This window comes from Flavobacterium sp. GNP001 (assembly GCF_054343775.1).
This window is the reverse complement of record NZ_JBTGUX010000001.1, coordinates 2,998,918-3,114,260: the sequence shown is the minus strand read 5'-3', so window position 1 is coordinate 3,114,260 and position 115,343 is coordinate 2,998,918. Positions and strand designations below refer to the sequence as shown.

The window sequence follows — 115,343 nt, the reverse complement described above, 5'->3', positions numbered from 1 at the left end:
CTTCTAGCGCTTTCAATTCCTCATCGGACATGGCTTTTGTGAGTGCAAAGTTAGCTTTCATTACCTCGTATTGACTTGGGTCTACAATTGGTTCGCCTTCGCCTTTTAAAAACGTGACCATGTCAGCATTTTTACTTTTATAAATACCCGCAATGTCTTGTAAGCTGGGACCAATTACTTTTTTGTCAATTTGGTGACAGGCAATGCAATTTCCTTTTCCTTCAAAAATTTCTTTTCCTAATTCTATGGGAGTTTGAGCAACGGTTTCAGTAGTTGTTGGATACAAGGATTCTTTTTTGGTTTCTTCTTTTTTACAAGATAGAAAGCAACATACGGCTACTAAGCAAAGGATCTTTTTCATTATTTTTTGTTTAAAAGTATGGCGGCTTCCTTGGCAAAATAAGTCGAAATTAAACTGGCTCCTGCACGCTTGATGCACATTAACTGCTCCATCATGGTTTGATCGTGATCCAACCAACCTCTTTCGGAAGCAGCTTTTATCATGGCATACTCACCAGAAACGTGATATACAGTCACGGGTACATGAACCGCATTTTTCACCTCGCGAACAATATCTAAGTATGCAATTCCTGGTTTTACCATGACCATATCAGCGCCTTCTTCAACATCCCAAAGTGCTTCTTTGATGGCTTCAAGACGATTGGCATAATCCATTTGGTAGGTTTTTTTGTCTTTTGGCACTACTACCTCAGCTTCTTTTGGAGCAGAGTCTAGAGCATCCCGAAAAGGTCCGTAAAATGCCGAAGCATATTTGGCTGAATAGCTCATGATTCCCACATTGTGAAATCCTGCAGCATCTAAACCTTGGCGTAAGCGTAGAACACGTCCGTCCATCATATCGCTTGGTGCTACAAAGTCGGCACCAGCTTGAGCATGAGAAATAGCCATTTTTACCAAAGCATCGTTGGTACTATCATTTGCAACATCACCATTTGCTATGATTCCGTCATGACCATAAATAGAATAGGGATCCAAAGCTACATCTGGCATGACAATCATTTCTGGACAAGCGGTTTTGATGGCGCGAATGGCGTTTTGCATAAGTCCGTTTGGGTTCCAAGCTTCAGTACCTACGTTGTCTTTTAGATTTTCGTCGACTTTTACATAGATATTTACTGCTCGAATTCCTAAATCGAATAATTCTTGCACTTCTTTAACCGTTAAATCAATAGAACGGCGGAAAATTCCAGGCATAGATGGAATTTCTACCTGTACGTTTTCGCCTTCGGCAATAAACATAGGAAACATAAAATCACTTGGACTTAATGTAGTTTCTCTAACTAACGAACGAATGGATTCGTTAACTCTCAATCGACGACCTCTTTGTAATGGGAACATATATATTAGCTTTTAGCTTTCAGCAATTAGCTTTCGGCAATTAAAATTTTATTGGTTATATAGCTTAGATATTAAACTATTGAGGATTTTTTTTTCTTCAACTTGAAATAATAGTCTTTCACTTGACTCCTTATTGATGAAATTTAAATCTCGACTCAGTATAAATTGATATTCTAATTCATTTGCTGATCCAAATGCAATTATTAAAAATCGAGCAAAATCTTTATCTGAATTCCTTCCACAACCTTCAGCAATATTAGTTGGAATTGAACTTGCGGATCTTTTCATTTGGCTAGTTAAGCCGAAAAGCTCTTCTTTTGGAAAATTATGTGTCATTTTATAGACATCAAGAGTTAATTGATGTGATTTTTGCCAAACTACAAAATTTTTAAAATCCTTCATGCTTTTAAGTTTAGGCTAATGGCTAAAAGCTGATCGCTAATTGCTTTAAATCCATTCAACGGGATTCTCCAACACTTTCAACAACTTTTCTTCTTCACTTCCTGCTTCCGGATGATGGTCATAAACCCACTGAACATGTGGTGGTAATGACATCAAAATAGATTCAATTCTTCCATTGGTTTTTAGGCCAAATAAAGTTCCTTTGTCGTGTACTAAATTAAACTCGACATAACGTCCACGACGGATTTCTTGCCAAGTTCTTTGTTCTTCGGTATATGGTAAATTTTTTCGTCGTTCTAATATTGGAACATAAGCGGTTAAAAATGAATTTCCAACTTCGGTTACAAAATTGTACCAGTTTTCCATTGACATTTGTTCTGTTTCCTTGCAATAATCAAAGAATAATCCACCTAGTCCACGAGCTTCATTACGGTGTGCATTCCAAAAATAGGCATCACATTGTTTTTTATATTTCGGATAAAACTCTGGATTATGTTTATCACAAGCAGTTTTACAGGTTTGATGAAAATGAACTGCATCTTCTTCAAATAAATAATAGGGCGTTAAATCCTGTCCGCCACCAAACCAACTGTTGATTACGTTTCCGTTATCGTCATACATTTCGAAATAACGCCAATTGGCATGAACCGTAGGTGCCATTGGGTTTTTAGGATGGATAACCAAACTCAATCCGCAGGCAAAAAAATCAGCCTCGCCTACATTGAATAATTTTTGCATCGAATCGGGTAATTTTCCGTGGACTGCCGAAATATTAACACCGCCTTTCTCGATAACATTTCCGTTTTCAATTACACGTGTTCGTCCTCCGCCGCCTTCTGGACGTTCCCAAAGATCTTCCTTGAATTTGGCTTGACCTTCAACTGCTTCTAAGCCCGCTACAATTTGGTCTTGCAGATTTTGTATGTATTGGTAAAATTTATTTTTCATATTTATCAGTTATCAGTCGCAGTTTCCAGTCGCAGTTTTTCTGTAAACTGAGACTGAGACTGTTTACTTTTGATACTCCTTCACCGCATCAATAAACGCTTTGGCGTGATCTACCGGAATATTAGGTAGAATACCGTGCCCTAAATTCACAATATATTTGTCTTTTCCGAATTCGTCAATCATTTCATGAACCATTTTCTTAATGGTTGGTATTGGTGACAACAATCTTGATGGATCAAAATTACCTTGTAATGTAATGTTTCCACCTGACAAATAACGTGCATTTCTAGGTGAACAAGTCCAATCTACTCCTAGCGCAGAGGCTTTACTTTTACCCATTTCGTTCAAAGCAAACCAACATCCTTTTCCAAAAACAATTACTGGAGTTACCTCAGCCAAGGCATCAATGATTTGGTTGATATATTTCCATGAGAATTCTTGGTAATCAACTGGCGATAACATACCGCCCCAAGAATCAAATATTTGTACCGCATTCACACCTGATTTTACTTTTTCTAATAAGTATAAAATAGTAGTATCGGTGATTTTTTGTAATAAAGTGTGCGCCGCTACTGGATCTGAGAAACAGAATCCTTTGGCAGTATCAAAACTCTTAGACCCTTTACCCTCAACAGCATAACAGAAAATAGTCCATGGTGAACCTGCAAAACCTATTAAAGGCACCTCATCGTTCAACATTTCTTTGGTTAACTTCACCGCATCAAAAACGTATCCTAAAGTTTCATTTACATCTGGAACGAACACTTGGTTTACTTGTTCCATTGTACGAATAGGATTTGGGATAATTGGCCCTAAATTGTCTTTTAATTCCACGTGAATTCCCATAGCACGTGGCACCACAAGAATATCCGAAAATAAAATCGCAGCATCTGGAGCAATTCTACGAATAGGTTGCACCGTAATTTCGGCGGCTAATTCTGGAGTTTCGCAACGAGTGAAAAAATCATATTTGTCTCGCAAAGCTCTAAATTCTGGTAAATACCTTCCTGCTTGACGCATCATCCATACCGGTGGGCGTTCAACAGTTTCTCCTTTAAGTGCTCTTAAAAACAAGTCATTTTTTAACATAATTCTATTTTTTAATTCCTTTTTGAGGGTTTGTTTTGATCTATTTGATAGGCTTTATTCGCCTTCTGTTGTGTAATATTCTATGAGTGCAATAATTAAATCTTCAATCGTTGGCTCTTCGGCCACCACAATACTCTTTGTTTTTCCTTTCAAAGCTGCCGCGGTAGTTTCGCCTATGCAAAAGCAAACTTCTTTTTTTAGCTTATTTTCTTTTAAGTAACTCTCTACTCCCGATGGACTAAAAAAGAGGATACCTGCAAAATTTTCTAAACTTGAAATTTTAAATGGTGCCAACTTGGTTTGGTACACTTCAATTTCATTAAACACGATTCCAGCATCTTTTAGTGCTTGTGGCAAAGTTTCCTTGCGCAAATTACCACTAAAAAAAGTGTAGCTGTTTTGATTGTAAATTAAGGTGATAATTTCGGCTAGCTCTGAGGCGTAATCCATGTAAACATCTACCGTAAAACCATTTTGCTCCAGTAATTCTTTAGTTTTGATGCCTACGCAAAAAGCGGTTTTAGTTCGTAAACCTTCCCAACCGTCTTGTTCTAGCAAACTTAGAACGGCGTTTTGACTGCTAAAAATGAGATTTTCTTGAATATTTTGAAGTGAAAATGGAGTGTTTGTTACTTCGATAAAATCTTGTTCCAAAAGATCAAAGTTGGCATCAAGTAGCGCTTTTCGTTGCACTCCAGAAAGTGTTTTGGTAGATAAAATACTAATTTGCTCCATTATTTTTTTAAGCTGTTTTTGATGGATTTCATTAGTGCTGCTCCACCATTTTCAAGAATTTCTTGTGCGCAATAAAATCCTAATTTTTTCCACTCTTGCATCGGAACGATTTTTTCTACTTCGATTTTTTCTTTTCCATCAATAGAAAACAAAACACCTTTAAAAACAATATCGTCTTCTACAAAAACGGCTAAAGCACCAATTGGAGCTGTACAACCGCCTTCTAGCGTTCTTAAAAATTGTCTTTCTATGTGAGTGCACACTTCTGTATCAATATCATTCAACTCGTGCAGAGCTTGTCTTGAAAATTCATCGTCAGCCATTGCCACTACCAACATTGCTCCTTGTGCCGGTGCGGGAATCATCCAGTCAAGATCTATATAATCTTCTGGTTTAAGTTTGATTCTTTCTAGTCCTGCTGCGGCAAATACAGCTCCACTCCAGTCACTTTCTTGTAGTTTTTTCATGCGGGAGTTTACATTTCCGCGCAAATCAACTACAGTATGATTAGGGTATTTATTAAGCCATTGTGCTTGACGGCGCAAACTGCCTGTTGCAATGGTTCCGGTTTGATTTAAAAAATCGAGATTGCCTTTGTGTACTAAAATATCGAGTGTATTAGCTCTTTCGAGAACGGCTGCTTGAACAATTCCGTTTGGTAATGCAGTGGGAACATCTTTCATAGAATGTACCGCAATATCAACATCGCCATTAATCATAGCAACATCGAGTGTTTTGGTAAAAATTCCAGTGATTCCTAATTCATAAAGAGGCTTATCAAGAATGATATCGCCTTGCGATTTTACGGCTACAATTTCAGTTTTGTACCCTAAATCATTTAGTTTTTTTTGGACGGTATGAGCTTGCCAAAGTGCCAATTCGCTATCGCGAGTTCCTATTCTAATTACTTTTTGAGCCATATTACGATTGCATCCTTAAAAAACGAAAGGATTATTTTATTGTGTAATTTTAAGACAAATTAATCTTGTATTTTTCTTCAATTGCTGAAGGTACAACTTTTGGGGTCAACTGTCCAATTTGAAACACTTTTTCAATAAAATCAATGCTGTCGTCTACCGATGTATTTTCATCTTTTAGATGACTTGCAAAATGATTAGTTATTTTTTGAATGATTCTTGAACTGATTAAATCCGCTTGTTCCTCGTCAAAGTTAATTGTTTTTTTTCTTTGTAACGCCAATTCGGTCGCAACAATATCATTTAACTTAGCTTTTAGCGCATGAATAGTTGGTGCGTATTTACGACCGTTCATCCAGGTATTTAACTCTAATTTTAAATCCTCAATAATCGCTTCGGCAGCAGGAATATGTTGTTTTCTGCGCTCCAAAGTGTCATCCGTCATTTGAGATAAATAATCTAAATGAATTAATGTTACACCATCGATATCAGCAACATCAGGATTTACATTTCTTGGAATCGATAAATCCAGAATTAAAAGCGGCTTTTTAAGATTCAAAAGTGTTTTGTCAATAGTTGGATTCTTTGCTCCTGTAGCAACAACTAGCACATCTGTTTGCTGAATTTCTTCTTGCAAATTGGCATAATCTTTAACAACAACATTTAATTTTCCGGCCAATTGTTCCGCCTTATTTTTTGTTCTGTTGATTAGGGTGATGTGACCGTTTTTAGTATGTTTTACTAAATTTTCGCAAGTATTTCTACCAATTTTTCCAGTTCCAAAAAGCAAAATGTTTTTGTTACCAATGTTTTCTACATTGCGAATGATATATTGAACTGATGCAAACGAAACCGATGTTGCACCAGATGAAATTTCAGTATCTGTTTTAATTTTTTTACTCGCTTGAATAACCGAGTTTACTAAGCGATCCATAAAGGTGTTTACTAAACCTTCTGTTTTACTTAATTTGAATGCATTTTTGATTTGGCTGATGATTTCAAAATCACCTAATATTTGACTATCTAAACCTGTTCCTACACGAAACATGTGATTGATAGCATCTTGACTTTTATAAATGTAAGCTACTTCTTGAAACTCTTCGACAGAGCCATTGCTGTTTTCACAAAGTAATTTGATTAACTCGTAAGGATGATTAGCAAATCCGTATATTTCGGTTCTATTACAAGTAGAAGTAACAATTAAAGATTCTATTCCTTCTTCTTTAGCTTGCGCCAAAAGTGCTGATTGTGCACTTGCGTCAAGGCTAAATTTCCCTCTCATGGTTGCGTCTGCTTTCTTGTAACTTAAGCCTAAAGCATAAAAAGTGGTGTTTTTGGACATACTAAATTTTTCCATATTATACTTTCCTTAAAAAGTTCAACAAAATTATTACTAACTATTTTATAAAAACAACGCTAGAGGTACTTTTTATATCGCTATGAAATTAAATATTTGATTGGTGCCTTTTTTGCTCTTAAAAGAGTCGATTTTCACTGAAATCAAGCTTTAAACACAGTGTTATATATATTAATTCTAAATAAAGGGTTTGTTTTGGCAAGATTTGCGATTTTAAAAAATATCGCTTAGGGTTCAAAACATCGAGTGGTAGTTGTAAAAATTATTTAATTTTAAATACGTTACTCTACATTATTGATTTAACAAAAAAGAAATAAAAACGCTACCCAAAAAAGGTAGCGTTTTTAACCTTTTCATACTATTCTTGTACGATTGGAGCTCTTAAAGACTCTAATACTGCAACAATATCAATATATAATTTTGTGTTAGCTGCAACACCATTTGCATTTGCAGCTGCACCTACGTACCCAACAAATTTAGTGTACTCAGCAGCATTTGATTTTTTACCCATACGTGGGTTTGTAGCTGGATTGTGTGCTGCTACCATGTTAAGACCAGAATAAGTGTTTACTGCATTTGTTCCTCCTGTATTGAAAGAGAAAAAGTCAGTAAGATTATCAACCAAAACAGCTAGTTTAGTTGTATTTCCTGCTTTAACTTCAGTCAATACTGGTGCAAAATGTGCTCCTAAGTTACCTGAAGCGTTATTTTGAACATCAGCTACGATAAGCCCTACAGTAGAGTTTACTACTTTGCGGAAATTTAGACGTCCTTGCTCAATCATTTGACCAGAATTATCTGGGTCAGCAACCATTGCACTTCCGCCTAAACGAGCGTAGATTGAAGCCTCTGCAGCTGGTGCAGCATCATCATCATTGTTACAAGAAACCAAAGTTGCTGATGCAACTAATAACACACCAAGTGTTAATTTTGAAAAATGTTTCATAATAAAAGTATTTAAGGATTAATTAAAAAATTGATTTACTTTTTGAAAAAATTTGTAGCTCGCACTGTTTTGATCTACAGGGCAAACTTCTTTATTGGCTAAAGCTTCTGGTAAAATGTAACGCTGTGCGTCATACGACCCTTTAGCCATCAACTCATTGTATACCTTCTCAGAGTTGGTTACTTTGTTATTGTGGAAGTATACCACCACATTGCGTTTTACAATAATAGAGTCAGAAGTTAGTCCATCTATAGTTCTCAAATCAGCACAAATTTTCTTTGCTTGCACAGAGTCAATGTTTGATTTAAAATCAATACGACTTATTTGTAAATTAGGACTATCATAAACTGCTGGTTTAGCAGTAACAATATGAAAGATAAAAATGGCAATAAACAAAACAACTATAGTTAGTCCTGCCCAAAGTACCTTTTTAAAAATTTTGTTTGTTTTCATAGGTTTGTTGTTTTTTATTTGTTGTATTTGTGTTGATATACGTGCACTATTTTAACTTGGTTTTTTCAAAATGTGTTAAAAAAGCTATTTAAATTCATTTTAAATAAAAAAAATAGTACAAACTTCTCGTTTTTACCTTCTTAAAAAACTCTGGCCAAATTAAATCCAAAGAAAACATCTCCTTTGTTCCAATCTCCAGTTGTTCTTCCTAAGAAACCTGCTTCGTCAATTCCTTGTGAATTGGTAAAGTGCATTTGAAAAACGTGTCCACCCGTTTCCAAATCAAAACCAATAGAAAGTGGATTATTGAATACTGAATTTCCTGCACGGTTTAAATGAGCAGCATAATCAATATTTAACGACCATCTTTTAGAAAACTTATACCTACCACCCATACCTATTGCATATTGTGTATTGTCTTGCAAAGGATTGTCTACAAAATTTTCATGAAATATAGATGGAGCAAGTTCAAGAGATAATTTTTCTGAAAACTTACGAGAAATCAGCAATTGCCCAACGTAGGTTAAACGATCACTGAATTCTAAATTTGGATACAAACTTTCTTTTAAGGTATTGTTGATAGACATACTATTGAAGCCCGCAATGGTAACTGGGAAACCATCTTTAACTTGTGAAAACAAAGCGTATTTTGCAGCAAAATCATACGCCAACTGATTACGCGCGGCACTTACATGTAAACCTTCGGTTAAACCGTAAATGAATTTTATTTGTGTATTGGCATTATCTAAACCGTAAAATCCTTCAAAGCCATCTTTAACAGACCCAAAACGGTGCGCTACTACAAAATATAAATCGCCTTTTGCTGCAAGTTTCGTAGATTCTAAGTTTACAATTTTAAGCGCCTTGAATGCAGAGGTAACTTTCTCTTTGCCAGCAGCGGGTTCAACACCATCTAACAAATCATCTTGTGCAAAAGTCAATAAGGGTAATAGGAGTAATAATAAGGTTAATTTTTTCATGTGTTTGGGTTTTTAAAATTGTTGTTTATTTAACTATCGAAATTTGATCTAGCTTGTACTCTTCTAATAATTCATCATAACCTAAAAATCTACCTTTAATAGTGATCGTTTTTCCGGTTAAAGACTTAAGAGGCGTTTTTTCAATGAAAGTTCCAAAAACTTTTTCACCTAATACAATACTATTGTTTGCCTCATCTACACTAGTAACCACATCAACCAACTCAATAGTTTTGTCTGAATATTTGGAATTGGCAACGCTATCGTTGGTTTGAAATTCCTGATCCAAATTTGGAATAGAAACCACATAATCAGCTGTTTCAGTTTTAATATCACGATGCTCTTTGTATAAAAACAGATAAGAGCAAGTAGCAACTACTCCTACAAGTGCAATTCCTACAATTATTTTTTTGTTCATGGTGGGCAATTTTTTAGGTTTAAGGGATATACGATAAAAAGATTCTTATGGTTTCTTCATTATTTTTTAATATTGTTTAAAACTAAAGCTTCGTTTTTATCGTAAATGCAGTTATAATTCACTACTATTGGTAATTATTTAAAAGTTAACAACTTACGATAAAATTAAAACAAAAAACATGAAATCACAATTAGTATTCACAGCTTTAACGTTTGTTGCACTTTTGACGAGCTGCAGCAATGAAGATTCAGAAACACTTACATCAACGCCACCTCCTAACTCTACGGCCAAAGTGACCTATAATCAAAACATTAAATCGATTATTGACAACAATTGCGTGGTTTGCCATGCGGCAGTACCCCGAAATGGCGCACCCAACTCCTTAGTAACCTATGCGCAAGTACGAGAATCTATAACCAATCGTGGTTTATTAAACCGCATCTCTCTTCCTAACGGGAATGGTTTACTGATGCCTCAAGGCGGGCCAAGGATGCCACAAGGTACGATAGATTTAGTTGCAAAATGGCAACAAGACGGATTATTAGAACAATAAATAACTGAAAATGAAAAAATTAATAACTGCAGCGTTTTTATGCCTAACTCTGATAGGCTTTGCGCAAGACAAAATGATTACAAAATCAGGTAAAATTAACTTTGAAGGATCAGTTTCATCTTTTGAAGAAGTTAAAGCCTCAAACAACAATGTTACATTTGTACTAAATCCTAACACTGGAGAAATTGCAAGTTTAGCACTGGTAAAAGGTTTTCGATTTAAAGTGGCCCTAATGGAAGAACATTTCAACGAAAATTATGTTGAAAGCGATAAATATCCAAAAGCTACTTTTAAAGGTAAACTAGCAGGCTTTGATGTAAAAAACCTAAGCGAAACACCAAAAGAGTTTCCACTAAACGGTAAATTGGAGTTGCATGGCAAAACCAACGATGTTAAAACCACTGCAAAAATAAGTAAAACTGCTGCGGGCATTAAGATTGTCTCAAACTTTGCAGTAAATGCTAGTGATTACAATATTGCTATTCCTGCCGTTGTAAAACGAAAAGTATCAAACAAGATTAACATCGAAATTGATGCTACCGTAAAATAAAGTACAAAGAATAAAATTTGTATAAAATTATGGCGTACGCTCTATAAAACCGTGAAAAAGATTTAATTTTGAAAGACAAAACCAATCTGATGCCTCGCTGTGGATTGAAAATTTTAAAAAAGAAATCAAAACATGGAAGAAGAAATTAACATTGAGAACGATTTTACGTTAATCCGGTTTCAAAACGACAGTTCGGCCCCATTGTTTGCGCAGCGTGTAACTACAAGCGGTTTAATTCAATTTCATTTTGGTCTAAAGGGAAACGCCAAGTTTTTATTCAATCAGGGCAACTATGCTTTAGAACTAAAAGAAGAAAAGTCGCTACTTTTGTACAATCCACAAAAAGAATTGCCCTTGAACTTAGAGTTAGCTCCAAATTCTTGGGTTATTTCTGTAATAATTTCTATAAAAAAATTTCACGCTCTTTTCTCTACCGAAGCTGATTATATCACGTTTTTAAGTGCTGATAATAAAGACAAAAAATACTATAACGAGGGAAATATAAGTCCATCAATGGCTATAGTTTTGTCGCAATTGTTTCATTACAATTTACATCCATCTATCAAAAACCTGTATTACAAAGGCAAAGGCTATGAGTTGTTGAGTTTGTATTTTAACCGTACCGAAGATCCAAATGCAGAGCAATGTCCGTTCTTGATTGATGAAGACAATGTAATTAAGATAAAAAAAGCCAAAGAAATCATCATTTCGAACATGGCAGAACCACCGGGATTGCAAGAACTTGCAGACGAGGTGGGGCTGAATATCAAAAAGCTTAAAATGGGATTCAAACAAATTTATGGCGATACCGTTTACGGATTTTTATTTGATTACAAAATGGATTTTGCACGCAAACTACTTGATAGCGGCTCCTACAACGTGAACGAAGTAGGATTAAAAATCGGCTATAGTACAGGTAGTCATTTTATAGCTGCATTTAAAAAGAAATTTACCACTACGCCAAAAAAATACCTAATGTCCATCAACCCAAACATGAACTAGGGTATTGATTTTAGATATTAAACGATAAATAAAAAATAGTTAATCTCCGGATATAAAAAGTAAGTTTAATTACTTTTGTTCTAACAAAAAACAACAACATGAAAGGTGTATTATTAGTAAACTTAGGCTCTCCAGAAAGTCCAACTCCAAAAGATGTAAAGCCATATTTAGATGAGTTCTTAATGGATAAATACGTAATAGACGTTCCGTTTTTATTGCGTGCCTTATTGGTACGTGGAATCATTTTACAAACGAGACCTAAAAAATCAGCTGCAGCTTACTCAAGAATTTGGTGGGACGAAGGATCTCCACTTGTTGTTATTTCGCGCCGCATGCACGAAAAAGTACAAGCACAAGTTGATGTGCCAGTTTCTTTAGCAATGCGCTACGGAAATCCGTCTTTATTGTCTGGTTTACAAGAACTGCACGACAAAGGAGTTACTGAAGTAATGTTGTTTCCTTTGTACCCGCAACACGCTATGGCCTCTACTACAACCATTTTAGAATTAGCCGAAGAGCACCGCAAAAAATATTTCCCTGAAATGAAATTCACGATAGTGCCTGCGTTTTACAACAAACCAGACTATCTACAAAATTTAGCTGACTCCATAAAAGGACACTTAGAAGGTTTTGATTACGATCATTTATTATTTTCATACCACGGAATTCCAGAACGCCACATTCGTAAAACAGACGTAACCAAATCACACTGTAAAATTGATGGATCTTGTTGTAACACACCATCACCAGCGCACGAGTTTTGCTACCGTCATCAATGTTACGAAACTACCAAACAAGTAGTTAAACTTTTGGGAATTCCAGAAGGAAAATACAGCCAAACCTTTCAGTCACGTTTAGCAGGTGACAAATGGTTGCGTCCATACACTGACGTAGAAGTGAACAAAATGCCTGAAAAAGGAATTAAAAATCTAGCTGTAGTTACTCCTGCATTTGTATCTGATTGTTTAGAAACACTGGAAGAAATTGCAATGGAAGCTAATGAAGAATTTTTGCACCACGGTGGCGAAAAATTCATGGCAATTCCTTGTTTAAATGATAGTGACGATTGGTGTAAAACAGTGAGCAACTGGATTACAAATTGGTCAAAAGTAACAACTAACAGCACAACAAAAGCCGATTCTGTTGCGGTGTAAAGTTATAAAAGCTGTCTGTAAATTATAACAAACGAAAGATGATTTAAACGGCCGTTTCGTAAAGTAAAGGTCTACAAATCAATAATTTTTATAGATAATTCCCTAACTGTTGGGCGATAAATCGGTTTGCATTACATTATTGTCGTGTCCGTTTTATTGCCCATCAATTTTTAATAACAGCATTAAAAGAGCTTATAAAATTTTCAACTGCAGTATTTTGGCTAGTATTTCAATAAAAATCAACAGCTTTAACCCGGAGTAAACATTGATTTTTCTTTATTTTCCAGGCACTCGAACTACCAATTTTTTTAGGTATTTTTGGACTACGAATTAAACTTCTGATTACTGATGCAGTTTTTGAATCACTGACGGTTTTCAATTTGAACCAAAAAATCTACACGCAACTAAAAAACAAATAAATGGAATTCTACAATTACATTAAATCCCTACACCTCATCTTTGTAATCACTTGGTTTGCAGGTTTATTTTATATCGTACGATTGTTTGTTTACCAAATTGAAGCTGCTGCAAAACCATCACCAGAAAAAGAAATCTTACAAAACCAATACAAAATAATGACCTACCGTTTATGGTACATCATCACTTGGCCATCAGCGGTTCTAGCAAGTATTTTTGCTTTTTGGATGCTGTTTTTTACAGAATTGGGCCAAGCTTGGTTACAAATGCCATGGATGCACGTAAAGCTTGGCTTTGTTTTTGCGCTCTATTTGTACCATGCCAAGTGCCAGCAAATTTTCAATCAATTGCAACGAAATGAAGTAAAATATTCTACTAATTTCATGCGATTGTGGAATGAAGGAGCTACCATTATTTTGTTTGCCGTAGTGTTTTTAGTAATTTTAAAAAACGCTGTCAATTGGATTTATGGCGTAATTGGGATTTTCCTTTTCTCTATAATTATCATGCTTGGTTTTAAATTTTATAAAAAAATAAGAGAACGCAACAATTCTTAATTCAAATCCAGACATTAAACCGATATTCTAAATTAACCAACATGTTCAAAGGCTTCAAATTAGCAATGCTTTCCCTGCGGATTAGGATTTTCCTATCCATGATTGTATTGATATTAATGGCTTCGGTAATTTTAGCGTCTATCTCAATTATTCAGTTTAAAAATGAGGCTAAAGAATACCATCAAGAACGCCTTGAACGCAATGAAAACGCAGTAAAACAGCACATTAATTTTATATTATCCACGACTACTTATCCTTTGAATGCGGCGAATTTAGATTTAATTTTTAAAGATAAAATTCACGAATTGGCCCACATCCACAACATAGAAATCAACATTTATAGTTTGGATGGAAAATTATTAAAATCCTCAAAAGAGTCCTTTTCAGTTGATAAAGTAGCGCCGCCAATCCCAAAATACATTTTAAAACTCGTACGCTCTTCTATTGAAAAAAGATATGTAGACATTAAAACCATCGAAGGCAAAAAAAACCGTTCGGCATTTAGCCAAATCAAAGACGACAAATTCAAACCTCTTGGTATTTTAAATTTACCTTACGTAGAGGATGATGGCTATTACGAAAACGAGCTCAAAAACTTCCTGATTCGCTTAGGTCAAGTATATACTTTTATGTTGGTCATGGCCTTTGCACTCGCTTATTTTTTATCATCGTACATTACTAAATCGCTCAAAACTATTTCTGACAAGTTGAGTGAAACTAGCTTGAACCAAAAAAACGAAAAAATTGTTTTGGAGGCCAACAGCAAAGAAATCAATTTGCTTATCAAGGCCTACAACGCCATGGTGGATGAATTGGAAAAAAGTGCAATCAAACTGGCTCAAAGCGAACGCGAAGGCGCTTGGCGCGAAATGGCCAAACAAGTAGCGCATGAAATCAAAAATCCGTTGACTCCAATGCGTTTAACCGTGCAGAGTTTTCAGCGTAAATTTGAACCCACTGATGCCAATGTCAAACAAAAAATGAATGATTACTCTGAAACACTCATTCAACAAATTGATACCATGAGCGCTGTGGCTTCGGCATTTTCAAACTTTGCTTCGATGCCTGCACAACAAAACGAAACCCTGAATGTGGTTGAAGTAGTTGAGCTTGCCATGGATATTTTTAATGAAGATTATATTGAATTCAAAAGCGAATCACCCGAAATTATTTCTAAAATTGACCGTACGCAACTCATTAGGATAATTACCAACTTGGCAAAAAACGCCATTCAGTCCATACCGGAGCAGCAAGAGGAAAAGAAAGTTATCGTTACCATTCGTAAAGAAATGAATACCGTTTTGATCACCGTTTCAGATAATGGAGTTGGTATTCAAGCAAGTGATGTACGTCGTATTTTTGAACCTAAATTCACCACTAAAAGCAGTGGAATGGGTCTAGGTCTTGGAATCATAAAAAACATTATTGAAAATTATAAAGGAACAATTACCTTTGAGAGCGAATACGGCAAAGGAACCACTTTTACGGTATCGCTACCCATTTTGCACACATAAAAAACAAAATATATGAACTACGAAAACATTTTAATTACAACTGAAAATAACATTGCCACGGTTACCATCAATCGTCCTACAAAACTCAATGCGCTAAATGTTGCAACGATTTCTGACTTGCACAAAGCGTTTAAAATATTGGCCAAAAATGACGAAATAAGAGCTATTGTACTAACTGGTAGCGGTGAAAAAGCTTTTGTTGCTGGTGCTGATATTTCAGAATTTGCTCATTTCTCTATTGAAGAAGGAACGCAATTGGCTGCTGAAGGGCAAGAAAAATTATTTGATTTCATAGAAAATTTAAAAACTCCTGTAATTGCAGCGGTTAACGGCTTTGCATTGGGTGGTGGTTTAGAATTGGCGATGGCATGTCATTTTAGAGTAGCTTCAGACAATGCCAAAATGGGTTTACCTGAAGTTTCATTAGGTGTAATTCCGGGTTACGGAGGAACGCAACGTTTGCCGCAACTAGTTGGTAAAGGTCGCGCTATGGAACTTATCATGACTGCCGGAATGCTTACCGCTACCGAAGCGCACGCAATGGGATTAGTTAATCACGTGGTACCTCAAGAAGAATTAATAGCGTTTTGTTTGACTATTGCTGGCAAAATAATTAAAAACTCTCCTTATGCAATTGGCAAAGCTATCAAGGCTGTAAATGCTAACTTTAAAGAAGGAAAAAATGGCTATGAAGCCGAAATTAAAGCATTTGGTAAATGTTTTGGAACACAAGATTTTAAAGAGGGAACAACGGCTTTCTTAGAAAAAAGAAAAGCAGTTTTTACTGGGAAATAAAAAAAGAAAGAGAGCCATTTGAGCTCTCTTTTTTATTACTACTTCTCTCCTTCCCATTCTGCATAAAATTGAGAAAGGAAACCTTCCATGTATTTATGACGCTGTTGTGCTATTTGTTTCCCAGTTTCGGTATTCATTTTCTCTTTTAAAAGCAATAACTTCTCATAAAAATGATTGATTGTGGGCGAATCGTTATTTTTGTACTCGTCCTTACTCATAGTTGTTTTTGGAGCAATTTCAGGGTCATAGAGCGTTCTATTCTTAAAACCGCCATAATTGAACGTCCTAGCAATTCCGATAGCGCCAATCGCATCTAATCGATCGGCATCTTGAACAATATCCAATTCTTTTGAACTGAATTGTTTTTCAAAATTGCCGCCTTTGTACGAGATGTTTTCAATAATGAGCACCACATGATCAATAACATCTTGCGCCACTGCTTTCGATTCTAGATATTCTCGGGCTACTCTCGGACCTACCGTTTCGTCTCCGTTATGAAACTTACTATCAGCAATGTCATGCAGCAAAGCACCGAGTTGTACTACCAAAGCATCACACTTTTCTGTCTTGGCAATAAGCAAGCTATTTTTGTACACACGCTCGATGTGAAACCAATCGTGGCCACCCTCTGCATTTTGCAATTCTTGTTTTACAAAAGCAATTGTATCTGTAATTAATTGTTCTGAACTCATTAAAATTTGGTTTAAAAAAAATGCTGAACACTATCGTTTATACAATAGCATTCAACATCTTATAATTTTGTTTGAATTGATTAACGCACCAAAGCAGGCTCAACCCACTTAAAAATGTGCGATTCTTGCGGGATTACCAATCGATCTGAAATTTTAGCCATTCTAGCTGGTAACTTCATCAAGTAATCACGCGCTTTCTCGGCCTCATCAGTTAAATTTCCTATTTTATCGATTTCCCATTTGTCGATCAATTTTTGCATGATGTCTACATAATCAGCAGCTGTATAAACACCAATACGTTGTGCAGAATCAGAAAATTGTTCAAAAGCTGTACTAATTTTTTCACCAGACTCTCTTAAAAAATGCGCAGGCATTACAATCTTTGCTTTCATCATGTATTGAAAAGCCAACATCATTTCGCTTGGATCAATTTGGAAAATACGATTCACAAATTCACTGTATGCATGGTGGTGACGCATTTCATCGCCAGCAATCATTTTGCACATTTTAGATAATTTGTTATCGCCATATTTCTTAGCCATTTGCGCCACACGATTGTGCGATACGTAGGTAGCTAACTCTTGAAAACTAGTGTAAATAAAGTTCTTGTAAGGATCTGTACCCGTACCAATATCAAAACCGTCGTTAATTAAGTGCTGTGTAGTCATTTCAACCTCACGCATGTTTACACGACCTGATAGGTACAAATATTTGTTTAGTAAATCACCGTGACGATTTTCTTCACCTGTCCACTGTCTGATCCATTTAGCCCAACCATTACGCTCCACGTTATCAACACCTTCTACATCCATCAACCATGATTCGTAGGTTGGCAAAGCTTCTTCAGTGATGGTATCACCTACAAGCGTAACCCAAAAATCGTATGGTAAGTCTTTGGCTATTTCACGTAATTCTTTCACCTCATCAAAGAAATTTTCACTTTGAGAATTAGGTAAAAAATCAGTTGGTTGCCATATTTTTTCAACAGGAATCAGGTACTGATCGACAAAGCTATCTACGTTTTTTTCCAAAAACTGCATTACTTCTAATCGAATGTTTTTTATTGACATTATATATAAATTAAATTTTTATTCCTTGAACAACTGCTGTTTCGGTTTGTTCCATTAAATCAGCAAAGTTGTATTCGCTCACAGCTAGCGGTTTATGTATTACAAAGGTAAGGCGATTTCCTAAACCTACGGGGAAAAACCCATATTTAACTATTTTCCAAGAATTGTTTATGCTTACAGGAACTACGTAGGCTGAAGGTGCATTTTTGCACAAAATTTTTAAGCCCGTTTGAGAGAAAGCTTTGGGAACACCCGTTTTACTGCGGGTTCCTTCAGGAAAAATAACTGCTGACCGTTTGTGTTTTTCAATATACTCTGACAAACCTTTGATAACCGGAATGGCTTGCTTAGGGTCTTTTCTATCAATTAAAACTGATCCGCCGTGACGTAAATTATAAGAAACACTAGGAATACCGCTTCCTAATTCTTTCTTGCTTACAAATTTACAATGAAAACGGCGTAAATACCAAATCATTGCAATAATATCATACATACTTTGGTGGTTGCACACAAAAATTAAAGGTACATTTTTCGGGATGCTCTCTACATTTTTAAACGTATAACGCGTTCCTATCAAATTAGTGCATTTTACCAGAAAAAAATTCAAATAATCAACACTTTTTTTATGGGCTTGATAACCAAAAACATTGAAGCAAACCCATTGAATAGGGTGAAAAATAACCAAGGTAAGACCGAAACACAGATAATAAATTACGGAAATAGGATAGGAAATTAATTTTTGCATGCTGTTACAATTTTGCGACAAAAGTAATAAATATATTTTTAGCACTATTTAAACGCAAAATAATATACTTGCTATTGCTTAAATCGTAAATTTGCGGGTTATACTACCAATTTTTTAGTCAGCAAAAATGAATTTCACCTACCCAAAATCAGAAAAATTAAAGAGCAAAATCACTATTGGATTGTTGTTTACTGAGGGCAAATCAGTCTCAAAATATCCTTTGCGATTGGTTTACAAAGCAGGTTCATTTGGCCCAAACGACACATCGGACGGGAAAATAAAAATGGGCGTTTCCGTTTCAAAAAAGAATTTTAAAAAAGCGGTAGATCGCAATTATTTCAAGCGCGTTTTGCGTGAAACGTATCGGTTAAACAAACACCTTTTGATTGATAATCTGGACCAACCCTATTCGTTTATGTTTTTTTATCAAACCAAAGAACGCTTGACTTATCAAGAAATCAATACAAAAACAAAACAATTGTTTGAAAAGTTTGTGGCTCAAAACAGTCCGAAACCTCAAACCGAAAACCAAGGCAGTACTGAATAGTAAAAGGTTAACGACATTTGAAAATTCTATCGAATGTTTCAGCTGTCAATAGCCAACTATTAAACGATTTATTGTTATTTTAGTGACTTCTAATTTACTTACACCAACCTATGAACTTTCTTCAAAAAAAATTTATAATTCCAGTTGTTGCTTCCTCTTTTCTGTTTATTGGAAGCAGTTTTAAAGACGACTTTTTTGAAATAGCCAAGCAAATTGAAATTTTCACCACTCTTTTCAAAGAATTGAATAGGAACTATGTTGATGAAACTAATCCGGGAGACTTAATGGACAAAGCGATCAAAGGAATGCTTGCCAACTTAGACCCGTACACAGTTTATTTTAATGAACAAGATGTCGTTCGATTTAAGATCAATAATACTGGCGAGTACACTGGTATTGGTGCCATGTTGACTCGCAAAGAAGATCAGTTGATTATCAAAGAATCCTATAAAGATTTTCCGGCTGACAAAGCAGGATTGCGTCCTGGTGATGCCATTATTCAAATTGGAGATGTGCTCTTGGCTGATTTTAAAGACGATGCTTCGCAACTTTTAAAAGGTGCCAAAAACACCAAAATTGCCATAAAATACATCCGCCAAGGAAAAACAAACACAACCGAAATTGTTCTTGACGAAGTCGCTATTAAATCAGTACCGTTTTTTGCAAAAATTGACGACAAAACCGGCTATATCGTTCTGGCACATTTCAATAAAAAAGCTTCGAATGAAACCAAAGAAGCTTTAGAGCAACTCAAAAAAGAAGGCGCTGAACGCATTATTTTGGATGTTCGTGACAATCCGGGCGGTTTATTGAACGAAGCAGTTAACATCTGTAATCTTTTTGTAGAAAAAAACGAAGTTATTGTAACTACAAAATCGAAAATAGAAAAACACAACACGACTTATAAAACCACTCAAAATCCCGTAGACACGACAATTCCTTTGGTAATTTTAGTTAACGGACGCAGTGCCTCAGCCTCTGAAATTGTTGCTGGAGCCTTGCAGGATTTAGACCGCGCCGTTGTAGTTGGTAGTCGCAGTTTTGGAAAAGGATTGGTACAAAGACCAGTTGATTTAACCTTTGGCACACAACTAAAAGTGACTATCTCTCGCTACTACACGCCTTCTGGCAGATGTATTCAGGCTTTAGATTATTCTAAAAAAGACAAAAATGGCATGGCTATTAAAACCGAAGCCAAGAATTTTAACGCTTTTAAAACCAGAAAAGGGCGCACGGTATATGATGGTGGCGGTATTCAACCCGACGTAGAATTAGACGAAACCAAATCAAGCCCGATTACCAATGCCTTACTTAAAAATGATGGAATTTTTAATTATGCCACCGTGTATTATTATAAAAATCCGAACTTAGGAAAGCAAATTCCTGTGATAACTGATGCGGATTATGCCGACTTTAAGCAATTTTTAAAAGCTCAAAAATTTAGTTTTGATACGGAGACTGAAATAGCTCTAAAAAACACTTTGGCCGCAGCCAAAAAAGAAAATCTTGACGAATCGATTCAGGCAGAATACCAACAATTATTGAGCGCTTTGCAAAAATCAGAAAGTGCTTTGCTAGACAAACATCAAAAAGAAATCAAGAATTTATTGCTTGACGAAATCATTAAAAGATATCAGTATCAAGAAGGTTTGTATCAATATTATACCAAAAACAATACTGAAATTAAAAGAGGAGTAGCTATATTCACCTCGGCTACCGAATATAAAGCCCTTTTAAAAATGTAATGAAACAATTGCTACACTTTCTTATTGTTTTGATTTTTAGTTCCTGCTACTCTCAAAACAGAGCAGTGACTACGGTATATTTTGAATTTGACAAACACAAATTACCCGAAGATCAAATACAAGTGATTGTTGATTTTATGAAAACGGTCGATACTACCAAAATCGAATCTATACAAATATTTGGGTATTGCGATGACCGTGGCGCAAATGATTACAACTACGACTTATCTAAAAAAAGGGTGATGACAGTGCAAGATATCTTAACTGCCAACGGATTCAATCAAAATAAAATTGTCATTATTGAAGGCAAAGGTCGTGTCATCATTCAAAAAGATGATATTGAAAACTTATCCGAAATACGATCTAAAAACCGTAGAGTCGACTTGTTCTTGGTCAAAAAGAACAGCTATGGCAAAGGAATTTACAATTCGTTTAGAGACAATCAAAAAGTTGGTGATCGCATTTACTTAGAAACTATTTTGTTTCCGCTAGGAAGCAGTAAATTAACAACCTCTACCAAACTTGAACTTGATAAAATTGTGGCCCTTTTGCAAAAGAAAAAAACTTTAGAGTTTGAAGTTAGAGGCCATGTATGCTGCACACCAAATTATTACGAGGATGCAATTGACAGAGATACAAAAGAACGAAAATTATCTGTGAACCGTGCCAAAAGCGTATACCGCTACTTACTTTCAAAAGGAGTTAACAGTTTACGCATGCATTATGTGGGTTGTGGTAACAAATATCCTTTAGGACAAGGAGATGCTTTAGACCGACGAGTTGAATTTTTAATATTAAAAATTTAGTTACTCACGAACCATTTCTATATGCGGAATATCATCTTCCAAATACATTTCGCTAGTTTGAATAAATCCGTGACTTTCGTAAAATTTCTTCAAGTACAATTGTGCTCCAATTGTGATTTTGGTTTCGTTAAAATGAGTAGAAATACCAGCAATAGAGTGTTGCATTAATTCATGCCCCCATTTTCTGTCGCGATACTTTGCTGATACAGTAACACGACCAATAGATGCGTTATCAAAACTAACACCAGCAGGAAACAATCTAGAATGTGCTACAATTGTACCATCATAAACTCCTAAAAGATGCAAGGCTACTTTATCTTTCCCGTCAAGGTCTAAATAAACACAATTCTGCTCTACTACAAATATCTCACTACGCAGTTGCAATAAATCGTAAAGTTCATGTACTGTAAGCGCATCAAATGCTTTGATTTCCCATTGAATTGTCATTGTATTCTATTTATTTTTGAATTGCAAATTAAAGCATTTTAACGCTTTCTTTTTACAATAGTGACTGATTTTATAATGGATTCTAGTTCGTGCATTAAATCGCGTTTATCTTTAGATGGCGCATAGCAAAAACCTTCCAAAACTAAAATTCTGTTATAGGCACGATCAATAATCGCGTAATTGATGAAAGGTCCCGACATAAAATCATTATTCAATTGCCAAGTTCCTTTAGTCTCGTAGGTCATTTTACCATCTAACTCTATTTTTGCAAAATACGGAGCATATGCCTCTTCAGTAATCATATTGGTATTGGGTTCCTTGCCACTGATGTATAACTTACCAATAGAATCACGCATTTTGATAATGCTACTGCTAGCTTCGGCATTTTTTTTAATACTTCCCAACGGAATTTGATACACCAAAATACTAGTATTACCTCCAATATTTTCCTTTTTTAGCCACATGAAATTACGTTTTTGCAAAACATAAACATAGCCTGTAGGAATAGCAATGCCAATATGAAATTTATTTTTAATAATTGCTGGATCAATAAGCGCTGATTGATGCTGTTTTTGGGTTTCAGTCAATTCTCCTTTTTTAATAATTTGTAACATTTGAGGAGCGTTACTTTCAAGAGAAGTAATAATATCTGCTGCTGTTTTACCCGTAATATGGAAAACATTTTGAGGAGAGGCGTATTGATTTTTTTTGATTTCGAAAGTATTCTTGTCTGCTTTTTTAACAACAATAATAGCTCGAGTTGCGGTCATAAAACCTTCAAGTAACTTAACCGGGTATTGATTGATATTAAACAAGGGTTCCTCCTGAGGTAGTCCAATTACTGGCGAGGCAAACTTGTTTCTAATACTATCTCCAATTTCACCATTCCACAGTTGATCATCGATAATTACGGAAATCGTATTTATTTTTCCTGAAGATTGACGGTTGCGTTCGCTGCTTTCTTTTTTACAAGAAAACAATAGCAAAGACACAAACAACATTAAAAAATAGGTTTTACGCATCACGATTTGATTATAAAATAAAACCCAAATTTATTGAAGTTAATCGGTTTATCCGTTAATTTTTAGCTTCATTCCAGGTTTGAGTTGTTCACCACTAATACCGTTCCATTTTTTCAAATCAGAGGTAGTAACTCCTGGGTATTTTTTTGCAATACTGAATAATGAATCTCCTTTTTTCACGTAATAATCAGAGCTTGAACTTTTGCTCTTCATCGCTGAAGCTTTGGTTTTAAAAGAATTTACTGAGGCCTTATCGGTTACAATTGCAATTTCATCTTTGGCAACAATTAAGCTTTTACCAATTGTTATGGTGTTATCATTTAACTTATTCCATTGTTTGATATCACTTAAAGAAGTTCCAAATTTAGATGCAATTGCGCTTAAGTTATCGCCTTTTTGCACTACATATTCAACATCTCTGCGCTCCTGAGCATTTGCTAGATCTTGTTTCGTATCTACTTCTAATTTAGCAAATTGTATGGTAGCTCCTATTTGAACAGCATCAGTGGTAAGTCCATTCCAACTTTGAATATCAGCTACTGAAACATTGTATTTCTTGGCAATATTACCCAAGTTATCGCCCTTTTGTACTACATAAATTGCTTCTGATGATGTGGTAGCTTCTTTATCATCCTTAACGTTTTTTGCACTAGTACTAGCTGCAACCACAGGATTTGTTTCACGAATTGGCTTCGCTAAAATCTTTTCTTGTTTACCTGTAGGAGGTTCAATTCTAAGGCTTTTTCCATAAGCAAGTGAATTGCTACTTAAATTATTCCATTGTTTAATTTCAGCTACAGTAACATCGTATTTAGCCGCAATATTAGACAAATTATCACCGCGTTGGACTTTATAATATGCTGATTTAGGTCCCGAATAATTTGCTTTAGTACCGATGCTGTCTTTCGCTACAACAGCTCTAGACATTTGAAATGGTTTTTCACGCTGATCCATTTCGTGTTGTGCATAAGCGTACATTTTATCTTCGTTAGAGGCAAACACAGCAATTTTATCTTGCGGCAAACGCAAAAAATGTTCTTGATCGTGGTAATACGGCACTACATTCAATTTATACGAAGGATTTAAAAGTTGTAATTGTGCTACAGGAACATCTAATAAATCAGATATTTGTTTGAATGTTAGCTGTTGCTTGATGCGAATAGTATCAGTAGCAAAATGTTTGATAAAAGCTTTTTCAGGAACAATTCCGTGCTCTTTATGGTACTCATAGATGTACATCGTAGCTAAAAATGCTGGTACATACCCTTGAGTTTCTTTGGGTAAGTTTTTACGAATGTTCCAATAATTTTGTTGGCCTCCAGAACGACGAATTGCTTTTGCAACATTGCCTGGCCCAGAATTGTAAGAGGCAAGAACCAAATCCCAATCGCCAAAAATCTTAAACATATTGGTCATATAATTCGCGGCTGCTTCGCTTGCTTTTAGCGGATCACTGCGCTCGTCAACATACGAGTCAATTTTTAATCCGTATTGTTTTCCTGTTTGGTACATAAATTGCCACAAACCAGTAGCTCCCATTCTAGAGACAGCTTTGGGATTTAGTGCCGACTCTACGACGGCTAAATATTTAATTTCTAATGGGACATTTTTACGTGCCAATGCTTCTTCAAAAAGCGGAAAATAATATTCAGATACGGCCATCAAACGCTCAAATGATCTTTTTCTATTTTTTAAAAAGGATTTAATAATATTTTCTAAACCTATGTTGTACTCAATATTAAACGGAGACTTAGCATCCATTGCGGCCAAACGTTTTTTAAGCAACTCGGTTGGAAGTTCAAAATCAATTTTTTGATCAAAATTGCCATTCTGAATATCATTAGAAATTGTATTGTACAAATCTAAATTGGTTAATTCCCGCATCCACAAACTGTCTACACTTGCAGCCAATCGATGTTTGACAAATGTTTTTTTGATAGAATCCAGATATGAAATCTTCGGTTCTGATTTTATATTAGCTTGTAATTCCTGACTGTTTTGTGCAAACATTTGCGCTGAAATAAACAGTACAATTGCGGCAATGGTATTTTTTACATTCATATTTTTACGATCAAAGACCTATATTTCAAATGATTATAAATTTGCTTTTCACAAACTTAAGAGGTTTAAACTAAAAAATTCACTAAATATTGTTAAAAATGCAATCTTTGCTCCTTTTAGAAAGAATTTTAGTCACTTTAAGAACTGTTTTCAGGTTAAAAAAATGAAATTACTAAAAATATCTCTCCAAAAAGTAAGTAAATAACTAAGCACGATAGTGCAATTTGCAAGACAAATTCTGTTTTTCATCTATTTTTCATCTGATAAATAACCTCTTAACGTGCAAAAACCTTAGTTACAGTAAAGTACTAAGGTTTTTACAGGACTATTATATTTATAAAAAAGCAACAAAGCTTGATTATTTTTTTAATCGAAATCTATTTTAAAATTGCTTCAATACCAGGTAAACTTTGGCCTTCAAGCATTTCAAGCATAGCTCCTCCACCGGTAGATACGTAGCTCATTCGGTCTTCTAAACCAAATTGTTTTACTGCGGCAACGGAGTCACCACCACCAACAAGCGAGAAGGCACCATTAGAAGTTGCTTCGGCAATAAAATTACCTAAAGCAATAGTCCCATTTGCAAAACTTTCCATTTCAAAAACGCCCAATGGACCGTTCCATAAAATAGTTTTCGAAGCTAAAATTACTTCTTTAAAGTTTTCTAATGATTTTGTTCCTGCATCCAAACCTTGCCATCCATCTGGAATTTCATTTACATCAACAACTTGTGTATTAGCTGTATTCGAAAAATCATCTGCAGCAATTACATCAACTGGAATGTGAATTTGTACGCCTTTTTCTTTGGCTAATCGTAAAATTTCAAGAGCTAATTCTTGTTTGTCATCTTCGCAAATAGAATCTCCTACTTTTCCGCCTAGGGCTTTAACAAAAGTAAAAGTCATACCACCGCCAATGATCATGTGATCTACTTTATCTAAAATGTTTTCAATAACCGTGATTTTCGAAGACACTTTTGATCCACCAAGAACTGCTGTTACTGGTTTTTCACTATTTTTTAAAACTTTGTTCAAGCTTTCTATTTCTTTGGCTAATAACAAACCGAAACATTTGCTTTCAGGGAAAAACTGAGCAATAATAGTAGTCGAAGCGTGTGCTCTGTGCGCAGTACCAAAGGCATCGTTTACGTACACGTCTCCTAATGAGGCAAGTTCTTTTGCAAAAGCAACATCACCCGCTTCTTCCTCAGTATGAAAACGCAAATTTTCAAGCAACAACACTTCACCTGCTTTTAATTGAGACGCCGCTGTTGTAGCTGTTTCACCAACACAATTAGCTGCAAATTGGACTGGTACACCAAGAACCTCAGACGTAGTTTTTAAAATGTGTTTTAGAGAATATTTTTCTTCAACACCTTTTGGTCTTCCTAAATGCGACATCAAAATTACACTACCGCCTTGCGCCAAGATAGCTTGTATGGTTGGTTTGGCAGCTTCGATACGTGTAGCATCAGTAACATTGAAGTTTTCGTCCAAAGGCACATTAAAATCTACTCTAATTAAAGCTTTTTTATTTTTGAAATCGAAATCATTTAGTGTTTTCATCAGTGTGTATTTTTAGATTAATTGTACGTCCAAGAGCAACAAATATAGAACTTTTAAATTAGTAATAAATTCCAAAAAAGATTGAAAACTAAATTAACAGCAACGAAATCGATGTAAATCAATAAATAATGTTAATTTTTGTCGAATAACTTGCATTATAGCAATAGTATCAAACAACAAAATACTTTTATCAAGTTGATTTTAACGCTTAGACCAGCGGGCTGACATTGCAAACTTTGATGTTTAAAATTTTAGACTAAACCATTTTCTGCTATCTTTGCTACATGCAATTTTCAGAAATTTTAGGGCAAGAACACATAAAAAATCACTTGACACGAAGTGCTAATTTAGGTCGTATTCCACATGCACAGTTGTTCGTAGGTCCTGAGGGAAGTGGCACATTGGCCATGGCAATTGCTTATGCACAATACATTATTTGCAACAATCAAGATGGTGAAAATACTGGCGAAAATAGTGCGTGTAATTTAAAATTCGAAAAAACTTCACATCCTGATTTGCATTTTATTTACCCAACGGTAAGCACCGAAGATGTAAAAACAAAACCTAAAAGCATCGATTTTATAGCTGAATGGCGCCATTTTTTGGACCACAACCCTTACGGAAGTTTGTTTGATTGGTATCAAATGTTAGGCGTAAAAAACAAACAAGGTGAAATTCGAGTTGATGATGCGCAGGAAATCTTAAAATCATTAGCGCTTAAATCCTTTGAAGGCGGTTACAAGATTATGATTATTTGGATGGCCGATAAAATTAATACGGCCGCCTCGAACAAATTGCTAAAACTACTAGAAGAACCAACAGATAAAACGGTTTTTATTTTAATCTCTGAAAACGAGGAAGATATTTTACAAACCATTCGTTCGCGCTGTCAAGTATTGCATTTTAACGGTTTACCCGAAACCGTAATTGCAGATGCTTTGGTAAAAAGAGAAAATATTGCAGCAAACGAAGCCTTGCGTATTGCACATCAAGCACAAGGCAACTACAATAAAGCATTGCAATTATTGCAACCAGATAGCGAAACTGTTTTTTTTGAAAAGTGGTTTGTTGATTGGGTTCGTGCAGCATTTAGAGCAAAAGGGAATGCAGCAGCCATTCAAGATTTAATTCAATGGAGCGAACTAGTTGCTGCTTTGGGTCGTGAAACACAAAAGAAGTTTTTACAGTTTTGCATCGAAATGTTCCGACAAGCGCTACTGCTCAATTACGAGACAAAAAACTTAGTTTATATGGAACCAAAAGTCGAAAAATTTAAGCTCGAAAATTTTGCACCCTTTGTAAACGGCAATAACATCCAAGCTATTTTTACTGAGTTATCTGATGCAATGTATCATATTGAGCGAAACGGAAACGCAAAAATAATATTGACTGATGTATCCATAAGACTTACCCGTTTAATCCACAAAAAATAAACACATGAACAACATTACTTCTATTTTAATTTTGATTTTTTTGGCCATTACTTTTTTACAATCAGGCTACGACAAACTATTTTATTGGAAAGATAATGTAGAATGGTTAAAAGGCCATTTTGCTAATACTCCACTTAAAAATCAAGTGCCACTTGCGTTAGGAAACATCCTAGTTTTAGAGTTAATTTCAGGAGTACTTAGCGTGGTAGGCTGCGTTGAATTATTCATCAACAACGGTAGAGTTTTTGGTTTTTACGGAGCTGTTTTTTCGTGTATCACATTATTGATGCTGTTGTTTGGTCAACGCTTAGCTAAAGATTACGATGGTGCCAGAACTATTGTAATTTATTTTATTCCCGCAATTTTAGCCGTGTATTGGTTAAACTAAATCAAAGTACAAGCACATTACACAACTTTAAACCTTTTAGTTTTACAAAAATTATGAATGCAAAATATCCTTCTGAATCTTTAACCACACTTACTGATTTAGTTTTACCAAGCGAAACAAATCCGTTAAATAACTTATTTGGTGGCGAATTACTAGCCCGTATGGACCGTGCTGCAAGTATCGCTGCACGCAGACATTCGCGCCGCATTGTAGTTACTGCCTCAGTAAACCACGTGGCATTTAACAGAGCAATTCCGCTGGGGAGTGTTGTTACTGTCGAAGCCAAAGTGTCGCGTTCGTTCAAAAGCTCGATGGAAATTTACATTGACATTTGGGTGGAAGACCGCGAATCTGGTAATAAAACTAAAGCTAACGAAGCTATTTACACTTTCGTAGCCGTAGATGATACCGGAAGACCTGTTGAAGTACCTCAAATTATCCCAGAAACCGACCTAGAAAAACAACGATTTGAAGCTGCTTTGCGCAGAAAACAATTGAGTTTGGTATTAGCCGGAAAAATGAAACCCGAAGAAGCTACAGAGTTGCGCGCATTATTTGTATAAAAAATAATATTGCAGAGGTAAATTGTTACCAACAGAAAAATTTTCAATTGAAAAAAAAAGTATTTTTACGAAAACAAATCTTAAAAATCAAAATCAACTACTGAATTGCAATTCACAACAATTCAAACGGTTACAGCGATAAAAAAAGCAATTAAATGAAAGAAAAGGCAAAAGAGAAGATGAGCACAGAAAAAGAATCAAAATTAAAAGCACTACAGCTTACGCTAGACAAACTAGACAAAACTTACGGTAAAGGAACCGTAATGAAAATGGGCGACAAAGCCATTGAAGAGGTAGAAGTTATTTCTTCAGGATCTTTAGGAGTAGATTTAGCTCTTGGAGTAGGCGGTTACCCAAAAGGACGTATCATCGAAATTTACGGACCAGAATCATCTGGTAAAACTACTTTGACTTTGCACGCTATTGCTGAAGCGCAAAAGGCTGGCGGAATTGCAGCATTTATTGATGCTGAGCACGCTTTTGACAGAAATTATGCTGAGAAGTTAGGAGTTGATATCGAAAACTTAATCATATCGCAACCAGACAACGGGGAACAAGCACTTGAAATTGCTGAAAACTTAATTCGTTCAGGCGCTATTGATATTGTTGTAATTGACTCGGTTGCGGCGCTTACACCAAAAAGTGAAATTGAAGGCGAAATGGGAGACTCTAAAATGGGTTTACATGCGCGTTTAATGTCACAAGCATTGCGTAAATTGACAGGAACCATTAGCAAAACGAATTGTACCGTATTTTTCATCAACCAATTAAGAGAAAAAATTGGTGTAATGTTCGGAAATCCAGAGACTACAACGGGTGGTAACGCATTAAAGTTTTACGCATCTGTTCGTTTAGATATCCGTCGTTCTACACAAATTAAAGATGGTGAAAACGTAATTGGTAACAGAACCAAAGTAAAAATCGTTAAAAACAAGGTTGCACCACCTTTCAAAGTAGCAGAATTTGATATCATGTACGGAGAAGGAGTTTCAAAAACTGGTGAAATTTTAGATTTAGCAGTTGAATTTGAAATTGTAAAAAAATCAGGTTCATGGTTTAGCTACGGCGAAACCAAATTAGGACAAGGTCGCGATGCGGTTAAATCGTTAATCAAAGACAATCCAGAATTAGCTGATGAATTAGAAGAAAAAATTAAAGCTAAAATTAAAGAATTAGCTGAGGCATAAAACTTAAAACCCGATTTTTTCGGGTTTTTTTATAGCTCAAACGCAACCTTTTAAAAGTCTTTTCATCTACAAATTAGCCGCAAAGTAAAGTAGAAAGCGGAAAATATTTATCTTTAAAACAAACACGATGAAAAAGCTAATTGCCCTTACATTATTATTAGTAAGTATAGCGTCTTGTAGTACTGATAACGACTCCAATAATTATACTTACGAGGTATTACCAATAGCCAGTTACACCGTACCTACGGAGTTTAAATTAGGTGAAACCTATACAATAACTTTGAAGTACCAAAAACCAACGGCTTGCCATTATTATCAAGGCATTTATTATGATAAAAATTTAAATGTGCGCACCATTGGTGTTCAAACCGCTGTTGATAACGACCAAGTTTGCAATTTAGCGTTACCGCCTGAGTCGGAAACTTCATTTCAATTTTTTGTAACCAATACTGGATCATACATCTTTAAATTTTATAAAGGCGAAGATGCTGCAGGAAATAATATCTTTGAGGAGGTAGAAATTCCTGTTACCAATTAAACCTTCTATACCAAAGTGAGCATTGACCAATTAATTGCTGATTGTAAAAAAAACTGCCCTAAAGCACAGGAGCAAGTATACCAACTGTTTTCTAAAAAACTATTTGGAGTATGCTTACTCTATTCTAGCAGTTATGTAGATGCTCAAGACAATTTACAAGATGGTTTTTTAATCATCTTTAGTAAAATACATCAATTTAGCGGTAGTGGTTCGTTCGAAGGATGGGCCAAACGTATCATGATCAATACGGCTTTGCAAAAATTCAGAAACGTGCGATTCATGGAGCGCGTAGATGAAACTATTGCCATAGCAGATGAAGTCGAAATTGAAGACGAAAACATTCCGCTGGATTACCTACTGCAAATGATTCAAGAATTACCAGACCAATACCGACTAGTTTTTAGTTTGTATGTATTGGATGATTATTCGCATAAAGAAATCGCCGAAATGCTAAAAATAAGTACCGGCACTACAAAATCAAACTTGGCCAGAGCAAGAACGATTTTGAAAGAAAAAATAGAGCTTTACTACAAAATAAACCCCTTGCCTACTGCCAAATGAGTGATAACAAAAATATAGATCGTTTATTCAAGGAACAATTCAAAGATTTTGAAGCGACTCCTGCTGCAGGCACTTGGGACCAAATTGCAGCACAATTACAGCACAAAAAGAAACGCAGAGTAGTTCCATTTTGGCTAAAATCATCAGGTATAGCAGCCGCTTTAGTGTTAGGTTGTTTTTTACTATTTGAGCAAAATTCGACACTTGAATTGCCGCAAAATAAAGTAGCTACTGGAAAAAAAACGAACAGTAAAGACGAGCCAACTCTTCGAAGCAAGAACACTATTTCAACAAAACCAGATAATGAAGTTGTTGCAGCACCACCTGCAAGAGTTGCCAATCAATCTATTATAACCAATCCATCTGGAAAAGTAACTCTTAAAAATAATTTTGCAACAACTAATATAACTCGCTTCGCTAACCAAAATCAATTTGTTACAAAAAATAGTTTAGTACAAAATGATTTTCAGGAAACCGAAAAGATCACTGATAAGCTAGGTAATACTTTAAATACTTATGGAACAAACTTGGACAATGAAAGCAGCATTGATCCAAGAAACTCATCTAGCAACAAAACTATTGCAAATCCAGCTCTAGCAACAGCAGATTCAGATGTGAAGGTAGAAAAACAAATCACTCCAAACGAATTAGAATTGCTTTTACAACAAAAAGACGGAGTTCAAGCAGTGGTAACCATTGAAAAAAGTCAACAAAAATGGCAAATAAAACCTACTGTCGCTCCGCTATATTTAAATACTAACGCTGGAGGTTCAGCAATTGACCCTCAATTTGCTAACAATCCAAAATCAGCAGAACAAAATCTTAGTTATGGAATAGGAGTTCAATATGCATTGAACAAAAAAGTGAAAGTACGGACCGGTGTAAACAAATTGGCATTAGATTACAACACCAAAAATATTGTTTATTCTACGAGCTTAATGAGCAATAATTTACCCAACATCACGTATACAACTAACCAATTCATTGAAATTAAGAATGAAAATACATTAGAAACTTTAATTTTATTTGAAAAAGACCCACAACCAACCACTGCAGGACAAATCAACCAACAAATGGGTTACATTGAATTGCCAATGGAACTATCCTATGCATTATTGGATAATAAATGGGGAATTAACCTTATTGGAGGCTTAAGTACTTTGTTTTTAAGTCAAAATAAAATTGCAATAGTGGGCGAACAAGGCCGAATTCCCTTGGGAGAGGCAAATAATTTAAATTCAGTACACTTTAGCTCCAATGTAGGTGTTGGTTTTTCGTATCAAATAAAGCCACTCTTGCGTTTTAATTTCGAACCGATGATGAAGTACCAATTCAATACTTTTTCGCAAAATAATAGCAGTTTTAAGCCTGCTTTTATCGGTTTATATTCAGGCGTGAGTTTTAGTTTTTAAGTTTAATGGCTTGAAACTTTAATAATTGTTGGTAAATAAGATTCCACAATTGTTCCTTTAGCTCTTTTCTGTCTGCCTCTACTTTGTTTTTGGTTTCTACATGATGATGCAATTTCACACGCATTAAACCGGGGCTTCCGCTCAAAAAAGTATAAGAGAAACGCTCTTTATTATCGGCAAAAGTCATCGGAACAATTGGTATTTGATGTTCTAAAGCCAAACGAAAAGCGCCGTCTTTAAAAGTATCTAAAACAATCGATTCATCATCCGGAACACCGCCCTCAGGGAAAATACAAATACTCAGTCCTTGTTTAATGCGTTTTTGAGCACGATCAAACACTTCCATTCGGCTTTTGGTAGAGCCACGGTCTACTAATATACAGGTCCTTTTATAAAAAAATCCAAACAAAGGAATCTTCGATAATTCCTTTTTACCTACAAAAACAAAAGGATTTTTGGTTATGGCTAGCATCAACATAATATCGGTCATCGAGGTGTGGTTGGCCACAATCATGTAACTTTTTCCTATTTCCATTTCTTGATCACGCTCTACGGTATAGCGAAAACCCATTCCAAAAAGAATACATTTAGCCCAAATCCTAGCCATTTTAAAGAAATAAGGATAACTGCTTTCCCGCAAAATAGAGGCTACCAAAAAAGGAAACATCACCAAGATGGGAATGGCCATCAAAATATAAAACCAAACGCGCCACAATACCCAAAAAATAATTTTAAATGCTCTCATGTGTTCAAAAATAGGGAATCTTGTTAAACTATTAAATAAAAAAAATCAGGAGTACAATTGATAGAGCTTTCAAGAAATAAAGAGAAAGATCGAACACTCAAATCTTAAAAAAATTAAAATATACTTTTGTACTCGAAGACACATATTAATTAAAAAATAATTTATCGAAATAATCCGTCATAATTGCCGCTCCTTTGTTATTAAAATGATTTTTGTCAAACAAGTATTGCGGTTGTCTTATTTTTTCAATAAATACCGAAGTATACTTGACTTTAAGCTCATCAGGAAGTGATTGGTAAACGGTACAAACAATTTCGCGCTCCTCTTGCCTATTAAATGTAAGGGGGAGAAAAAATCGAATTTTTACATTATGTTTATCTGCAAGTAGCGTTAGATATGAAATATAATAGGTGTATTCAGAGATATCAACATTGTACTTTGTTTCTAAATTATTTACTTGTAGAAATGAGTTTCTACCAAAATAGTAATTGAGACTTTTAGGCTTGTACCCGAAATAAATACTATTACTTTCGGATAAATTACTTTTAGTTGATATAAATATTTTTTTAAGATTGTCTTTTAAACTTAAACTGTCGAATAATATAATTTCTAAAATATCTATTATCTCTTTGAGATGAAAAGAATTTAAACGAATTAAATGTTTAAGAGCACTTACCGGCTTGATGCCCAGTGTCTTTTGAGTACTAGAAAAAGTATAAACAATTGGTGAAAGTTCAATAAATAATTCTTTAGGTTTTGAAGTTTGCATTAAATGCTCTGCCAACATAACATTGTTAAAAAATGTAGCAGCCGAAATCCCAACATTATAAATAGGTTTTTTGATTTGATTTAATTGTGCTGGATTTATACCATATTGAACTCTACTAGATCCAATGAAATAGTAGGCGTTTTCGCTAAATTTCGTAGCATTAGAATGATTTAAATTATAAAATATATTAAATGCTATTAGTAGGCCTAAAGGAGTTAATAGCAAACATAATTTAAAGAAAAACTTCATGATAGTAAACTTAAAATAAATTATAATAATTGGTCATGTTGAGATTTAAAGCAAAAAACAAAAGCAATAAACTAAAGGACATATAAAAGCAATACCTATATAACTCACTTTGGCGAGACAAATATTCATAAATAGGAATGTTTTGGGTTTTATGCTCAAAATAATCCATAATTAAGAAGCAAATAATCAAGATTGTTAAATTTAAAGTAGACAGATTTTGAAAAGAATTCGTTTGAGGTGAAAAATCAAAAAGAGTTTGTAATAGTTTTATTATATCTTTTGAAATAAAAATTGATGCTAGAAATGATGCTAATACAGTATGATATACAACACCAAAAAACCGCGAAGTAAATTTCTTTTTATTAAAATATTTTTTAATTTTTCTTTCACCAATTAACCACGTTGCATTAACTATTCCCCAAGTTATAAAAACGAGTGTAAAATCGTGCCAAAGGGCGAGACAAATAAATGTGATAAAAAGTAAGAGGTTAGTATATTTTCTTTTTCTATCATATTTTATTATTTCATAAAAAAAATAATCTCTAAACCATTGATTTAAAGTTATATGCCATCCTCTCCAAAACTCTTCTCTAGATGCCGAAATATAAATCCGATTTCTAAAATTATCTTTAATAGAAATATTAAATAGTAATGAAATACCTTGAAATATATTTATGAAAGAACTAAAGCTACAATAAAGAAACAAGAAAAAAACAAAGCCTACAAGTAAATAATAGAACCCTTTTAGTTCCATTAATATTAATTCATTCATTAAAGCAAACAAGCGATTTGCTACTACTAAATTTTTAAATAAACCCCAAAGAATTAAACGTAGACCATAAATAATAGATGTCTTCTTTAGTTGTACATTCTCTAATTCATTAAAAAAATATTTCGTTCTTGTTAAAGGTCCAGATGATATGATAGGAAAATAAAGTAAATATAATAATAGCTTAAAAAAATTAGATTCGGGTTCAATATATTTTCTTTTAATATCTATTAAATAGCTCAAAGCATTGAATGTGATATAAGATAGACCAATAACTCTGAATAATAAACTAGCATTAAATGATATGCTTCTAAAATTATCAAATTGGTATTCACTGTAGAATATTTTTTTTATCAATAATGGCAAAAGAATTAATCCAAATAACCACCATTTAGATTTAATTATATTCATTTTTTTACCAAAAAAATAAACAATAATAGCTAAAGAAAGGATTAAAAAAAAACCTTTTCCAGCAAAAAGGATGTAGAAAACTAAACTACTAAATAAAAGAATTTTCCAGTAATGTTGTTGATTAAAAACTAGCATAAAACCAATGGTAATCAACACAATAAAGAAACAAGATAGTAAATTTAAATCAAGCATTTGACTTTTTTTGTACAATAATAGAGTCAGCGGTTCTCATTAAAATTTGATTAGACCATTTCACTTCTTTAATTTCATAATCTTTTATAAAACTGATCATTTCTTGTAAAGAAAGTTCCATCTCTTTTCGTGCAATAGTGGCACCTAAACAAATATGAGCACCTATCCCAAAGGATAATTGCGGATTTATTTGTCTATTTGGAATTAAAGAATCTGGTTCATTAAATACTGTCTCGTCTCTATTGGCACTAGCCAGGCATAGATATAATTTTGAATGAATTGGAATTTTAATATTTCCAAAAGATAGAGGTTTTGTATTAATTCTAATGGTATACTGTAAGGGGCTTGTAAACCGTAAAATTTCTTCAATAAGTAATTTAAGTTCCGTTTTGTCGGAATTAATTGTAAAATCAAATAATTCATTGTTTTTTAAAATTTCCAATAATCCTAAGGATAAGTTATCTTTTGAAGTCTCAAAAGCTGCCATAAATGATACCAACATTACTGAATAAAGTTGGTCCTCATTAAGATCTAAATCTTTTGTCTCTTTAAGTAAAGTAGTTTTAAAAACAGACTCCTTAAATAAATTTTTATTTGAAAGTATTTGATTATTTAACTCTTTAAATACTTGCTTGGGAGTATATAAATCTTGAGAACGAGTCAATAAATTTGAAAACTTTTTTATGTTATTGTAATCTTGTTCGCCATCTATATTCAATGTTTTTATGATAAAATAATGTATAAACATCCCACAATAGTCAACTAAGTTAAAAGTTAATTGGTCCTTAAAGCTCAAATGCGTTTCAACAATAGCTTCAGAAATGATTTCTTCCAAAGGCAAAGAATGGAAAGACTTGGTTATTGCCTTGCGTATTCTTTTGTGAATATCATTATTAAGATACATCGGCCATAATTCTGTACCTTTCCTCAAATAAGGACAAGCTTCCTCCATTCCTCTAAAAATATAAGGCTCTTTTTCGCCTAAATAATCACTCAAAGAGTGAACCTTAAAATTCTTCTCTTTAAGAATAGAATTAACATCATGATACTTAAAAAAAAGAAAGGAACCTGGGAATATTTCCTGTACAGGGGCATTATCTCGACATTTTTTTAAATGAGGATAAGGATCAATAAAGTAGCCTTTGCTAAATGGATCCCATTTTAGATTTGATTCGTTATCCACTCTGTTAATTTGTTGATAGTATTAAATTCCGTGAAAACAGAAGGGTTTATTTCTTCTAAATTGAATTCCTTTTCTATATCAAATGCCATAGAAATCGAAGCTAGCGAATCTAGTTCTAAATTTTCTAATGCCTCATCGCTATCAATTTTTTCTTTAGAAATTCCTGATTCCTCAGCAATTTTATCAATTAACCAATCGTGGATATTCATAGTTGCTTTTTTTATTTTACAAAATTTAAATTTTTGCTAAGATAGATATTCTACATTTTTCAAACAAACATAACAGATTCGAATTTACTTACAATTAATCGCAATAGGTACGTTTTTCTTAAAAATTCCTAATTTCCACCAATAAATAAAAAACTTTGCGAACTTTGCGGGAAAAGTTAAAATCATAATGGCAAAAATACTTACTGGGGTTCAAAGTACAGGGACTCCTCACCTTGGCAACCTACTTGGCGCAATTATACCTGCAATAGCATTATCAAATCAACCTGAAAATGAATCCTTTTTGTTTATTGCCGATTTACACTCGGTTACTCAAATTAAAAACGGAGAAACCCTACGGACCAATACCTACAGTACTGCTGCTGCATGGTTGGCTTGTGGATTGGATATCAATAAAGTGGTTTTTTACAGACAATCAGATGTGCCGCAAACAGCAGAATTGTCATGGTATTTGAGCTGTTTTTTCCCGTTCCAACGTTTGACTTTGGCACACTCATTCAAAGACAAATCAGATCGTTTGGATGATGTAAATGCAGGATTGTTCTCCTACCCGATGCTCATGGCTGCTGATATCTTATTGTACGATGCTGAATTTGTACCTGTGGGTAAAGATCAATTGCAACACCTTGAAATCACACGCGATGTAGCCTCAAGATTCAATCATCAAATGGGCGAAACATTTGTGCTTCCTGAAGCTAAAATTCAAGAAGACAGTATGTTAATTCCGGGTACCAATGGCGGAAAAATGAGTAAATCAGCCAATAATATTATCAATATTTTTCTAGACGATAAAGCGTTACGCAAACAAGTCATGAGTATTGAAACCGATAGCACACCGCTTGAAGATCCTAAAAATCCAGATACCTGTAATGCATTTGCTATTTATGCTTTATTGGCAACTGAAGAACAATTAGCTGAAATGCGAGCTAATTATCTTGGTGGAAACTACGGTTACGGTCACGCCAAACAAGCTTTGTTTGAATTGATTTGCGAAAGATTTAAAACTGAACGTGAAAAATACAACTACTACATGAACAACCTTCCTGAAGTAGATGCCCTTTTAAAAATTGGTGCTCAAAAAGCTTCGGCTGTGGCCAATGGAGTACTCGCGAAAGTGCGCGAAAAACTAGGATTCGAAATTTAATTACCTTTTTAAAATAACCGCAGATTTGTAGATTATTGTAATATTTTAATTTTCGAATTTGAGTTGCAATAAAATATATGGTGGCTCGAAGTCAGCGACATTCGCGCAGCAGCCCGCAGTTTTAAAGGATATTTTTTAGAATAGTTCAAGCAGCTGGATTCGAAATATAATTTCTTTTTAAAATAACCGCAAATTCGCAGATTATGGTAATATTTAATCTGCGAATCTGCGGTTTTTTGCATTTATATAGCTTCAAATAATTTGCCCGGTAACGGCCGTATAACGCCTTTTAATTCCATATTCAGTAACATTCCTGATATTTTGTAAATTGGCAAATCGCATTGCAAGGCAATAATATCCATAAGCTCTTTACCTGTTTTTAACAGATAATCATATACTCTTTGCTCGTCGGGATCAAGCTCTACAAACAATTGTTTCTGCACGGGTTTTACTTCTTTTTGAATATCCCAATTTAAAATGTAAACCAAATCGGCTGCACTAGTAAGCACATTTGCTTTTTGTGTTTTAATCAAATTGTTGCAGCCTTGGCTGTACTTATCGGTGACACGGCCGGGAACTGCAAAAACATCCCTATTGTAATCATTGGCCATATTGGCCGTAATGAGCGATCCGCCACGCTCAGCCGATTCAATTACAATTGTAGCTTCGCACATACCCGCAACAATGCGGTTTCTGCGAACAAAATTCTCTTTATCAGGATTAGACGAACTCCAAAACTCAGTCAAAAAACCACCATTTTGTTCCACTTTGGCCACATACTTTTTATGCGTTTTAGGGTAAATCTGATTCAAACCATGAGCCACGACACCTATAGTTTGCAGGTTATAATCCATAGCAAGTTGATGCGCTACAATATCAACTCCATAAGCAAAACCACTCACAATCACAGGATCAAGTGGCGCTAAATCAGCAATTAATTGCCTGCAAAACTCGGTTCCGTAAGCAGTGATTTGGCGCGTACCCACAATGCTGATCATTCGTCGGTTATTCAAATTTATGTTCCCGGAACTGAACAAAAGTAGCGGGCCATCTACACATTGCTTCAAACGCTCTGGATAATTTGCATCCTGAAAAAAAGCAGTGGTGATGTTGTTCTCTTTTATAAAATCCAATTCTTTTTGTGCTTTCGCAAATACGGATTTATCTTTTATACTTTTCAATAACATAGCTCCTACTCCATCAATTGCAGCAAGCTGTGACGATTTACTAGTAAAAATAGCTTCGGCGGCTCCTAAATGAGTCAATAATTTTTTGGCCATAATATCGCCAACTCCTTCTACACGTTGCAGTGCCAGCAAATAAAATAAATCCTGTTCGTTCATGCTAAAAGTTTGAGGCTGAAATGTATAAATTTTTGTCGGAATTGTTAATAAAAATTGTGAATAAAATTTTGATAACTATTTTCGTTGTATAACTTTGTAAGTATGAAAATCGAACTATACATCGCGCAGTTACTCTACCGTTATCAATGTGTTACCGTTCCTGGTTTCGGAGCTTTTTTGACCGAAATCCAGTCGGCTAGGCGAAATGAAGCTACGAATTCATTCTCACCGCCTAGAAAGAGAATTGCTTTTAACACCAATTTAAAAAACAACGACGGTTTATTAGCCAACCATATTGCATTGGCTGAAAAAACCTCTTACGAATATGCCGTAAGTGCCATTCAATACGAAGTTTTTGCATGGAAAAAAGCTTTGGAAGAAAAACAAATTTTGGTACTTAAAAATATTGGTGATTTACGTTTGAACGCTGAAAACAATATCGTTTTTACGCCAAGCGAAACAACAAACTATTTAACTAGCTCTTTCGGACTAAGTACGTTTACCAGTGCACCAGTGTTTCAAGAAGAAACTGAGGTTACGAATGAAACTATCGAAGTTCAAAACGAAACTCCAGTTTATACTCTAGAAACCGAAGCTGCTCGCTCTATTAATCCGTACTTAAAATATGCCGCAGTTGTTGCAATAGCACTAGGTTTAGCTGGTACCGTAGGTTACCCGATGTATCAAAATCAAATCAATTCAGAAAGACTTTTGGTGGAAACAGCGGTACAAAAACAGGTTCAAAATAAGATCCAAGAAGCTACCTTTTTTATCAAAAACCCAATTCCTGCGGTTACACTAACTGTAAAAGCAACTCCGGAAGCCAAAATGCCTTACCATATTATGGCGGGTGTATATCGTGAAGAGTTTAACGCTAACAAAACCTTGCGAGCTTTAACTCAATTGGGCTACAATGCGAAGCGAATCGCTCCAAACAAAAATGGTTATTTTCCTGTTCTTTACGGTAGCTACGCTACTTTTGCCGAAGCTGAAAAAGCAAAAAAAGAAATCAACGAAAAACACAATCCAGATGCTTGGATATTAATTCAGTCCTTGTAAACCGAACTTTAAAATACTGATCAGAATCCTCAAAAAGCGAAAGTTTTTTTGAGGATTTTTTTTAGGAGCTCACTCCAGCTATTCGCTTCAATCTTGAGCGCTAAAAAGCCGCGCACAAGGATTTTCACTGCTATCTGGGCTAGGTAATTTTAATTTGGAACACAAACTGTATTTTTAGACGATTTGCGGTTTAAATTTTAATAAAAGCTCTTCTTGATAGTAATTCTTAGAAAAGCATTTAAAAACGATAATTTCAAAGCTCAAATCCAATGCTAGATTTAATGTTGAAGAGATGTATGATGGTTGAACAGGTAAATCATTCACAAAAGTTTTATAAGTAGGACTGCAGGTATATCGTTGAAAAGGAAAATTAATTATTTACGGCTTTTGCAACAGCAATAATATCTGACTTAAAAGTAGCTTTTTGCTTAAATCTGGCATCTATTGCCACAATTGCAGCCGGATAGTCTTTGTAGAACTCTTTTAAAACATCTTTAAATTTTTCCAGATTTCGCATACCTGTATTGAAGAATTCAAAAGTACCATCCGCTTTTTCAAAAGTATAAAAAGTCCCCAAGGATCCACCGTTTTGATTCACGGTTTCAAATTTATAAATACTTGTTTTTGGACCTAAAACAACAGCCTCCAGAAATTTATAATTGGTTTTGGTTACAGTAGGTTTTCCAAAAAACTGATATTCTTGACCCTCAAACGTAAATCCGAAACTTTTTATCGCATCGGGTTTGAATTTTTTTTCTGAGGTGTTTTGCTCGACAACCTCTACTTTAAACAGAAACTTAGAAAAATCAAAGGAACCAAATACTGATTTTGGAAGTTTAATTTGTGCTTTTATTGTGTCGTTTGAAAGGGAGACGTAGTAACCTGAAGCCGAAGTTTGCGCTTGAGAATAACTGATAGAAAACAATAACACTAAAGATAAAATACAATTTTTCATTTCGTTACCTATTTTTGATTTGATTATGCCCATTCATTTTCGATCTTTAAAACAGAATAAAATTACATATAAAATCTGAATACTTGAAATATCAATTCAACATCAAATTTATAACAGTTAATTCAAACTAGCCTTGTACATACGAGCTTCATCCCATGAAAATTTGGTACCATGTTGTTCCATCAATGCATTAAGCGATTCTTCTTTGTAACCTGCGAAAGCGACGGCTAAGTCTTGAAGTTTATCTTCGGGAAGCAATTCATTTATAGCAACTGCTTTAGCCTGAATTAATTTTACAAAATGTCCGCAAATGGTTTGCTTGGTCAAAACCCTTATCGTGGCAATATCTTCAATAGATTTTTTCTCAACCCACAAATCATAAGTTTCCTGCACGGTAGATTTTTTAGGCGCTGTTGTTTTTATTTTTTTGGATGTATAACGCTGTAAATCTTTTTCATCTTCTATGAGTGTAACATTCACCTCTTTAAACTGCTTTTGAATCGCCTCAGTTTTTCGGGTGATGTATGTTTTAATTTCCGTCGAAGTTAGTTTTTCTTTCGAAATGGTTTCACCAGCAACTACTGTTTCAATCAACAATTTGGCTTTCATCAATCGCAAAACCGTTTTAGTTTGCATTTCCTCTAAAATAGTCAATTCATCAAAAAACGTTTTGGCCTTTTTACTTCGCTTAACCTCTTCAATTTTCCATAAAATTTCAAAAACAAGATCGTCCAAGGATTTAAAAAAATAAGAATAAGCAGCCTGAACACGACCCGCAATATGATTTAAATCGACAGTTTCTTTACTGAAAAGTGAATGCAGTTGTTTAATAAATTTTTGCGAAGGCTCGAGTAATTCATCCATAGCATTTGCTTGGTTTTTTGCCCAAACGGCATGCTTTGATTTCTCAGAATTTTGAGCATCTTCGTTGTAACTAAAGCGATGATTGCGCCATTCTTGTGCCACATCGTTCCAGTCAAAAGATTGAACTAAATATTGATGGATAAAATTTTTGGTTTCAAAATGCAGTGCATTAGCCAAAAAATCTTCACTTGCCTTGTTGTTTGCATAATCCATCACGTCTTGATCATTAGAAATACCATTCATTCGCAACGCAGAAAGCAAAACAAGGCCGTTAAACGAACGTAAACGCGATAATGCAACATAGGCCTGCCCGGGCAAGAAAACCTGCGATACATCAAGCGCTGCTTTGTCAAAAGTTAAACCTTGACTTTTATGCACCGTAATGGCCCACGCCAATTTGATAGGATAGTGCACAAAAGTTCCTAAAACCTCCTCTTCAATCTCTTTTGTGGCAGGATCAACTTTGTATCTGATATTTTGCCACTCGTATTTTTCAACCTCAATCGTTTTGTTTTCCTCAGGAAAGTGTACTAGAATTTCTTGACTAGCAAGTGATTTAATGATACCCATTTTTCCGTTAAAATAATGTTTATCAAATGATAAGTCATTTTTAACAAACATAATTTGAGCGCCCACTTTAAGTTTTAAATCTTGCTCCACAGGATAAATTTTATCCGGGAAGTCGCCTGTAATTTCTGGTTTATAGGTTATAAGCTCGCCTTTCAAATCTGCCAATGCCTGAGCGTTCATTGCATCGGCTTTATGATTGTGCGTAGTCAAGGTGATATATCCTTTGTTGGCTTTTAAATCAAAATCAGGTTTTACGAACTGATTAAGAGTTTTCAAATCTTCTTGCGTAATTTGATTGTTGCGTAAGTTGTTTAAAACTGAAATAAAAGCATCATCAGTTTGACGAAAAATTTTAGACAACTCAATGTACAATGGCGGATGTTGCTGAATCACATGAGAATGAAAGAAAAACTTACCTCGGTAATAATTTCTTAAAGTACTCCACTCCTCATCACGAATCACCGGCGGCAATTGCAGTAAATCACCAATATACAAAACTTGAACTCCACCAAAAGGAAGATTTTTCTTTCGAACTGTTTGCATCATAAAATCCATAGCATCCAGTAAATCAGCGCGGAGCATACTTACTTCATCAATAACTAACAATTCCATATTTCGAATAACCGCTTTTTTCAAACCACTCATTTTAAAGTGCCTACGCAAGGTTGCTTTAGTTTCAAACTTGGTACTTTCAGAAAACTGAGGCGCCGAATTATCAGGAATGAAACCGCCAAAAGGCAATTGAAACATCGAATGAATAGTCACTCCGCCAGCGTTAAGCGCAGCAATGCCCGTTGGAGCAACTACAACAGTATTTTTGTGAGTTGTTTGAATAATTTCTCGCAATAGAGTGGTTTTACCAGTTCCCGCTTTTCCAGTCAAGAAAACAGATCGTTGCGTTTGATTAATAAATCGTAAAGTGTAAGAAGCGGCTTCGGATATAGTTTGCATGGCGTTTAAAATAAAATACTAAAGTATTGAAAATGTGACTAAAACAAAAGAGGGTGTAATAAATTTTAATCTCAACTTTGACTAATCAAAATAAATAACTCCTTTTGAGAATAAGTGTAACTAAGAACAAAAAATTACTAGCAAATAAACACACATTGAATCACAATGTCAATTTCAATTTGAATAAAAAATGCCTTCAATCTATTGCTAGACGAAGGCATAAATTTAGAATTAATAACCCCTTTACTTATTACTTTTTAGGAGCTGCTTTCTCTTCTGTTTTGGCAGCACCTTTGTACTTGTCGTTCAAGACTTTAATTATATCTTTAGTGATATCAAACTTATCTTCAGCATATAAAATTGATGCCGCATCTCCTGTACCGTAGATATAAGCGTATCCTTTCTCTTTGCCGTAAGCTTTAATGAATTTAGTAACTCCGCTAATTAATGAATCTCTTTCTTTACTCATTCCCATTTGTAACTCTTGAGACAAAGCTTGTTCCGCATATCCTAATTGTTGTTCTCTTTTTTGCAATTCAGCACCTTTTTTCTGAGCCCACTCTTGTCCGTTAGCTTGCGCTTGTGCCTGAAAATTAGCTGCTTCTTGTTTGAAACGATTGATTTCAGCTTCCAATTGACGGCCTTTTTCTTCCGCTTTAGACTTGTATTTTGCTTCTAGATCTTTTGCTTCGGTGTATTCTTTCATCAATTCAGCTGTATCAACATAAGCAGTTTTTACTTCTTTTGCAGCTTCGGCTGGTTTGTTGCAACTTACTAACGCAACAGATAAAGCAACGAGTACTAATGCTTTTTTACTTTTTTGAGAAAAGGTAGTTTTTTTAAAATTTGGAATCATTGCTTTCATTTTGTGAATTTCTGGTTTTTTAGTAATAAGGACAAAAATATAAAAAATTAGATAGGATTGGCAAAAACTGCAAAAAATCAGCTGATTTTTATTCCATAAACAAATTTTATATTTTCAATAAAAAACATCATTTACGTCTATTAAAAACGACTTTCATATATTTCATTTAAAGAAAGATTCTAAAATAGGTATATAAATTGAAAACAAACACCTAAAAAACCCCGTAAATGGCCTTAAAATGATTTTTACTTGTTTTTTAGCACATAAATGTGTGATGAATACTCTTTACTACTTGCCGCTTTCAAATTACTTTGCAATCCGACAAAAAAAGCTTTGATAAAATTCATTTTACCATTTTTATACTTTTCTGATAATAGACTAACATAAAAAGAATCAAATTTCATTGGAAGTACTTTTTTCAATTTCATGTTTTCGTTTGCAAATAAAAGTTCGATCGCCTTTTTAGAAAAATGCCAAAAGTGAATGGGCACATCATAAGCGGCCCAAAATTTTCCGTAATGCTTTGCATCAAAAGATTTGAAGTTAGGAACAGCCACAATCAAAGTTCCAGTTGGTTTTAATAAACGCTTTAGTTCTTTAATTTGAAAATCAAGATCAGGTACATGCTCTAATACGTGCCACATAGTGATAACATCAAAAGAATGGTTAGCCAAATCAGTTGTATTCTCAACGAATGAAATTCCCTTTGAAATCGCAATAGATTTTGCTTTAGCGCTTGGTTCAATTCCAGTAGTCGTCCAACCACTTTGTTTTGCAACAGCTAGAAAATCTCCGGTACCCGCACCAATATCTAAAATAGCTCCCTTTGACTTTTGTTCAAAATTTATCAAATTCAACTTGTTTTTGAGCGCAATACCTTTTACTACATGATACGCTTTTTCAAAAAGAGAACGTTTGCTATCGGTGTGCGAAATATAATCGTCACTTTCGTAATATTTACCTAACTGATCCAAACTAGGTTGTGGCTGCGTAACCAACATATCTAAATTTGAATCATAGTATAAATTAAAAATTTCCTGAGAAACAGAATGATCTTTAACAGTTAAAAAAGGCTGTTGATTTGAAATATCCATTAATTTATTGTGCTTTTGTTTTTATTAGTAAACGAAACCCTGAAAACCACAATTAGCGTTTTTAGGGTTAAAAAATTATTTTATTCTGTCACTTCTGAGTAATGACGGGACTTTCGGCCGTAGTTTCACGTGGAACAAGATTAACTATCTACCCATGTAAATCAACAAAACTGAAATATCACTCGGCGAAACCCCACTAATTCTTGAAGCTTGTGAAATAGTTACCGGTCGAATTTTACTCAATTTTTGTTTTGCTTCAATTGACATTGACTTTATTTTCTCATAATCAAAGTTTTCAGGAATCTTTACATCTTCTAAACGAGTTAATTTATCAGCATTGTTTCGCTCCTTTTCGATATAACCAGAATACTTTACTTGAATCTCCGCTTGCTCTAAAATTTCTTGATCCAATTGATTTTCTAGAACATATTCTTTAACCTTATCAAATTTCATGATATCTTCTAAATCAATTTGCGGACGAGAAAAAACTTTAAACATTTTATCCCCTTGCGAAATCAAAGCAGTGCTCTTTGATTCTAAAATTGGATTAGCTTCTACAACTGAAACACTAGTTTCTTTGAAAAAAGCAACCATCTTTTCAGACTCCTTTAATTTATGTTCCATTCTTCTCAAACGAGCTTCAGAAGCTAAACCTATTTCATACGACATTGGTGTTAACCTAAAATCGGCATTATCCTGACGAAGCAAAGTTCTATACTCTGCACGCGACGTAAACATCCTATATGGCTCCTCGGTGCCTTTGGTAATTAAGTCATCAATCAAAACTCCAATATAGGCTTCATCACGCTTTAAAATTAATGGCGCTTTTTCATAAACTTTTAAATGCGCATTGATACCAGCCATTAAACCTTGCGAAGCTGCTTCTTCATATCCTGTTGTCCCGTTAATTTGTCCAGCAAAATACAAACCTTCAACCTGCTTAGTTTCGAGCGTGTGCTTTAGTTGTGTAGGAGGAAAATAATCATATTCAATTGCATATCCTGGACGAAAAAATTTAACCTTTTCAAAACCGGCGACAGAACTCAAAGCTTTGAACTGAATATCTTCAGGAAGGGAAGTTGAAAAACCATTTACATAAACTTCACAAGTATTCCAACCTTCTGGCTCTACAAAAAGTTGATGCCTTTCCTTGTCCGCAAAACGATTAATTTTATCTTCTATAGATGGACAATAACGCGGACCCAAACTTTTGATGCGACCATTAAACATTGGCGAACGATCAAAACCTTCACGTAAAATATCGTGCACTTGCAAAGACGTATACGTCATATGACAAGATCTTTGATGAACTAAAGGTTTAGTCACATCTGAATAAGAAAATTTATCTGGGCGCGCATCGCCTTTCTCTTCATTCATTTTAGAAAAATCAAGAGAGCGACCATCAACACGAGGAGGTGTTCCCGTTTTCATTCTGCCAGCTTCAAAACCTACTTCAACTAAATCTTCAGTAATTCCGTGCGCTGCACTTTCGCCAGCTCTACCTCCACCAAATTGTTTTTCACCAATATGAATCAATCCATTCAAAAAAGTACCATTTGTAAGCACAACAGATTTAGATCGAATTTCAACACCGAGTGAGGTTTTAATTCCTTTGACTTTTCCGTTTTCGATAATCAAACCTTTTACCATCTCTTGATAAAAATCAAGATTAGCAGTTCCCTCAAGCATCATCCTCCATTCCTCAGCAAAACGCATACGATCACTTTGCACTCTTGGAGACCACATCGCAGGACCTTTGGATTTATTCAGCATTTTGAATTGAATAGCAGTACGATCAGACACAATACCAGAGTACCCACCTAATGCATCAATCTCCCGCACAATTTGTCCTTTGGCAATACCACCCATAGCAGGGTTACAAGACATCTGCGCAATATTCTGCAGACTCATCGTAACCAGTAAAGTTTTTGAACCTAAATTTGCTGCCGCAGCCGCGGCCTCGCTACCTGCGTGCCCCGCACCAACAACAATAACATCATATTCGTTTTGAAACATTATATCATTCTTTACGCCAATGAAGGCATGATTGATTTATTAAAAGATTTGTTCCACGTGAAACAAATTAAACAAAGAAAAGGCAAGCCGTGTTCCACGTGAAACAAAATATTATTATAATTGGGTTATTGTTCCACGTGAAACAACAATATTTTTTCATCTTCTTTAGCACGCATCAGCATCTCATCAGCTTCAGTCTTATCTTTGTATCCGCAGTAATGTAGAACACCGTGCACCAATACTCTTTTCAATTCTTCATCAAAAGCCACATTAAAATCTAATGCGTTTTCTTTTACACGTTCAATAGAAACAAAAACATCACCATTTATTTCACTACCTACACAATAATCAAAACTGATGATATCAGTAAGTGTATCGTGTTGAAGATACTCCATGTTGATTTTATGCAAATAATCGTCATCGCAAAAAATATAATTTATCTCCCCTTCTTTTTTATTTTCTGACTCAATAACACGACTTAACCACTGTTGAACAGCGGCCTCATTGTCTAATTCAAAATCAGTTTCGTAATTAAAATTGATCATTTTTTATTAAAATATTCTTGAACTTTTTGATTAAAATTCGAGCGCAAAGGTAGCGATTGTCTATTTAATATTTCAATACTATTTAAATAATCACTAAGCGCACTTGGAAGTGCATTAACTCGATTGTTAAATTCTTTTTTTGAACTCTCAGCCTGTCTGCTATTATCTTGACCTTGCTGCTGGAGAGCCGATTTAAGTTTAAGTAATTCTTGCTTAATATTTAAAATTCTTTGTAAAGTTTCATTCTTAAAACCTTTATTCAGGATTTGTTTTTCAAGCTGCTTCATTTGCTCAATAGCATTTTGTCCTAAAACACCAGCTCCCTGCTTATTCAATTCATTTTGAAGCGATTCACGCAGTAGTTTCTGCTCTTGATAAATTTGCAATATCAACTCTGCATCACCTTCACCCTCTTCTCCTCCACTTCCTTTACTACCGGCCTTGCCATCATTACCAGGTTTATTACTACCAGGCTTATTCCCTTCCTTGATACCCTGTTTCATTTTGTCACCTAAGCCGTCCTGCTTTTGAATAATATCTGACAACTGCATACCACTACCTTGACCAGGTTGCGGCTTTCCAGCACCCATACCAGATAATTGCATTTGCATGTTACTCAAAATTTGACTCAAAAAATCAGCAAGTTTGTTCGAAGCTGATACAGCATATTGCTGATGAGATATACCTTTAGGCAATTGCGCTTCCGTAAAACTATTAATAGCATTCTCCACATTGTAACTTACATTACCAATTTCCTTTGTGATACTACTTTCAATTTTTGGGTTACGGAGAGACATAGCAAATAAACTATCATCAACATGTTTGAATTGCTGCTTTAAGTCTTGCTGAATCTTAATGTTTTTATTAAAAGATGGCGCACCTGTTTTGTACCCTTTGAATTGTTTCATTAAATCTTCTTGCGACAAAGAATACGCTAGTAGATTATCTAAAACTTGTCGTAACATAGCAACATCTTCTTGCAACTGATCTTTCTCACTTTGCTCTAATTCGATTTGCATCTTTTGAGCCATTTCCTTCATTTTTTTACTCGCACTCTTCTGGTTCGATTTGGCTTTTTCTTGTTTATTTTTGCTTAAATCATCATTAGCTTTATTCAAATCATCGTCAATACTTTTTTCTTTAGCCGCATCATTGGGAATATCCAATGGTGATTTTAATTGTTTGTTTTCTTGACGTAATTCCTTTAACTCATCTTTGATTTTATCAAAGTTACGATTAATGTCCTCTTGCTTTTTAATAGTATTGTTTTCTTTAGACTCTGAATTCTTATCCAAAGATTCCGATAACTTTTCAAGTTTGTCAGCTACTTGTTCAGCCTTTTTCTCGACATAATACCGTTTAGTTAACTCAACTAATTGCTCTAAATTCTTAATTTGATTTTTACTATTTTGCTTAAATTTATCTAATTTAGACAGTAATTCTTCACTCTGAATTTTATCATTTAATTTCTGAAGTTCGTCTAATAATTTCTTATTCTTTTGACTTTCTTCTTCAGCTTTATCAAGCCTTTTTTGCAATTCTTCTTTTTTCAAATCTTTTTTATCAGATTTGAATTGAGACAAATTCTCATTAAGTTTCTTAGTAAATTCTTTAACTAAATCGTCTTGCTTCGATTGCTGCTTAATAAAATCATCAACTTTTTGTTGATCTTTGAAATCGAAATTATCTTTTTCTTTGCCCGCTTTTTGTAATTTGTCAATAGCATCAATTTGTTTGTCTTGTGCTTTAAGTGACTTTTGCAGACCTTGAATATTGTCGTTTTGTTGCTGTAGTACTGCCTGCTCTTTTTCAGCATCTGTAACTACACGACTAGAAAAAACAGCCGATCTACTACTCTTAAAATTATGAATAACATCATTGTCAAAAACTTCAAAATAATAATCATAAACAACACCCTTCTGAACAGGAAGATTAGCAGGAAATGCAAAAACAAATTGATCAATACTACCCTTCTTAAAAGTTATTGTTCCACGATTAACATTGGAAATATTATCTCTATCATAATACACAACCTGCAATTTAGATATGCCATAATCATCTGCAATTTGACCCACAATGTACTTAGTATCTACCTTCAAACTATCAGGAACTACAGCAGCATTAATAGAAGGAAACTGATCCTTCACAACATTTAATCGATAATTTAATTTTTCGAAGTTCTGAACGGAATTATTAGAAGTAACTATTTGATATTCTGTGTCTTGGTTAACATATTTATCAAAACTGAATGAATTATTGATTTTATTAAACTTAAAATTCTTATTACCGTCATTAAAAACTACACTTTGAGTAGCTTGAGTTAACATTACCCAGCTAACACGTGTACCTTCAGGAACAATAGCGTTACCAGTTCCTTTAACTAATTCTGAATTTCTTTTAATGTATGCTGGAAAATCTAACCTCATTTCAAAGTTTGCGATAGCAGGAACAGCTACAACAGTAACGTGATAGTCTTGTGATTCTATTCCATTCGCTTCTAAACTAAAATCAATATCGGATGCAGGTTTACTAAACTTAAATTGGAATTTAGACCTATCAACAACTTCCATAAAATAACTTTCATCACCTATTTTTACAACAACATTTTCAGGAACTATCTTTCCGATTGTTTCCACGTTTAGAATAAAATCCTTGCCTTCTTGCACAAGTAAATCTTTATTTATAATATTAAAACTAAAAGGCGCTGGCGGAGAGAATGCAGTATTAAATCGAACAACACGATTTAAACCTTGTGAAATAACCGCACTATTACCTGAGAAATAAATGAAACAAATACATAATACAGGAATAATTGCCACGGGATAGTACTTTTTATTAGAACTAAAATCAATAGCTTTCACAAAAGGAATTGGCGCCAAATCATTTGCTTTTTGCTCGATAGAAGCCAACCACAATTCCGAATTATTACCGACTACATTATTCTCGGATAACTGTAAAAAATTAATCAACTTGTCGCTGACTTCAGGAAAATGATTACCAATAATTGAAGAAGCTTGCTGATAATTAATCCCTTTTTTAAGTTTAAATAATTTAAACATTGGAAAAGCGATAAATCGAATTAACAAAAACAATTCAGTACCAACAAAAGCAATAAACAAAAAGGTTCTACCTGCAGGAGGCAACCATAAAAGATACTCGATAAAAACAGTCACCAAAAAATACAACAATCCCAATCCTACAAAAAATATACTACCTCTAATCAATTCATTAGTGTAATATTTTTTAATAAAAGATTCTAATTTATTGTAAATACGCTTTTGAATTTCCACTTGAACTAGATTTAAAATATAACCATTAAAAATAGTAATTATAACACTAGAAAAAACAAAAAAAAACAAGAATAAATACAACACAAATAACAACTCAGACAACTAACAATCAAAAAAGTATCCCTAAAAATTTTGAAAGTGTATCTTTGTGAAAAATTTTAACAATGTCTCAACAAGTACGCGTGCGTTTTGCACCAAGTCCAACAGGACCTTTACATATAGGCGGTGTACGTACCGCATTATTTAATTATTTGTTTGCTAAAAAAAACAATGGAACCTTCTTTTTACGCATAGAAGACACAGACCAAAACCGATTTATTCCTGGTGCCGAAGCATATATTATGGAAGCATTAGAATGGTTAGGAATTGCTCCTGATGAAACAATAGGTAAGAACGAAAAGTTTGGCCCTTATCGTCAAAGCGAAAGAAAAGATCTATACCAAAAATATGCAGCTGATTTGATCAATTCAGGCAATGCATATTACGCCTTTGATACTCCAGATGCATTGGATGCGGCTAGAAAAATAGAAGAAGAACAAGGAAAAACATTTATATACAACCATACTAACAGAGAAAAATTAGATACATCACTTGTAATTTCTACTGAAGAAACAGAGAAAAGAATTGCGGCTGGCGAACATTATGTGATTCGTTTTAAAACTCCAATAAACGAAACTTTGCATTTACACGATATTATTCGCGGTGATGTAAAATTTGATACTAATCTCTTAGACGACAAAGTATTGTTTAAAAGCGATGGAATGCCAACATACCATTTGGCAAACATTGTAGATGATCATTTAATGGAAACATCACATGTAATCCGTGGAGAAGAATGGTTGCCTTCAATGCCATTACACGCTTTGCTTTACAGAGCATTTGGCTGGGAAGCACCACAATTTGCACATTTACCGCTGATCATGAAACCTGTTGGCAACGGGAAATTATCAAAACGTGATGGCGATAAAATGGGATTTCCAGTATTTCCATTAGATTGGACAACAGATGAAGGAACATCTTCTGGTTACAGAGAAAAAGGATTCTTTCCTCAGGCCGTTGTAAATTTTCTAGCACTACTTGGATGGAACGACGGAACAGAGAAAGAATTATTTAGTTTAGAAGAATTGGTAAATAACTTCGACCTAAATAGAGTACATAAGTCAGGAGCTAAATTTGATCCTGAAAAAAATAAATGGTTCAATCACCAGTATTTAATCAAGCAAAACGATGCTACATTGGCAAAGGCCTTCTCTCCTATTTTGGTTGAAAAAGGATTTAATGTTGAAGAATCAAAGCTTACTAAAATTGTTTCTTTGATTAAAGAACGTGCTCATTTTGTATCAGAATTTTGGGAAATGAGTGATTTCTTTTTTGTGGCACCAGCAAGTTATGATGAAAAAGCAAGCAAAAACTGGAAAGCTGAAACTCCTGCATTGATGCAAGAATTAATTTCTGTAGTGGAAGAAATTACCGATTTCACATCTCTAAATATCGAAACCATAGTAAAAGATTGGATGACAAAAAACGAAATTGGAATGGGAAAAATTATGCAACCATTTCGTTTGAGTTTGGTTGGAGCACTGAAGGGTCCTCACCTATTTGACATTGTAGAAGTTATTGGCAAAGAAGAAACCATTTCCAGAATCAACAAAGCTATTTCAAGTTTATAAAATCAAAAAGCTTCTACCCTACATAGGATAGAAGCTTTTTTAATTTTCACAAACTTGTACTATAAATAAATAATAAAATTACCGTTAAGTATACTGGCATTCCCTTTAATTTGTGTGGCTGCACTGGTATTCTTTATATTGCTTAAAGTATTAAGCAAACCATATTGATAGGAAATGTTAGCCCTAAAATGACGTAGTCCAAAAGTAACACCTACAACAGGATATACATTAATATTTGAAATACTTTTTAAATCCTTGGCTAACAAAGTAGTTCCTTTAATTATTTTATTTTCATCACTAGCGTTCAAACCTAACTTTCCATTCATTTGCACTGCGGGACCAAATTCAAAACTCAAATGATTTTCAACTACTTTAAAACTCGCTAGCAGTGATAGTTCCGCATTCGGTAATTTATACGAAATAGGTTCTAAATTACTGCTTGTTACAGAAAACTTTTGCTCACTAAACTGCATCGCATACACTAAATCCCAATTGTTGTAGAAATTACCGCGCATAGATAGGCCCGCATTCCACCCTAACTCCGGATTGGTTTCAAAATCAGATGTCAATAAGTTGAAATAATTTGTTCCTACAGAAATTCCAATACGATTGGCATCTCTATACCTGTACTGAGCAAAAGAACTACTGACACAAAAAACTAAGATTATGATAAAGCTAATTTTTTTCATATTAATGATATTAACAAAGACAAACCTAAAGTTTTTTTGTAAATTGTGAGGTATTTTTTAACTAATAATAAAAACATTATGGATATTGCATTAATTATCTTACTGATCTTTGGTCTATTTATTTTACTTTCCTCCTTTTTTACAGTCAAGCAACAAACAGCGGTTGTAATTGAACGCTTTGGTAAATTTTTAAGTATCAGACAATCGGGTTTACATCTTAAAATTCCTCTCATTGATCGCATTGCAGGACGTGTTAACCTAAAAATCCAACAATTAGATGTAATCATCGAAACCAAAACCAAAGACAATGTTTTTGTGAAACTAAAAGTTTCCGTTCAATTTATGGTTATCAAAGAAACAGTATACGATGCCTTCTACAAACTAGAATATCCACACGATCAAATCACCTCGTATGTATTTGATGTAGTTCGTGCCGAAGTACCTAAGTTAAAACTAGATGATGTTTTTGAAAGAAAAGACGATATTGCCATCGCTGTAAAGCGTGAACTGAACGAAGCAATGACTACTTACGGATACACAATCATCAATACTTTGGTTACTGATATTGATCCAGACATTCAAGTAAAAAATGCAATGAACAGAATTAATGCTGCCGATAGAGAAAAAACAGTTGCAGAATTTGAAGCAGAAGCATCACGAATTAGAATCGTTGCAAAAGCAGAAGCAGAAGCGGAAAGTAAACGTTTACAAGGACAAGGTATTGCTAACCAAAGAAGAGAAATTGCAAAAGGCCTTGTAGAAAGTGTGGATGTTCTAAACAGTGTAGGTATCAACTCCCAAGAAGCATCGGCTTTAATCGTAGTTACGCAACATTATGACACTTTACAAGCAATTGGTGCCGACACAAATTCGAATTTAATTTTGTTACCAAATTCACCACAAGCCGGAAGCGACATGTTGAATAACATGATTGCTTCTTTTAGTGCCTCAAACCAAGTTGGAGAATTGATGAAAAAAAAATCAGCACCATCTGAAAATAGAAAGCGAACACAAATTCAAGAACCACCTACAAACGAAACTGAAACTCCTGAAGAGGAAAAATAAAAAAAGAGGCCAAGCGCCTCTTTTTTTTGTGATATACTTTTTTAGAAAACTAAATCAAAAATTAACTCCTCACCTACTCTTTCATTTTGATAAAAAATAATCACCAAAATTTTTAGTAAAATTTTCAAAAATTTAAATTTCAAGTGGAAAATTCAAAAACAAGTCTATTTTTTAAACTCACAGTGCGAATTGCAACAAAATTCCAAAATAAGCGGCTCTTTTTACCTTAAAAACTATTTAAAACATCTTAATCAAACGAAAATTTTTAAAATATATAAATTGATAACTAAATAAAAATAATGGCTTAAAATTAAAATATGAAAGTCAATTTTAATAGTTAAAAATAATAATTTTTAAAAATAAAATAGAAATTATTAATAATAATAAAACTCCCGATTAAAGGAGTTTTATTATTGATAATATCTATATTTAAAAAAGTGATTTTCTAATTTAGTAAAGCAAGCACTTTTTCGTTTTTTTCTACATTTTTCAATTCTGCTAAAACAGTTTCAAATAAAACTAAATTTTGAGCATCGTTTTTCAAATTCAGAATTGTAGCAATTCGTACCGAAGCCAACTGACTTTTTAACGACATTGTATAAAATTTTTGAACCACATCTGCATCAAACGAATTAATTTTTACTTTATCAGAATGTTGCACTATCAAATTAGCAAACAACAGCGCATTGTTATCATTTTTGATATTTTTTGCAACTGTTTGCACTAACAAACTGTAGTTATCAACACTCTTAATGTTTTCGATAATTGGTGTTAATAGAGCAACTGCAGCAGTTTCATCCTTTTCCTTAACGTACTTATTCAAATCTTTTTGGGTGTTCATCAAAAGATTTTCTTCTTTTTTACCTTTTTCTTCCCAAGCATCTTTTAATCCAACAGTTTTGTTGAAAATAATGTTCTCAGCAGAACTGTCTTTATCAACATTAAAATATCCTAAACGCTGAAATTGAAATTTGTCACCCGCTTTCACAAAAGCTAAACTAGGCTCTACATATCCTTTTACAACCTGAAGTGAATTCGGGTTCATAAAATCCAAAAAGTTTTTATCTTTATGACTGTCAGGAGCTTGATCTAAAAATAATCTATCGTACAAACGAACTTCAGTTTCCAAAGCATGAGCGACTGAAACCCAATGTAAGGTACCAGCAACTTTACGTTGACTAGCTTCACTTCCACTACCACTCTTACTATCTGCATCATAGGTAGCATGAATTTCAATAATTTCTCCAGAATCATCTTTTACAACAGACTCACCTTTAATGATATAAGCATTTTTTAAACGCACTTCACGACCGATACTTAATCTAAAAAATTTAGAAGGTGCCTCTTCTAAAAAGTCTTCTCTTTCAATAAACAATGTCTTAGCAAAAGGTACTTTTCTAAAACCAGCACTTTCATCTTCTTGATTATTCTCAGCATCCAACCACTCTTCTTGACCTTCAGGATAGTTGGTAATAACCAATTTCACTGGGTCTAAAACAGCCAATACACGTGGTGCCGTTTTGTTTAAATCTTCGCGTAAGCAAAATTCTAACAACGAATAATCGATGATATTTTCACGCTTTGCAACACCTATAATTTCACAAAATTTACGAATAGAATTAGCAGTGTAACCACGTCTGCGTAACCCAGAAATAGTTGGCATTCTAGGATCATCCCAACCATTTACAATATTTTCTTGAACCAATTGCAGTAATTTACGCTTACTCATTACGGTATAATTCAGGTTCAAACGAGCAAATTCGTATTGATTTGGACGCACTTTTGTATCGTCATAAATTTGATCCAAAAACCAATTGTACAACTCACGGTGCATTACAAATTCAAGGGTACAAATAGAATGTGAAATTTGTTCGATAAAATCGCTTTCGCCATGCGCATAATCATACATTGGATAGATTTTCCAATCGTTTCCAGTTCTATGATGATGACGATGTAATACTCTATACATCAACGGATCACGCATCAACATATTGGTAGAAGCCATATCAATTTTGGCACGTAAAACATGACTTCCTTCAGGGAAATCACCATTTTTCATACCTTCAAATAAAGTTAAATTTTCTTCAACTGAACGATTTCTATAAGGTCCATCAACACCAGGTTGCGTAGGTGTACCTTTTTGTGCAGCCATTTCTTCAGAAGACTGACTATCTACATACGCCTTTCCGTTTTTAATCATCGTTACAGCCCAATCATACAACTGTTGAAAGTAATCAGATGCATAACGTTCTTCAGCCCAATTAAAGCCCAACCATTGCAAATCTTCTTTAATCGCATCTACATATTCTTGCTCTTCTTTGGCAGGATTGGTATCGTCAAAACGCAAATTTACAGGCGCATTGTACTTTAAACCCAAACCAAAATTTAAGCAAATAGATTTAGCGTGACCTATATGCAAATAGCCATTTGGTTCAGGTGGAAAACGAAAACGCAAAGACTCTTTCGGGAAACCGTTCGATATACTGTCTTCTATGATTTGTTCTATAAAATGGAGTGATTTTTCTTCAGTTGACATTTTTTTGTTTTATTTTAGCAAAGATAAAAAAAGCAAGTTTAAAATGGTTTAAAGTTTAAGCTTTAAAGTCTCTTAAGTTAACTTTCAACCTTAAACCTCAAACTTTAAACAAAAAAATAATGGGAATTATAACATTAAAAAACATCCGCACTTATTCGTACCACGGATGTTTGATTGAAGAATCAAAAATAGGTTCAGATTACTTGGTAAACCTTGATATTACAACTGATTTGTCCACCTCTCGCCTATCTGATCAACTAGCAGATACAGTAGATTATGTATTGTTAAATCACATAGTAGTGACTGAAATGGCTATTCGTTCGAATTTATTAGAGCACGTAGCTGACCGAATCATCAAACGTATTTTTAACGAAAGCCAAAGTGTTACGAGAGCACGTGTACAGGTATCAAAATTAAATCCGCCAATTGGTGGTGATGTTGAAGCAGTTACCATCGAAATTGAAGAATTCCGCTCTTAAAACTAAAAGTGAACTGTGAGTTCTAAAAAATATTTTTAAAAGTTTTAAAGTGAATACTTTTAAACATTAAAGTTTTTAAGTACTTTTGCCATCCGTTAAACAATGGCGTCGTGGCCGAGCGGCTAGGCTGGGCTCTGCAAAAGCTCCTACTCCGGTTCGAATCCGGACGATGCCTCTAAAAGAGATACAGAAATGTATCTCTTTTTTTTATGTTAAATATTTTTAGAAATTAGATAAGGTTTTAGTTCGAATCGTTCTAAAAACTTCAGGAGATGCCTCCAAAACCTTCAAGGAAACTTGAGTTTTTTTTAGAAAAATTCTCTTTTTAAACCATTAAAATATTAAGGAAATTTAGAGTTAAACCAAAAAAATAAATAAAAACTATTGCTATTAAAAACTTAAATGACTTATATGTTAAAATAAAAAAGCCTTGAAACTACTGTATTAGAATCAAGGCTTTGTCAATTAAATAGTATTTAGAATTACTTATTCTCTATTTTTTCAAATGCTTTTTTTACCATTTCTTTTTCTTCGGGAAACCAACCTTGAGTGATTAAAACAATCCCAAAAACCATCATTACTACACTTATTCCTTTTTTTATTTTAAGAATATTGTGCGGCGTTAATCGCGATTTAAGTTGTTTAGCTAAAAGTATTTTAAAACAATCAATAATTAAATACGTACCAATCACCGATACGAAAAAAGTTAACATTCTTGGTGTTTGCATCTCTAATTTCGGGCCAATAGATATAATAATTGCCAACCAAAATCCTAACACACCAATATTGATAATGTTAAGCAGAAAACCTTTCATAAAAAGACTGAAATAATTTTTCTTTACAATTTCTCTGTCAATAGAATCGGTGTTTATTTTTTCGACTTTTTTGAGTTGAACAAATGAAATCACACCATAAGCCAACATGATAACTCCTCCAAAAATAAACAAAGCAGGCTGATCTTTCAAACTTTGAATCAATCTGTAACTACCTAAATACGCAATTGCAATAAAAACGATATCACCTAAAACAACCCCTAAATCAAAAACCAAAGCTGCACGAAATCCCTTTATAATACTCGTTTCTAGTAAAATAAAAAAAACGGGACCAATCATAAAACTTAGAAAAATTCCCCATGGAATTCCAGACAGTATATCGTTTATCATTAAAAATCTATTTATTATCCTAAAAGGAAAGGCAAAGTACTACTTTTTTTCCAAAATAGTACCACCAATAAATACTTCCTTATTGATTTGTTTAGGTGAACCATAGATAAAAATTGATCCACCAGCACGTACTTTTGCGTTAACAAGTACACTTGCTTGAATTTCTGATTGTCCTCCCGCAGATACATTGATACTAGTTTGTGAAGTATTTAAATCTCTTGCTTCAAGAATACCACCAGAAGTGATTTTTACGTCTTGTGTGCTCGCTTTTCCGCTTAGGTGAACAATTCCTCCAGAATTTGATTTTACCGTCGCATTTTCAACATCTATGTCTAAAGTAATTTTAGAACCTGAATTAGCACTTACAGCCAAACTCGTTTGTTTAAAATCATGCTCACTTTGTACTGTACTACCTTCACTTGCTGACACAGCTTGAATTTCTTTAAAATACAATTTTACAGTAATATCCTCTCCAGCCAATAGTTTAGTTAAAGGCATTCTAATTTTTAATTCGCCATTTTTATTTACTATTTCTAACTCATCTGCACGAGCTCCTGTAGCTTCAATTTTATTCTCTTTACTAGGGATTAATAGGACATTGATTTTGTCAAAAACCTTAACTTCATCAAAATCACCTAAATTTCTTGTTACTTGTGCTTGGCTCCATTGTGTAACAACAAGGCATACCAATAGTGCTATCTTCTTCATACTTTTTTGAATTAATTATTATTCATTTCTTCTTAAAAAATTAAAATCCAATTGTTTTTTAACTAAATCGGCATTTTTAACTTTAACGAAAATTTCGTCTCCTAATTGCAATAATCTACCTGAAGTAGCTCCAGTTAGTGCATATTGTTTTTCATCGAAAGTATAATAATCATCACGTATATCGCGAATACGTACCATTCCTTCGCACTTATTTTCGATAATTTCAACATAAATTCCCCATTCAGTTACACCCGAAATTACACCCAAAAACTCTTGATCCTGATGATCTTGCATGTATTTTACTTGCATGTATTTGATAGAATCTCGTTCCGCATTTGTTGCTAAACCTTCCATAGTTGAAGAATGCAAACATTTGGTTTCATACGTTTCTTCATCAACAGATTTTCCTCCATCAAGGTAAAACTGTAACAAACGGTGTACCATAACGTCAGGATAACGACGAATTGGTGATGTAAAATGCGAATAATATTCAAAAGCAAGTCCATAATGACCAATGTTATCAGTAGAATATTTGGCTTTACTCATACTTCTAATAGCCAGGGTATCAATTAAATTTTGCTCTTTTTTACCATTAACATCTGCCATTAATTGATTCAAAGACTTAGAAATATCGCCTTTGTTTCTGAAATCAATTTTGTAACCAAACTTAGCAATTACCGTTTGCATGGCTATTAATTTGTCTTCATTAGGCTCATCGTGAATTCTATAAATGAAGGTTTTCTTTTGTTTACCAATGTATTCTGCTACTTTTTTATTAGCCAAAAGCATAAACTCTTCAATCAAATGATTGGCATCTCTGGATACTTTAAAGTAAACACCTTGTGGTTCACCTGCATCGTCTAAGTTGAATTTTACTTCGACTTTGTCAAAAGATATGGCCCCATCAGCCATTCTCTTTTTTCTAAAAATCTTAGCTATTTCATCCATTTTAAGCGTTGCTGCGATAATTTCTGCAGGAACTTGATAAGCTGCTCCAGTGATCGAAATCTCAACCGGAATAACATCTTGTTTGGTTTCTATGATGTGTTGCGCTTCTTCATAAGCAAAACGTTGATCAGAATAAATTACAGTTCTACCAAACCACTGATTAACCACTTGCGCTTTATCAGTAATTTCAAATATGGCCGAAAACGTATATTTCTCTTCATGCGGACGTAAGGAACACGCAAAGTTTGACAAAACCTCAGGTAACATAGGTACTACTCTATCCACTAAATAAACCGATGTAGCACGTTGATAAGCTTCATCATCAAGGATGGTTCCTTCTTCTAAATAATACGAAACATCGGCAATGTGAATTCCAATTTCGTAATTACCATTTTCTAATTCTTTGAAAGACAATGCATCATCAAAATCTTTAGCATCTTTTGGATCAATGGTAAAGGTTAATGTATCACGCATATCACGACGATTGGCAATTTCTTCTGCAGTAATCGAAGTATCTATTTTTTGTGCATAAGTTTCCACTTCAATAGGAAACTCTGATGGCAAACCGTATTCAGCAAGAATAGCATGAATCTCCGTATCATGTTCGCCTGGTTTACCCAATACTTTCACAACCGTACCAAACGGACTATCGGCACGTTTAGGCCAATCTTCAATATGCACCAAAACTACATCACCTTGCTCCGCTTCACCTATTTTATCCTTTGGAATAAAAATATCAGTATACATTTTTGGATTGGCAGTAGAGACAAAGGCAAAATTAGCTTGGATGTCAATCACACCTACAAAATCTGTTTTGTGTCGTTCTATGACTTCAATAACTTCACCTTCAGGACGTTTTCCTTTTCTGCGGTTGTACACATAAACTTTAACGATATCTTTATCTAAAGCATGATTCAAGTTTGCGGTAGGAATAAAAACATCATCCTCAAGATCTGGACAAACAAAAAAGGCTGTTTTACGGCCCGTCATATCAATTTTACCTTCGTAATAATCTTGACTAGCAGCTTTCACCAAGTACTTACCAGGTTCCGACTCAATAATCTTGTTTTGTGAGGCTAATATTTTTAAATCTTTAATTATTTGATTTCTACTAGCGGTATCATCTAACTCTAACTTAGCTCCTATTTGTTTATAATTGAATGCTTTATTGGCACTTTGCGATAGTATTTTTAAAATTTTATCTGAGAAATCTTTCTCTTTCTTTATCGGCTTTCTTAATCTTTTACTCATAAATCTGTTCTTAAAAGTCTAAAATTACGAAATACTAAACTGTATTCGACCAAAGCAACCTAGTTTTAAAGAAAATATAACTATAACTGAATAATTGTATCTTTATAAAAACAACACTTATGGACACATTTAAAACAATTGCCATATTCAATTACGCTCACGAAATTGTAGTTATCAAACATTTGCTCGAGCAAGAATCGATTGCACATTTGTTCGAAAACGAAAATCTAGTTTCAGTCGATCCGTTTGGCAGTTTTGCCTACGGCGGAATCAAACTCAAAATTCATCAAAACGATTTTGAAAAAGTGCAAGCTCTTTTGGATCACCTGAACAACAATTTGAAAATCGTTTGAGATCAATTTTAAAAATTTTTGAATTTTCTTTTTTGAAAGTTGTGAACATATATTTAAATAAACAAAAAGAAAATTTAAATTTTAAAATCTTCTTGGTTGTTATTATAGTGTGTTAATAGTGGCAATAAATTTTTTAAAAATAGTATTGTATTTCAGTTTTAAGATGTTATTTGTAGTTATCAACACAGTTGTAAAATAGTAAATAGTTGATTTTAAAAGCTTTTTCAATTTTAATTAACAACGGTTGATAATTGTAAACAATTAAAAATTGTAAATAAGTATTTTTAAAAATTCAGTTGATAAAGTGGTTTTGAGTATTGATAACTTTTCTAAAAATTCATCAAACTAAATTAGGAATTAATAAGTCAGTTTTGGATTAGTTATTTTTTCGATTCAACCAAAAAATACTTCTTATTTTCTATCCCAAGTTATGAACATTTTATGTTAACTTAAAGTTAACTGAATATCAAGTAGTTGCGTTTTGGTATTAACAATGCAAAATTTTAACATTTAAACCATACATTTTATACTGATTTACAAGTATTTATACACTTATTAAAATTGTTAATAACTGCTAAATATTTCATTATTAAGTCTTTAAATAAGATTATAAAAATGGCCTGAAAATAGTGTTTATAACAATCAATTTGTGGCAACAAACTTAGCTCTAAATACTCCTTAATAGTTGAATAGTTTCTCTAAATTTGCAACACACAACTTAAAACATACAAAATGAAAATTTCAATAGGAAACGATCACGCAGGACCAGATTACAAAAAGGCAATTGTTGAAATGCTTACCGCAAAAGGACATCAAATAACCAATTACGGAACTGATTCAGTTGATAGCGTTGATTATCCTGATTTTGGGCATCCAGTGGCTAGTGATGTAACAGAAGGTAAAGCTGATTTAGGAATTGTAATTTGCGGAAGCGGAAACGGAATTGCAATGACTGTTAACAAACATGCTCAAGTTCGTGCTGCTTTATGTTGGACTAAGGAAATTGCAGTTTTAGCGCGCCAACATAATGATGCTAATATTATAAGTATTCCTGCTCGTTTCACTTCAATTCCACAAGTATTAGAAATGGTTGAAGCTTTTATTAGTACTGATTTTGAAGGTGGCAGACACCAAAATCGTGTCAATAAAATAGCCTGTCAATAAAATTTAGGCTGCTTCGCAGCTTTATAATTACATTAAGCTCGGTTTTTCACTGGGCTTTTTTTATTTTCTATTGAATGTATTAATGTTAATTCAGTCAACGTACTGACTGAATTAATGTAAATTCAGTCAATGTACTGACTGAATTAACGTTTTTTAAGTATATTTGTATCTAAATATTTAAAATTCAAGCTTATGAATTTTTTAGAAAGAGGAATAGATACATTATTTTCTAAAAGAGTTTTGCCTAATAAAGTATTGATTTTATTAGGTGCAAGACGTGTGGGTAAAACAGCTTTTATTAAAAATTATCTTGCTACCATTCCAAAAGAAGATTATTTACATTTGAATGGCGAAGATATTCAAGATGCTGATTTACTCAAAGAAAGGTCAGTTGCTAATTACAAACGTCTTTTAAATAAAGTAAAATTGTTAGTAATTGATGAAGCTCAAAACATTCCTGATATTGGACTCATTTTAAAATTAATAGTTGATTCTATTGATGACATAAAAGTAATTGCCACAGGATCTTCGGTTTTCGACTTATCTAATAAGTTGGGAGAGCCATTAGTAGGCAGAAAAAATACAATTTACTTATTTCCATTGGCACAAATGGAATTTGCTAATTATGAAAACTTTAAAGAAACCACTCAAAAACTAGAAGAACGATTGCTTTTTGGATCCTATCCAGAATTAGAGCAATATCCAGAATGGGAGGAAAAGATTAACTACCTTAAAGAAATCGTGAATTCGTATTTATTAAAAGATATTCTAGTTTACGAAGGCATTAAACAATCCAATAAAATTCTGGATTTATTAAAGTTAATTGCTTTTCAAATAGGGCAGGAGGTATCCTTGCAAGAATTAGCAAGACAATTGGGTATTTCTAAAAATACAGTTGAAAGTTATTTAGATTTACTTTCGAAAGTGTTTGTGATTTACAAAGTTCCTGGTTTTAGTAAAAATTTACGCAAAGAAGTAACCAAATCAAATAGATGGTATTTTTATGACAACGGCATTCGGAATGCAATTATAGCTAATTTTAGTCGGTTAGATTCCAGAACAGATGTGGGAGCATTATGGGAAAATTATTTGGCTTCGGAACGTATAAAAAATCAAAATTACACACAGAAAACGGTTTCTAATTACTTCTGGAGAACTTATGACCAACAAGAATTAGATTGGCTTGAAGAAGAAAACGGTATTTTAAAAGGATACGAATTCAAATGGAACGAAAACAGAAAAGCAAAAATTCCTACGGCTTTCGCCAAAGCGTATCCAGAAGCTAGTTTTGAAGTGATTAACAAACAGAATTATTTAGATTTTATCATTTAAGATCCCGAAATAATAAACCAAAAAGATCAGTCCGATTTGAAAAGAAGTAAGTAACCAAAACTTCCATAAATAGCTTTTTTTGGCTGTTTTATGTCTAAAAAGTAGCATTGCAATTCCTGAACCAATAGTTCCACCAAGAAATACAAAGCTCAAAAGAGTACGTTCTGAGATTCTTTTTTTGTGGTTTTTAGCTAAAAATTTATCGTAACCTATACTCGTAAAAGCGATTAGGTTTATCACAAAAAAGAAACAGAATAAAACAGTCATTTGATTTAAATTAAAGTCAAAGATAAATGAAGTAAGTTGTTTTTCTTATATTTAGAATCCTTATTTAAGTCTAAAAAGTTATTAATTATGAGTCCAATTAAATTATTCGAAGCCAAAAAAGTACGAAGCCATTACGATGCTGAAAAAGAAATTTGGTATTTCTCAGTGATTGATGTTATACAGATTTTAACAGGAACAGATAGACCAAGAAAATACTGGTCTGATTTGAAAAAGAAACTAGTAAAGGAATGAAGCGAAGTGTCCGATAAAATCGGACAGTTGAAAATGTTAGCCGAAGATGGTAAAAATAGATTGACAGATACCGCTGATACCGAAACTTTATTACGTTTAATTCAATCCATTCCTTCCCCAAAAGCAGAACCGTTCAAGCAATGGTTGGCAAAAGTAGGCTATGAACGAATGCAAGAATTGGCAGATCCCGCCCAAAGTTTAGACCGTGCTCGTGAAAATTGGCAAAAATTGGGACGTAGCGAAAAATGGATTCAACAGCGAATGACAGGGCAGGAGACTCGTAATAAATTAACCGATTATTGGAAAGAATCTGGTGTTGAAAAACAGGATGAATTTGCAATGTTGACCAATATCATTCATCAGTAATGGACAGGGTTATCGGTTAAAAATCATAAAGAAATAAAAGGATTGAAAACTCAAAATTTTAGAGATCATATGACGGAAGCAGAATTAATTTTTACAGCTCTAGCAGAACTTTCCACCTGACAAATTGCCGAAACAGATGAAGCCAATGGACTTTTAGAAAATGCAAAAGCCAGTAAAAAAGGAGGAGCAATTGCCAAAAATGCCAGACTAGCTTTAGAAGATAAAACAGGAAAAAGTGTAGTAACAGGAGAAAATTTTCTACCACCAAGTCAAAAAGAGCTGGAGTAAATTTAGCTATTTTAGCCGTCCGAAAAAATCAAAAAATGACCAACATACAATTCATCGCCAAGTCTGTTAACACAGCAGCCATAAACATTAAAAAAACAGTTCAACTTTTACAAGAAGATTGTACGATTCCATTCATTTCTCGTTATCGAAAAGATACTACCGGAAATCTGGATGAAGTTCAAATTGAACAAATTGCCAAACTTCAAAAAGAATACGAAGCAATTGCAAAACGCAAAGAAGCAATCCTAAAATCAATTGAAGAGCAAAATGGATTAACTCCAGAATTAGATAAAAAAATACAACAAAGTTTCGATTTACAGGAATTAGAAGATTTGTATTTGCCGTTTAAAAAGAAGAAAAAAACCAAAGCTGATGTGGCTCGTGAAAATGGATTAGAACCATTAGCAAAGATCATCATGACTCAAAACAAAGAGGATGTTGATTTTCTGGCTACTAAATATTTGAACGATAATGTGACGAATGAAGATGCCGCTTTGCAAGGCGCACGAGATATTATTGCCGAATGGATCAACGAAAATATTTTTGTTAGAAAACAGTTGCGTCGCCTGTACGAGAGGAAAGCAACCATCACGACCAAAGTAGTAAAAACTAAAAAAGACGAAGAAGGCGCTCAAAAATTCAATCAATATTTTGATTGGTCAGAACCCTTGACAAAAGCACCTTCACATAGATTATTGGCAATGCTTCGTGCCGAAAATGAGGGTTTTATCAAGTTTAAAGTCGAAGTAGATCTTGATGAAGCCTATGATATTATTGACGAATTGGTTTTAAAAGGAGACAGTCCAGCTACGCCACACTTACAATTAGCCATTGAAGACAGCTACAAACGATTGCTAAATCCTGCTATTTCAAACGAAGCTTTGCAGGAAGCGAAAGCTAAGGCTGATGCCAATTCGATTCAAGTTTTTGCTACTAATTTAGGACAGTTATTGCTTGCGCCACCTTTGGGTGAAAAGCGAATTTTAGCTATTGACCCAGGATTTCGTTCAGGTTGTAAAGTAGTATGCTTAGATGAAAAAGGCGATCTAATTTACAATGAAACCATTTATCCGCATGCGCCACAAAATGAAACCGCTATGGCCATGAAAAAGATAAAATCAATGGTAAACGCCTATAATATTGACGCAATTTCCATTGGAAACGGAACGGCATCTCGAGAAACCGAATTTTTTATCAAGAAAATTGCTTTTGATAGAGCGGTTCAGGTTTTCATCGTTTCGGAGGCGGGTGCTTCGGTATATTCGGCATCAAAAATTGCTCGTGAGGAATTTCCTAATTATGATGTCACGGTTCGGGGTTCGGTTTCTATCGGTCGCCGATTGAGTGATCCATTGGCGGAGTTGGTAAAAATTGACCCAAAAGCCATTGGCGTAGGCCAATACCAGCACGATGTAGATCAAAGTAAATTGAAAGAAGAACTAGATACAACCGTGGTGCGTTGCGTGAATTCAGTAGGAGTAAACATCAACACGGCGAGTAAACATTTGTTGAGTTATGTGAGTGGAATAGGAGAGAAGCTTGCCGAAAATATTGTGAATTACCGTTCTGAAAACGGTCCTTTTGAGGATCGAAAACAACTTAAAAAAGTTCCTCGTTTGGGCGAAAAAGCATTTCAACAAGGAGCAGCTTTTATTCGAATTAAAGACGGAAAAAACCCACTGGATAACTCGGCTGTTCACCCCGAAGCCTATTCAATTGTGGAAAAAATGGCTAAAGATTTAAAGTTGAAAGTCACCGATTTAATTGGAAACAAGGAGAAAACAGCCTTAATCAAACCAGAAAATTATGTTACGGCTGAGATAGGTTTATTGACTTTAAAAGATATTATTAAGGAATTAGAAAAACCCGGTTTGGACCCTAGAAAAGCTGCAAAAGTTTTCGAATTTGACCCGAATGTAAAAACAATTAAAGACGTAAAAACAGGAATGATTTTGAACGGAATTGTCAATAACATTACCAATTTTGGTTGTTTTGTAGACTTGGGTATTAAAGAAAGTGGTTTGGTACACATTTCTCAACTCAAAGCAGGCTTTGTAAGCGACGTAAACGAAGTGGTCAAACTACACCAACATGTTACCGTAAAAGTCACGGAAGTCGATGAGGATAGAAAGCGAATTCAGTTGACGATGGTTTTGTAAAATAGAAAAATCCCAAAATTCAATACTGTTCATTGAATTTTGGGATTTTTACTATGTTAAGCAAACTATTTTTATTTTCTAGCGCTTATCCAAGAGCTCATTTTATCCAGCACTTTTGGTGAAATGGTTTGCTCAATTTCGGCATATTCGCTCATAGCACCTGTTGTACATTCCTGAAAAAGATGATTCATGCCTTGAAATTCGTAGGTTTCGAAATTTTTATTTTTAGCCTTTGTCAATGATCTTTTTATAGCTTCCAAATTTTCTTTTGCAGGTACTTGAAAATCCAAACTTCCGTTGATTGCCAAAACTGGAATCTTTAGCTTAGAAACATACTCGTCTGGATTAAAAGCGATAAAGTATCTGAACCAAGTATTCGTTACTTGTTTTTTAACATCGTCTGGCAATTTTTCTGAGGATGAATTTATAAACTTTTCAAAGTCGGAATCAAAAGTGCTGCCTTTGTAATTTTTTATAAAATCATAGATCATTCGGTTTAGTTTACCGCTTTTTTGAAGCGCTTCTTCACTCATTCCCGCTAGTTTTCCCGCCAAATAATTTTGCAGTACTAAAAGTTCGTTTATAGGTTGACCTGGCCCAGCCATCAACACCAAAAATTTAACGTCTTTGTTTGTACTAGCCACAATGGGAGCAATCATGCCGCCTTCGCTATGACCAATTAAACCAATATTTTCAAAACCTTTTGCTTTTAAAAATAGTACTGCTGCATTGATATCAGTAGCGTAATTGAAAGAGGTTTCATCAGCTGTACCTTTTGATGAGCCACCAATTCCGCGATCGTCTAGTCGGAGAGTTGCTATACCTTTTTTAGCAAAATCATCTGCGATTACCGCAAAGGGTTTGTGACCAAAAAGTGCTGAATCGCGATTTTGTTTTCCTGAACCGGTAATCATAATCAAAATGGGTTGTTTTTTATTGAAATTGTTCGGTTCAGATAATGTGCCAGCTAAAGTATTTTTGTCTGAAGAATTGATAAAAGTTACTTCCTCTGTTTTGTATGAAAAAGGTGCTGTTGGAGTTTGTGGTCTGTTCAATTTTGGCGCAAGCCCATCAACTTTAATTTTAGAAAGTATTAATGGCAATTCCATTCCACCTTGTTTAAAAGTACCGTTAATGCTTTCATTTGTTAATTTTCCGGAGTAGGAGATTCCTAATGCGGGTAGCTCAAGTGTTAATTGATCAGCAGTAAAGCTGGTTGTATTAACTGAAATATTTGTAGCCCCTTGTTTTGGACTGTTAAGAGTTGAAATGAGTTTCTCACCTTCTTTTTTAATGTGAAAAATCAGTGGCAATTTCATTCCTTGAACTTCTAGTTCGCCTTGCCAAGAGCCTGTTATTTCTTGTGCAAAAAGAAGTTGAATACTTAAAAGCAATACGGTTACAAGAGTTGTTTTCATTATTTTTTGATTGTGGTCTTAGTTTTTAGCAAATTGATTTTTATTCTATTCTCGTAAATGTTTTCCCAATAGTTTTCAATTTAAACTTCTACAAGCAATTAATCTATTATTGAAAAAACAAGTATCAAAAAAATTTACAAAAAAACCCAAATAGCGATTGTAGTTGCTATTTGGGTCTTTCTATTCTAGTTATAAAGAATTATTCTTTTGTAGAAGCTTCTTCTTTTTTATTGGCTGGTTCACCGTCTTTTGCTGCGTTCTTGAATTCTTTAATTCCGCTTCCTAAACCTTTCATCAATTCTGGAATTTTTTTACCTCCAAAAAGTAATAAAACGACAGCTAATATTATAAGGATTTCTGTAACACCTAATCTTCCCATGATAGTATAATTTATGCCGAAGCAAATTTGTAAATAACCTAATAGCAAAGGTATATAGAATTACTGAATACAAATTCATTTTGTAGCATTTATTTAATGTGCGAAGCGTTAAAAATTTATTAACGTCACTGCACAAATTGCTTTTTGTGTTGCTGTAAAGGCAGTAAATGCAAGCACAATAATTGTTATATTTGTTCAATAATTAATGAATATGTCCAAAAAAAGACAAAAGCGAAAAGTCATAAAAGAAAATTTATTCAACAAAAGGCGTCTCGTTATTTTAAATGAAGATACTTTTGAAGAAACCTTTTCATTAAAACTCACCTTAATGAATGTTTTTGTTGTAGCTAGTGTGGGTGCTATCTTAATCATTTTTGTAACTACATTTATCATTGCATTCACGCCATTACGTGAGTTCATACCGGGCTATTCGTCATCGCAATTGAAAAAAGAAGCTACTGAATTGGCTCTCAAATCAGATTCGCTTTCTAAAGCCATAAAACAGAATGATTTGTATTTAAAAGCCATCAAGAAAGTTTTAACAGGTGAGCTAGAATATGCCAAATTCAATAAAGATTCTATTTTAGAAACTCCCGAAGTAACAGCAGAAAAAGTAGATTTAGCTCCATCAGAAGCAGAATTGGAATTACGCAAACAAGTGGCTATCGAGGAACAAAAAGAAGCATCAAATTCGGCTGCAGCCAAAAGAAAAAGTTCGAAATAAATCGTATTTTACATTTCAAAAGTATCTCATCAGGATGTCATTAAAATCAATTATAGCAAAGATTTTTGCCAAAAATATTTATCAAAATACCCAAGTTTGGGCTACAAATCCAGTAGCGGCTCAACAACAGGTGCTGCAGCAATTAATCACTCAAGCACAGCATACGGCATTTGGCAAGGACCATCATTTTAATAAAATTACAACTGCGTCCGATTTTGCCAAGTACGTTCCCGTACGCGATTACGAAGCACTAAAACCTTATGTTGATCGAGTGGTACAAGGCGAAACCGATATTTTATGGAAAGGGAAACCGTTGTATTTTGCCAAAACATCGGGTACTACATCTGGAGCAAAGTACATTCCGTTGACCAAAGAATCAATGCCGTATCATATTGAAGCCGCTCGAAATGCGATCTTGCATTACATTCATGAAACCGGAAATGCAGATTTTGTAGATGGTAAAATGATTTTCTTGCAAGGAAGTCCGATTTTAGAAGAAAAAAATGGAATAAAACTAGGGCGTTTATCCGGAATTGTAGCGCATTTTGTTCCAAAATACCTTCAAAAAAACAGAATGCCATCTTGGGAAACCAATTGCATCGAAGATTGGGAAACCAAAGTAAATGCGATTGTCGAAGAAACGTTTCATGAAAATATGGCTGTGATTTCAGGGATTCCATCATGGGTGCAAATGTATTTTGAAAAACTGCATCAAAAAGGAGGGAAGCCTGTGGGCGAAATTTTCAAAAACTTTAATTTGTTCATTTACGGCGGTGTAAATTACGAACCATATCGGGCTAAATTCGAGAATTTAATAGGAAGAAAAGTAGACAGCATTGAATTGTTTCCGGCTTCGGAAGGGTTTTTTGCCTATCAAGATTCTCAAAAGGAAAAAGGAATGTTACTACTGCTAAACTCCGGAATTTTTTATGAGTTTATCAAAAGTGACGAATTTTATACCGAAAATCCAAGACGTTACACCATAGGTGAAGTAGAATTGAATGTCAATTATGTTTTGATAATTTCTACCAATGCAGGACTTTGGGGATACAATATTGGCGATACCGTTCAGTTCACGAGTTTAAAACCGTACCGAATAATTGTATCGGGCAGAATCAAACATTACATATCGGCTTTTGGAGAACATGTTATTGGTAAAGAGGTAGAAAGTGCTTTGCAAGAAGCCATTATCGGAACATCAATCAGAATTAATGAGTTTACAGTAGCACCACAAATCACGCCAGCCGAAGGATTGCCGTATCACGAATGGTTTATAGAGTTTGATTCCGAAGGATCGGAAGAACCACAAAATTTAGAGAATTTTGCGGAGGCGCTAGACAATGCCATGCGCAAACAAAATGTTTATTATGACGATTTGATAGTTGGTAAGGTGTTGCAAAAAGTGGTGGTTACTAAAGTGGTTAAAAATGGTTTCCAAGATTATATGAAATCGATTGGTAAATTAGGCGGCCAAAATAAAGTACCGCGCTTGTCTAATGACAGAAAAATAGCAGATTTGTTAAAGACCCAATAAATGTCATACCTTTGCAGGTTAGAAAATAAGTAGAAAATGAAAGAAACAAAAAACATATCTCGTTCGAGAGCACAAGAATCATCGGCAGCCATTGAAAAAATGTACATTACAATGCGCCACCTTTTCAATAGAGGATTTTACAAACCAATGGGAGTATCAGGTGATACGCTTCGTGAAGCATTATTAGCATTACGACCAGAGATTTACGGGAATATTGCCGAAGAAAAAGTAGAATTGAACGGACTTTTATACGTAATTGAGCGTTTGCCAGTAGGTATTGAAGAATGTCGTTTTATTAATCTTACTTCGGATGAAGGTTACTCAAAATCGCATTTTCAAGCGATTGTTCCTCCAAAAAGACGTCGTAACTGTTACCGTATTGATGAGGAGCAAATGAATGTGGAAATTACCAGAGGCCGATCTGATATTTATGATATCTTGACACACTTGACTTTTGTTTTTATCGAATCACATAAAATCAGAAACCGTGTTTTATTGGATGATGCTGGTGAGGTTTCTCGTGATTGGATCAAGCTTGAGCAGGCCGTTTCATCAAAGAAAAAGCTAACTCAAATAGAGAAAGAAAAAGCCATTTCGCATGCAGCTAACATTTTGGGTAGAACATTTGCTGAAGTTTTAGATATTTATGATGCCTTTGGTTCAGCAGCTGCTCCAGACCGTTTTTTACACGTGATTTTTTGGTTGGGTAAACTAGCCATTGAAGAAATTGTAGAGGATAATAAAAGAACGATTACTTTCAGCCCTATTTTAAGAGAGCGTTTAGGACACCACATTCACGGTGAAATTTGGGCAACCAATATCAAAGAAGTTTTAAAAGTCAATCAGCTTTTAGACCGACCAATTCACGTAATTAGTGCGAACATGCACAGTGTGATGAATTCGATTTTTGCTACCGAAGTGTTGAAGACGAAGTTCAAAGACAAATCCGATTTCTTTATTTATGAGGAGCTAAGTAGATCAGGTGCTGATGAGGTACGCAATCAAGTTACAGCTGTTGCTTTGAAGCAAGGAATGATATCATTACCAGACACATCAGGAACTAATATCGATGTGCAAATCTTTGATACAGCTAAAATTAATTGGGCCAAAACATCTTTTCCTACGGCGCAAGTAGACACTGAAAAACCAGTACTAATTGTTATGGATTATGCTTTTGGGGAACAAGCTTATGAAACTATTGATGAATTGTTGAAACCATTTAAGAAAGATACTTTGTTGAATGTAAAATCGGTTTCGATTATGGGTAAAGCAGGAATTCTTGAAGGCGGAAAAGGAGATATCATGATTCCTAATGCACATATTAACGAAGGAACTGCTGATAATTATTTCTTTGAAAACGAACTAACTGCCGACATGTTTGAAGGAAATGACATTGCGGTTTTTGCAGGTCCAATGGTTACAGTATTAGGTACGTCATTACAAAACAGAGATTTATTGAAGTTTTTCCACGATTCTACTTGGGGAATTATTGGTCTTGAAATGGAAGGTTCGTACTACCAAAAAGCCATTCAATCAGCCTCAAAAATTAGAAGAAGTGTACCAAGTGATATCAAAGTGCGTTATGCCTATTATGCTTCAGATAATCCTTTAGAAACAGGAAGTACTTTGGCTTCGGGTGGTTTAGGAACAACGGGTGTAAAACCTACGTATTTGATTACCATTAAAATATTGGAACAAATTTTCAACGTAAAATAACAATCCTATGAGCGAAAATAGGCCACTTAATTCGAGTGATCAAGAAGTTGATTTGTCTCAAATATTTTCAAAAATGGGTCTTTTTGTAGATCGTATTTTTTTGCGACTATTTGAAGGTTTTTTGTTCCTGAAACGAAATGTTTTGGTATTGATTGTTTTGTTTGTTTTGGGAGCAGGACTTGGTTTGTTTTTAGATAAATCCAGAACAGCTTATGATCATGAAATCATTGTAATGCCTAATTTTGGATCGACGGATTATTTGTATGGCAAAGTAGCTTTGCTAAATTCTAAAATCAAAGAAAACGACAGCTTGTTTTTGCAAAAATTAGGGTTTGATACGAAGTTGAAATTACGAAAAATAGAGGTAACTCCAGTTATTGACGTCTATAAATTTGTGGGTAATGACGAGCAGCGTTTAGAGTTGGTAAAACTCATGGCCGATGAAGGCGGTGCAGCAAAGTCAATTGAAAACGAATTAACGAGCAAGAATTATCCGTTTCATCAATTGTCTATTTCTACAGGTAAAAAAGTAGGTCAAGATGATTTTGTGAAACCTTTGCAGGCGTATTTGAATGATTCAAAATATTTCTCGGAAATCAAAAAAGAAAGTTTGAAAAACCTGGAAATGACCCGGAAAGAGAATGATTCGATAATCAAACAAATAAATACTTTAGTCAACAATTTTAGCAAAAATCCGAAAGGACCAGGCAGTAGTTTAGTATATTACAACGAAAATACGCAGCTTAACGACTTGATTAAAAATAAAGAGTTACTAATCAAGCAGCAAGGTAATAATCGTTTGGATAAAATCAACTTTGATAGTGTTATCAAAGAAATTAGTTTAGTGACCAACATAAAGAATGTAAAATCTATCAATGGCAAACTTAAATTTTTAGCTCCATTATTGTTTGTGGGGCTGTTCATATTTGGTAGCCTATTCGTTAGTTTTTATCAAAAACTAAAAGTTAAATACAATAAATAACTACCATGAAAGGAATAATTCTAGCAGGAGGTTCAGGTACGCGCTTGCATCCGTTAACACTAGCAGTGAGCAAACAACTGATGCCTATTTATGACAAGCCTATGATTTATTATCCTTTGTCATCATTGATGTGGGCAGGAATTAGAGAGATCTTGATCATTTCGACACCACATGATTTGCCTTTGTTCCAACAATTGTTAGGCGATGGTTCTAAATTAGGTTGTCGTTTTGAATATGCTGTGCAAGAACATCCAAATGGTCTTGCCGAAGCTTTTATTATTGGCAAAGAGTTTATTGGAGGCGATAAAGTAGCCTTGGTACTGGGAGATAATATTTTTTACGGAACCGGTTTGTCACAACTTTTGCAAGCCAATAACGATCCTGATGGCGGTATCATTTATGCCTATCATGTAAACGATCCAGAACGATATGGTGTGGTTGATTTTGACTCGGAGGGAAATGTACTTTCTATTGAAGAAAAACCATTAGTACCAAAATCTAATTACGCAGTTCCTGGAATTTATTTTTATGATAACGATGTGGTTGCTATAGCTGCAAATATAAAGCCGAGTCAACGCGGAGAAATTGAAATTACAGATGTCAACAAAGAATATTTGCGCAGAGGTAAATTAAAAGTAAGTATTCTTGATCGCGGTACTGCATGGTTTGATACTGGAACATTCAATTCGTTAATGCAAGCCTCTCAATTTGTACAAGTAATTGAGGAGCGTCAAGGATTAAAAATAGGTTCAATTGAAGAAGCTGCTTTTAGAATGGGTTACATCTCAGCAGAGCAGTTAAAAACGATAGCACAACCTTTACTAAAGAGCGGATACGGTTCGCATTTATTAGAGATAATTTAATAATTTATGATATTTAATACAACCAAACTGGAAGGCTGTTTCATCATTGAACCCAAAGTAATTCAAGATGAAAGAGGCTACTTTATGGAAAGTTTCAATGCCAAAACGTTTCAAGACGGTGTGCAAAAGGAAGTTCATTTTGTACAAGACAATCAATCGTTTTCTACTAAAGGAGTGCTTAGGGGATTGCATTATCAAACTGGAGCGCATTCGCAGGCTAAATTGGTTCGTGTTTTGAGTGGCGAAGTACTTGATGTAGCAGTCGATTTGCGTCCAGAATCTGCGACATTTGGCGAGCATGTTTCGGTTGTACTATCTGCTGAAAATCAAAGGCAGTTTTTTGTACCAAGAGGTTTTGCACATGGTTTTGTTGTCCTAAGCGAAACGGCAACCTTTTTCTACAAATGTGATAATTTTTACAATAAAGAGTCGGAAGGTGGATTAAAATACAACGATCCTGCTTTGCAAATTGATTGGAAATTTTCGGAGGAAGATTTATTGATTTCCGATAAAGATCAAATTTTACCTAACCTAGATCAAGCCAAATGCGTTTGGTAGTGCTTGTGACCGGTGCCAACGGTCAGTTAGGCCAAGCCTTGCAGCATATTGCCTCAGGATACGCTGAAATAGATTTTGTGTTTTGCGACTCAAAAACGCTAGATATTACCGATAAAGCAGCCATTCAAAGTCAGTTTGAAAAACACAAACCTGATTTTTGTATCAATGCAGCAGCTTATACTGCGGTTGACAAAGCAGAGCAAGAACCTGAAAAAGCAACTGCAATTAACACAACCGCCGCACAATATTTAGCCGAGGTTTGTGATGAATTTAAAACGCAATTGTTGCACGTATCCACTGATTTTGTTTTTGATGGACTTGCGGAAGAACCCTATGTGGAAACCGATTTGCCTAATCCGCAAAGTGTGTATGGCCAAACAAAACTTGACGGTGAGAAAGCTATTCAAGCGGTTTTTGGTGCTTATTTCATCGTTAGAACGTCTTGGGTATACTCACAATTTGCAGGGAACTTTATGAAAACCATGTTGCGTCTGGGATCAGAAAGAGATTCTCTATCAGTTGTTGACGATCAAATAGGCACGCCAACACATGCAGTTGATTTGGCTCATGCATTAGTACAAATTATCCTTTTTGCATCAAAAAATCCTAATCACCAAGCGCATGGATTGTATCATTTTAGCAATGAAGGCTCCTGTAGTTGGTTTGAATTTGCTAAGAAAATTTTTGAGGTAAATAATGTTAGTATTGATTTGAAACCAATTCCGACTAGCAGTTATCCAACACCTGCACAACGACCAAAGTACAGTGTTTTAGATAAAGAAAAAATTAAAACTGTTTTTGGCATCTCGATTAAATCTTGGGAGGATAGCTTGAGAAACACCAAGCTATAGCCATATGTTTTCCGGATAGGCTTTTACAATAAACAAATGAAGAATGTTTTAAAAACCAAATTGACAAACGTAAAATGCCGGGAAATTGCTTTTCTGTTGGCGGTGTTTTTATTGGTTGTTATCCCAAAAGGAGGTTTTAAAATAGCAGGAATCCCTATCACATGGGGATATTTGTATTTAGGTTTTTTGTCGGTTTTAAGTTTATTTATTATTAGCCTTAAAAGCCAGTTTAAGGTACCAAATAAAGCTTTTATTGCATACGTAGCAACTATACCTTTCGTAGCCTATTTCACGCTGCATTTGCTTATTAATGGGTATCAGGGCAGTTTAGGAAACCTAATTTCGTTTTATGTAAGTTTTGTTTTTTTGCCGCTGCTGTTTTATGTCTTTTTGAGCTCTTTTCTAAAAAAAATAAACACAGCTTACATGGCTAATATCATTAGCCAAGCGGTTTTTATTGTTGCTTTGTATGGGATTTTTCTTTTTGTTTACAAGCAAGTTGTAGGGCATTTTCTAGAAATTCCATATTTAACTGTCAATGCGGGTGATTTAGGCGAATTAGATTCTTCCAAATTCAATCAACGTGGCTCCGTTAGTAAATTGATATCAACGTATAATAACGGTAATATTTTTGGGGTTTGTACCTTGATGTTGTTCCCGGTTTTTTATCAAAACACCAAATCAAAAATAAAAATTATCACAGTGGTTTTGGCGTTATTACTTACTTTATCGCGTACAGTTTGGATTGGTTTGATTTTTTATTTTCTGTTTTTGTATCGTAACCAAGTCCTGAAATTAGTTAAAGTTTATTTGTTGGGCGGACTTTTGTTGCTGTTTTTGGGATCAATTATTATGACGCGTTACTTTCAATACGGTTCGCTTGGAGGTTTTATTTTAGACTCGAATCTAGGCGGACGAATTTTGCAAATCAGAAAATCAAACGAAATTACCTTATTTGGAAGCACGGTTTACAATGCTATTGAAGAAATCGTGTATTTATCTATTTTTAAACAGTTTGGTTTGGTAGGATTGGCGTTGTTTTGCCTTTCTTTTTTTACACCCGTTTACCTTTTTTTAAAAACCAAAAACAACAATTTCATTTATTTCATGGGTGTAATCACTTATTTATTTGTGTGTTTAAGTGACGGCTGCATTTTATTAATTCCCACCTTAGCCTTCTTTTATTTCATTTGTGTTATGACTTTTATTAGGGACAATAGCTCCCAACAGCAGGACATCGCATAAAAAATAACAGTAAATACCGTATTGACGAACCAAAATATTCTCTGTTAAAAAAGCGAAGCAAAATAATAAAGTGACTGAAAAGTACAAGTAGTTTTGTTTTTGATAAGCCAATCGCAATTTGGTGAACAAAATCGTAACAAAAGCCACAAAAAGCAAAATGCCACCTTTTAAAAAGTAATCTAAATATTGATTGTGAGAGTTAATATTCTCTTTTGATAACTCCTGAAATCCATATTGATCATAACAAGAATTGAGTTGACTTTGAAGTATATTCGGGTTTGTTCCTAATAGAAAAGAGTCGCTAATGGTCTGTAAACTGCAGTAATTAATGGTGTACCGAGAAGAACTAGTGAGTTTATTTTGTAATAAAAAAACAAGATCGTCCCAATACCTTTGCGAAAGGGCAACCACAACACAAAACGTGATAAAAAGTACCACTACCATTTTTTTAGAAAAAGCCAAGTGATTACTTTTAATCGCATAAAAAAAATACAACAAAACTCCTAAAAATAGCATCGAAAACAGCATCATTCGAGAATTAACAATGAGTAAACCTGCAACAAATACCAAGCACGAAAAACTATAAAACACGTTTTTGATGGTGGTTTTGGCAGTACTGCTAATCCAAATATTTACAAGCATTAAAAACGCAACGCTCATCCATAAACTGAGATAAGTGCCATGAATTTGCAAATGATTCTCTATATTAAATCGAGCAAAATACCAGTTAAAATTATGGTTCGGAACATCAATGAGGTAAAATACAATTGTATACAAACTGAGCAATCCTACGCTGCCGCAAAAACTGAGCAGTATACGTGTTTTATGATTTATAAAAGTTTGCGATTGGTATAAAAAGCCACTGCACAACGGAATTGCAAATAACAATAAAGTGTTGGCTAGCAAGCTGACGCTTTTGGAACTGAAATACCATAAACAAACTGCTGAAAATAGTACAGCTGCAGAGATAAAAGGTAAGTTAAAAGTATTTATTTTAAGAGATCCTCTATTTATTTTGGTTAATAAAAGAACGCTGCAACCAATCATTGTAATAGATTGAAAGGCTTCCCAAAAATACAAAATGGGCGAAATAGCCAACAGGTAAAGAAGGACTACGAGTAAAAGATCATCTTTGAGCAGCGTTTTCATTTTACTATTTTTTTAAATGCATCTCGAATGCCATTTTGCAGCCAAAGAGGTAAATATTCGCGGATAAATTGAATCAATTTTTTCTTCCATTTTAATCGAAATAAATCCCATGTACTAATATTCAATTGTAGCGAATAAATTTCATCTTCTGCAATAAACCCCAATGAATTCCATTTTGTAGGATCGTTTTCATGTAAGTTGGTGAAAGTGGTATAATTGCTAAGATCAATTTTTTTCCAAAACTCAAAAAAAGCCAAGTTATCTGAGTCGTCCCGGTGCGACCAATTGGTTATTTTGGTGTAAATTTCGTCTTCGTCTCGGGCCCAAGATTGGTGCAATAAAATGAATTTTGTAATTATTTTATTTGAGTGTCTTGTGGCGCGCATGTATTTGTAATTAGGCCAATTGGTTGCCACTTCAATTGTGTCGAGCGAATCTTTTACGTACAGGAAACCACCTTCTACTTTTTTGAAAAGTGTAATCCATTGTACCTGAATTTCAACGGCTTGTTGCTCAGGATTATCTAAGTAGTGTTTGTTTTTTTTTAAAAAATCAGTAAAACCTTTAAAGTCTTTAAAATATTCATCGCTATCAATTTGAATGTGCCAGCCGCCTTTTCCCATGGCTTGTGCCAATAAATTGCGCTCTCTAGTATCATTTTGAGCAGGTGTATTTTCGGGGATGTAAAAGATATCTTCGTACAAAACAATTTTGTTCGAAACATCAAATTGGCGTACCCATTCAAAAAATTCTGGAGCAATGAATAACGGATTTCCACTCCAAGTTTTGCGTTCTCTATCTATGGCGAGCACAATCAAATCAGCCTCTTGATAAACTAAAGGAATGGATTGGTACAAATACTTAAAATCATACGAAACTAAAAATCCAACCTTAATCATGTTTGAAAAAATTTAATGTGCTATTGGTCCAGGTTTTATAATTTAAATACAGGCAAATAAAAAGCTCCGTCAAAAGTAAGGCTGCAATCATACCTTCAACATGAAAGTAATACGTAAGCGCAAAAGACAAAATCAAATTAAGCATCAAACCAATACCATAAGCACTAAAGTAAATATTTTTTTGCTCATGCAACACTACCGACATGTAAGCTGATTGATTTAATGCGGCAATAAGTGGTAGCGGAGACAATAGCATCAAGTACCAACTCGATTCCGCAATATTTTGACTACTCAAAAAAGGAACGATCCAATCAGCAAAAAACCAAATAATTAGCATTCCAATACTGTACAAAACTAAATACGTTTTGAAAATATAACGCAAATAGCGATTCAATTGGTCTAAATTACGAGTTCCTATTTGTACAATTTTCGGGAAAATACCTTGAAATAAAACGCCAATAGTATGTTTACAAAGCATGATTATTTTTTCGGCAACGCTATAAATACCAACAATTTTTGACTCAAAAAACAACCCTAAAATTAGTGTTCCGGAATTCAGTATAGAACAAATACTTAAGTTGGTCAAAAACATTTTAAAACCATCTTTTAATTCAGTAATAAGGGCTGAAATAGAAGTTTGGTGGTATCTAAATTCACATTTAAAATATAAATATAGTAAGGCTGAAATAAACTGTAAACTATCAAATAAGGCCAGAATAAAAAACACGAAAGCAACGGTTTTGAATTTTGGTAAAACCAGCATTAACGTGACAATTGCGCTTATTTTGAAAACAGTATTCAAGATAAAATATACGTTAATTTTGTTGAGACCAATAAAAATCCAGTGGGTATTTTGTGATCTCGAAAACAATAAGGCAAATAACGATAAGCACAAAAGTAAATTGTTTTGAATGTCAGCGTAAAATTGTACGCAAACCAACAGCAGCAGCATTGATGGGATGAGCAACATTGCTTTGGTGCTTATTACAGATGAGATATAGGTATTTAAAGCGAGCTTGTCAGTACCTAATTGACCAATTTTCACAGGTCCTAAAATACTCCAAGAGTAATCATTTATTACGGCAATATAGTTGATTAGGGAAATACAAATTGCGATTAATCCGTAGGTCGTTATTCCAAAAACACTAATGTAAAAAGGAATAAGCAGCACCGGAAAAAGGAAGTTGATAAAGTTGATGCCAAAACTTAAAAAGACATTTTTAATCACAATTGTGCGTATATAAAATAGAGGTTTCGCAAAAACGAAAACCTCTATGTTTTATTTCAATTAATTTTAGTAGGTGTTATTGTTGAGCATCATCTGCGCTCCCTTGTGAGGTCCACGCACCTGATTTGTCTCCTCGCATAGTTACCTCACCTGTTTCAGTGTCTAAGATAAATAAACAAACTTCACCGCTATCCGTGCGTTGAATTACTGACATTTGGTACCTGCCTTTTGACTCTTTTTCTGTTTTCTCTTTAGATGGTTCTTGACAAGCAGCTAGTAATGCAATCATGGCAATACTAAAAACTATTTTCTTCATTTTTTTTCCTTTTAAAAATCAATTCAAATGTAATTTTTTTAAAGCACACTACAAAATTATTCGAGTGAGAGCCTTTTTGATAGTCGATTTTTAAGTGGTAAAAAGCACCAATTAACTTTATAAACTGTCTTGATGTTTGTACAATGATAATTCTTATAAATCCAATAAAAAGCTACCTTTGTTGAAATAGATTTTTGATCAAACAGAATACTGAAAGCCTATGAAAAAAATTGTTATGCGACTAGTAGATGCTCTTGCTTATGTTTGCAGCTTTCTAATGTCGTATTCGGTCATAAAGTACAGCAAGTATTTTAAGAACAGAATCTACGCTTTCATGGTCAAAAGAAACTTTAAAAACTGTGGTTCCAATTTTTACCTTGAAGCACCTATTTATCTTCATAATGCGCAGAACATTACCATTGGTGACGATTTTTACTGTTTTGAACGCTTGCGACTAGAATGTTTTGAGCGCCACAATGGCTATTCTTTTCAACCCAAAATCACCATTGGAAACAATGTAAGCATCAACTACGATTGTCATATCGCCTGCATCAACTCGATAACAATAGGTAACAATGTACTATTGGCTAGCAGGGTATTTATCACCGATCATTTTCATGGTTCGGTTGATGCAATTTCGTTACAAACTGCGCCAAACAAACGTCCTCTAGTCAGCAAAGGTCCTGTAGTTATTGAGGATAATGTATGGATAGGCGAGGGTGTGAGCATTATGCCAAATGTTACTATTGGTAAAAACTCCATCGTGGGTGCCAATGCTGTTGTAACAAAGAGTTTTCCAGCTAATTCAGTACTTGCAGGTAATCCTGCGGTTTGTATAAAAAGTATTCCATAAATGGAAAATAACATCTTAAAAAACGGTTACAGTATTGCCATTCCGGCCTACGGACGACCTGTAGAGTACGAGGCGCTTTTGCAATCTATTTTAGAAATGGATTTGTTGCCAAATGAAGTAATTGTAGCAGAGGATTACTCTAAAGAACGAAATCAAATTAGGCAAATAAGCGAGCGTTTTCAAATTCTTTTTAGTTCAAAAAAAGTGGTTTTACAGTACCACGAAAACGAGCAAAATTTAGGTTACGACGCCAATATTCGAAAATTGATTGGCTTGTCTCTGTTCAAATGGGTTATTTTGATTGGCAACGACGATTTATTCTTGAAAGACGGTTTAACACACATTGCCGACTTTTGCGAAAGGTATCCTAATATTGCTATGGTTTCACGTCCATTTATTCGTTTTCAAACTAGTTTAAATGAACCTATTGGCGTTTCGCGTATTTTGCCGACAGAAAGATGTATCAAACAAGGAGATGATCCCAAGTTAATTTTTAGGTCTTGCGGCTTTGTTGGCGGACTCGTTATCAATACTGCGTGGGCAAATGAAAAAGCTACAACGCAGTACGACGGCACTTTATACTATCAAATTTACCTCGCAGCCCATGCCTTTTGTGCACAAGGAATTGGTTATTTGGCACAGCCTTCGGTTGGTGGGCGTGCGGGTAATCCGCCTTTGTTTGGAGAATCCGCCAAGGACGGAGCGCATCATATTCCCGGAGCTTATTCGGCGAAAGCCAGAGCCAAAATGTGGCGTGGAGTTTTACAAATTGCTAGAGATGTGGGTGCACAGTACAATTACAATTTAGTGGATGCTTTGCGACAAGAGTTAATGGTTAGGCAAGCATTTCATATTTTTGAAATGAATGTGGGAGCAAGCAATGCTACTTTGAAAGAGTTACGAGCAGAATTGACCAAATTGGATTTGTTTAGTCATTGGCTGCCCAAATCATTATTTTATCTTAATTTTATTTTTGGCAAATACGCCTATTATTTTTATTTCTTAATTCGAAAAGTAGCACAATAAGCCCGAATGAAAAAAGCATTAATTAACGATTGGTATTATGTAAATGGTGGTGCCGAAAAAGTAATTCATTCACTCAATGCGATTTGGGATGATTTTGACCACTTTGCCTTAATCGATTTTTTGAATCAGTCTGATCGAGATTTTATTTTGAATGGCAAAAGTGCTGCTACCACTTTTGTTCAAAAATTACCTACTGCAAAGTCAAATCATCGTAAATTTTTGCAATTGTTTCCAAGCGCCATGTCTCAATTTGATTTAAGCGAGTACGATTTGATTTTTAGCTCTTCTTCGTCAATTGCCAAAGGAGTGCGCACCAAACCAGATCAATTGCATATTTGCTACTGTCATTCGCCTATGCGTTATGCTTGGGATTTGCAAGCACAATATTTGCAAGATGCGGGCTTGCACAAAGGTTTAAAAGGCAAATATGCGCAATTTGTATTGCGTAAAATGAGACAATGGGATTTACAAAACAGCCCTCAGGTATCACATTTTATTGCTAATTCAAAGTATGTTGCACAACGCATTAAAAGTATTTACCAGCGTGAAGCAACTGTGATTTATCCGCCAGTAAACACCTCTTTTTTTACACTTCAAGAAACGAAAAAGGAATATTTTTTTACAGCTTCCAGAATGGTTTCTTATAAAAAAATCCAACTTATTGTCGAAGCTTTTAACGAAATGCCTCATCATCAATTGATAGTGGCAGGAACGGGACCAGAGTTGGATGCGATCCAAAAAATTGCTAAATCTAATATTCAACTTGTGGGTTTTGTAGATCAAGAACAACTCAAACATTTTTTACAAAATGCGAGAGCATTTGTTTTTGCAGCTGAAGAAGATTTTGGAATTGTTCCCGTCGAGGCTCAAGCTTGTGGCACTCCTGTAATTGCTTTTGGAAAAGGAGGCGTTCTTGAAACTATTCTTCCAGAGCAAACGGGTTTGTTTTTTCACGAACAAACTGCTCAATCCATTCAAGCTGCGGTCAAACTATTTGAAACCAAAAAATTCGATCTCAAAACGATTCGTGAACAAGCTGAAAAGTTCTCAAAAGAACGTTTTGAATTGGAGATAAAAAACTTTGTAAACGAAAAGTACGAACTACATCAAAAGCAGTTTGTTATTTAAAAAAGTAAACCCAATAATTATATCTATTTTTGTTTCCAATAAACTACGTTTCCCCATTTACTATGAAAAGAATACTTATCACCGGAGCTGCAGGATTTTTAGGTTCACATCTTTGTGACCGTTTTATTAAAGAAGGATATTTTGTAATTGGGATGGACAATCTTATTACCGGAGATTTAAAAAATATTGAACATTTGTTTCAATTGGAACATTTTGAATTTTACCACCACGACATCACCAAGTTTGTACATATTCCTGGCGATTTAGACTATATTTTACACTTTGCATCGCCTGCAAGTCCTATTGATTATTTAAAAATTCCAATTCAAACCTTAAAAGTTGGTTCGTTAGGAACTCATAATTTGTTAGGTCTTGCTCGAGTTAAAAAAGCCAGAATCCTTATTGCCTCCACTTCTGAAGTATATGGCGATCCTTTGGTACACCCACAAACAGAGGAATATTATGGCAACGTAAACACTATTGGCCCACGCGGCGTTTATGACGAAGCCAAACGTTTTCAAGAATCAATCACTATGGCGTATCATACCTTTCATGGTGTAGAAACCCGCATTGTTCGAATTTTTAATACCTACGGACCAAGAATGCGCCTCAATGACGGACGTGTTATTCCTGCTTTTATCGGTCAAGCTATTCGTGGCGAGGACTTAACTATTTTTGGCGATGGCATGCAAACCCGTTCTTTTTGCTATGTTGACGATCAGGTAGAAGGTATTTTTAGGTTATTACATTCGGATTATGCTTTGCCCGTAAATATTGGAAACCCAGACGAAATCACTATTAAAGATTTTGCTGAAGAAATCATTAAACTCACAGGTACCAACCAAAAAGTGGTGTACCATCCGTTACCTATAAATGATCCGTTACAGCGACAACCGGATATTACCAAAGCTAAAGAATTACTTGGTTGGGAGGCAAAAGTGGGTCGTGCCGAAGGAATGAAAATTACTTATGAGTATTTTAAATCCTTATCACCAGAGGAACTTTCTAGAGAAGAACACAAAGATTTTTCGAAATATATATTTTAAATTGAGTTTTTGGGTTGATTGGAAAAGTTAACCTAGAAGTAAATTGGTGTTATGAAAAGGCTAGTTTAAGTAGAGGTTAAATTATACAAAAGTTTCAATCAATCAGCCAAAATACTCCTCCAGAAAAGTTATTTTAGCCCAACTTAGTAAATGACAAGTGCGAATTGCGTACTATTTTTAATTCGAACCAAAAGTGAAAACCAAAACAGGAAGATATTCGGGCTACATTCGTCCTTTTTCTTTTATAGTTGATATGAGCATTCTCAATATAGGTGCAATTTATCTGACTGATTTTCCTATGCATTTCATTTTGTACCCGCTCAGTATTAGTTTGAGTTGGTTCATCATTGCTGCAAGTTTGGGTTTTTACGAAGTGTACCGATATACCAAAGTAATCGCTATTCTTAATTGTGCTTTAAAACAAGTTATTTTGTTTGGTCTTTTTTGCATGGCTTTGGCCTTTTTTCATTCTGATAACTCGAGTTTTTATAAAATAGTCTCCTACACAAGTACAACATTTGCCCTAATCATGACGGTGAAATTGTGTATTTACTACTTTCTTAAAAAATTCAGAGTGCTTTACGGAGGGAATTTCCGAAAAGTAATATTGGTAGGAAATGCCAAAAGCGTGTCTCCGTTGCAACATTTTTTTACCGAAAATCCAGATTACGGCTATCAATTAGAACATGTTTTTGACCTAGAAAAAGAGAAATCAATGCAATTGCAAAAATGTTTTGCATTTGTTTTAGAAAATAAAATTGATGAGATTTATTGCGACATGGGCGAATTAAGTCAAAAACAAATTAATGATTTGGTGTATTTTGCAGATAACAATTTGAAAACACTCAAGTTTATTCCTAGCGAAAAACAAATTCTGTCTCGTAATTTCACTTTTGAGTATTACGATTATATTCCGGTAATTTCCTTGCGTAATATTTTGCTTGATGATACACTCAATAAATTTATAAAACGCATTTTCGATATCGTATTTTCATTACTGGTAATTGTTGGCGTTTTATCTTGGCTCAGTATTATACTAGCCATCATAATCAAATGGCAATCCAAAGGACCGTTGTTTTTTATTCAAAAAAGAAACGGTTTGAATTATAAAGAATTCAATTGCTACAAGTTCAGATCGATGGAAATTAACGATGAAGCACACATCAATCAGGTTCGAAAAAACGATGCTAGAGTGACAAAAATAGGTCGCTTTATGCGCAAAACTAGTATTGATGAATTGCCTCAATTTTTTAATGTATTGCTAGGAGACATGTCGGTTGTAGGCCCAAGGCCGCACATGGTGAGTCATACCGAAATGTATGCACTAAAAATAGATAAGTTTATGGTGCGTCATTTTGTGAAACCAGGAATTACCGGCTTGGCGCAAACCAAAGGGTATCGTGGGGAAGTCGAAACCGACGAAGACATCATCAACCGTGTGAAATACGACATTTTTTACATGGAAAATTGGTCTATTTTGCTAGATATAAAAATCATATTCGACACTATTTACAACACCTTACGGGGCGATACTAAAGCGTACTAACATGCATAACGAATTGGTATCGATACTCACTCCTTCTTTTAATTCTGCTCCATTCATAGCAGCAACAGTCGCATCGGTACAAGCCCAAACCCATACCAATTGGGAGTTAATCATTATTGACGATGCTTCTTCCGATGAAACGGTTACTATTGTCAAAGCTTTGGCACAAAATGATAGTCGCATTCAATGTATTGCATTGCTAAAAAATCAAGGAACAGGTGTAGCCAGAAATACCGGATTGCAAGTAGCCAAAGGAAGATATATTGCATTTTTAGATGCTGATGATCTGTGGAAACCGCACAAGTTAGCTTCCCAAATTGCGTTCATGGAAAAGCAACAATTGGCCGTGACTTATTCTTTTTACGATTGCATAGATGAGGTTGGATTATCGCTGAACAAAACCATTACCGCACCGCTAGTATTGCGATACCAGCACTTATTTTTTTGCAATTTTGTTGGTAATCTCACAGGTATTTATGATAGAAATATTTTAGGTACTGTACCTATTCCTACTGCCCGAAAACGGCAAGATTGGATGCATTGGTTGTCCATTTTACAAAAAACAAAAACAGCTCACGTAGTACCTGAAAGTTTGGCCTACTATCGCGTCAGAAACAACTCTATCTCGGCATCAAAGTTGGAGTTGATCAAGCATAATTTTGCAGTCTACACTCAATTTCATGGTTACAATTTTTTAAAGGCAAGTTTTTGTATGATAGGTTTTTTGGCAGTGCAACTTTTGATAAAACCTAGATTTAAAAAATAACTACAACAACGAACTAAATTGTTTTAATTTACCTCGTTGGCTACGGTTTAAAGTTTCTTTACGGGTAAATATAAAATGCAAGTTGGGTTCTAAATACAAGGCAATAGCGGCTTCAATTTTTTGTATTTGTTCATATAGTAATGCTGTTGTGCTTACATACTCAATCTCAAACTGATCCAAAGCAGTTTGTTTGATTATGAATTCTTTCACATTGCCATCATCTTCAATAATGCTTTTGGTCACATAATAAAAAGTTAAGCCTGCTGCTTTTTTTCCGCTAGGCAAAACAGCCACGTCATTTGTACGACCTATTAGTTCTTTTAAAATAGGTTTTTGGAGTGTACTTTTTTCATCAAGCGTGCCAATATCGCCAATATCATAGCGAATAAAAGGATGTGCTTTATTAAACAAAGAGGTAATTACAACGCGTCCGGCAGTGCCATTTGGAACTATTTGGTTTTGATCATCCAGAATTTCAACAAACAGTGTTTCGGCATTTACTTGCCACTCATTTTCAAGGTTCTGAAACGCAATTAAATCTAGTTCTGAGGCACCGTATTCATTCACAACTGGAATTCCGAATTGATGTTCGAGCAGTATTTTATCTGAAGCAAAAAGCATTTCGGAGGTGACAATACACACTTTTAAGCTCGGACAAATGTTCTTTAAAACGATATTTTGCTGTTGCAGATATTTAGCAAATACTACAATTGCACTGGTGTAACCGTTGATGTAATCGAATTTTTTAGTTTGAAAATGCTGTACATAATTAGCCAAAACTGCATCTGATAAATCAAAAATCGGGAAACGATATCGCTTGCCCAACCAATCTTTAAAACGTTCTTTTTTATAGCCAACAAAATCAAGCGGAATACCATAAAAACGTGCTTGATAGGAAGAGTTAAAATCAATGCCGTACCAACCAAATCGGTATTTATTGGATGCCCAAGTCATGGCGTGCGACCATTTATCTTTGGCAAATACAAATGGAGTACCGCTAGATCCTGAGGTTTTATTGGTATATAAAGTTTTTGACTTGTAAGGTAAAGACAATCGATCTTGCAAGGTCGTTTGTAAATTAACTTTGGTCAAAACAGGCAAGTCTTCCCAATTTGGTGATGAATTTTGTCCTACCAAATCGGCATAAAATGGATTGTTTTTCAGGTGATAAGCAACTATTTCCTGTTTTTTTTGCGCCAGAAAACTTTGGTGTTCTTCTGTTGACATTGCATTGATAGCACGCAACTCAGCACAAGCTTTTTGGATTGGAAAGCCATTGAGTTGAAGCGATAAATCAAATAATGGAAGCATAGAGCGGTAGCAATTTTTTCAAAAATAATATTAAGTAGCAACTTAAGCGTGGTAAAAGGGAAGTTTTTAGTAATTAATTATTTTTTGAGTGCAAAAGCAATTATTTTTGTGCCACAACTAAAAACAACACACATGACTATTTTACTTTTGGGTTCTGGCGGTAGAGAACATGCTTTTGCATGGAAAATGCTTCAGAGTCCGCTTTGCGAAAAACTTTTTGTAGCCCCAGGAAATGCAGGTACCGCTGCCATTGCAACCAATGTAGCTATTAGTCCAACTGATTTTGATGCACTTAAACTTTTTGTGCTAGAAAATCAAGTAAACATGGTTGTGGTTGGTCCAGAAGATCCTTTGGTGAAAGGTATTTTTGATTATTTCCAAAAAGATCCACAATTGAGTTCAATTCCGGTAATAGGACCCTCTCAACTAGGAGCGCAACTAGAAGGTAGTAAAGAATTTGCTAAGGAATTTTTAATGCGACATGCCATTCCTACTGCTGCTTATGATAGTTTTACAGCCGAAACAGTAGAGAACGGTTGTGCTTTTTTAGAAACTTTACAACCTCCGTATGTATTAAAAGCAGATGGTTTGGCAGCCGGAAAAGGGGTGTTAATTATCCAAGATTTAGACGAAGCCAAACAAGAATTACGAAATATGCTAGTTCACCAAAAATTTGGTGCAGCGAGTGCTAAAGTGGTTATTGAAGAATTTCTTGATGGTATTGAGTTAAGCTGCTTTGTTTTGACTGACGGAAAAAGCTATAAGATTTTGCCAACGGCCAAAGATTACAAACGTATTGGCGAAGGTGATACCGGTTTGAATACAGGCGGTATGGGAGCTGTTTCTCCTGTGCCTTATGTTGATGCTGTTTTGATGGAAAAAATTGAAACTCGCATTGTAAAACCTACTATTGATGGGTTTCAAAAAGATGGAATTCCGTATAAGGGATTTGTTTTCATCGGACTCATCAATGTAAACAACGAACCTATCGTAATTGAATACAATGTGCGTATGGGCGATCCTGAAACCGAAGTAGTTATTCCAAGATTAAAAACTGATTTAGTCGAGCTGTTTTTGGCTGTAGCCGATCAACGTTTGAACGAAATAGAGCTCGAGATTGATTCTCGCAGTGCAGCTACCGTAATGGTAGTATCTGGCGGATATCCTGAAGATTTTGAAAAAGGAAAAGTAATTTCTGGACTTGAAAACGTAACTGATTCGATCGTTTTTCATGCAGGAACAAAACTAGAACAAAACCAAGTAGTAACTAATGGCGGACGAGTTTTGGCCATTACATCGTATGGAATTGATTTTGAATCGGCCACAAAAAAATCCTATCAAAACATAGATCAACTTCATTTTGATAAGATGTATTTTAGAAAAGATATTGGCAACGACCTAAAGTAATATCCTTAAAAAAATAAAACCTCCATCAGGAGGTTTTGCTTTTTTATTTTAAAAACGAATGTGCTGTGGTATCTTGATTTTCAGTACCTGCATCGTCAAAAATACGTAATTGCTTAATCCAGTAAACGATTGCTGCTGCACAAATAATCATAAAAATCCAGTTGATTGTGTTAGCTGCAAACCAAGAAGTAAGCTCTAATGAACGTAAAAAATCTAGTGGAGCAAATAAAATATCTACGAATAAATATTGTATGCCTTCAAAAAATGCCTTCATAATATGTCAAATTAATTTTTAAACTAAATCATTCAGTAATTCAGACTGCTAACGCTTCAAAAGAAAGATTCTTTCTTAGCAAGTACAGTTACTTTTTAAACAAGTCTTATATTTACCACCACAAAAGTATAAAATATCCGTATGATAACAAGTGTTTTTAGAAAATCTACACCGTTAAATTTTGCATTAGTGGTACTATTGATGCTGGTTTTCTTTTCGTTGTACCATTTGCAAGCACATCCTGCTGCAATAGCGGTTCTTGAATGGGTAAAAATCGGTGCTTTATTTTTAGTCTTGATCGGTTCTATTTTCTTAACTGATTTTATTGCTAAGCGCAACGGATTGAGTAAAGACAGTACTTACACTGTGTTTTTTTACTTTTTGTTTCTGCTGTTTTTTCCAAATGTGTTAAACAACACCAACCTGATTGTCTCTAATTTTTTTCTGCTTTTGGCTCTACGCCGATTGATTTCTTTGCAATCGCTTAAGGCATCTAAAGAAAAAATATTTGATGCCTCGTTGTGGATTTTCATCGCAGCCTTGTTTCATTTCTGGAACATTTTGTACATCGTATTGGTTTTCATCTCTATTTTATTTCACGTTGCCCGTGATTACAGAAACTGGATTTTACCATTTATCGCTTTTGTAGTGTCGGTAATTTTGTTTTTACTTTTTGGTACCGTATTCAATTTTGACCTTGTAAACTATCTTATCAACAGCGTTCAAGTTGACTTTGCCTTAGATTATTTTACTAATAATTATCAAAACGGAGCTCTGTCGCTCTATGCTACGGTGGTATTGTTTTTTGTGGTATCCATGTTGGCTACTTTATCTAACAGACCGCAGCTGTTGCACACATCTTATAAAAAAATTGTTGCTGCCCTTTTTATTGGTATTTTGGTGTATGTATTATCGGCTAATAAAAGCAACGATATTCTCATTTTTACCATGGCACCTTTAGCCATTATGGCCAGCAGTCACATCGAAATTCCGCAGGAAAAACTCAAACAAGAGCTCGTATTTGGTGTATTAATTTTGTGTAGTTTGTTTGCTTTTTTCTCTCAGTTATAGTTTTTTTCCATACGCCAAGTCGCCAGCATCGCCTAAACCAGGAACGATATAACTTTGTTCGTTCAATTTTTCATCTAAGGCCGCAACCCATAAATGACAATGGTCGGGCAAATGTTGTTCTAGGTACGCAATACCTTCGGGAGCAGCAATTACAACTGCAATGTGAATTTCTTTGGGAGCACTGTTTTCCATTAGTTTATTAAAAACAGCTACAAGCGATTGACCTGTGGCCAACATCGGATCTACAAGAATCAAATTCTTTCCGTTTAAATCAGAAATAGCTTGGTATTGTACCAAAATTTCAAAATTTTCATCGTTATTAGGGTGGTTTCGGTAAGCCGATATGAAACCATTTTCGGCATCATCAAAATAATTCAAAAACCCTAAATGTAAAGGCAATCCTGCCCGCAGCACAGAACACAATACCAATTGATCAGCTATAGCAGTAGTGTTTTTTGTACCAAGTGGTGTTGGTATTGCTACGGTTTTGTAGGTCATATTTTTACTCAACTCATACGCCATAATTTCGCCAATGCGTTCAATATTTCTGCGAAAACGCATGCTATCGTGTTGCACAGTAACATTTCGAATTTGCGCTAAAAAGTGATTCAATACGCTGTTTCCTTCTGATAGATAATGAATTTGCATGACGATTATAAGGTATTTAAACTTGTGATTATTTTTTGACGGGATAAAAGTATAAAAAGTATCTTTGCTTTTTAATATATAAAGATATGTTTTCAAAATTAGCGTACTCCGTATTCGAGCAGAGCATCAAGGATTATCACCAGTTTGATAATGTTGATCAGCCTATAAACAATCCTTATCCAAAGGATAAATTTGAACATTTGTTGTACCACAAAAACTGGATTGACACCGTTCAATGGCATTTTGAGGATATTATTCGTGATCCAAACATTGATCCGGTAGCGGCTTTAACTTTGAAAAGAAGAATTGATGCTTCTAATCAAGAACGTACTGATATGGTTGAGTATACGGATAGTTACTTTTTGCAAAAATACAGCCATGTTGTGGTAAAAGAAAATGCCAAAATCAACTCTGAAAGTCCTGCTTGGGCTTTTGACCGCTTGTCTATTTTAGCATTAAAAATCTACCACATGCAAGAAGAGGCTACCCGTGCAGAAGCATCGCAAGATCACCGCGACAAATGCCAAGCTAAATTGAATGTATTGTTAGAGCAGCGCACTGATTTGTCAACTGCAATTGATGATTTATTGACAGATATTGAAAACGGTGATAAATTCATGAAAGTGTACAAGCAAATGAAAATGTACAACGATGATGAATTGAATCCTGTTTTGTACCAAAATAAAAAATAATTTACGAAGCTATTCCAGCTTTCCATTACAATTCCTCACCCAAGCAGTGCCGTTTTTATGGGTTTAAAAAGAGCTTCCGTTGGTCGCTTTTTTAAACCCAAAAACGTTGCCGCTTGAGTTCCGGGATTTTCATTTCAATCTGGGCTAGAAAGCACAATAAAACACACTAATTGTTAATTACCGCTACACATATCGCTGTAATGCGCCTCTCCGCAATGGGAGATGTCGCCATGACGGTTCCTGTTTTAAGAGCACTAGTAAACCAACATCCACAACTTAAAATTACGGTTATATCCAGACCTTTTTTTAAACCTTTTTTCGGGGGAATCCCAAACCTTACTTTTTTTGCTTTTGACGAAAAAGAACGCCACAAAGGATTTCTTGGATTGTTGCGTTTGTTCCAAGATTTGAAAGGTTTACAAATTGATGCTTTTGCTGATTTACACAACGTTTTACGCTCTAAAATTGTCCGAAATCTTTTTGCGTTAAGCGGTAAAAAAGTAGCTGCGGTTGATAAAGGCCGACAAGGCAAAAAAGAACTCACTCGTGCGGAAAATAAAGTATTTCAGCAATTACCTACCATGTTTGAAAGGCATATAAAAGTCTTCGAGAAACTTGGTTTTACAGTTGATTTATCTCAATCACAATTTCCTGAAAAAGCAGTTTTGACTCCGGAAATTGCAGCAATAATTGGAACAAATTACAAGAAATTAATCGGAATTGCTCCTTTTGCACAATACACTTCAAAAGTTTATCCGCTCGATTTAATGCAACAAGTAATTGATCAATTGGCATTAGATACAACCCAAACTATTTTACTTTTTGGCGGCGGAGCGCATGAAATAGAGCAATTAAATGCCTTAGCGGTACAGCATAAAAATGTGGTGGTAGTAGCTGGAAAAATCAAATTTCAGCAAGAATTACAACTGATTAGTAATCTGGATGTAATGCTTTCTATGGATTCTGGCAATGCACATATTGCAGCCATGCTTGGCGTTAAAGTGATCACACTTTGGGGCGCAACGCATCCGTATGCTGGATTCTTACCATTCAATCAACCATTTGAAAACGCATTAACTGCAGACAGGAAACAATTTCCTATGTTACCAACCTCGGTTTATGGCAATAAAAATGTGCCAGGTTACGAGGATGCTATGCGAACAATTACTCCTGAAACGGTAGTTACCAAAATTCAAAAAGTACTTTAAATTTCCACCTAAGCTTTTTGCAATTGTTTTTATCACCTCCGATTGCGAATAAATAGCCTTTTCACGTAAGAAAAACTTTAACACATTTATAACAATTCGCAAAGATTACGTAGTACGAATAATACTATTTTTGGTCTGTCTGCGTTGTAAGTAACGAAACTAAAATTTAGGCTTGGCAGTAAAGTGCCACAATACTAGTTTTTATTTGTTTCAATACGCATTAACCAAAAACCAACTAGTATTTATGTCAAACTTTAGGGTAACTCTTGCCATTTTATTTTTTGTAACCTTTACAGCTTTTGCCCAAAAAAGCAAAGTATCCGGAACATTAACCGCCGGAAGCGAAAAAAAACCTATTTACAATTCGGTAATCGCGTTATTAACACCCGTTGATTCGGTGCTTTATAAATTTACACGTTCTGACAAAGATGGTAAATTTTTAATGAACAATGTAAAACCAGGCAGCTATATCTTGATGACTTCTCACAGTCAATATGCCGATTACTTGGATGATATTACCTTAACCGAAACAGATCGCAATTTAGGCAACATCAACTTAATGAGTAAAATGGAATTACTCCGCGAAGTGGTCATTAAAACCGGTTCTATTAAAATAAAGGGCGATACAACCAGTTACCGTGCTAGCGATTTTCAAGTGGATGCTAATGCTAACGTTGAGGAACTTTTAAAGAAACTACCCGGAATTCAAGTGGATAAAAACGGAACAATCAAAGCGATGGGTGAAACGGTTGAAAAAGTTTTGGTTGATGGTGAAGAATTTTTTGGTGATGATCCCGGTATGGCCGTTAAAAATTTACGTGCCGATGCTATTAAAGAGGTACAAGTTTTCAATAAAAAAAGCGATCAAGCCGAGTTTACAGGAATTGACGACGGAGAGACCAAAAAAACGATCAATCTTAAATTGAAAGAAGACAAAAAGAAAGGCTATTTTGGTAAAATTGACGGAGCAAATGAACCTACGGCCGAAAATGATTCACGTTACAACAGTAATATTTTGGTGAGTAGTTTTAAAGGAAAAAGAAAATTATCAGCTTTTTTATTAAATGGTAATACGGGTCAAGATGGTTTAAGTTGGGAGGACAGTGATAAATTTGGCGGTGGTGACGGTAATGTAAGTATGAGCATGGATGATGATGGAAATGTGAACTATGAGTGGACTGGTGGTGAAAATGATGACGAACCGTATATAGATACTCAAAATGGATTTATCAAAAATACAAATGCGGGTTTGCAATACAATAACAAATGGAACGACAAACACAGTTTAAATTTGTCTCCTAAATACAACCGTCAAAGTTATCAAAACAACAGTAGCCGAAATACGCAAACACAAGTAGGCGACACGCAACTCAATCAAAACAGCTCAACGGTAAGTAATGTAAATAGAGATAATTTTAAAGCAAACATAGTTTATGATGTTAAAATTGACTCGATAAATACCTTAAAGGTTACGGCAAAAACTAATTTTTACACTACCGAAAGTGACGAATTTACTAACGGAGATACTAGAGGAAACGATGGTTTACTGCGCAACAGACAAGAGCGTATGTTTACCACAAATTCTGATAAGCAGGCCCTTTCTGCAAGTGTTTTATTCAAACATAAATTTGCAAAACCGCGCAGAACCTTATCTGTAAATAGTAGCTGGAACACATTAAACAGCAATTCTAATAATTTTTTGAAATCAACTAACGAAAGCTACGAAGGCGGAGCTTTGGCTTTTAGTAATGAAGTAGATCAAAATAAAGTAGGCGAGAAAAACACACAAAATGTGAGTGTAAACACGACCTTTACAGAACCTTTGGGTAAGAAGATGGCTTTGCAATTGTCTTATCAAATTACAAATAACAGCGGCAATAGTAATTTTATCACCTACGATTTCTCGGACTTGAGCGGACGTTATGATGTAGTTGTTGATTCGTTATCCAATCAATTTGAGCAAAACATTACAACACACAAACCTTTAATTAAGTTGAGTTACAATGCAAAAAAGATCACTTACAGTTTTGGTAGTGGTTTTGGTTTTACTTTTTTTGATTTACAAGATTTATCACAAAACAAAGAGTATAACCGCAGTTTTACTAACTTTTTCCCGTCGGCAAATTTTTCATATAAATACAAAAGCAATAGTAACTTGCGCTTTAGCTATCAAGGAGCTACAAGACAACCTACCATTGATCAGTTGCAACCGCTTCGAAACAACCAGGATTTTTTTAACCAAGTTGTGGGTAGCCCAGATTTGAAACAATCATTTACGAACAGTTTTAATGTTACACACAGTACCTATAGCATTTTAACAGAAACCAATTTTTTTCAGAGTGTATCTTTTAGAACAACTGCAAACTTGATTTCTTTTAACAGAGATATCGATCCAGAAAGTGCAAAAACAGTAACTACTCCTATAAATACCAATGGAAATTTTTCGGCAAACGTTTATATGGGCTATGGTTTTAAATTAAAAAAATTAAACCTATTTGTTAATTTAAATCCGTCTCTTAATTACAACAGATCTGTAAATAGCATCAACAAACAAATTAATAATTCGGATAATTTGAACTCTAGTTTTGGTCTCTATATTAACAAATCGAAAGAAAAAAAATACGATTTAACTTTGAGCAACACCTTCTCAAACAGTCGTAATAGTACTTCACAAAACAATCAAGTTAGGTCTTTTAATACCAATGAGCTAGGTTTTAGAGTAGGTGTTTATTTAACACAAAAATGGAAAATTGAATCAGATTACAATTGGTACTCCCGTCAAAAAACACTTGAATTTCAAAACCAACTTTCTAACCAACTTTGGAATGCAAGGTTACAACGCACCTTTAAGAAAGAGGAGTTTACAGCTTATTTTTTAGTGAGAGATATTTTGAATCAAAACGAGGGAATTAATCGATTTATCTATGAAAATACGATAGGTGAGGAGCGTAACGACAGATTGAAACGATATGCTATGATTGGGTTTACATGGAATTTTAAAAACAAAAACGTAGAAGAAAAAAAATAGAATAAAAGAAAGCAATTTTCTTTAAATCATAAAAAAATACAACACTATGAAAACCTATTATGTATACCTAATGCTACTTGTTTTTACTAGCAATTGTTTTGCTCAGCAGTTTGTAGATAAGGCGGTTATTGAATATGAAGTGAGCACCAACCTTAAAAAAACAATGAGTAATGACAGTTGGAATGAGCAAATGAAAGAGAGCATATCTGATCTTAAAATTTCGTATTACAACTACACGTTTGACAATAATAAAAGCTTGTTTAAATTTGACCGTTGGAGTCCAAAAACTAAAATTCCGAATTACGAGAAAGAGGCAGATGAAGAGAATATTTGGTTTTTTGATTTTGCGAATCGTAAGATGAACGTTCAAAAACAAATTGTGGGAACCAATTTTGTAATAGCAGATAGCATTCCAAAAATTGAATGGAAAATTACAAATGAACATCGTGAAATTGCGGGTTACAATTGTAGAAAAGCTGTCGGCAAAATTTTTGACGAAGTATATGTTTTTGCTTTTTACACCGATGATATCACCATTTCAGGAGGTCCGTGCACTATAAATGGATTGCCAGGAATGATTTTAGGTTTATCAATACCACGTTTGTACACCTCGTATATTGCAACCAAAGTAGATTTAAAAATAAAAGACACGAGCATCATTCAACCCATAACAGCAAAAAAAATGTATGATTTGAATGGTCTTAAAACTTTGATTGAGGAAAAAACAAAAGATTGGTACAGCTATGGCGAAGATAAAGAAGAAAATAAGCGCCAGAAGAGCATGTTTTTATGGAATGCGTTCTTGTAAATAATTGGAGCAGAACAGATAAAAAAAATTCCAAATCCCAGCTTTAAAAGTTGGTATTTGGAATTTTTAATATTGGATGATTACTTTTTAAACATCATCATAATCAACATAAATCGTATCTGATGTTGGATGCGCTTGACAGGTAAGTATCAAACCATCGGCAATTTCTTTATCTGTAAGGATAGAATTCTTAGACATCTCAGCAGTACCAGAGGTAACACGAGCCAAGCAGCTGCTACAAATTCCGCCTTGGCAAGAGTATGGAGCATCAATTCCTTGTTTTAAAGCGGCATCTAGAACGGTTTGCTTTTGCGACATTTCAAAAGTAGTCTCTTCGTCATCAACCAAAACAGTAATTTTTGAATGGCCGCCCAATGATTTCTTAATCTCGTTTACTTGACTTGAAGTAGCAAACAATTCAAATTTAATATTGGATTCCTTAACGTTGTGCTCTTTTAAAACCCCAGAAACGGTATTGATCATTTCCTCAGGTCCGCACAAATAGAATTTAGAAAACTCAAGTTCTTTGTGTTTTGTGTTTAAAACAAAATTCACGCTTGATTTTTCGATACGTCCAAACAAAGCATTTTCAACTTTAGCTTGACTGTACACATAATGCACAAACAAACGACCTACATATTGCAATTGCAAATCGTGTAACTCTTGGTGAAAAATAGTGTCTTCAGGTGATTTGTTGCCATAAACCAAAACAAAAGTGCTGTTGGGTTCGTTGTGTAAAACCGATTTTAAGATCGACATCACCGGAGTAATTCCACTTCCTGCCGCAAAAGCTGCGTAGTTGCGTTGGCGATCAGCCTGAGGTTCAAATGTAAATTTTCCTTCCGGAGTACCTACTTCAAGAACGTCACCCGCTTGGAGTTTGGTGTTTGCAAATTGCGAAAACAAACCATTAGGAACGGCTTTAACAGCAATTCGAAGTTCATCACTATCAGGTGAAGAACAAATAGAGTAGGCTCTGCGAATTTCTTGACCGTCAAGAGTTAGTTTTAAGTTCAAATATTGACCAGCAATAAAAGCATAATTGGCTTTTAATTCTTGTGGTACATTAAAAAGTATGGAAACTGCATCTTTAGTTTCGCGTTTTACTTCTTTTATAATAAGTTTTAAAAAAGACGACATGTGATAATTTTTTTTACAAAGATACTAAAGTCAATAGGTAAGTTAAATTAAAGTAATTGAAAATTTACATACCTTGAGAAGTTATGTATAAGAATCTTATGTATATTTGTATTTCCAAAAGAAAATGAAAATGAAAAACTCACAATTGTACAAAGGAAGTCTGAATACGATTATCATGAAATTGCTAGAAGAAAATGGCAAGATGTACGGCTATGAAATCACTCAAAAAGTAAAAGCGATTACTGCGGGCGAGTTGAATATTACCGAAGGTGCATTGTATCCTGCCTTGCATAAACTGGAGGCCGAAGGAATTTTGGATGTTGAAATTGAAAAAGTAGACAACCGCATGCGCAAGTATTACAAACTAACCGAAGCAGGCGAGAAGGAAACCGTTAATAGACTTTCAGAACTCGAGGATTTCATCAGAAACATGCAGAGTTTAGTGAACCCTAAGCCTAGTTTAGAATTTTAATTTTTTCAAGATGAAATTAACCACCGAACAAATAGCCCAAATTGAAGAAACCTTAGTTTTAAACGGTCTTGTTTATCAAGATGTGAAGTTAGAAATAATTGACCATATAGCATCAGAAATCGAAGAAAGAATGAGTCATGAAGATATTTCTTTTGACAATGTCTATAAATCAGTTTTTGAGAAATGGAAAAGTGAATTAGAAATTTCATCTAGTAGTAATTGGCTAGGAGCATTTTTTAAAGCACCTCGATTTGTAGTTGACAGATTAGTCACTTATTCTAAAAGAGAAGCTTTACATATATTTTTTTTAGCTCTTGTTTTCGGGTCTCTACTAGCTTTTATAGTTTCAAATACATTTCAAAAAGAAACCTTTAAAGCTATTAGTTTGGCTTTACAAGTAACTTACACCATATTAATAGTGTGTACCAGTATAAGTATGATCTTTATTTGGAGATCTTCAATTAAAACTATGTACGGAAGATTGTTTCTTTTCAGGGGTTGGCTCGTTTTTTTATTTTGTGTACCGTTAAACATTTATAACAATCCATTGAAGCATTTTGATGCTACTAATTCTTTTTTACTAAATCTAGTAGGCTGTATATTATTATGTAGTCTATTTATATACTCTTTCTTTCAATTAATGTTGGCTGGTGAACATTTTAAAATCGAAAAAAAATTGAAATTAGTTTAGCCTTTATTTTATGAAACTAACTGCCGAACAAATAGAATGTATTAACCAAACCTTAATTTTAAATGGGGTGAAGTTTGACGATTTGAAACTAGAGGTTTTAGACCATATCGCTACTGAAATAGAAGAGAAAATGCAGAATGCAAATTGCACTTTTGATGTTGCTTTTAAGGAAGTTCTTGAAAAATGGGAGCCAGAATTTAAACCATCTTTTTCGGGATTTATAGGTTTTACAAATCCCAGAATAATGACTGTCAAATGCCACAAAATAGTAAAAAGACAATTTTTAACCGCAATTGCAATTTCATCTTTACTTACGGTCGTATTCTTGCTTTTTGTCAGAAACTCAAGCCTCGGATTGTTTCTTGCAGATATTCAAGGAACCCTGAGATCAGTAGTTCTTTTAGAATTTGGGTTGGTTGCTGTAGCTTGGATTTTAATTTGGAGGTCAAAACACCAAACTACTTACAGTTATTTGATGAAGAAAAAAAGCGCTGGCATAATGATCTTTTTACTTATGATGGGGATTGGTTTATTTCCAGTTAAAGTAAATCATCCTGATGTTAAAATTGCTTTCGTATCGGTTTTTGCAGCCATAGCTTACATTGTAATCACTGGAATTTACCTGAAACTAGCGTACAAACATTTTGAGTTTGTAAAGAAAATATCGCTTGTAAAACCATAAATCCTGACTTGGGTTTTCTTGATTATTTGTTTGTCCTTAATGGTTAAGACGCTTCGTTCCTCTGTATGACAAATAACAAGAAACAAGACAGTAAATTTCCGACCCTTAAAAAAGCAAAAATATAAAGTCAAAAGAGCACTTTTCTTTCAAAAAGAATTACTTCGTTGTAACATTTTCTGACTTTGACTTACTTACTAGCAAACCAAAAAACCAAATGATGATTTCAAAATTCCTTTATCTCGAGTGGAAGGCTTTCACAAGGTCAGCCTCCTTCGCATCTAACTTGGCACTAAAAATCCTGATGGGTTTTGTAGCGGCTTATTTTATTTTAATATTTTTAGGATTAGGAGTAGGTGCATTCTATATCCTCAAAAAAATGAAATTAGATCCTATTGTAACCGTAAATCAATTTTTGTTTTACTATGTGGTGATGGATTTGATAGTCCGCATGATGCTTCAAAAAATTCCGGTGCTCAATATTCGTCCTTTATTGAATTTTCCAATTAAAAGAGAAACCATCGTCCATTTTTCGTTAGGCAAAACAATCCTTTCGTTTTTTAATTTGTTACACGCATTTTTCTTGATTCCGTTTAGCGTAGTCTTGATTATTGAAGGTTACAATCCGCTATTGGTAGTGTTTTGGTACTTGGCCATTTACGCGCTTTTGTATTGTAATAATTTCATCAATATTTTATTGAGCAACAAAGACGGATTGTTTATGATTTTCTTGGGGCTTTCAGCGGTTTTAGCCGGCTTGCAGTATTATGAAATATTTGATATTACTGCCTTTATGGGACCAGTTTTTCAGTCTTTTTACAACACCTATTGGGCGTTTAGTATTCCGGTTTTGGCACTAATAGCTTTGTACATTGTTTCATTTAAATATTTCAAAAATAACTTGTACCTCGATGCAGGCTTATCTACCAAACACGACGAAGCAAAAACCGAAGACTTAACTTGGTTGAACCAATTTGGAACAATCGGTACCTTCCTAAAAAACGACATCAAATTAATCAAACGAAACAAACGTTCCAAAACCACAGTTGGTTTGAGTATCATGTTTTTATTTTACGGATTGTTGTTTTTTACCAATGGTATCCCAATGTATAACAATCCTACGATGCATATTTTTGCAGGAATCTTTGTTTCTGGCGGATTCTTAATCACTTTTGGGCAGTTCGTACCAAGTTGGGACAGCTCGTACTACCAACTGATGATGACACAAAACATCCCGTACCGTGGCTATTTGAGTTCAAAATGGTGGTTGATGGTGATTGCTACAATTATAACTACAGTAATAGCTGCGCCCTATTTGTATTTTGGTTGGCAAGTATATGTAACCATAATTGTAGGTGCTATTTATAACATCGGAGTCAACTCGCATTTGGTATTACTCGGTGGTGCATTTACCAAAACTCCAATAGATTTAAGCTCAGGCAAAGGTGCTTTTGGTGATAAAAAAGCATTCAATATAAAAACCATGCTCATCTCATTACCACAATTAGGTTTACCAATGCTGGTATATTGGTTAGGTTCAAGATTTGACAGTGCAACAACTGGTTTGGCCTTGGTAGCAATTCTTGGCGTAATTGGTTTTGCGTTCAAAGAAAAAGCATTTACCTTAATCGAAAAAACCTATAAATCAGAAAAATACGCTACCATAGCGGCGTACAAACAAAAAGGATAATTAGCACTCTCACTGAGCAAGCTTACAAATCCTTTATTTTCTTAACTTTCTTAATGGTTTAAAAAAAGAGACAACAACAAACCAACCTATTAAACTAAAAACAATGATACAAGTAAACAACCTTACCAAAACATACAACGGAACAACCGTATTAAATATCGAAGCATTAGAAATCAAACAAGGCGAAAGCTTTGGCTTAGTTGGTAACAACGGCGCCGGAAAAACCACTTTTTTCAGTCTTTTGCTAGACTTAATCCAAGCGTCAACAGGAAACATAGTAAACCACGGAATTGATGTAAGCAAAAGCGAGGCTTGGAAACCTTTCACCGCTTCTTTTCTTGACGAAAGTTTCTTGATAAGCTACCTAACTCCCGAAGAATATTTTTATTTCATTGGCGATTTACGCGGTCAAAACAAAGCTGATGTTGATGCGTTACTAGCCAAACACGAAGAATTTTTTAATGGCGAAATCCTAAAAAACAAAAAATACCTGCGCGATTTATCCAAAGGAAACCAGAAAAAAGTAGGTATCATTGCTACTTTAATCGGTAATCCTTCCGTGGTTATTCTCGATGAGCCTTTTGCTAATCTCGACCCAACCACACAATTCCGTCTTAAAAAAATTATCAAAGATCTAGCCGATGATCCGGCCGTGACCGTACTCGTTTCAAGCCACGACTTGCAGCACACCGTTGAGGTAAGTGACCGTATTGTAGCCATGCAAAAAGGCCAAGTGGTTAAAGACATTCAAACCTCAGAAGAAACCTTAAAAGAATTAGAAGCATTTTTTGCCGTTTAATTTCAGTAAAAAAACCCCTAATGTAAATTGCTAATTGTTCCAGTACTCACGCTATTTCAGTGTGAATATTGAAACAATTAGCTTTTTTTGTGGCGTAACCCTCCGTAAAAACTTCGGGTCGGGCTTTCCGCTCTATCTTTATTTTCGATCCAAAAATCGAAAAATAAAGGATGCCGCTGCAATCCCTTACGCACAACCATTGCACCTCAAATAAAAGGTCATAATTTTCACGATATCAAAAAGAAATGTATTTTTACCAATGCATATACTAAAAAGTATATTTCATAGTTAATTGATAAAAACGTTTTCCATTGAAAATCAATACATACAAATCCTTACTTACACTCCTTTTCCTTGCTGTCGTGGTAGCGTGTTCGACCAAAAAAAACACTTTTTTAGCCAGAAACTCGCATGCCTTGAGCACAAAATACAACATTCTGTACAACGGCCAAGTAGGTCTAGACAAAGGTATTAAGTCCCTTCAAATGGGTAGCGACGATAATTTTTGGGATATTTTACCCATCGAAAAAATGCAAGTCTCGGATGAATTTACACCAGAAAAAGCCAAAAATCCAGACTTTGAATTAGCCGAAACCAAAGCAACTAAAGCCATTCAAAAACACTCCATGAATATTGGTGGCAAAGAAAAAAATTTCCAAATAGATGAAGCTTATTTGATGCTAGGAAAAGCAAGGTACTATGATCAACGTTTTGTACCTGCTCTTGATGCATTCAATTACATTTTATACAAATATCCCAACAGCAGCAAAATTTACGAAGCAAAAATTTGGCGCGAAAAAACCAACATGCGTTTGGGTAACGATGCACAAGTAATCAAAAACATTAGTAAATTACTGGATGATCGTAAAGTACAAAAGCAGGTGTACGCTGATGCCAATGCACTTTTAGCGGCCTCTTTTTTGAATTTAGAAGAAAAAGACAGCGCAGTTGCCAAATTAAAGCAAGCCATTAATTTCACCAAAGTAAATCAAGAAAAAGCCAGATATCGTTTTATTTTAGGACAATTATACCAAAAAGCCGGCTACAAAGACAGTGCAGTAACAACCTTTCAAGAAATCATTGCAATGAATCGAAAGGCTGAGCGCAGTTTTGTTTTGCAAGCACATGCTAAAAAAGCCGAACTATTTGATTATCAAAACGGAGACACAGCTCTGTTTGTAAAAACATTCAATAAATTACTTAAAGATAGAGAGAACAGACCTTTTAAAGATTTGATTTTGCATCAAATGGCAGTTTTTCAAGACAAGCAAAACAATCAAAAAGCGGCTATTGCTTTGTATAATTCTTCACTCAAAACCAATTCAAAAGATTCGTATTTAGTGGCGTCCAACTACCGCAATTTGGGTGATATGTATTTCAAGAATGCGTCCTACGCCTCAGCTGCAAAGTACTACGATAGTACATTGGTCAAGCTAAAAAATAACACAAGAGAGTTTGCTAAAATTGAAAAAATCAGAAAAAATCTAGATGAAGTAATTGCCTACGAAAACATTGCCCAACGCAACGACAGTATTCTAAAAATTGTCGCTATGAGTCCAGAGCAGCAAAACTCTTTTTATGAAAACTACATTGCACAACTCAAAGAGAAAGACGAACAAAAAAAATTGCTTGAGGCTAAAAATAAAGAACTTCAAGAAAACCGAGAACGAAATGCATCTATTAGCTCTGCTGATCCTAGTGGTGGTTTTGATACCTTGAATGCAGCTCCGGTTCCAGGTATGGCGCCTCCGTCTATGAATCCTATTGGTGCTCCACAGCCTGGTAGCAGTTCTTTTTATTTTTACAACGCAACCACTGTAGCATTTGGTAAAGTCGAATTTAAAAAATTATGGGGCGATAGATCTCGTAATGGCAATTGGCGCTTTTCAGGAACCAAAGTAGGTAACACTGTTGCCGCTGATGAAGCAACTACAGCAACAGATACAACCGCTACCGTTGCTGCTATTGAAAAACCAGAATACAGTACGCTTTTTTATACCAAAAAATTACCCACTGATACAAAAAAATTAGATAGTATTGCCAAAGAGCGCAACAGCGCTTATTATAATTTAGGTATTGTTTACAAAGAAAAATTCAAAGAAAACGAACTAGCAATAAGAAAGCTAGAGCAGTTACTTTTGAACAATCCAGAGGAAAAGCTAGTGTTACCAACGCTGTATAATTTGTTTAAATTGTATCAAACAACAAATGCTACCAAGGCCGAAGCTATGAAAACTCGAATTTCACAGGAGTTTCCTAATTCTCGTTATGCGCAAATTATCAACCAAAATGCGCAAAGTACAACAGCAATAGCTGATTCTCCCGAAACGGAGTACAACAAATGGTATAAATTATTCGAAAAGGAAGACTTCAATACGATTTTATCTAACATTGATAATTTGATTGTACAGTTTTCTGGTGACGAAATTGTTTCAAAATTCGAATTGCTAAAGGCCAATACACTAGGTAAAGTTAAAGGACTTGCAGCCTACAAAAAAGCCATGCAAGATGTAGTAGACAATTATCCTAATAGCGAAGAGGGTAAAAGCGCAGCCTTGATTTTAAAAGAACAAATTCCAGTATTAGAACAATTGAACTTCAAAACAGCAGTAGTTAGTAATTACAAAATTTTATACCAAGTAGGCGCTCGTGACGATGAAAAGACAAAAGCTTTGGAAGCTAGTTTAAAAGCATTTTTTGAGGGTGAGAATTTGCAAAAGTTATACCTTTCTTATGACTTATATACTGATAAAAATGCGTTTATCACAATTCATGGCATACCTACACAAAATTACGCTGCAGATATCTTAACAGTTTTAGCAGAAAATAAAAAATACAATCTTATAACACCTGCTATAATTATTGCATCAGAGAATTATAGGATTGTGCAAATCAAGAAAAATTTAGAGAGTTACTTAGCCCTCGAAAAAAAATAATTATGTTCGATAAAAAACAAAAATCATACACCGATCTTTTGGGTAAAACCAATAGGATTGTTGAAGGAACCACTATTAAAGGAGATATTATTTCGCAAGCTGATTTTAGATTAGACGGTCACTTGGTGGGTAATTTTCAAACTGCTGGTAAAATTGTAATTGGCCCCGCCGGAAGTGTTACGGGAGATATTATCTGTAAAAACGCAGATATTGAGGGGAAATTTGAAGGCAACATCAAAGTTCAGGAACTTTTAAGTGTAAAGGCAAAGGCTAGTATTCAAGGACAAGTAACTGTTGGAAAATTAGCAGTAGAGCCAGGTGCAACTTTCTCTGCGGCTTGTTCAATGCAAATTCATTCTAAAAACCCAGAGGTACATGAAAAAGAAAGCAGAAAATAATGCCAAATGGTTGGTATTTCTAGCGATACCTTTTCAAATGGGTACCATTATTTTTGGCTTTACCTATCTTGGTATTTGGCTAGATGATAACTACAGTCAAGCTGATTCTTCTGTTTATACTATTGTACTTTCATTAATTTCTGTTTTTATTGCCTTGTATAATGTGATACGGCAAGTAAAAAATTTAAACAATTCTAAAAATGATTAAAATTTTACCTTTTCTAAAAGCTCTAATTCCTTTTACCTTATTACTTTTTGTCGTACAATATTATACAGTACAAACTTTTGGTTATCAAAAAGACCTGTTTTATAGCACACAGAGCGTTTATGGTTTTTTACTAATTACCACTTTACTCATATATATATTGTTGCTTTTTGTAAATCAAAATTTTCCTGATTTTACTGGCTTTGCATTTTTAGGAACGACATTTATAAAGATGATGGCAGCAGTGGTTTTTTTGTGGCCATTAATTAAAGCCGAAAACGTAGCAACTAATCTTAATATCGGCGCTTTTTTCATTCCATATTTCCTATTTTTACTTTTTGAAACCGTTTTTGCAGTTCGATTGATAAATAAAAGATAGGTTGACTGCAAATAATGCAATAGCGCTCAAAATTGATTTTTTAAAAACATCATTATAATTTTCAATTTTGAATTAAATATGTACCTTTGCAAAAAATTTTAAAAACGTAAAATCAGATACACAATTAATAATGGTAATTTCAAAAAAATCACTTCAATTCCTGTTAGTTACTTTTGTAGCGTGTATGCCGTTGGTAAATTTCGCAAACCCAGCCGCGGATAGTCTTCAAAATCATACCGAAAGCGTGGCAACTGTTGCTGATGCGCATGCTGAAGCGGGTCATTCTGCTGAAAAAGAATTCAATGCTACGGAATTGATCAATGAGCACATTGGTGATTCGCATGAATTCCATATTGCTGATTGGGCGGGTCACCCGATTTCGTTTTACCTACCTGTTATTTTATGGACAAACTCTGGTTTAGAAATTTTCTCAGCAGAGCAATTTCACCACGATAACGAAGGACATCATGTTGTAGATGTAAACGGTCAAAAATTGGTTCGTTTTAATGAAGTTATTTTTTACGCAGATAAATTTGAAACATTAACTGAAGATCAAAAAAAGAATGGTGCATTTGAATTTGATGCAAGACCTCTTGATTTCTCAATAACTAAGAATGTCTTCTCTATGTTAATGTCGGCTTTGGTTTTATTCTTCTTATTTTTTGCTGTAGCAAGATCGTACAAGAAAAACCCAAAAGCACCAAAAGGGATCGCTGGCTTTTTAGAGCCGTTGGTTATTTTTGTAAGAGACGAAATTGCAATTCCTAATATTGGAACTAAAAAATATGCCAAATACATGCCGTATTTGTTAACCATATTTTTCTTTATCTGGATCAACAACCTTATTGGTTTAATTCCGTTTTTCCCATTTAGTGCTAACCTTACGGGTAACATCTTCTTTACATTTGTATTGGCTTTGTTTACTTTTATCGTAACTACTTTCAGCGGAAGCAAAGATTACTGGAAACACATTTTGTTGCCACCAGTTCCAAAAGCATTATATCCTATTATGATACCAGTAGAAATTATTGGTATGTTGACAAAACCTTTCGCATTGATGATTCGTTTATTTGCTAACATCACTGCAGGGCATATTATCATCTTGAGTTTAGTCTCATTGATTTTTATATTCAAAACAGTAGCGGTTGCGCCAATTTCTGGAGCTTTCGTATTGTTCATGAGTGTACTTGAAATGTTGGTTGCAGCGTTGCAAGCTTATGTGTTTACGTTGTTAACTGCATTGTTTATTGGTCAGGCTGTTGAAGAGCACGACCACCATTAATTTGTGTTTTATTAATTATTAACTATATTAAATTTAGTATTATGGTATTAGCTGGAATCGGAGCTGGATTAGCTGTTATTGGTGCAGGTCTAGGTATTGGAAAAATTGGTGGTTCTGCAATGGACGCTATTGCTCGTCAACCTGAGGCTGCTGGAAAAATCCAGACTGCTATGATTATTGCTGCTGCACTTATTGAAGGTGTTGCACTTTTCGCAGTAGTTGTTGCGTTAATCGCAAAATAATTAAAGCTTAAAACTTCTTGATACGGTTGGTATCAAGAAGTTTTTATTTCTAAAACAAACTTTTTAAATATAAAAATATGAATTTAACAGCACCAGAGAGTTTAATATTTTGGACCTCTATCATCTTTATAGTTTTCTTTATCTTGCTTGGTAAATTTGCTTGGAAACCAATTTTAAGCGCTGTAAAAGGAAGAGAAGATTCTATCAACTCTGCTTTGGCTGCAGCCGAAACAGCACGTTTAGAAATGCAAAATTTAACTGCAGAAAATGAGCGTATTTTACAAGAAGCACGTTCAGAGCGTGATGCTTTGTTGAAAGAAGCTCGTGATATGAGAGAAAAAATGATCGCTGATTCAAAAGCGGATGCGCAAGCAGAAGGAGCACGTATGATCGAGCAAGCTAAAACGGCTATTGCTGCTGAGAAAAATGCTGCTATGGCTGAATTGAAATCACAAGTATCTACTTTGTCTTTGAGTATTGCTGAAAAAGTATTAAGAGAAGAACTATCTAACAAAGAGTCTCAAACTAAATTGATTGAGAACATGTTGGGTGACGTTAAATTGAACTAATTATGGCAAGTACTAGAGCAGCAAGTCGTTATGCAAAAGCAATTTTAGACCTAGCTAATGCTAAAGGTGTGGCTACTGAAGTGAATAGTGATATGAATAGTATTGCTACAGGTATCAATGGCAACCTAGAATTGAGTACTTTTATTCAAAACCCAACTATCAAAGTTACAGTAAAACAAAATGCTTTATTAGAAGTTTTTGCTGATAGCAATGCGGTTACTAAAGGTTTGTTTCAATTGTTATTTGAAAACAAGAGATTCGAAATCTTAGAATCTATCGCAGTTGAGTACGGGAAATTATTTGACTTTGCTAATGGAATGGAGCAAGCGCAAGTAACTACTGCTGTACCAATGGATGCTGCATTAGAAGAAAAAGTATTGGCTAAAATAGCGTTGTTATCTGATAAAAAGGTAAGCATACAAAATATAGTAGATCCAGCAATTATTGGAGGATTTATTTTAAGAATAGGCGACAAGCAGTACAATGCTTCTGTTGCTAACAGATTACAAGTATTAAAAAGAGAGTTAAGTAATTAGTTTATTGCACATTTAAGTGTTTAAATCATAAAGTAAGATGGCGGAAATTAAACCTGCTGAAATTTCAGCAATATTAAGAAAGCAAGTAGAAGGTTTTGAATCTGGTGCTACACTAGAAGAAGTAGGAACCGTACTTCAAGTTGGAGATGGTATTGCTCGTATCTACGGGCTTTCTAATGTTCAATATGGAGAGTTAGTGGAGTTTGACAATGGTTTAGAGGCTATTGTATTGAACCTTGAAGAAGATAACGTAGGTGTGGTACTTTTAGGACCATCTACTGGTATCAAAGAAGGTTCTACTGCAAAAAGAACACAACGTATTGCTTCTCTTAAGGTAGGAGAACAAATGGTAGGACGTGTAGTAAACACACTTGGTTTTCCAATTGATGGAAAAGGACCAATTGGTGGAGACCTATACGAAATGCCATTAGAAAGAAAAGCTCCTGGAGTTATCTTCCGTCAGCCAGTTACTGAGCCATTACAAACAGGTATCAAAGCAGTTGATGCAATGATTCCAGTAGGTCGTGGACAACGTGAACTAGTTATTGGTGACCGTCAAACAGGTAAATCAACTGTTTGTATCGATACTATCTTAAATCAAAAAGAATTTTACGATGCTGGAAAACCAGTATTTTGTATCTACGTAGCTATTGGACAAAAAGCTTCTACTGTAGCAGGAATTGCTAAAATGTTAGAAGAAAAAGGTGCTATGGCGTATACTGTGATTGTTGCAGCTAATGCTTCTGATCCAGCTCCAATGCAAGTTTATGCTCCTTTTGCAGGTGCTGCAATTGGTGAATATTTTAGAGATTCAGGTCGTCCTGCTTTAATTGTTTATGATGATTTATCTAAACAAGCGGTTGCTTACCGTGAGGTTTCTCTTTTATTGAGAAGACCACCGGGACGTGAGGCCTATCCTGGAGACGTTTTTTACTTACACAGCCGTTTATTAGAGCGTGCTTGTAAAGTAATTGCTGATGACGGAATTGCTAAAAACATGAATGATTTACCAGATTCATTGAAATCTATCGTTAAAGGTGGTGGTTCGTTAACTGCTTTACCAATTATTGAAACACAAGCTGGTGACGTTTCTGCATACATCCCAACTAACGTAATTTCGATTACTGATGGTCAGATTTTCTTAGATGGTGATTTGTTTAACTCAGGGGTTCGTCCAGCGATCAACGTAGGTATTTCGGTATCACGTGTTGGAGGTAACGCTCAAATTAAATCAATGAAAAAAGTATCAGGTACTTTAAAACTAGATCAAGCACAATTCCGTGAATTGGAAGCGTTTGCTAAATTTGGTTCTGATTTGGATGCTGTTACTTTAAACGTAATTGAAAAAGGAAAAAGAAACGTTGAAATCTTGAAACAAGGTTTGAACGACCCTTATACTGTAGAAGATCAAGTAGCTATTATTTACGCAGGTTCTAAAAACTTGTTGAAAAATGTTCCTGTGAACAAAGTAAGAGAGTTCGAGAAAGATTTCTTAGAATTCTTAAACGCTAAGCACAGACCTACACTTGATGCTTTGAAAGCAGGAAAGTTAACAGACGAAATTACAGATGTAATTGAAACTGTAGCTAAAGAATTATCAGCAAAATATAACTAAAAAAAGTATTAAGTATTAGGTATTAAGTATCAAGGTTTTGTTCTTGGTCTTAATACTTAATACTTAAATCTTAATACTTAAAGAACAATGGCAAACTTAAAGGAAATCCGTAATAGAATTACTTCCGTTTCATCGACGATGCAAATTACATCGGCTATGAAAATGGTTTCTGCAGCAAAGCTAAAGAAAGCACAAGATGCGATCACAGCAATGCGCCCTTATGCCGAAAAATTAACGGAATTATTGCAAAATCTTTCTGCTACTTTAGAAGGTGATGCCGGTGGTGAGTACACTACACAACGCGAAGTAAAAAAAGTGTTGTTGGTGGTTATTACTTCTAACAGAGGTTTAGCAGGTGCGTTTAACACCAATGCCATCAAAGAAGCAAAAAACCGTGCCGATTACTATACAGGAAAACAAGTTGATGTTTTTGCTATTGGTAAAAAAGGAAACGATGTTTTGAGCAAAACTTTAAACGTTGTTGGTAATCAAAGTACTGTTTTTGATGATTTGACTTTTGATAATGTTGCTAAAATAGCGGATACTTTAATGGAGAAATTCGTTGGAGGTGAGTATGACAAAATTGAGTTGATTTACAACCAATTTAAAAATGCTGCTACGCAAATTGTTCAAACAGAGCAATTTTTACCGTTGGCATCTTTAAAAGCCAATGCTGCTGAAACTGCTGGTGATTATATTTTTGAACCATCAAAAGAAGAAATCGTGTTGACTTTGATTCCAAAATCTTTGAAAACACAATTGTATAAAGGTATTCGTGATTCTTTTGCCTCTGAGCACGGAGCACGTATGACAGCAATGCACAAAGCAACTGATAATGCAACTGAATTGAGAAATCAATTGAAATTAACTTATAACAAAGCGCGTCAAGCTGCAATTACTAACGAAATTTTAGAGATTGTTGGTGGAGCAGAGGCTTTGAAAGGATAAGAAAAACTTAGTTTTTCAAATCTTCAAAATGCGAAGTTTTGAAAGAGTTAACATATTTTGTTTTATAATACAAAGAGTCAACTTCGGTTGGCTCTTTTTTTTATACTTTGGTTTGCGACAAGTTAAATATCCTCATTAAGTTCATAAACATATTCGTTTTCCTTGTTTTTTCTTTTTCTATTCCTCTGATTTTTTCTCTAATTTTACATTTTTAAAACGAACATGGATTTACACCTTATAGAACTTACTACCAAAGAACAAATGTTGGCGCAATACGCTGTCATGCTACATTTGTATACCAACTTCACTTACGAAAAATACGATGCCTATCTTACGGATATGATTCCGCACAACTACAAGCAAATTGCTGTTTTTGAAGGTGATGTTTGTGTAGGACTTTCTGGTTTGTGGTCTGGAACAAAGCTTTGGTCAGGCAAGTACCTCGAAATTGATAATTTTATCGTTCACCCTGATCACCGTAAAAAAGGAATTGGTAAAAGGATGACCGATTATGTAGATGCGAAAGCCAAAGAACTTGGTTGCACTATGATTGTACTTGATGCTTTTACAGGAAACTTCAATGCACATCGTTTTTATTACAACCAAGGATATGCTCCCAAAGGTTTTCATTTCTTAAAAATTATCAACGAAGACGGTTTGTCTTAAGAATGCTGCTTTTGATAGAAAACAGTTTTCACAAATCAAGTAGGATATCTGCTTCATCAATGGTTAAAGTAACCACACAATTGCCTATTTTTGTTCCTATTGACCTCTTTAAAAGAAAATAATTTTGGGTTTATATAAAAATCTTTTTAAACAAACAGTCATTTACGGACTCGCTACGGTTGTCCCGCGAATGTTCAGTTTTATTTTGGTTCCATTATACACTGATTTACTTCCTAAAGCCGAATATGGTAAGGTTTCTGTCATTTTTGCCTACATGATTTTCTTTAATGTGCTTCTCGCCTATGGGTTTGAAACCGCATTCTTTAGGTTTTACAATAAAGAAAATGACAAAAAATCGGTTGTTGAAACAGCATCAGTTTCACTTTTTTGGACCTCAATTGTATTTTTGGTTATAGCTTTACTTTTCCGCAATAAATTGGCCATTTGGTCTGGTCTTGATGCGCAATATATTACATACACCATTTGGATTTTAGTGCTTGATGCCTTAGTGATTGTTCCTTTTTCAAAATTAAGAGTCAACCAGCAACCTATAAAATACGCCCTAA

General features: G+C 34.6%; 113 protein-coding genes and 1 tRNA gene (2 of these 114 only partly in view). 66 read left to right on the top strand and 48 right to left on the bottom strand.

Annotated features, from left to right (window positions below; genetic code table 11):
- The 12 genes from ACXX8U_RS13410 to ACXX8U_RS13355 form a co-directional block, all read right to left on the bottom strand.
- Window positions 1–361 carry the 5' portion of a c-type cytochrome gene (locus ACXX8U_RS13410; RefSeq protein ID WP_458566276.1) on the bottom strand. Its footprint begins 26 nt before the window's first position, so 361 of the gene's 387 nt are visible here — the first part of the coding sequence; it begins with the start codon at window positions 359–361; its stop codon lies off the left edge, out of view.
- Window positions 361–1,359: a porphobilinogen synthase gene (gene hemB, locus ACXX8U_RS13405; protein ID WP_458566275.1), complete on the bottom strand. Its 999-nt coding sequence runs from the start codon at window positions 1,357–1,359 to the stop codon at window positions 361–363. Before hemB ends, ACXX8U_RS13410 begins: the two co-directional genes overlap by 1 nt.
- Before the next feature lie 48 nt (window positions 1,360–1,407).
- A complete protein-coding gene (locus ACXX8U_RS13400) occupies window positions 1,408–1,761 on the bottom strand; it encodes a four helix bundle protein (protein WP_458566274.1) in 354 nt (117 codons plus the stop codon).
- Between the two features lie 45 nt (window positions 1,762–1,806).
- Window positions 1,807–2,709, bottom strand: a complete 903-nt coding sequence (gene hemF, locus ACXX8U_RS13395; protein WP_458566273.1) for an oxygen-dependent coproporphyrinogen oxidase — start codon at window positions 2,707–2,709, stop codon at window positions 1,807–1,809.
- A gap of 63 nt (window positions 2,710–2,772) precedes the next feature.
- A complete protein-coding gene (gene hemE / locus ACXX8U_RS13390) occupies window positions 2,773–3,798 on the bottom strand; it encodes a uroporphyrinogen decarboxylase (RefSeq protein ID WP_166132573.1) in 1,026 nt (341 codons plus the stop codon).
- 54 nt (window positions 3,799–3,852) lie between these two features.
- Complete coding sequence (locus ACXX8U_RS13385; protein ID WP_458566272.1) at window positions 3,853–4,533, bottom strand: uroporphyrinogen-III synthase; 681 nt, start codon at window positions 4,531–4,533, stop codon at window positions 3,853–3,855.
- Window positions 4,533–5,453, bottom strand: coding sequence for a hydroxymethylbilane synthase (hemC, locus tag ACXX8U_RS13380; protein ID WP_458566271.1), 921 nt, complete (start codon window positions 5,451–5,453; stop codon window positions 4,533–4,535). Before hemC ends, ACXX8U_RS13385 begins: the two co-directional genes overlap by 1 nt.
- A 49-nt stretch (window positions 5,454–5,502) precedes the next feature.
- Window positions 5,503–6,807, bottom strand: coding sequence for a glutamyl-tRNA reductase (gene hemA, locus ACXX8U_RS13375; RefSeq protein ID WP_306259497.1), 1,305 nt, complete (start codon window positions 6,805–6,807; stop codon window positions 5,503–5,505).
- Window positions 6,808–7,165: 358 nt separating this feature from the next.
- Complete coding sequence (locus ACXX8U_RS13370) at window positions 7,166–7,753, bottom strand: hypothetical protein (protein ID WP_458566270.1); 588 nt, start codon at window positions 7,751–7,753, stop codon at window positions 7,166–7,168.
- An 18-nt stretch (window positions 7,754–7,771) separates the two neighbouring features.
- Window positions 7,772–8,206, bottom strand: coding sequence for a hypothetical protein (locus ACXX8U_RS13365; protein WP_458566269.1), 435 nt, complete (start codon window positions 8,204–8,206; stop codon window positions 7,772–7,774).
- A gap of 140 nt (window positions 8,207–8,346) precedes the next feature.
- On the bottom strand, window positions 8,347–9,186 hold the full coding sequence (locus ACXX8U_RS13360) for a DUF5777 family beta-barrel protein (RefSeq protein ID WP_458566268.1): 840 nt from the start codon (window positions 9,184–9,186) through the stop codon (window positions 8,347–8,349).
- Window positions 9,187–9,211: 25 nt separating this feature from the next.
- Window positions 9,212–9,601: an OB-fold protein gene (locus ACXX8U_RS13355; protein ID WP_458566267.1), complete on the bottom strand. Its 390-nt coding sequence runs from the start codon at window positions 9,599–9,601 to the stop codon at window positions 9,212–9,214.
- A gap of 178 nt (window positions 9,602–9,779) precedes the next feature.
- Between ACXX8U_RS13355 and ACXX8U_RS13350 the strand changes: the two genes are divergently transcribed.
- The 7 genes from ACXX8U_RS13350 (at window position 9,780) to ACXX8U_RS13320 (ending at window position 16,143) form a co-directional block, all read left to right on the top strand.
- Window positions 9,780–10,154, top strand: a complete 375-nt coding sequence (locus ACXX8U_RS13350) for a hypothetical protein (RefSeq protein ID WP_458566266.1) — start codon at window positions 9,780–9,782, stop codon at window positions 10,152–10,154.
- A gap of 10 nt (window positions 10,155–10,164) precedes the next feature.
- Window positions 10,165–10,704, top strand: coding sequence for a YceI family protein (locus tag ACXX8U_RS13345; protein WP_458566265.1), 540 nt, complete (start codon window positions 10,165–10,167; stop codon window positions 10,702–10,704).
- A 132-nt stretch (window positions 10,705–10,836) separates the two neighbouring features.
- Window positions 10,837–11,706 carry a helix-turn-helix domain-containing protein gene (locus ACXX8U_RS13340; RefSeq protein WP_458566264.1) on the top strand — a complete coding sequence of 290 codons (870 nt, stop codon included), beginning with the start codon at window positions 10,837–10,839 and terminating at the stop codon, window positions 11,704–11,706.
- A gap of 98 nt (window positions 11,707–11,804) precedes the next feature.
- Complete coding sequence (gene hemH / locus ACXX8U_RS13335) at window positions 11,805–12,860, top strand: ferrochelatase (protein ID WP_458566263.1); 1,056 nt, start codon at window positions 11,805–11,807, stop codon at window positions 12,858–12,860.
- 419 nt (window positions 12,861–13,279) lie between these two features.
- Complete coding sequence (locus tag ACXX8U_RS13330) at window positions 13,280–13,834, top strand: CopD family protein (RefSeq protein WP_458566262.1); 555 nt, start codon at window positions 13,280–13,282, stop codon at window positions 13,832–13,834.
- Window positions 13,835–13,932: 98 nt separating this feature from the next.
- A complete protein-coding gene (locus ACXX8U_RS13325; protein ID WP_458566414.1) occupies window positions 13,933–15,348 on the top strand; it encodes an ATP-binding protein in 1,416 nt (471 codons plus the stop codon).
- Between the two features lie 12 nt (window positions 15,349–15,360).
- Entirely contained in the window at window positions 15,361–16,143 is a 783-nt protein-coding gene (locus tag ACXX8U_RS13320; protein ID WP_458566261.1) for an enoyl-CoA hydratase/isomerase family protein, read from the top strand.
- Between the two features lie 38 nt (window positions 16,144–16,181).
- Here the strand turns inward: ACXX8U_RS13320 and ACXX8U_RS13315 are convergent, their stop codons facing one another.
- The 3 genes from ACXX8U_RS13315 to ACXX8U_RS13305 form a co-directional block, all read right to left on the bottom strand.
- Window positions 16,182–16,835 carry an HD domain-containing protein gene (locus ACXX8U_RS13315; protein ID WP_458566260.1) on the bottom strand — a complete coding sequence of 218 codons (654 nt, stop codon included), beginning with the start codon at window positions 16,833–16,835 and terminating at the stop codon, window positions 16,182–16,184.
- An 80-nt stretch (window positions 16,836–16,915) separates the two neighbouring features.
- On the bottom strand, window positions 16,916–17,905 hold the full coding sequence (locus tag ACXX8U_RS13310; protein ID WP_458566259.1) for an acyl-ACP desaturase: 990 nt from the start codon (window positions 17,903–17,905) through the stop codon (window positions 16,916–16,918).
- Between the two features lie 10 nt (window positions 17,906–17,915).
- Entirely contained in the window at window positions 17,916–18,650 is a 735-nt protein-coding gene (locus tag ACXX8U_RS13305; protein WP_458566258.1) for a lysophospholipid acyltransferase family protein, read from the bottom strand.
- A gap of 127 nt (window positions 18,651–18,777) precedes the next feature.
- On the opposite strand from ACXX8U_RS13305, the gene rnpA reads away from it, so the two are divergent.
- The 3 genes from rnpA (at window position 18,778) to ACXX8U_RS13290 (ending at window position 21,748) form a co-directional block, all read left to right on the top strand.
- A complete protein-coding gene (gene rnpA, locus ACXX8U_RS13300; RefSeq protein WP_458566257.1) occupies window positions 18,778–19,197 on the top strand; it encodes a ribonuclease P protein component in 420 nt (139 codons plus the stop codon).
- Window positions 19,198–19,307: 110 nt separating this feature from the next.
- Window positions 19,308–20,942: a S41 family peptidase gene (locus ACXX8U_RS13295; protein WP_458566256.1), complete on the top strand. Its 1,635-nt coding sequence runs from the start codon at window positions 19,308–19,310 to the stop codon at window positions 20,940–20,942.
- A complete protein-coding gene (locus ACXX8U_RS13290; protein ID WP_458566255.1) occupies window positions 20,942–21,748 on the top strand; it encodes an OmpA family protein in 807 nt (268 codons plus the stop codon). The genes ACXX8U_RS13295 and ACXX8U_RS13290 overlap by 1 nt, the downstream gene beginning before the upstream one ends.
- On the opposite strand, the gene ACXX8U_RS13285 is transcribed toward ACXX8U_RS13290, so the two are convergent.
- The 4 genes from ACXX8U_RS13285 to ACXX8U_RS13270 all read right to left on the bottom strand — a co-directional run bounded on the left by ACXX8U_RS13285 (window position 21,749) and on the right by ACXX8U_RS13270 (window position 26,843).
- Complete coding sequence (locus ACXX8U_RS13285; RefSeq protein ID WP_458566254.1) at window positions 21,749–22,195, bottom strand: GNAT family N-acetyltransferase; 447 nt, start codon at window positions 22,193–22,195, stop codon at window positions 21,749–21,751.
- A 38-nt stretch (window positions 22,196–22,233) separates the two neighbouring features.
- A complete protein-coding gene (locus ACXX8U_RS13280) occupies window positions 22,234–23,217 on the bottom strand; it encodes a DUF4837 family protein (protein WP_458566253.1) in 984 nt (327 codons plus the stop codon).
- Window positions 23,218–23,265: 48 nt separating this feature from the next.
- A complete protein-coding gene (locus tag ACXX8U_RS13275) occupies window positions 23,266–25,278 on the bottom strand; it encodes a LysM peptidoglycan-binding domain-containing protein (RefSeq protein ID WP_458566252.1) in 2,013 nt (670 codons plus the stop codon).
- A 377-nt stretch (window positions 25,279–25,655) separates the two neighbouring features.
- Window positions 25,656–26,843 (bottom strand): phosphoglycerate kinase, encoded by a 1,188-nt coding sequence (locus tag ACXX8U_RS13270; RefSeq protein ID WP_458566251.1) that lies wholly within the window; start codon window positions 26,841–26,843, stop codon window positions 25,656–25,658.
- A 284-nt stretch (window positions 26,844–27,127) separates the two neighbouring features.
- Between ACXX8U_RS13270 and ACXX8U_RS13265 the strand changes: the two genes are divergently transcribed.
- From ACXX8U_RS13265 to ACXX8U_RS13235, 7 genes are all read left to right on the top strand, one after another.
- Window positions 27,128–28,276, top strand: coding sequence for a DNA polymerase III subunit (locus ACXX8U_RS13265; protein ID WP_458566250.1), 1,149 nt, complete (start codon window positions 27,128–27,130; stop codon window positions 28,274–28,276).
- A gap of 4 nt (window positions 28,277–28,280) precedes the next feature.
- A complete protein-coding gene (locus tag ACXX8U_RS13260; RefSeq protein WP_166132600.1) occupies window positions 28,281–28,664 on the top strand; it encodes a DoxX family membrane protein in 384 nt (127 codons plus the stop codon).
- Window positions 28,665–28,717: 53 nt separating this feature from the next.
- On the top strand, window positions 28,718–29,227 hold the full coding sequence (locus ACXX8U_RS13255; RefSeq protein WP_166132601.1) for an acyl-CoA thioesterase: 510 nt from the start codon (window positions 28,718–28,720) through the stop codon (window positions 29,225–29,227).
- 179 nt (window positions 29,228–29,406) lie between these two features.
- Complete coding sequence (gene recA, locus ACXX8U_RS13250) at window positions 29,407–30,414, top strand: recombinase RecA (protein WP_166133504.1); 1,008 nt, start codon at window positions 29,407–29,409, stop codon at window positions 30,412–30,414.
- A 127-nt stretch (window positions 30,415–30,541) separates the two neighbouring features.
- Complete coding sequence (locus ACXX8U_RS13245; RefSeq protein ID WP_458566249.1) at window positions 30,542–30,952, top strand: hypothetical protein; 411 nt, start codon at window positions 30,542–30,544, stop codon at window positions 30,950–30,952.
- A gap of 15 nt (window positions 30,953–30,967) precedes the next feature.
- On the top strand, window positions 30,968–31,513 hold the full coding sequence (locus tag ACXX8U_RS13240) for an RNA polymerase sigma factor (RefSeq protein ID WP_458566248.1): 546 nt from the start codon (window positions 30,968–30,970) through the stop codon (window positions 31,511–31,513).
- Window positions 31,510–32,925, top strand: a complete 1,416-nt coding sequence (locus tag ACXX8U_RS13235; RefSeq protein ID WP_458566247.1) for a hypothetical protein — start codon at window positions 31,510–31,512, stop codon at window positions 32,923–32,925. The genes ACXX8U_RS13240 and ACXX8U_RS13235 overlap by 4 nt, the downstream gene beginning before the upstream one ends.
- On the opposite strand, the gene ACXX8U_RS13230 is transcribed toward ACXX8U_RS13235, so the two are convergent.
- The 5 genes from ACXX8U_RS13230 to ACXX8U_RS13210 form a co-directional block, all read right to left on the bottom strand.
- Window positions 32,915–33,670 carry a lysophospholipid acyltransferase family protein gene (locus tag ACXX8U_RS13230; RefSeq protein ID WP_458566246.1) on the bottom strand — a complete coding sequence of 252 codons (756 nt, stop codon included), beginning with the start codon at window positions 33,668–33,670 and terminating at the stop codon, window positions 32,915–32,917. The two genes, ACXX8U_RS13235 and ACXX8U_RS13230, sit on opposite strands and share 11 nt — an antisense overlap.
- Window positions 33,671–33,815: 145 nt before the next feature.
- A complete protein-coding gene (locus ACXX8U_RS13225) occupies window positions 33,816–34,688 on the bottom strand; it encodes a hypothetical protein (RefSeq protein ID WP_458566245.1) in 873 nt (290 codons plus the stop codon).
- A gap of 10 nt (window positions 34,689–34,698) precedes the next feature.
- Window positions 34,699–36,060: an MBOAT family O-acyltransferase gene (locus tag ACXX8U_RS13220; RefSeq protein ID WP_458566244.1), complete on the bottom strand. Its 1,362-nt coding sequence runs from the start codon at window positions 36,058–36,060 to the stop codon at window positions 34,699–34,701.
- A complete protein-coding gene (locus tag ACXX8U_RS13215; RefSeq protein WP_458566243.1) occupies window positions 36,053–37,243 on the bottom strand; it encodes a cytochrome P450 in 1,191 nt (396 codons plus the stop codon). Before ACXX8U_RS13215 ends, ACXX8U_RS13220 begins: the two co-directional genes overlap by 8 nt.
- A complete protein-coding gene (locus ACXX8U_RS13210) occupies window positions 37,222–37,452 on the bottom strand; it encodes an acyl carrier protein (protein ID WP_458566242.1) in 231 nt (76 codons plus the stop codon). Before ACXX8U_RS13210 ends, ACXX8U_RS13215 begins: the two co-directional genes overlap by 22 nt.
- A gap of 187 nt (window positions 37,453–37,639) precedes the next feature.
- Between ACXX8U_RS13210 and trpS the strand changes: the two genes are divergently transcribed.
- The gene (trpS, locus tag ACXX8U_RS13205; RefSeq protein ID WP_458566241.1) at window positions 37,640–38,614 is read left to right on the top strand and encodes a tryptophan--tRNA ligase; all 975 of its coding nucleotides are present in this window, start codon (window positions 37,640–37,642) and stop codon (window positions 38,612–38,614) included.
- A gap of 242 nt (window positions 38,615–38,856) precedes the next feature.
- On the opposite strand, the gene dprA is transcribed toward trpS, so the two are convergent.
- A complete protein-coding gene (gene dprA, locus ACXX8U_RS13200) occupies window positions 38,857–39,957 on the bottom strand; it encodes a DNA-processing protein DprA (protein WP_458566240.1) in 1,101 nt (366 codons plus the stop codon).
- A gap of 102 nt (window positions 39,958–40,059) precedes the next feature.
- On the opposite strand from dprA, the gene ACXX8U_RS13195 reads away from it, so the two are divergent.
- Complete coding sequence (locus tag ACXX8U_RS13195; RefSeq protein WP_458566239.1) at window positions 40,060–41,016, top strand: HU domain-containing protein; 957 nt, start codon at window positions 40,060–40,062, stop codon at window positions 41,014–41,016.
- A gap of 370 nt (window positions 41,017–41,386) precedes the next feature.
- Here the strand turns inward: ACXX8U_RS13195 and ACXX8U_RS13190 are convergent, their stop codons facing one another.
- From ACXX8U_RS13190 to ACXX8U_RS13160, 7 genes are all read right to left on the bottom strand, one after another.
- Window positions 41,387–41,971, bottom strand: a complete 585-nt coding sequence (locus tag ACXX8U_RS13190) for a hypothetical protein (protein ID WP_458566238.1) — start codon at window positions 41,969–41,971, stop codon at window positions 41,387–41,389.
- Between the two features lie 117 nt (window positions 41,972–42,088).
- Complete coding sequence (locus ACXX8U_RS13185) at window positions 42,089–44,356, bottom strand: helix-turn-helix domain-containing protein (RefSeq protein ID WP_458566237.1); 2,268 nt, start codon at window positions 44,354–44,356, stop codon at window positions 42,089–42,091.
- 250 nt (window positions 44,357–44,606) lie between these two features.
- Window positions 44,607–45,212 carry an OmpH/Skp family outer membrane protein gene (locus tag ACXX8U_RS13180; protein ID WP_458566413.1) on the bottom strand — a complete coding sequence of 202 codons (606 nt, stop codon included), beginning with the start codon at window positions 45,210–45,212 and terminating at the stop codon, window positions 44,607–44,609.
- Between the two features lie 254 nt (window positions 45,213–45,466).
- Window positions 45,467–46,315, bottom strand: coding sequence for a class I SAM-dependent methyltransferase (locus ACXX8U_RS13175; protein WP_458566236.1), 849 nt, complete (start codon window positions 46,313–46,315; stop codon window positions 45,467–45,469).
- Between the two features lie 144 nt (window positions 46,316–46,459).
- The gene (mnmG, locus tag ACXX8U_RS13170; RefSeq protein ID WP_458566235.1) at window positions 46,460–48,331 is read right to left on the bottom strand and encodes a tRNA uridine-5-carboxymethylaminomethyl(34) synthesis enzyme MnmG; all 1,872 of its coding nucleotides are present in this window, start codon (window positions 48,329–48,331) and stop codon (window positions 46,460–46,462) included.
- 125 nt (window positions 48,332–48,456) lie between these two features.
- Window positions 48,457–48,876, bottom strand: a complete 420-nt coding sequence (ybeY, locus tag ACXX8U_RS13165; RefSeq protein ID WP_458566234.1) for an rRNA maturation RNase YbeY — start codon at window positions 48,874–48,876, stop codon at window positions 48,457–48,459.
- Entirely contained in the window at window positions 48,873–52,166 is a 3,294-nt protein-coding gene (locus ACXX8U_RS13160; RefSeq protein WP_458566233.1) for a hypothetical protein, read from the bottom strand. Before ACXX8U_RS13160 ends, ybeY begins: the two co-directional genes overlap by 4 nt.
- A gap of 164 nt (window positions 52,167–52,330) precedes the next feature.
- Here ACXX8U_RS13160 and gltX point away from each other — a divergent pair, with 164 nt between their 5' ends.
- The gene (gene gltX, locus ACXX8U_RS13155) at window positions 52,331–53,836 is read left to right on the top strand and encodes a glutamate--tRNA ligase (protein ID WP_458566232.1); all 1,506 of its coding nucleotides are present in this window, start codon (window positions 52,331–52,333) and stop codon (window positions 53,834–53,836) included.
- Window positions 53,837–53,895: 59 nt separating this feature from the next.
- Here the strand turns inward: gltX and ACXX8U_RS13150 are convergent, their stop codons facing one another.
- Window positions 53,896–54,525 carry an outer membrane beta-barrel protein gene (locus ACXX8U_RS13150; protein ID WP_458566231.1) on the bottom strand — a complete coding sequence of 210 codons (630 nt, stop codon included), beginning with the start codon at window positions 54,523–54,525 and terminating at the stop codon, window positions 53,896–53,898.
- Window positions 54,526–54,603: 78 nt separating this feature from the next.
- Here ACXX8U_RS13150 and ACXX8U_RS13145 point away from each other — a divergent pair, with 78 nt between their 5' ends.
- Entirely contained in the window at window positions 54,604–55,590 is a 987-nt protein-coding gene (locus ACXX8U_RS13145) for an SPFH domain-containing protein (protein WP_458566230.1), read from the top strand.
- 445 nt (window positions 55,591–56,035) lie between these two features.
- Here the strand turns inward: ACXX8U_RS13145 and ACXX8U_RS13140 are convergent, their stop codons facing one another.
- Window positions 56,036–58,126, bottom strand: coding sequence for a glutamine--tRNA ligase/YqeY domain fusion protein (locus tag ACXX8U_RS13140; protein WP_458566229.1), 2,091 nt, complete (start codon window positions 58,124–58,126; stop codon window positions 56,036–56,038).
- A gap of 119 nt (window positions 58,127–58,245) precedes the next feature.
- On the opposite strand from ACXX8U_RS13140, the gene folB reads away from it, so the two are divergent.
- Window positions 58,246–58,605 (top strand): dihydroneopterin aldolase, encoded by a 360-nt coding sequence (folB, locus tag ACXX8U_RS13135; RefSeq protein WP_458566228.1) that lies wholly within the window; start codon window positions 58,246–58,248, stop codon window positions 58,603–58,605.
- A 104-nt stretch (window positions 58,606–58,709) separates the two neighbouring features.
- Window positions 58,710–58,780 (top strand) — tRNA-Cys (locus tag ACXX8U_RS13130).
- A 307-nt stretch (window positions 58,781–59,087) separates the two neighbouring features.
- On the opposite strand, the gene ACXX8U_RS13125 is transcribed toward ACXX8U_RS13130, so the two are convergent.
- From ACXX8U_RS13125 to rnr, 3 genes are read right to left on the bottom strand one after another with little or no spacing between them, the layout of a single operon-like run.
- The gene (locus tag ACXX8U_RS13125) at window positions 59,088–59,768 is read right to left on the bottom strand and encodes a LysE family translocator (protein ID WP_458566227.1); all 681 of its coding nucleotides are present in this window, start codon (window positions 59,766–59,768) and stop codon (window positions 59,088–59,090) included.
- 39 nt (window positions 59,769–59,807) lie between these two features.
- Entirely contained in the window at window positions 59,808–60,476 is a 669-nt protein-coding gene (locus tag ACXX8U_RS13120) for a head GIN domain-containing protein (RefSeq protein WP_458566226.1), read from the bottom strand.
- Window positions 60,477–60,494: 18 nt separating this feature from the next.
- Window positions 60,495–62,675 carry a ribonuclease R gene (gene rnr / locus ACXX8U_RS13115; RefSeq protein WP_458566225.1) on the bottom strand — a complete coding sequence of 727 codons (2,181 nt, stop codon included), beginning with the start codon at window positions 62,673–62,675 and terminating at the stop codon, window positions 60,495–60,497.
- A gap of 119 nt (window positions 62,676–62,794) precedes the next feature.
- Here rnr and ACXX8U_RS13110 point away from each other — a divergent pair, with 119 nt between their 5' ends.
- The 3 genes from ACXX8U_RS13110 to ACXX8U_RS13100 all read left to right on the top strand — a co-directional run bounded on the left by ACXX8U_RS13110 (window position 62,795) and on the right by ACXX8U_RS13100 (window position 65,524).
- Entirely contained in the window at window positions 62,795–63,028 is a 234-nt protein-coding gene (locus tag ACXX8U_RS13110; RefSeq protein WP_166132623.1) for a DUF2007 domain-containing protein, read from the top strand.
- A gap of 732 nt (window positions 63,029–63,760) precedes the next feature.
- Entirely contained in the window at window positions 63,761–64,192 is a 432-nt protein-coding gene (rpiB, locus tag ACXX8U_RS13105) for a ribose 5-phosphate isomerase B (RefSeq protein WP_458566224.1), read from the top strand.
- Window positions 64,193–64,384: 192 nt separating this feature from the next.
- Complete coding sequence (locus ACXX8U_RS13100) at window positions 64,385–65,524, top strand: ATP-binding protein (RefSeq protein WP_458566223.1); 1,140 nt, start codon at window positions 64,385–64,387, stop codon at window positions 65,522–65,524.
- Here ACXX8U_RS13100 and ACXX8U_RS13095 read toward each other — a convergent pair.
- On the bottom strand, window positions 65,507–65,791 hold the full coding sequence (locus ACXX8U_RS13095; protein ID WP_458566222.1) for a DUF1294 domain-containing protein: 285 nt from the start codon (window positions 65,789–65,791) through the stop codon (window positions 65,507–65,509). The two genes, ACXX8U_RS13100 and ACXX8U_RS13095, sit on opposite strands and share 18 nt — an antisense overlap.
- Window positions 65,792–65,878: 87 nt before the next feature.
- Between ACXX8U_RS13095 and ACXX8U_RS13090 the strand changes: the two genes are divergently transcribed.
- The 3 genes from ACXX8U_RS13090 (at window position 65,879) to ACXX8U_RS13080 (ending at window position 68,856) form a co-directional block, all read left to right on the top strand.
- On the top strand, window positions 65,879–66,043 hold the full coding sequence (locus ACXX8U_RS13090; RefSeq protein ID WP_458566221.1) for a hypothetical protein: 165 nt from the start codon (window positions 65,879–65,881) through the stop codon (window positions 66,041–66,043).
- Between the two features lie 6 nt (window positions 66,044–66,049).
- Window positions 66,050–66,409, top strand: coding sequence for a BRO-N domain-containing protein (locus ACXX8U_RS13085; RefSeq protein ID WP_458566220.1), 360 nt, complete (start codon window positions 66,050–66,052; stop codon window positions 66,407–66,409).
- Between the two features lie 323 nt (window positions 66,410–66,732).
- Window positions 66,733–68,856, top strand: coding sequence for a Tex family protein (locus ACXX8U_RS13080; RefSeq protein ID WP_458566219.1), 2,124 nt, complete (start codon window positions 66,733–66,735; stop codon window positions 68,854–68,856).
- Window positions 68,857–68,927: 71 nt separating this feature from the next.
- Here the strand turns inward: ACXX8U_RS13080 and ACXX8U_RS13075 are convergent, their stop codons facing one another.
- Together ACXX8U_RS13075 and tatA are read right to left on the bottom strand one after the other, a co-directional pair.
- Complete coding sequence (locus tag ACXX8U_RS13075; protein WP_458566218.1) at window positions 68,928–70,274, bottom strand: alpha/beta hydrolase family protein; 1,347 nt, start codon at window positions 70,272–70,274, stop codon at window positions 68,928–68,930.
- A 199-nt stretch (window positions 70,275–70,473) separates the two neighbouring features.
- On the bottom strand, window positions 70,474–70,653 hold the full coding sequence (gene tatA, locus ACXX8U_RS13070) for a twin-arginine translocase TatA/TatE family subunit (RefSeq protein WP_166132628.1): 180 nt from the start codon (window positions 70,651–70,653) through the stop codon (window positions 70,474–70,476).
- A 211-nt stretch (window positions 70,654–70,864) separates the two neighbouring features.
- Between tatA and ACXX8U_RS13065 the strand changes: the two genes are divergently transcribed.
- Genes ACXX8U_RS13065 through ACXX8U_RS13030 form a run of 8 tightly spaced genes read left to right on the top strand, consistent with a single transcriptional unit; the run spans window position 70,865 to window position 79,126 of the window.
- Entirely contained in the window at window positions 70,865–71,377 is a 513-nt protein-coding gene (locus ACXX8U_RS13065; protein ID WP_458566217.1) for a peptidase, read from the top strand.
- Between the two features lie 34 nt (window positions 71,378–71,411).
- Window positions 71,412–72,911 (top strand): GH3 family acyl-acid amido synthetase, encoded by a 1,500-nt coding sequence (locus ACXX8U_RS13060; protein ID WP_458566216.1) that lies wholly within the window; start codon window positions 71,412–71,414, stop codon window positions 72,909–72,911.
- 36 nt (window positions 72,912–72,947) lie between these two features.
- Window positions 72,948–74,627 (top strand): DUF6909 family protein, encoded by a 1,680-nt coding sequence (locus ACXX8U_RS13055; protein ID WP_458566215.1) that lies wholly within the window; start codon window positions 72,948–72,950, stop codon window positions 74,625–74,627.
- Between the two features lie 7 nt (window positions 74,628–74,634).
- Complete coding sequence (locus ACXX8U_RS13050) at window positions 74,635–75,609, top strand: hypothetical protein (RefSeq protein ID WP_458566214.1); 975 nt, start codon at window positions 74,635–74,637, stop codon at window positions 75,607–75,609.
- A 5-nt stretch (window positions 75,610–75,614) separates the two neighbouring features.
- On the top strand, window positions 75,615–76,472 hold the full coding sequence (gene rfbA, locus ACXX8U_RS13045) for a glucose-1-phosphate thymidylyltransferase RfbA (protein WP_166132633.1): 858 nt from the start codon (window positions 75,615–75,617) through the stop codon (window positions 76,470–76,472).
- Between the two features lie 6 nt (window positions 76,473–76,478).
- Window positions 76,479–77,030, top strand: coding sequence for a dTDP-4-dehydrorhamnose 3,5-epimerase (gene rfbC, locus ACXX8U_RS13040; protein ID WP_458566213.1), 552 nt, complete (start codon window positions 76,479–76,481; stop codon window positions 77,028–77,030).
- Window positions 77,018–77,881 carry a dTDP-4-dehydrorhamnose reductase gene (gene rfbD / locus ACXX8U_RS13035; protein WP_458566212.1) on the top strand — a complete coding sequence of 288 codons (864 nt, stop codon included), beginning with the start codon at window positions 77,018–77,020 and terminating at the stop codon, window positions 77,879–77,881. The genes rfbC and rfbD overlap by 13 nt, the downstream gene beginning before the upstream one ends.
- A 36-nt stretch (window positions 77,882–77,917) precedes the next feature.
- On the top strand, window positions 77,918–79,126 hold the full coding sequence (locus ACXX8U_RS13030) for a hypothetical protein (protein WP_458566211.1): 1,209 nt from the start codon (window positions 77,918–77,920) through the stop codon (window positions 79,124–79,126).
- On the opposite strand, the gene ACXX8U_RS13025 is transcribed toward ACXX8U_RS13030, so the two are convergent.
- The 4 genes from ACXX8U_RS13025 to ACXX8U_RS13010 form a co-directional block, all read right to left on the bottom strand.
- Complete coding sequence (locus ACXX8U_RS13025) at window positions 79,052–80,275, bottom strand: O-antigen ligase family protein (protein WP_458566210.1); 1,224 nt, start codon at window positions 80,273–80,275, stop codon at window positions 79,052–79,054. The two genes, ACXX8U_RS13030 and ACXX8U_RS13025, sit on opposite strands and share 75 nt — an antisense overlap.
- Entirely contained in the window at window positions 80,272–81,174 is a 903-nt protein-coding gene (locus ACXX8U_RS13020; protein WP_458566209.1) for a hypothetical protein, read from the bottom strand. Before ACXX8U_RS13020 ends, ACXX8U_RS13025 begins: the two co-directional genes overlap by 4 nt.
- Window positions 81,167–82,402: an oligosaccharide flippase family protein gene (locus tag ACXX8U_RS13015; RefSeq protein ID WP_458566208.1), complete on the bottom strand. Its 1,236-nt coding sequence runs from the start codon at window positions 82,400–82,402 to the stop codon at window positions 81,167–81,169. The genes ACXX8U_RS13020 and ACXX8U_RS13015 overlap by 8 nt, the downstream gene beginning before the upstream one ends.
- A gap of 76 nt (window positions 82,403–82,478) precedes the next feature.
- The gene (locus ACXX8U_RS13010) at window positions 82,479–82,718 is read right to left on the bottom strand and encodes a hypothetical protein (protein WP_458566207.1); all 240 of its coding nucleotides are present in this window, start codon (window positions 82,716–82,718) and stop codon (window positions 82,479–82,481) included.
- A 220-nt stretch (window positions 82,719–82,938) separates the two neighbouring features.
- On the opposite strand from ACXX8U_RS13010, the gene ACXX8U_RS13005 reads away from it, so the two are divergent.
- The 6 genes from ACXX8U_RS13005 to ACXX8U_RS12980 all read left to right on the top strand — a co-directional run bounded on the left by ACXX8U_RS13005 (window position 82,939) and on the right by ACXX8U_RS12980 (window position 89,083).
- The gene (locus ACXX8U_RS13005) at window positions 82,939–83,571 is read left to right on the top strand and encodes an acyltransferase (protein ID WP_458566206.1); all 633 of its coding nucleotides are present in this window, start codon (window positions 82,939–82,941) and stop codon (window positions 83,569–83,571) included.
- A complete protein-coding gene (locus ACXX8U_RS13000; RefSeq protein ID WP_458566205.1) occupies window positions 83,572–84,597 on the top strand; it encodes a glycosyltransferase in 1,026 nt (341 codons plus the stop codon).
- A 6-nt stretch (window positions 84,598–84,603) separates the two neighbouring features.
- Entirely contained in the window at window positions 84,604–85,725 is a 1,122-nt protein-coding gene (locus tag ACXX8U_RS12995) for a glycosyltransferase (RefSeq protein ID WP_458566204.1), read from the top strand.
- Window positions 85,726–85,787: 62 nt separating this feature from the next.
- The gene (locus ACXX8U_RS12990) at window positions 85,788–86,771 is read left to right on the top strand and encodes a UDP-glucuronic acid decarboxylase family protein (RefSeq protein ID WP_166132643.1); all 984 of its coding nucleotides are present in this window, start codon (window positions 85,788–85,790) and stop codon (window positions 86,769–86,771) included.
- 193 nt (window positions 86,772–86,964) lie between these two features.
- A complete protein-coding gene (locus tag ACXX8U_RS12985; protein ID WP_458566203.1) occupies window positions 86,965–88,317 on the top strand; it encodes an exopolysaccharide biosynthesis polyprenyl glycosylphosphotransferase in 1,353 nt (450 codons plus the stop codon).
- A 1-nt stretch (window position 88,318) separates the two neighbouring features.
- Entirely contained in the window at window positions 88,319–89,083 is a 765-nt protein-coding gene (locus ACXX8U_RS12980; RefSeq protein ID WP_458566202.1) for a glycosyltransferase family 2 protein, read from the top strand.
- On the opposite strand, the gene ACXX8U_RS12975 is transcribed toward ACXX8U_RS12980, so the two are convergent.
- Window positions 89,084–90,394: a phenylacetate--CoA ligase family protein gene (locus ACXX8U_RS12975; RefSeq protein ID WP_458566201.1), complete on the bottom strand. Its 1,311-nt coding sequence runs from the start codon at window positions 90,392–90,394 to the stop codon at window positions 89,084–89,086. It lies immediately after the preceding gene.
- 132 nt (window positions 90,395–90,526) lie between these two features.
- Between ACXX8U_RS12975 and purD the strand changes: the two genes are divergently transcribed.
- Complete coding sequence (purD, locus tag ACXX8U_RS12970) at window positions 90,527–91,801, top strand: phosphoribosylamine--glycine ligase (protein WP_458566200.1); 1,275 nt, start codon at window positions 90,527–90,529, stop codon at window positions 91,799–91,801.
- A 43-nt stretch (window positions 91,802–91,844) separates the two neighbouring features.
- On the opposite strand, the gene ACXX8U_RS12965 is transcribed toward purD, so the two are convergent.
- A complete protein-coding gene (locus tag ACXX8U_RS12965) occupies window positions 91,845–92,075 on the bottom strand; it encodes a DUF6341 family protein (protein WP_166132648.1) in 231 nt (76 codons plus the stop codon).
- A 141-nt stretch (window positions 92,076–92,216) separates the two neighbouring features.
- Here ACXX8U_RS12965 and ACXX8U_RS12960 point away from each other — a divergent pair, with 141 nt between their 5' ends.
- Window positions 92,217–93,146 carry a DUF6427 family protein gene (locus ACXX8U_RS12960; protein ID WP_458566199.1) on the top strand — a complete coding sequence of 310 codons (930 nt, stop codon included), beginning with the start codon at window positions 92,217–92,219 and terminating at the stop codon, window positions 93,144–93,146.
- Here the strand turns inward: ACXX8U_RS12960 and upp are convergent.
- Window positions 93,141–93,794 carry a uracil phosphoribosyltransferase gene (gene upp / locus ACXX8U_RS12955; protein WP_458566198.1) on the bottom strand — a complete coding sequence of 218 codons (654 nt, stop codon included), beginning with the start codon at window positions 93,792–93,794 and terminating at the stop codon, window positions 93,141–93,143. The two genes, ACXX8U_RS12960 and upp, sit on opposite strands and share 6 nt — an antisense overlap.
- A gap of 86 nt (window positions 93,795–93,880) precedes the next feature.
- Here upp and ACXX8U_RS12950 point away from each other — a divergent pair, with 86 nt between their 5' ends.
- From ACXX8U_RS12950 to ACXX8U_RS12935, 4 genes are all read left to right on the top strand, one after another.
- Entirely contained in the window at window positions 93,881–94,486 is a 606-nt protein-coding gene (locus tag ACXX8U_RS12950) for a DUF4254 domain-containing protein (RefSeq protein ID WP_306264578.1), read from the top strand.
- Between the two features lie 200 nt (window positions 94,487–94,686).
- Window positions 94,687–95,694 carry a glycosyltransferase family 9 protein gene (locus tag ACXX8U_RS12945; protein ID WP_458566412.1) on the top strand — a complete coding sequence of 336 codons (1,008 nt, stop codon included), beginning with the start codon at window positions 94,687–94,689 and terminating at the stop codon, window positions 95,692–95,694.
- A 244-nt stretch (window positions 95,695–95,938) separates the two neighbouring features.
- On the top strand, window positions 95,939–98,722 hold the full coding sequence (locus ACXX8U_RS12940) for a TonB-dependent receptor (RefSeq protein ID WP_458566197.1): 2,784 nt from the start codon (window positions 95,939–95,941) through the stop codon (window positions 98,720–98,722).
- A gap of 46 nt (window positions 98,723–98,768) precedes the next feature.
- Complete coding sequence (locus ACXX8U_RS12935; protein ID WP_458566196.1) at window positions 98,769–99,530, top strand: GLPGLI family protein; 762 nt, start codon at window positions 98,769–98,771, stop codon at window positions 99,528–99,530.
- A gap of 87 nt (window positions 99,531–99,617) precedes the next feature.
- On the opposite strand, the gene ACXX8U_RS12930 is transcribed toward ACXX8U_RS12935, so the two are convergent.
- Entirely contained in the window at window positions 99,618–100,670 is a 1,053-nt protein-coding gene (locus tag ACXX8U_RS12930; RefSeq protein WP_458566195.1) for a 2Fe-2S iron-sulfur cluster-binding protein, read from the bottom strand.
- Between the two features lie 130 nt (window positions 100,671–100,800).
- Here ACXX8U_RS12930 and ACXX8U_RS12925 point away from each other — a divergent pair, with 130 nt between their 5' ends.
- The 17 genes from ACXX8U_RS12925 to ACXX8U_RS12845 form a co-directional block, all read left to right on the top strand.
- Entirely contained in the window at window positions 100,801–101,142 is a 342-nt protein-coding gene (locus tag ACXX8U_RS12925) for a PadR family transcriptional regulator (RefSeq protein ID WP_086453071.1), read from the top strand.
- Between the two features lie 10 nt (window positions 101,143–101,152).
- The gene (locus ACXX8U_RS12920) at window positions 101,153–101,833 is read left to right on the top strand and encodes a hypothetical protein (protein ID WP_458566194.1); all 681 of its coding nucleotides are present in this window, start codon (window positions 101,153–101,155) and stop codon (window positions 101,831–101,833) included.
- A gap of 10 nt (window positions 101,834–101,843) precedes the next feature.
- A complete protein-coding gene (locus ACXX8U_RS12915; protein ID WP_458566193.1) occupies window positions 101,844–102,515 on the top strand; it encodes a hypothetical protein in 672 nt (223 codons plus the stop codon).
- 217 nt (window positions 102,516–102,732) lie between these two features.
- Complete coding sequence (locus ACXX8U_RS12910; protein ID WP_458566192.1) at window positions 102,733–104,202, top strand: DUF5687 family protein; 1,470 nt, start codon at window positions 102,733–102,735, stop codon at window positions 104,200–104,202.
- Between the two features lie 103 nt (window positions 104,203–104,305).
- A complete protein-coding gene (locus ACXX8U_RS12905) occupies window positions 104,306–105,001 on the top strand; it encodes an ABC transporter ATP-binding protein (RefSeq protein WP_458566191.1) in 696 nt (231 codons plus the stop codon).
- A gap of 311 nt (window positions 105,002–105,312) precedes the next feature.
- Complete coding sequence (gene porW / locus ACXX8U_RS12900) at window positions 105,313–107,937, top strand: type IX secretion system periplasmic lipoprotein PorW/SprE (RefSeq protein ID WP_458566190.1); 2,625 nt, start codon at window positions 105,313–105,315, stop codon at window positions 107,935–107,937.
- Between the two features lie 2 nt (window positions 107,938–107,939).
- Window positions 107,940–108,335, top strand: coding sequence for a bactofilin family protein (locus ACXX8U_RS12895; RefSeq protein ID WP_458566189.1), 396 nt, complete (start codon window positions 107,940–107,942; stop codon window positions 108,333–108,335).
- On the top strand, window positions 108,313–108,543 hold the full coding sequence (locus tag ACXX8U_RS12890; RefSeq protein WP_458566188.1) for an AtpZ/AtpI family protein: 231 nt from the start codon (window positions 108,313–108,315) through the stop codon (window positions 108,541–108,543). Before ACXX8U_RS12895 ends, ACXX8U_RS12890 begins: the two co-directional genes overlap by 23 nt.
- Window positions 108,536–108,919, top strand: coding sequence for a DUF6168 family protein (locus ACXX8U_RS12885; RefSeq protein ID WP_458566187.1), 384 nt, complete (start codon window positions 108,536–108,538; stop codon window positions 108,917–108,919). The genes ACXX8U_RS12890 and ACXX8U_RS12885 overlap by 8 nt, the downstream gene beginning before the upstream one ends.
- 130 nt (window positions 108,920–109,049) lie before the next feature.
- Window positions 109,050–110,201: a F0F1 ATP synthase subunit A gene (gene atpB, locus ACXX8U_RS12880; RefSeq protein ID WP_458566186.1), complete on the top strand. Its 1,152-nt coding sequence runs from the start codon at window positions 109,050–109,052 to the stop codon at window positions 110,199–110,201.
- A gap of 41 nt (window positions 110,202–110,242) precedes the next feature.
- Window positions 110,243–110,443 carry an ATP synthase F0 subunit C gene (gene atpE, locus ACXX8U_RS12875; RefSeq protein WP_031453874.1) on the top strand — a complete coding sequence of 67 codons (201 nt, stop codon included), beginning with the start codon at window positions 110,243–110,245 and terminating at the stop codon, window positions 110,441–110,443.
- A 77-nt stretch (window positions 110,444–110,520) separates the two neighbouring features.
- The gene (locus ACXX8U_RS12870; RefSeq protein WP_458566185.1) at window positions 110,521–111,012 is read left to right on the top strand and encodes a F0F1 ATP synthase subunit B; all 492 of its coding nucleotides are present in this window, start codon (window positions 110,521–110,523) and stop codon (window positions 111,010–111,012) included.
- Between the two features lie 2 nt (window positions 111,013–111,014).
- Window positions 111,015–111,548: an ATP synthase F1 subunit delta gene (atpH, locus tag ACXX8U_RS12865; RefSeq protein ID WP_458566184.1), complete on the top strand. Its 534-nt coding sequence runs from the start codon at window positions 111,015–111,017 to the stop codon at window positions 111,546–111,548.
- A 37-nt stretch (window positions 111,549–111,585) separates the two neighbouring features.
- Window positions 111,586–113,163, top strand: coding sequence for a F0F1 ATP synthase subunit alpha (gene atpA, locus ACXX8U_RS12860; RefSeq protein WP_166132665.1), 1,578 nt, complete (start codon window positions 111,586–111,588; stop codon window positions 113,161–113,163).
- A gap of 87 nt (window positions 113,164–113,250) precedes the next feature.
- Window positions 113,251–114,111, top strand: a complete 861-nt coding sequence (gene atpG / locus ACXX8U_RS12855; protein WP_458566183.1) for an ATP synthase F1 subunit gamma — start codon at window positions 113,251–113,253, stop codon at window positions 114,109–114,111.
- Window positions 114,112–114,333: 222 nt separating this feature from the next.
- Window positions 114,334–114,777, top strand: coding sequence for a GNAT family N-acetyltransferase (locus tag ACXX8U_RS12850; protein ID WP_458566182.1), 444 nt, complete (start codon window positions 114,334–114,336; stop codon window positions 114,775–114,777).
- Window positions 114,778–114,901: 124 nt separating this feature from the next.
- A protein-coding gene (locus ACXX8U_RS12845; protein ID WP_458566181.1) for a lipopolysaccharide biosynthesis protein crosses the window boundary here: on the top strand, window positions 114,902–115,343 show its start. Its footprint extends 1,025 nt past the window's final position; 442 of the gene's 1,467 nt are visible here — the first part of the coding sequence; the start codon lies at window positions 114,902–114,904; its stop codon lies beyond the right edge, outside the window.

Coding starts and splice junctions, on each gene's coding strand:
- ACXX8U_RS13365 (WP_458566269.1), bottom strand. CDS start 8,206: ATGAAAACAAACAAAATTTTTAAAAAGGTACTTTGGGCAGGACTAACT.
- ACXX8U_RS13150 (WP_458566231.1), bottom strand. CDS start 54,525: ATGAAAAAAATTAGCTTTATCATAATCTTAGTTTTTTGTGTCAGTAGT.
- ACXX8U_RS12870 (WP_458566185.1), top strand. CDS start 110,521: ATGAATTTAACAGCACCAGAGAGTTTAATATTTTGGACCTCTATCATC.
- hemH (WP_458566263.1), top strand. CDS start 11,805: ATGAAAGGTGTATTATTAGTAAACTTAGGCTCTCCAGAAAGTCCAACT.
- ACXX8U_RS13285 (WP_458566254.1), bottom strand. CDS start 22,195: ATGACAATTCAATGGGAAATCAAAGCATTTGATGCGCTTACAGTACAT.
- ACXX8U_RS13050 (WP_458566214.1), top strand. CDS start 74,635: ATGAGCGAAAATAGGCCACTTAATTCGAGTGATCAAGAAGTTGATTTG.
- ACXX8U_RS13370 (WP_458566270.1), bottom strand. CDS start 7,753: ATGAAACATTTTTCAAAATTAACACTTGGTGTGTTATTAGTTGCATCA.
- atpB (WP_458566186.1), top strand. CDS start 109,050: ATGGTAATTTCAAAAAAATCACTTCAATTCCTGTTAGTTACTTTTGTA.
- ACXX8U_RS13030 (WP_458566211.1), top strand. CDS start 77,918: ATGAAGAATGTTTTAAAAACCAAATTGACAAACGTAAAATGCCGGGAA.
- ACXX8U_RS12895 (WP_458566189.1), top strand. CDS start 107,940: ATGTTCGATAAAAAACAAAAATCATACACCGATCTTTTGGGTAAAACC.
- ACXX8U_RS12945 (WP_458566412.1), top strand. CDS start 94,687: ATGCGCCTCTCCGCAATGGGAGATGTCGCCATGACGGTTCCTGTTTTA.
- ACXX8U_RS13360 (WP_458566268.1), bottom strand. CDS start 9,186: ATGAAAAAATTAACCTTATTATTACTCCTATTACCCTTATTGACTTTT.
- rnpA (WP_458566257.1), top strand. CDS start 18,778: ATGAATTTCACCTACCCAAAATCAGAAAAATTAAAGAGCAAAATCACT.
- ACXX8U_RS12925 (WP_086453071.1), top strand. CDS start 100,801: ATGAAAAACTCACAATTGTACAAAGGAAGTCTGAATACGATTATCATG.
- upp (WP_458566198.1), bottom strand. CDS start 93,794: ATGCAAATTCATTATCTATCAGAAGGAAACAGCGTATTGAATCACTTT.
- ACXX8U_RS12950 (WP_306264578.1), top strand. CDS start 93,881: ATGTTTTCAAAATTAGCGTACTCCGTATTCGAGCAGAGCATCAAGGAT.
- ACXX8U_RS13080 (WP_458566219.1), top strand. CDS start 66,733: ATGACCAACATACAATTCATCGCCAAGTCTGTTAACACAGCAGCCATA.
- ACXX8U_RS13280 (WP_458566253.1), bottom strand. CDS start 23,217: ATGCGTAAAACCTATTTTTTAATGTTGTTTGTGTCTTTGCTATTGTTT.
- ACXX8U_RS13055 (WP_458566215.1), top strand. CDS start 72,948: ATGAAAGAAACAAAAAACATATCTCGTTCGAGAGCACAAGAATCATCG.
- ACXX8U_RS13345 (WP_458566265.1), top strand. CDS start 10,165: ATGAAAAAATTAATAACTGCAGCGTTTTTATGCCTAACTCTGATAGGC.
- hemA (WP_306259497.1), bottom strand. CDS start 6,807: ATGGAAAAATTTAGTATGTCCAAAAACACCACTTTTTATGCTTTAGGC.
- ACXX8U_RS13245 (WP_458566249.1), top strand. CDS start 30,542: ATGAAAAAGCTAATTGCCCTTACATTATTATTAGTAAGTATAGCGTCT.
- dprA (WP_458566240.1), bottom strand. CDS start 39,957: ATGAACGAACAGGATTTATTTTATTTGCTGGCACTGCAACGTGTAGAA.
- ACXX8U_RS13290 (WP_458566255.1), top strand. CDS start 20,942: ATGAAACAATTGCTACACTTTCTTATTGTTTTGATTTTTAGTTCCTGC.
- ybeY (WP_458566234.1), bottom strand. CDS start 48,876: ATGATCAATTTTAATTACGAAACTGATTTTGAATTAGACAATGAGGCC.
- ACXX8U_RS12995 (WP_458566204.1), top strand. CDS start 84,604: ATGAAAAAAGCATTAATTAACGATTGGTATTATGTAAATGGTGGTGCC.
- ACXX8U_RS13090 (WP_458566221.1), top strand. CDS start 65,879: ATGAGTCCAATTAAATTATTCGAAGCCAAAAAAGTACGAAGCCATTAC.
- ACXX8U_RS13145 (WP_458566230.1), top strand. CDS start 54,604: ATGGATATTGCATTAATTATCTTACTGATCTTTGGTCTATTTATTTTA.
- ACXX8U_RS13120 (WP_458566226.1), bottom strand. CDS start 60,476: ATGAAGAAGATAGCACTATTGGTATGCCTTGTTGTTACACAATGGAGC.
- trpS (WP_458566241.1), top strand. CDS start 37,640: ATGGCAAAAATACTTACTGGGGTTCAAAGTACAGGGACTCCTCACCTT.
- ACXX8U_RS13350 (WP_458566266.1), top strand. CDS start 9,780: ATGAAATCACAATTAGTATTCACAGCTTTAACGTTTGTTGCACTTTTG.
- rpiB (WP_458566224.1), top strand. CDS start 63,761: ATGAAAATTTCAATAGGAAACGATCACGCAGGACCAGATTACAAAAAG.
- rfbC (WP_458566213.1), top strand. CDS start 76,479: ATGATATTTAATACAACCAAACTGGAAGGCTGTTTCATCATTGAACCC.
- ACXX8U_RS13210 (WP_458566242.1), bottom strand. CDS start 37,452: ATGAATATCCACGATTGGTTAATTGATAAAATTGCTGAGGAATCAGGA.
- ACXX8U_RS13295 (WP_458566256.1), top strand. CDS start 19,308: ATGAACTTTCTTCAAAAAAAATTTATAATTCCAGTTGTTGCTTCCTCT.
- ACXX8U_RS13010 (WP_458566207.1), bottom strand. CDS start 82,718: ATGAAGAAAATAGTTTTTAGTATTGCCATGATTGCATTACTAGCTGCT.
- ACXX8U_RS13140 (WP_458566229.1), bottom strand. CDS start 58,126: ATGTCAACTGAAGAAAAATCACTCCATTTTATAGAACAAATCATAGAA.
- atpG (WP_458566183.1), top strand. CDS start 113,251: ATGGCAAACTTAAAGGAAATCCGTAATAGAATTACTTCCGTTTCATCG.
- ACXX8U_RS13060 (WP_458566216.1), top strand. CDS start 71,412: ATGTCATTAAAATCAATTATAGCAAAGATTTTTGCCAAAAATATTTAT.
- ACXX8U_RS12910 (WP_458566192.1), top strand. CDS start 102,733: ATGATTTCAAAATTCCTTTATCTCGAGTGGAAGGCTTTCACAAGGTCA.
- ACXX8U_RS13065 (WP_458566217.1), top strand. CDS start 70,865: ATGTCCAAAAAAAGACAAAAGCGAAAAGTCATAAAAGAAAATTTATTC.
- ACXX8U_RS13190 (WP_458566238.1), bottom strand. CDS start 41,971: ATGAAAAATTGTATTTTATCTTTAGTGTTATTGTTTTCTATCAGTTAT.
- mnmG (WP_458566235.1), bottom strand. CDS start 48,331: ATGTTTCAAAACGAATATGATGTTATTGTTGTTGGTGCGGGGCACGCA.
- ACXX8U_RS13320 (WP_458566261.1), top strand. CDS start 15,361: ATGAACTACGAAAACATTTTAATTACAACTGAAAATAACATTGCCACG.
- ACXX8U_RS13315 (WP_458566260.1), bottom strand. CDS start 16,835: ATGAGTTCAGAACAATTAATTACAGATACAATTGCTTTTGTAAAACAA.
- ACXX8U_RS13270 (WP_458566251.1), bottom strand. CDS start 26,843: ATGAAAACACTAAATGATTTCGATTTCAAAAATAAAAAAGCTTTAATT.
- ACXX8U_RS12915 (WP_458566193.1), top strand. CDS start 101,844: ATGAAACTAACTGCCGAACAAATAGAATGTATTAACCAAACCTTAATT.
- ACXX8U_RS13235 (WP_458566247.1), top strand. CDS start 31,510: ATGAGTGATAACAAAAATATAGATCGTTTATTCAAGGAACAATTCAAA.
- ACXX8U_RS13000 (WP_458566205.1), top strand. CDS start 83,572: ATGGAAAATAACATCTTAAAAAACGGTTACAGTATTGCCATTCCGGCC.
- atpA (WP_166132665.1), top strand. CDS start 111,586: ATGGCGGAAATTAAACCTGCTGAAATTTCAGCAATATTAAGAAAGCAA.
- ACXX8U_RS12975 (WP_458566201.1), bottom strand. CDS start 90,394: ATGCTTCCATTATTTGATTTATCGCTTCAACTCAATGGCTTTCCAATC.
- ACXX8U_RS12850 (WP_458566182.1), top strand. CDS start 114,334: ATGGATTTACACCTTATAGAACTTACTACCAAAGAACAAATGTTGGCG.
- hemE (WP_166132573.1), bottom strand. CDS start 3,798: ATGTTAAAAAATGACTTGTTTTTAAGAGCACTTAAAGGAGAAACTGTT.
- ACXX8U_RS12905 (WP_458566191.1), top strand. CDS start 104,306: ATGATACAAGTAAACAACCTTACCAAAACATACAACGGAACAACCGTA.
- ACXX8U_RS12965 (WP_166132648.1), bottom strand. CDS start 92,075: ATGAAGGCATTTTTTGAAGGCATACAATATTTATTCGTAGATATTTTA.
- hemB (WP_458566275.1), bottom strand. CDS start 1,359: ATGTTCCCATTACAAAGAGGTCGTCGATTGAGAGTTAACGAATCCATT.
- ACXX8U_RS13265 (WP_458566250.1), top strand. CDS start 27,128: ATGCAATTTTCAGAAATTTTAGGGCAAGAACACATAAAAAATCACTTG.
- ACXX8U_RS13185 (WP_458566237.1), bottom strand. CDS start 44,356: ATGCAAACTATATCCGAAGCCGCTTCTTACACTTTACGATTTATTAAT.
- ACXX8U_RS13180 (WP_458566413.1), bottom strand. CDS start 45,212: ATGATTCCAAATTTTAAAAAAACTACCTTTTCTCAAAAAAGTAAAAAA.
- ACXX8U_RS13325 (WP_458566414.1), top strand. CDS start 13,933: ATGATTGTATTGATATTAATGGCTTCGGTAATTTTAGCGTCTATCTCA.
- ACXX8U_RS12990 (WP_166132643.1), top strand. CDS start 85,788: ATGAAAAGAATACTTATCACCGGAGCTGCAGGATTTTTAGGTTCACAT.
- ACXX8U_RS13100 (WP_458566223.1), top strand. CDS start 64,385: ATGAATTTTTTAGAAAGAGGAATAGATACATTATTTTCTAAAAGAGTT.
- ACXX8U_RS13075 (WP_458566218.1), bottom strand. CDS start 70,274: ATGAAAACAACTCTTGTAACCGTATTGCTTTTAAGTATTCAACTTCTT.
- hemF (WP_458566273.1), bottom strand. CDS start 2,709: ATGAAAAATAAATTTTACCAATACATACAAAATCTGCAAGACCAAATT.
- ACXX8U_RS13385 (WP_458566272.1), bottom strand. CDS start 4,533: ATGGAGCAAATTAGTATTTTATCTACCAAAACACTTTCTGGAGTGCAA.
- folB (WP_458566228.1), top strand. CDS start 58,246: ATGGGAATTATAACATTAAAAAACATCCGCACTTATTCGTACCACGGA.
- tatA (WP_166132628.1), bottom strand. CDS start 70,653: ATGGGAAGATTAGGTGTTACAGAAATCCTTATAATATTAGCTGTCGTT.
- atpH (WP_458566184.1), top strand. CDS start 111,015: ATGGCAAGTACTAGAGCAGCAAGTCGTTATGCAAAAGCAATTTTAGAC.
- ACXX8U_RS13175 (WP_458566236.1), bottom strand. CDS start 46,315: ATGGATATTTCAAATCAACAGCCTTTTTTAACTGTTAAAGATCATTCT.
- rfbD (WP_458566212.1), top strand. CDS start 77,018: ATGCGTTTGGTAGTGCTTGTGACCGGTGCCAACGGTCAGTTAGGCCAA.
- gltX (WP_458566232.1), top strand. CDS start 52,331: ATGTCTCAACAAGTACGCGTGCGTTTTGCACCAAGTCCAACAGGACCT.
- recA (WP_166133504.1), top strand. CDS start 29,407: ATGAGCACAGAAAAAGAATCAAAATTAAAAGCACTACAGCTTACGCTA.
- ACXX8U_RS13260 (WP_166132600.1), top strand. CDS start 28,281: ATGAACAACATTACTTCTATTTTAATTTTGATTTTTTTGGCCATTACT.
- ACXX8U_RS12890 (WP_458566188.1), top strand. CDS start 108,313: ATGAAAAAGAAAGCAGAAAATAATGCCAAATGGTTGGTATTTCTAGCG.
- ACXX8U_RS12940 (WP_458566197.1), top strand. CDS start 95,939: ATGTCAAACTTTAGGGTAACTCTTGCCATTTTATTTTTTGTAACCTTT.
- rnr (WP_458566225.1), bottom strand. CDS start 62,675: ATGAGTAAAAGATTAAGAAAGCCGATAAAGAAAGAGAAAGATTTCTCA.
- ACXX8U_RS12935 (WP_458566196.1), top strand. CDS start 98,769: ATGAAAACCTATTATGTATACCTAATGCTACTTGTTTTTACTAGCAAT.
- ACXX8U_RS13220 (WP_458566244.1), bottom strand. CDS start 36,060: ATGCTTGATTTAAATTTACTATCTTGTTTCTTTATTGTGTTGATTACC.
- ACXX8U_RS13255 (WP_166132601.1), top strand. CDS start 28,718: ATGAATGCAAAATATCCTTCTGAATCTTTAACCACACTTACTGATTTA.
- ACXX8U_RS12930 (WP_458566195.1), bottom strand. CDS start 100,670: ATGTCGTCTTTTTTAAAACTTATTATAAAAGAAGTAAAACGCGAAACT.
- ACXX8U_RS13025 (WP_458566210.1), bottom strand. CDS start 80,275: ATGAAAACGCTGCTCAAAGATGATCTTTTACTCGTAGTCCTTCTTTAC.
- ACXX8U_RS13330 (WP_458566262.1), top strand. CDS start 13,280: ATGGAATTCTACAATTACATTAAATCCCTACACCTCATCTTTGTAATC.
- atpE (WP_031453874.1), top strand. CDS start 110,243: ATGGTATTAGCTGGAATCGGAGCTGGATTAGCTGTTATTGGTGCAGGT.
- ACXX8U_RS13340 (WP_458566264.1), top strand. CDS start 10,837: ATGGAAGAAGAAATTAACATTGAGAACGATTTTACGTTAATCCGGTTT.
- ACXX8U_RS12980 (WP_458566202.1), top strand. CDS start 88,319: ATGCATAACGAATTGGTATCGATACTCACTCCTTCTTTTAATTCTGCT.
- ACXX8U_RS13020 (WP_458566209.1), bottom strand. CDS start 81,174: ATGATTAAGGTTGGATTTTTAGTTTCGTATGATTTTAAGTATTTGTAC.
- ACXX8U_RS13230 (WP_458566246.1), bottom strand. CDS start 33,670: ATGAGAGCATTTAAAATTATTTTTTGGGTATTGTGGCGCGTTTGGTTT.
- ACXX8U_RS13305 (WP_458566258.1), bottom strand. CDS start 18,650: ATGCAAAAATTAATTTCCTATCCTATTTCCGTAATTTATTATCTGTGT.
- ACXX8U_RS13125 (WP_458566227.1), bottom strand. CDS start 59,768: ATGATAAACGATATACTGTCTGGAATTCCATGGGGAATTTTTCTAAGT.
- ACXX8U_RS13095 (WP_458566222.1), bottom strand. CDS start 65,791: ATGACTGTTTTATTCTGTTTCTTTTTTGTGATAAACCTAATCGCTTTT.
- ACXX8U_RS13005 (WP_458566206.1), top strand. CDS start 82,939: ATGAAAAAAATTGTTATGCGACTAGTAGATGCTCTTGCTTATGTTTGC.
- ACXX8U_RS13310 (WP_458566259.1), bottom strand. CDS start 17,905: ATGTCAATAAAAAACATTCGATTAGAAGTAATGCAGTTTTTGGAAAAA.
- ACXX8U_RS12960 (WP_458566199.1), top strand. CDS start 92,217: ATGATAACAAGTGTTTTTAGAAAATCTACACCGTTAAATTTTGCATTA.
- ACXX8U_RS13110 (WP_166132623.1), top strand. CDS start 62,795: ATGGACACATTTAAAACAATTGCCATATTCAATTACGCTCACGAAATT.
- ACXX8U_RS12920 (WP_458566194.1), top strand. CDS start 101,153: ATGAAATTAACCACCGAACAAATAGCCCAAATTGAAGAAACCTTAGTT.
- ACXX8U_RS13195 (WP_458566239.1), top strand. CDS start 40,060: ATGAAAATCGAACTATACATCGCGCAGTTACTCTACCGTTATCAATGT.
- ACXX8U_RS13400 (WP_458566274.1), bottom strand. CDS start 1,761: ATGAAGGATTTTAAAAATTTTGTAGTTTGGCAAAAATCACATCAATTA.
- rfbA (WP_166132633.1), top strand. CDS start 75,615: ATGAAAGGAATAATTCTAGCAGGAGGTTCAGGTACGCGCTTGCATCCG.
- ACXX8U_RS12885 (WP_458566187.1), top strand. CDS start 108,536: ATGATTAAAATTTTACCTTTTCTAAAAGCTCTAATTCCTTTTACCTTA.
- hemC (WP_458566271.1), bottom strand. CDS start 5,453: ATGGCTCAAAAAGTAATTAGAATAGGAACTCGCGATAGCGAATTGGCA.
- purD (WP_458566200.1), top strand. CDS start 90,527: ATGACTATTTTACTTTTGGGTTCTGGCGGTAGAGAACATGCTTTTGCA.
- ACXX8U_RS13275 (WP_458566252.1), bottom strand. CDS start 25,278: ATGAATGTAAAAAATACCATTGCCGCAATTGTACTGTTTATTTCAGCG.
- ACXX8U_RS13355 (WP_458566267.1), bottom strand. CDS start 9,601: ATGAACAAAAAAATAATTGTAGGAATTGCACTTGTAGGAGTAGTTGCT.
- ACXX8U_RS13225 (WP_458566245.1), bottom strand. CDS start 34,688: ATGAAGTTTTTCTTTAAATTATGTTTGCTATTAACTCCTTTAGGCCTA.